General features: G+C 32.2%; 85 protein-coding genes (1 of these 85 running past the window's edge). 43 read left to right on the forward strand and 42 right to left on the reverse strand.

Annotation, left to right across the window (positions count from 1 at the left end):
- The 6 genes from ACXAHM_RS11740 to ACXAHM_RS11765 form a co-directional block, all read right to left on the reverse strand.
- A partial coding sequence (locus ACXAHM_RS11740; protein ID WP_474960630.1) for a transposase occupies positions 1–783 on the reverse strand: 783 nt, incomplete at its 3' end.
- A gap of 59 nt (positions 784–842) precedes the next feature.
- Positions 843–1,445 carry a hypothetical protein gene (locus tag ACXAHM_RS11745; protein ID WP_474960631.1) on the reverse strand — a complete coding sequence of 201 codons (603 nt, stop codon included), beginning with the start codon at positions 1,443–1,445 and terminating at the stop codon, positions 843–845.
- Between the two features lie 86 nt (positions 1,446–1,531).
- Positions 1,532–3,418, reverse strand: coding sequence for an amidophosphoribosyltransferase (locus ACXAHM_RS11750; RefSeq protein ID WP_474960632.1), 1,887 nt, complete (start codon positions 3,416–3,418; stop codon positions 1,532–1,534).
- 139 nt (positions 3,419–3,557) lie between these two features.
- Positions 3,558–4,649: a leucine-rich repeat domain-containing protein gene (locus tag ACXAHM_RS11755; RefSeq protein WP_474960633.1), complete on the reverse strand. Its 1,092-nt coding sequence runs from the start codon at positions 4,647–4,649 to the stop codon at positions 3,558–3,560.
- 107 nt (positions 4,650–4,756) lie between these two features.
- Positions 4,757–5,164, reverse strand: a complete 408-nt coding sequence (locus tag ACXAHM_RS11760; protein WP_474960634.1) for a thiol-disulfide oxidoreductase DCC family protein — start codon at positions 5,162–5,164, stop codon at positions 4,757–4,759.
- Between the two features lie 4 nt (positions 5,165–5,168).
- Positions 5,169–5,669, reverse strand: a complete 501-nt coding sequence (locus ACXAHM_RS11765) for a hypothetical protein (protein WP_474960635.1) — start codon at positions 5,667–5,669, stop codon at positions 5,169–5,171.
- A gap of 95 nt (positions 5,670–5,764) precedes the next feature.
- Between ACXAHM_RS11765 and ACXAHM_RS11770 the strand changes: the two genes are divergently transcribed.
- From ACXAHM_RS11770 to lolB1, 3 genes are all read left to right on the forward strand, one after another.
- The gene (locus tag ACXAHM_RS11770; protein ID WP_474960636.1) at positions 5,765–6,700 is read left to right on the forward strand and encodes a D-2-hydroxyacid dehydrogenase; all 936 of its coding nucleotides are present in this window, start codon (positions 5,765–5,767) and stop codon (positions 6,698–6,700) included.
- A 147-nt stretch (positions 6,701–6,847) separates the two neighbouring features.
- Entirely contained in the window at positions 6,848–9,475 is a 2,628-nt protein-coding gene (locus ACXAHM_RS11775; protein ID WP_474960637.1) for a valine--tRNA ligase, read from the forward strand.
- 96 nt (positions 9,476–9,571) lie between these two features.
- Complete coding sequence (lolB1, locus tag ACXAHM_RS11780; protein ID WP_474960638.1) at positions 9,572–10,357, forward strand: lipoprotein insertase outer membrane protein LolB1; 786 nt, start codon at positions 9,572–9,574, stop codon at positions 10,355–10,357.
- 58 nt (positions 10,358–10,415) lie between these two features.
- Here the strand turns inward: lolB1 and lpxB are convergent, their stop codons facing one another.
- The 5 genes from lpxB to ACXAHM_RS11805 form a co-directional block, all read right to left on the reverse strand.
- Positions 10,416–11,546: a lipid-A-disaccharide synthase gene (lpxB, locus tag ACXAHM_RS11785; protein ID WP_474960639.1), complete on the reverse strand. Its 1,131-nt coding sequence runs from the start codon at positions 11,544–11,546 to the stop codon at positions 10,416–10,418.
- 98 nt (positions 11,547–11,644) lie between these two features.
- Complete coding sequence (locus tag ACXAHM_RS11790) at positions 11,645–12,064, reverse strand: 6-pyruvoyl trahydropterin synthase family protein (RefSeq protein WP_474960640.1); 420 nt, start codon at positions 12,062–12,064, stop codon at positions 11,645–11,647.
- 74 nt (positions 12,065–12,138) lie between these two features.
- Entirely contained in the window at positions 12,139–13,650 is a 1,512-nt protein-coding gene (locus tag ACXAHM_RS11795) for a hypothetical protein (RefSeq protein ID WP_474960641.1), read from the reverse strand.
- Positions 13,651–13,660: 10 nt separating this feature from the next.
- Positions 13,661–14,713 (reverse strand): tetratricopeptide repeat protein, encoded by a 1,053-nt coding sequence (locus ACXAHM_RS11800; protein WP_474960642.1) that lies wholly within the window; start codon positions 14,711–14,713, stop codon positions 13,661–13,663.
- Positions 14,714–14,818: 105 nt separating this feature from the next.
- On the reverse strand, positions 14,819–15,979 hold the full coding sequence (locus ACXAHM_RS11805; RefSeq protein WP_474960643.1) for a putative type IX sorting system protein PorV2: 1,161 nt from the start codon (positions 15,977–15,979) through the stop codon (positions 14,819–14,821).
- Between the two features lie 233 nt (positions 15,980–16,212).
- Between ACXAHM_RS11805 and ACXAHM_RS11810 the strand changes: the two genes are divergently transcribed.
- Positions 16,213–16,683 carry a SixA phosphatase family protein gene (locus tag ACXAHM_RS11810; RefSeq protein WP_474960644.1) on the forward strand — a complete coding sequence of 157 codons (471 nt, stop codon included), beginning with the start codon at positions 16,213–16,215 and terminating at the stop codon, positions 16,681–16,683.
- A 119-nt stretch (positions 16,684–16,802) separates the two neighbouring features.
- Positions 16,803–17,789 (forward strand): YhdH/YhfP family quinone oxidoreductase, encoded by a 987-nt coding sequence (locus tag ACXAHM_RS11815; RefSeq protein WP_474960645.1) that lies wholly within the window; start codon positions 16,803–16,805, stop codon positions 17,787–17,789.
- 53 nt (positions 17,790–17,842) lie between these two features.
- Here ACXAHM_RS11815 and ACXAHM_RS11820 read toward each other — a convergent pair whose 3' ends face one another.
- Positions 17,843–18,361 carry a GNAT family N-acetyltransferase gene (locus tag ACXAHM_RS11820; protein ID WP_474960646.1) on the reverse strand — a complete coding sequence of 173 codons (519 nt, stop codon included), beginning with the start codon at positions 18,359–18,361 and terminating at the stop codon, positions 17,843–17,845.
- Between the two features lie 76 nt (positions 18,362–18,437).
- Here ACXAHM_RS11820 and ACXAHM_RS11825 point away from each other — a divergent pair, with 76 nt between their 5' ends.
- From ACXAHM_RS11825 to ACXAHM_RS11835, 3 genes are all read left to right on the forward strand, one after another.
- Entirely contained in the window at positions 18,438–19,232 is a 795-nt protein-coding gene (locus tag ACXAHM_RS11825) for a tRNA pseudouridine synthase A (protein WP_474960647.1), read from the forward strand.
- 466 nt (positions 19,233–19,698) lie between these two features.
- Positions 19,699–20,598, forward strand: coding sequence for a hypothetical protein (locus ACXAHM_RS11830; protein WP_474960648.1), 900 nt, complete (start codon positions 19,699–19,701; stop codon positions 20,596–20,598).
- Positions 20,599–20,608: 10 nt separating this feature from the next.
- Positions 20,609–20,935: a tRNA-binding protein gene (locus tag ACXAHM_RS11835; protein ID WP_474960649.1), complete on the forward strand. Its 327-nt coding sequence runs from the start codon at positions 20,609–20,611 to the stop codon at positions 20,933–20,935.
- A gap of 38 nt (positions 20,936–20,973) precedes the next feature.
- On the opposite strand, the gene ACXAHM_RS11840 is transcribed toward ACXAHM_RS11835, so the two are convergent.
- Positions 20,974–21,294: a DUF3467 domain-containing protein gene (locus ACXAHM_RS11840; RefSeq protein ID WP_474960650.1), complete on the reverse strand. Its 321-nt coding sequence runs from the start codon at positions 21,292–21,294 to the stop codon at positions 20,974–20,976.
- Positions 21,295–21,531: 237 nt separating this feature from the next.
- Between ACXAHM_RS11840 and ACXAHM_RS11845 the strand changes: the two genes are divergently transcribed.
- The 8 genes from ACXAHM_RS11845 to ACXAHM_RS11880 all read left to right on the forward strand — a co-directional run bounded on the left by ACXAHM_RS11845 (position 21,532) and on the right by ACXAHM_RS11880 (position 32,754).
- Positions 21,532–22,614 carry a nucleoid-associated protein gene (locus ACXAHM_RS11845; RefSeq protein WP_474960651.1) on the forward strand — a complete coding sequence of 361 codons (1,083 nt, stop codon included), beginning with the start codon at positions 21,532–21,534 and terminating at the stop codon, positions 22,612–22,614.
- A 158-nt stretch (positions 22,615–22,772) separates the two neighbouring features.
- Positions 22,773–23,480: a response regulator transcription factor gene (locus ACXAHM_RS11850; protein WP_474960652.1), complete on the forward strand. Its 708-nt coding sequence runs from the start codon at positions 22,773–22,775 to the stop codon at positions 23,478–23,480.
- Positions 23,481–23,566: 86 nt separating this feature from the next.
- Positions 23,567–24,043, forward strand: coding sequence for a hypothetical protein (locus ACXAHM_RS11855; RefSeq protein WP_474960653.1), 477 nt, complete (start codon positions 23,567–23,569; stop codon positions 24,041–24,043).
- 50 nt (positions 24,044–24,093) lie between these two features.
- On the forward strand, positions 24,094–24,402 hold the full coding sequence (nuoK, locus tag ACXAHM_RS11860) for an NADH-quinone oxidoreductase subunit NuoK (RefSeq protein ID WP_474960654.1): 309 nt from the start codon (positions 24,094–24,096) through the stop codon (positions 24,400–24,402).
- Between the two features lie 19 nt (positions 24,403–24,421).
- On the forward strand, positions 24,422–26,479 hold the full coding sequence (locus tag ACXAHM_RS11865) for an NADH-quinone oxidoreductase subunit 5 family protein (protein ID WP_474960655.1): 2,058 nt from the start codon (positions 24,422–24,424) through the stop codon (positions 26,477–26,479).
- Positions 26,480–26,509: 30 nt separating this feature from the next.
- Entirely contained in the window at positions 26,510–28,258 is a 1,749-nt protein-coding gene (locus ACXAHM_RS11870) for a complex I subunit 4 family protein (protein WP_474960656.1), read from the forward strand.
- A 15-nt stretch (positions 28,259–28,273) separates the two neighbouring features.
- A complete protein-coding gene (locus ACXAHM_RS11875) occupies positions 28,274–29,734 on the forward strand; it encodes an NADH-quinone oxidoreductase subunit N (RefSeq protein ID WP_474960657.1) in 1,461 nt (486 codons plus the stop codon).
- Between the two features lie 161 nt (positions 29,735–29,895).
- A complete protein-coding gene (locus tag ACXAHM_RS11880; RefSeq protein WP_474960658.1) occupies positions 29,896–32,754 on the forward strand; it encodes a hybrid sensor histidine kinase/response regulator in 2,859 nt (952 codons plus the stop codon).
- Here ACXAHM_RS11880 and ACXAHM_RS11885 read toward each other — a convergent pair.
- Both ACXAHM_RS11885 and ACXAHM_RS11890 read right to left on the reverse strand, forming a co-directional pair.
- Positions 32,751–34,073 carry an ABC1 kinase family protein gene (locus tag ACXAHM_RS11885; RefSeq protein WP_474960659.1) on the reverse strand — a complete coding sequence of 441 codons (1,323 nt, stop codon included), beginning with the start codon at positions 34,071–34,073 and terminating at the stop codon, positions 32,751–32,753. The two genes, ACXAHM_RS11880 and ACXAHM_RS11885, sit on opposite strands and share 4 nt — an antisense overlap.
- 3 nt (positions 34,074–34,076) lie before the next feature.
- The gene (locus ACXAHM_RS11890) at positions 34,077–34,715 is read right to left on the reverse strand and encodes a hypothetical protein (RefSeq protein WP_474960660.1); all 639 of its coding nucleotides are present in this window, start codon (positions 34,713–34,715) and stop codon (positions 34,077–34,079) included.
- Positions 34,716–34,930: 215 nt separating this feature from the next.
- Here ACXAHM_RS11890 and hemL point away from each other — a divergent pair, with 215 nt between their 5' ends.
- Together hemL and ACXAHM_RS11900 are read left to right on the forward strand one after the other, a co-directional pair.
- Entirely contained in the window at positions 34,931–36,223 is a 1,293-nt protein-coding gene (gene hemL, locus ACXAHM_RS11895) for a glutamate-1-semialdehyde 2,1-aminomutase (RefSeq protein WP_474960661.1), read from the forward strand.
- A 371-nt stretch (positions 36,224–36,594) separates the two neighbouring features.
- Positions 36,595–38,232 carry a S8 family peptidase gene (locus ACXAHM_RS11900; RefSeq protein ID WP_474960662.1) on the forward strand — a complete coding sequence of 546 codons (1,638 nt, stop codon included), beginning with the start codon at positions 36,595–36,597 and terminating at the stop codon, positions 38,230–38,232.
- Between the two features lie 72 nt (positions 38,233–38,304).
- Here ACXAHM_RS11900 and panC read toward each other — a convergent pair whose 3' ends face one another.
- The gene (gene panC, locus ACXAHM_RS11905; protein WP_474960663.1) at positions 38,305–39,162 is read right to left on the reverse strand and encodes a pantoate--beta-alanine ligase; all 858 of its coding nucleotides are present in this window, start codon (positions 39,160–39,162) and stop codon (positions 38,305–38,307) included.
- A gap of 131 nt (positions 39,163–39,293) precedes the next feature.
- On the opposite strand from panC, the gene ACXAHM_RS11910 reads away from it, so the two are divergent.
- The 4 genes from ACXAHM_RS11910 (at position 39,294) to ACXAHM_RS11925 (ending at position 44,321) form a co-directional block, all read left to right on the forward strand.
- The gene (locus tag ACXAHM_RS11910; protein WP_474960664.1) at positions 39,294–40,109 is read left to right on the forward strand and encodes a glycogen/starch synthase; all 816 of its coding nucleotides are present in this window, start codon (positions 39,294–39,296) and stop codon (positions 40,107–40,109) included.
- A 196-nt stretch (positions 40,110–40,305) separates the two neighbouring features.
- On the forward strand, positions 40,306–41,727 hold the full coding sequence (locus ACXAHM_RS11915) for a DUF4270 family protein (RefSeq protein WP_474960665.1): 1,422 nt from the start codon (positions 40,306–40,308) through the stop codon (positions 41,725–41,727).
- Positions 41,728–41,769: 42 nt separating this feature from the next.
- Positions 41,770–43,608, forward strand: a complete 1,839-nt coding sequence (gene glmS / locus ACXAHM_RS11920; RefSeq protein WP_474960666.1) for a glutamine--fructose-6-phosphate transaminase (isomerizing) — start codon at positions 41,770–41,772, stop codon at positions 43,606–43,608.
- A 47-nt stretch (positions 43,609–43,655) separates the two neighbouring features.
- Positions 43,656–44,321, forward strand: coding sequence for a DUF4290 domain-containing protein (locus ACXAHM_RS11925; RefSeq protein ID WP_474960667.1), 666 nt, complete (start codon positions 43,656–43,658; stop codon positions 44,319–44,321).
- Positions 44,322–44,323: 2 nt separating this feature from the next.
- On the opposite strand, the gene ACXAHM_RS11930 is transcribed toward ACXAHM_RS11925, so the two are convergent.
- The 8 genes from ACXAHM_RS11930 to ACXAHM_RS11965 all read right to left on the reverse strand — a co-directional run bounded on the left by ACXAHM_RS11930 (position 44,324) and on the right by ACXAHM_RS11965 (position 49,415).
- Positions 44,324–45,313 carry a sodium:calcium antiporter gene (locus ACXAHM_RS11930; RefSeq protein WP_474960668.1) on the reverse strand — a complete coding sequence of 330 codons (990 nt, stop codon included), beginning with the start codon at positions 45,311–45,313 and terminating at the stop codon, positions 44,324–44,326.
- 13 nt (positions 45,314–45,326) lie between these two features.
- Entirely contained in the window at positions 45,327–46,118 is a 792-nt protein-coding gene (locus ACXAHM_RS11935; protein ID WP_474960669.1) for an amidohydrolase, read from the reverse strand.
- A gap of 2 nt (positions 46,119–46,120) precedes the next feature.
- Positions 46,121–46,603, reverse strand: a complete 483-nt coding sequence (locus tag ACXAHM_RS11940; protein ID WP_474960670.1) for a CAP domain-containing protein — start codon at positions 46,601–46,603, stop codon at positions 46,121–46,123.
- A gap of 54 nt (positions 46,604–46,657) precedes the next feature.
- Positions 46,658–47,218, reverse strand: a complete 561-nt coding sequence (gene def / locus ACXAHM_RS11945) for a peptide deformylase (protein ID WP_474960671.1) — start codon at positions 47,216–47,218, stop codon at positions 46,658–46,660.
- A gap of 16 nt (positions 47,219–47,234) precedes the next feature.
- Complete coding sequence (gene ruvX / locus ACXAHM_RS11950) at positions 47,235–47,651, reverse strand: Holliday junction resolvase RuvX (protein WP_474960672.1); 417 nt, start codon at positions 47,649–47,651, stop codon at positions 47,235–47,237.
- Positions 47,651–48,001 (reverse strand): arsenate reductase family protein, encoded by a 351-nt coding sequence (locus ACXAHM_RS11955; RefSeq protein WP_474960673.1) that lies wholly within the window; start codon positions 47,999–48,001, stop codon positions 47,651–47,653. Before ACXAHM_RS11955 ends, ruvX begins: the two co-directional genes overlap by 1 nt.
- On the reverse strand, positions 48,001–48,894 hold the full coding sequence (locus ACXAHM_RS11960; protein WP_474960674.1) for a bestrophin family protein: 894 nt from the start codon (positions 48,892–48,894) through the stop codon (positions 48,001–48,003). Before ACXAHM_RS11960 ends, ACXAHM_RS11955 begins: the two co-directional genes overlap by 1 nt.
- A 113-nt stretch (positions 48,895–49,007) precedes the next feature.
- Positions 49,008–49,415, reverse strand: a complete 408-nt coding sequence (locus ACXAHM_RS11965) for a MaoC family dehydratase (RefSeq protein ID WP_474960675.1) — start codon at positions 49,413–49,415, stop codon at positions 49,008–49,010.
- A 392-nt stretch (positions 49,416–49,807) separates the two neighbouring features.
- On the opposite strand from ACXAHM_RS11965, the gene sufC reads away from it, so the two are divergent.
- Both sufC and sufD read left to right on the forward strand, forming a co-directional pair.
- The gene (gene sufC / locus ACXAHM_RS11970) at positions 49,808–50,566 is read left to right on the forward strand and encodes a Fe-S cluster assembly ATPase SufC (RefSeq protein WP_474960676.1); all 759 of its coding nucleotides are present in this window, start codon (positions 49,808–49,810) and stop codon (positions 50,564–50,566) included.
- 16 nt (positions 50,567–50,582) lie between these two features.
- Positions 50,583–51,878, forward strand: coding sequence for a Fe-S cluster assembly protein SufD (gene sufD / locus ACXAHM_RS11975; RefSeq protein ID WP_474960677.1), 1,296 nt, complete (start codon positions 50,583–50,585; stop codon positions 51,876–51,878).
- A 75-nt stretch (positions 51,879–51,953) separates the two neighbouring features.
- On the opposite strand, the gene ACXAHM_RS11980 is transcribed toward sufD, so the two are convergent.
- A complete protein-coding gene (locus ACXAHM_RS11980) occupies positions 51,954–54,143 on the reverse strand; it encodes a glutamine synthetase III family protein (protein ID WP_474960678.1) in 2,190 nt (729 codons plus the stop codon).
- A 269-nt stretch (positions 54,144–54,412) separates the two neighbouring features.
- Between ACXAHM_RS11980 and ACXAHM_RS11985 the strand changes: the two genes are divergently transcribed.
- Positions 54,413–57,553, forward strand: coding sequence for a hypothetical protein (locus ACXAHM_RS11985; RefSeq protein WP_474960679.1), 3,141 nt, complete (start codon positions 54,413–54,415; stop codon positions 57,551–57,553).
- A gap of 56 nt (positions 57,554–57,609) precedes the next feature.
- On the opposite strand, the gene ACXAHM_RS11990 is transcribed toward ACXAHM_RS11985, so the two are convergent.
- The 5 genes from ACXAHM_RS11990 to ACXAHM_RS12010 all read right to left on the reverse strand — a co-directional run bounded on the left by ACXAHM_RS11990 (position 57,610) and on the right by ACXAHM_RS12010 (position 67,852).
- Positions 57,610–59,064, reverse strand: coding sequence for a rubredoxin (locus ACXAHM_RS11990; protein WP_474960680.1), 1,455 nt, complete (start codon positions 59,062–59,064; stop codon positions 57,610–57,612).
- A 40-nt stretch (positions 59,065–59,104) separates the two neighbouring features.
- Complete coding sequence (locus ACXAHM_RS11995; protein WP_474960681.1) at positions 59,105–62,614, reverse strand: molybdopterin-dependent oxidoreductase; 3,510 nt, start codon at positions 62,612–62,614, stop codon at positions 59,105–59,107.
- 281 nt (positions 62,615–62,895) lie between these two features.
- Positions 62,896–63,582, reverse strand: a complete 687-nt coding sequence (locus tag ACXAHM_RS12000; protein WP_474960682.1) for a response regulator — start codon at positions 63,580–63,582, stop codon at positions 62,896–62,898.
- 53 nt (positions 63,583–63,635) lie between these two features.
- Positions 63,636–65,429, reverse strand: coding sequence for a sensor histidine kinase (locus ACXAHM_RS12005; RefSeq protein ID WP_474960683.1), 1,794 nt, complete (start codon positions 65,427–65,429; stop codon positions 63,636–63,638).
- Positions 65,430–65,500: 71 nt separating this feature from the next.
- Positions 65,501–67,852, reverse strand: coding sequence for an ATP-binding protein (locus ACXAHM_RS12010; RefSeq protein WP_474960684.1), 2,352 nt, complete (start codon positions 67,850–67,852; stop codon positions 65,501–65,503).
- Positions 67,853–68,082: 230 nt separating this feature from the next.
- Here ACXAHM_RS12010 and ACXAHM_RS12015 point away from each other — a divergent pair, with 230 nt between their 5' ends.
- From ACXAHM_RS12015 to ACXAHM_RS12035, 5 genes are all read left to right on the forward strand, one after another.
- Positions 68,083–68,676 (forward strand): HupE/UreJ family protein, encoded by a 594-nt coding sequence (locus ACXAHM_RS12015; protein WP_474960685.1) that lies wholly within the window; start codon positions 68,083–68,085, stop codon positions 68,674–68,676.
- A 5-nt stretch (positions 68,677–68,681) separates the two neighbouring features.
- A complete protein-coding gene (locus ACXAHM_RS12020; RefSeq protein ID WP_474960686.1) occupies positions 68,682–69,164 on the forward strand; it encodes a hypothetical protein in 483 nt (160 codons plus the stop codon).
- A gap of 135 nt (positions 69,165–69,299) precedes the next feature.
- Entirely contained in the window at positions 69,300–70,916 is a 1,617-nt protein-coding gene (locus ACXAHM_RS12025; RefSeq protein ID WP_474960687.1) for a sensor histidine kinase, read from the forward strand.
- A gap of 3 nt (positions 70,917–70,919) precedes the next feature.
- Positions 70,920–72,290 (forward strand): MATE family efflux transporter, encoded by a 1,371-nt coding sequence (locus tag ACXAHM_RS12030; RefSeq protein ID WP_474960688.1) that lies wholly within the window; start codon positions 70,920–70,922, stop codon positions 72,288–72,290.
- On the forward strand, positions 72,283–73,194 hold the full coding sequence (locus ACXAHM_RS12035; RefSeq protein WP_474960689.1) for a hypothetical protein: 912 nt from the start codon (positions 72,283–72,285) through the stop codon (positions 73,192–73,194). The genes ACXAHM_RS12030 and ACXAHM_RS12035 overlap by 8 nt, the downstream gene beginning before the upstream one ends.
- 48 nt (positions 73,195–73,242) lie before the next feature.
- Here ACXAHM_RS12035 and ACXAHM_RS12040 read toward each other — a convergent pair whose 3' ends face one another.
- On the reverse strand, positions 73,243–74,148 hold the full coding sequence (locus ACXAHM_RS12040) for a cation diffusion facilitator family transporter (protein ID WP_474960690.1): 906 nt from the start codon (positions 74,146–74,148) through the stop codon (positions 73,243–73,245).
- A gap of 374 nt (positions 74,149–74,522) precedes the next feature.
- Between ACXAHM_RS12040 and ACXAHM_RS12045 the strand changes: the two genes are divergently transcribed.
- Both ACXAHM_RS12045 and pflB read left to right on the forward strand, forming a co-directional pair.
- Positions 74,523–75,365: a formate/nitrite transporter family protein gene (locus ACXAHM_RS12045; RefSeq protein WP_474960691.1), complete on the forward strand. Its 843-nt coding sequence runs from the start codon at positions 74,523–74,525 to the stop codon at positions 75,363–75,365.
- 106 nt (positions 75,366–75,471) lie between these two features.
- Positions 75,472–77,739 (forward strand): formate C-acetyltransferase, encoded by a 2,268-nt coding sequence (gene pflB, locus ACXAHM_RS12050; RefSeq protein ID WP_474960692.1) that lies wholly within the window; start codon positions 75,472–75,474, stop codon positions 77,737–77,739.
- A gap of 67 nt (positions 77,740–77,806) precedes the next feature.
- Here pflB and ACXAHM_RS12055 read toward each other — a convergent pair whose 3' ends face one another.
- Positions 77,807–79,342: an Ig-like domain repeat protein gene (locus ACXAHM_RS12055; RefSeq protein ID WP_474960693.1), complete on the reverse strand. Its 1,536-nt coding sequence runs from the start codon at positions 79,340–79,342 to the stop codon at positions 77,807–77,809.
- A 120-nt stretch (positions 79,343–79,462) separates the two neighbouring features.
- Here ACXAHM_RS12055 and ACXAHM_RS12060 point away from each other — a divergent pair, with 120 nt between their 5' ends.
- From ACXAHM_RS12060 to ACXAHM_RS12070, 3 genes are all read left to right on the forward strand, one after another.
- Complete coding sequence (locus ACXAHM_RS12060) at positions 79,463–79,960, forward strand: T9SS type A sorting domain-containing protein (protein ID WP_474960694.1); 498 nt, start codon at positions 79,463–79,465, stop codon at positions 79,958–79,960.
- Positions 79,961–80,010: 50 nt separating this feature from the next.
- Positions 80,011–83,196 carry a tail fiber domain-containing protein gene (locus tag ACXAHM_RS12065; RefSeq protein WP_474960695.1) on the forward strand — a complete coding sequence of 1,062 codons (3,186 nt, stop codon included), beginning with the start codon at positions 80,011–80,013 and terminating at the stop codon, positions 83,194–83,196.
- A gap of 230 nt (positions 83,197–83,426) precedes the next feature.
- On the forward strand, positions 83,427–84,605 hold the full coding sequence (locus ACXAHM_RS12070; RefSeq protein ID WP_474960696.1) for an acetyl-CoA C-acyltransferase: 1,179 nt from the start codon (positions 83,427–83,429) through the stop codon (positions 84,603–84,605).
- Positions 84,606–84,691: 86 nt separating this feature from the next.
- Here ACXAHM_RS12070 and ACXAHM_RS12075 read toward each other — a convergent pair whose 3' ends face one another.
- The 7 genes from ACXAHM_RS12075 to ACXAHM_RS12105 form a co-directional block, all read right to left on the reverse strand.
- Entirely contained in the window at positions 84,692–85,873 is a 1,182-nt protein-coding gene (locus tag ACXAHM_RS12075) for a BamA/TamA family outer membrane protein (RefSeq protein WP_474960697.1), read from the reverse strand.
- A gap of 506 nt (positions 85,874–86,379) precedes the next feature.
- The gene (locus tag ACXAHM_RS12080; protein WP_474960698.1) at positions 86,380–87,081 is read right to left on the reverse strand and encodes a YceI family protein; all 702 of its coding nucleotides are present in this window, start codon (positions 87,079–87,081) and stop codon (positions 86,380–86,382) included.
- Between the two features lie 19 nt (positions 87,082–87,100).
- On the reverse strand, positions 87,101–87,460 hold the full coding sequence (locus ACXAHM_RS12085; protein ID WP_474960699.1) for a DUF1523 family protein: 360 nt from the start codon (positions 87,458–87,460) through the stop codon (positions 87,101–87,103).
- 9 nt (positions 87,461–87,469) lie between these two features.
- Positions 87,470–92,248: a hypothetical protein gene (locus tag ACXAHM_RS12090; protein WP_474960700.1), complete on the reverse strand. Its 4,779-nt coding sequence runs from the start codon at positions 92,246–92,248 to the stop codon at positions 87,470–87,472.
- A gap of 21 nt (positions 92,249–92,269) precedes the next feature.
- Positions 92,270–92,929, reverse strand: coding sequence for an ABC transporter ATP-binding protein (locus ACXAHM_RS12095; RefSeq protein WP_474960744.1), 660 nt, complete (start codon positions 92,927–92,929; stop codon positions 92,270–92,272).
- A complete protein-coding gene (locus ACXAHM_RS12100) occupies positions 92,868–96,104 on the reverse strand; it encodes a ligand-binding sensor domain-containing protein (protein WP_474960701.1) in 3,237 nt (1,078 codons plus the stop codon). The genes ACXAHM_RS12095 and ACXAHM_RS12100 overlap by 62 nt, the downstream gene beginning before the upstream one ends.
- Positions 96,105–96,287: 183 nt before the next feature.
- A complete protein-coding gene (locus ACXAHM_RS12105; RefSeq protein ID WP_474960702.1) occupies positions 96,288–97,316 on the reverse strand; it encodes a LacI family DNA-binding transcriptional regulator in 1,029 nt (342 codons plus the stop codon).
- Between the two features lie 633 nt (positions 97,317–97,949).
- Between ACXAHM_RS12105 and ACXAHM_RS12110 the strand changes: the two genes are divergently transcribed.
- The 4 genes from ACXAHM_RS12110 (at position 97,950) to ACXAHM_RS12125 (ending at position 108,233) form a co-directional block, all read left to right on the forward strand.
- Positions 97,950–100,928: a SusC/RagA family TonB-linked outer membrane protein gene (locus ACXAHM_RS12110; protein ID WP_474960703.1), complete on the forward strand. Its 2,979-nt coding sequence runs from the start codon at positions 97,950–97,952 to the stop codon at positions 100,926–100,928.
- A gap of 16 nt (positions 100,929–100,944) precedes the next feature.
- Positions 100,945–102,594, forward strand: a complete 1,650-nt coding sequence (locus tag ACXAHM_RS12115; RefSeq protein WP_474960704.1) for a RagB/SusD family nutrient uptake outer membrane protein — start codon at positions 100,945–100,947, stop codon at positions 102,592–102,594.
- A 19-nt stretch (positions 102,595–102,613) separates the two neighbouring features.
- Positions 102,614–104,593, forward strand: a complete 1,980-nt coding sequence (locus ACXAHM_RS12120) for a SusE domain-containing protein (protein WP_474960705.1) — start codon at positions 102,614–102,616, stop codon at positions 104,591–104,593.
- Between the two features lie 202 nt (positions 104,594–104,795).
- Positions 104,796–108,233, forward strand: a complete 3,438-nt coding sequence (locus ACXAHM_RS12125; RefSeq protein ID WP_474960706.1) for an alpha-amylase family glycosyl hydrolase — start codon at positions 104,796–104,798, stop codon at positions 108,231–108,233.
- Between the two features lie 78 nt (positions 108,234–108,311).
- Here the strand turns inward: ACXAHM_RS12125 and ACXAHM_RS12130 are convergent, their stop codons facing one another.
- On the reverse strand, positions 108,312–108,599 hold the full coding sequence (locus tag ACXAHM_RS12130; RefSeq protein ID WP_474960707.1) for a hypothetical protein: 288 nt from the start codon (positions 108,597–108,599) through the stop codon (positions 108,312–108,314).
- A 117-nt stretch (positions 108,600–108,716) separates the two neighbouring features.
- On the opposite strand from ACXAHM_RS12130, the gene ACXAHM_RS12135 reads away from it, so the two are divergent.
- The 3 genes from ACXAHM_RS12135 (at position 108,717) to hemW (ending at position 112,201) form a co-directional block, all read left to right on the forward strand.
- Complete coding sequence (locus tag ACXAHM_RS12135) at positions 108,717–110,105, forward strand: efflux RND transporter periplasmic adaptor subunit (protein ID WP_474960708.1); 1,389 nt, start codon at positions 108,717–108,719, stop codon at positions 110,103–110,105.
- 88 nt (positions 110,106–110,193) lie between these two features.
- Positions 110,194–110,907: a lysoplasmalogenase gene (locus ACXAHM_RS12140; RefSeq protein WP_474960709.1), complete on the forward strand. Its 714-nt coding sequence runs from the start codon at positions 110,194–110,196 to the stop codon at positions 110,905–110,907.
- Positions 110,908–111,073: 166 nt separating this feature from the next.
- Positions 111,074–112,201, forward strand: coding sequence for a radical SAM family heme chaperone HemW (gene hemW, locus ACXAHM_RS12145; protein WP_474960710.1), 1,128 nt, complete (start codon positions 111,074–111,076; stop codon positions 112,199–112,201).
- A 61-nt stretch (positions 112,202–112,262) separates the two neighbouring features.
- Here hemW and groL read toward each other — a convergent pair whose 3' ends face one another.
- On the reverse strand, positions 112,263–113,900 hold the full coding sequence (gene groL, locus ACXAHM_RS12150; RefSeq protein ID WP_474960711.1) for a chaperonin GroEL: 1,638 nt from the start codon (positions 113,898–113,900) through the stop codon (positions 112,263–112,265).
- Between the two features lie 99 nt (positions 113,901–113,999).
- Positions 114,000–114,278 carry a co-chaperone GroES gene (locus ACXAHM_RS12155; protein WP_474960712.1) on the reverse strand — a complete coding sequence of 93 codons (279 nt, stop codon included), beginning with the start codon at positions 114,276–114,278 and terminating at the stop codon, positions 114,000–114,002.
- 429 nt (positions 114,279–114,707) lie between these two features.
- Here ACXAHM_RS12155 and ACXAHM_RS12160 point away from each other — a divergent pair, with 429 nt between their 5' ends.
- Positions 114,708–115,343: the 5' portion of a carboxypeptidase-like regulatory domain-containing protein gene (locus tag ACXAHM_RS12160; protein ID WP_474960713.1), read on the forward strand. It continues 408 nt past the right edge of the window; only the first 636 of its 1,044 coding nucleotides appear in the window; its start codon is at positions 114,708–114,710; the stop codon falls past the right edge of the window.

Raw genomic sequence — 115,343 nt, forward strand, 5'->3', positions numbered from 1 at the left:
GGCTTCATGATCTGTCTTGGAATAGCTGTTTCTTCCTGCTAAATTTTCTTCATGTTTGTTGTACTGATCTACTTTTGGTGCTTGTGTTTTCCTGACATAATTCAGCTTTTGCTTCATTTTCTTACTCACCTTTTTGTCCTTGAGTGCATCGGATATTTCAGAAGTAATTTTCGTCACTTGATCAGTAGAGACTGGTTTGAAAGAAGTTGGTTTTCGGTCTTTTAGTTCATCTGTAGCTAACTTTTCAGCATAAGCCCATAACTCTTCAAGGTTCTTTTCAATACGGTTTTTTGAGTTTTGTATGGTCTTAGCCCAAACAAAAGTGTACTTGTTAGCTTTACTTTCAATCTTAGTTCCGTCAGTATAAGCAACGCTTAGATCCAGTTGATCTTGATCCATTAAAAATCGAACTATTTTGAAAAATATAGTTTTTATATGTGGCTTCAATTTACCACTTCGAAAACGACTGATGGTATTATGGTCTGGCTTCTGCATACCTGAAAGCCACATCATATGAATATTTTCTGAAAGGCTATTTTCAATCTTACGCGTTGAATAAATATTATTTAGGTAAGCATAAATCAATACTTTCAGCATCATTCTAGGATCAAAACTACTTGCTCCCATAGATGAATAATCATTAAATAAAATACTAAGATCAATAGAGTCAATCACAGTACTTAAAACGCGCACCGGATGTCCTTCAGGAATCATGCTTCCTAAGTCCATCGGAAATAAAGTTGTTTGATGCTGTGAATACGGTTTGAAAGTTTTCTTGGCCATAATCACAAGATACAAAAAAAGACTGTCTCAATTTTTTAATTATGAGACAGCCTCTTTTTTTATAAAAATAGGTTCTTAATCTTTCCCCAAAGTGAAGAGTCAACTTTATTGATTTCGCCTATTGAAGCACTTATTTTTGATTTCTTTTTTTTCTTATTAGGTTTAAGAGGAATAGGATTTTGCATTAAACGTTTGTACCACTGTCGTTTCTCAATTTGTATTAAGTAATCCTCTAATGTCATTTCTTGACCATCACCCCATAATTGTTGGTATTTATTGATTTTAGCAATCACTTCTTCTGGAGAACATCCTACTCTTGCACTAATTGCCTCATTTGACAATTGATGATTAAAATGTAGTTGAAGTAAAAGGAGGTCTTCATCTCTAAATTTTATTTCTATTTCCTCAATCAGATAATCTTCTTGTAGTTTTGGAAAATGAAGGAGTATTAATTCAATAAATTCTGCTTCAGCGTTTACTTCATTAGCAAATAGAATTAATGTCAATGCCTTTGAAAACCCTCTTTGGAACATATAGATATCTTCCTTTTCATCATATAACTCATAAAAGAAATCTTGAAATGCTCTTTGAATGATCCGTTCTTCTTTATTTTTGAATCCCATAATGTAACGGGAAGAGGGGAGTAATATTCTATCTTTCATACAGTAAAATTAAATAAGAAAAGGCTAAGATTTTTACATCCTAGCCTTTTGTTTAAAAGAAAAGTTTTAGAAAATAGCATACAATATTAGTAGGCTCTTACTTCTTTTCCTTCCATATAATTTACAAATGCTTTATGTACCACTCTCATACCTCCTTTAGTAGGGAAGTTACCCGTGAAGTACCAATCACCTAAGTGATTAGGGCAAGCAATATTTAAGTTCTCAACAGTTTGATAGATAACCTCAATATCTGCATTGATATGGTCTAATTTAATCATGTTGGCAATTTCTTCACTAATTTCATCATCACTAAAATGATTGTATAATGATTGTACATGATTAACATCAAACTCTTCAGCTCTAAGAATTGATTTTGAACGGTAGTAGACTTCGTCTAAAAGTTCCTCCTTATTCTTCTTTTTCATTAGATTAATCATAGCTCTAAAAGCAACGAATTCCTTCATTTTAGACATATTAATGCCATAACAGTCAGGATATCTAATTTGTGGAGCAGAAGATACAACAATGATACGTTTAGGTTCTAAGCGATCTAACATATTAATGATAGATTTTTCTAGCGTTGTACCACGTACGATTGAATCATCTAATACAACGAGCGTATCGACTTTCTTTTTGATGACTTCGTATGTAGTATCATAAACGTGAGCAACCATATCATCTCTCATCGTATCATCAGCAATAAAAGTACGTGCTTTGACGTCTTTGATAACTAATTTTTCTTGGCGAGGTCTGAAGGTCATTAAATGTTCAAGCTCTTTACCTGAAACTCCCTGTTCGATAGCTTCAAGACGTTTTTGAACTAAATACTTGTCTATACCTTCCATCATTCCAAGGAATGCAGTTTCCGCTGTATTTGGAATGTAAGAGAAAACTGTATTTTCAAGATCATAGTTAAGTGTTTCGAGAACTTTTGGAACTAATAATTCACCTAACTTTTTTCTTTCACTGTAAATTGCCGGGTCTGTACCTCTAGAAAAATAGATTCTTTCGAAACTACAAGATAGTTTTTCGGCAGGAGTAAGGTATTCTACTTCTTTATAGTCACCATGCTTGCTCATAATTAATGCATTACCAGGACCTATTTCTTTGATCTTGTCATATTTAGCATTAAAAGCAGTTTTGATAGCCGTCTTTTCCGAAGCTACAACGATAATTTCATCATCTGCATAATAGTAAGCAGGACGAATACCATTGACATCTCTTGCAACAAAACCAGCACCGTGTCCAGTAAGACCCATAATAGCGTATCCACCATCAAAGTCTTTACAAGAACGAGAAAGTACCTTTTGAAGGTCTAATTCTTCTTCAATACGATCAGAAATGTCCACATTGTCCATTCCTTCTTCTTTGTATTTCTGAAATAAATCTTGAACTTCTAGATCAAGGAAATGACCTATTTTCTCCATTACAGTAACGGTATCAACGTTTTCTTTAGGATGTTGTCCTAAACTGACTAACCTGTCGAATAACTCGTCCACATTAGTCATGTTGAAATTTCCAGCCATAATAAGCTGTCTACTTCTCCAGTTGTTGTTACGCATGAAAGGGTGACAGTGACCGATTGTGTTTTTACCATGGGTACCATAGCGAAGGTGTCCCATGTAAACGTCACCCATGTAAGGGATGTTTTCTCTTAGATAATCTGCATCAAGATACTTTGAAGTGTCTTTGCTTATCTTGTTTAGTTTTTTGCCTACCTTTTTGAAGATGTCGTTGATTGGATCAGCTTCAACAGACCGAGCTCTGTCAATAAATGGATTGCCCGGTTTCATGTTTAGTTTGATACTGGCAATACCGGCTCCATCTTGACCACGGTTGCGTTGCTTCTCCATTAACAGGTACATCTTGCTGATAGCATACGTCGGAGTGCCATACTTTTCAATGAAATATGAAAGTGGCTTCCTTAGTCGTAGCATTGCAATGCCACACTCGTGTTTTATGACTTCACTCACTGGACTATAGAGGTTAAATTAAATCCTCCACAAAAAAAGTCTTATTTCTATCTTTTACCAAATAACCGTCAATAAAATATTAAGGTTTTATGATATTAAGATGAAATAAGACTTTAATAATGTTTCTTTTTAAGTCTTTTTAGAAGAAATCAGTCTCTACCTCAGGTTTAGCTTTCTTAAAGGCGTCCACATCTTCTTTGGATACCATTGAATCTCTAAAGTACATGATGGTTAAAGATTGAACTTTTTCCATCGGTTTCACATCTTTGACCTGTGAACCTGTAATGATTAATATACTAAGTTTTGGTAAATCAGAAAGTGGACTTAAATCAGTTACTAGAGTGTTTGAGAAGGTTAATTCTGTAAGACCTAAGTTATTTGATAAAACAGAGATGTCGGTAACCTTGCTATCAGAAAAATAAAATGTGTGTAAACTTTTTAATTTTGACATTGCAGATAAATCGACAATCTCAGTATTACTAATATTTAAATGTTCTAATTTCTTTAATTTTTTGATGGGAGTAAGGTCAACTACTTTGGTTTTTTGTAATTGAAGTAATGTTAGACCTTTCAGTTTTTTAATTGGCGTTAAATCTTCAACATTAGTATAAGATAATTTCAATTCTTTCAGTGCTTTCATACCCGAAAGGAAAGATAGTTCAGTCACTTTTGTTTCATCTAACGATAGGTTCACCATAGTTTTAAAAGCTGCTAATGATTCCCAATCTTCAAATGCTTTGTTTTGGAATAAGTCAAGATTTTCTAAAGGAATATTTGCCAAAGGAGCTAATGTTTTTACTCTTGTTCCTGATAAAAAGATCTCATGAATTGTAGTACTGTGATCTAAAGTAGTTAAATCACTTACTCTTGTATAAGCTAGATTTAATCTCTTTAAATGATGCATATTCATCAAAGGCGTTAAATCTTTCACTCTTGTGTAAGAAATATCTACATCCTCTAACATAATTAATGAAGCAATAGGCTCTAAACTAGTTACTATTCTTTCATCACCATAATCATCATAACCTGAAGCATTAATCGATTTTAATTCTTGGATTTTTGCGAGTCCTTCTTCAGTCATTTCATCTTCTTGCCACATTATTTGTGACATGAAAATTCCTTTCCAATATTTATCTAATCCATTCCACCATTCCATAGTTAGTTTTTCCTGGCCGAATGACAAAGAAGTAGTTACAAAAAATATTAATAAAAAGAGAATGTTCTTTTTCATTGTCATTAATCTCATTATTGAAAAAAGTTCAATTATTTTTTAGGAAGCATAAATAATAAGCTATATATCTAATACGATTTTTTTGTAGTCATATTGTGTTTGGCCTATTAATCTACAGTAGTATATCTTCTTTTTTGGTGAATAAGGTCGCAATGATCTGTTTTTTTACCAAAAAAGGAATATCTATTCTTTGCTATAAGATCGTACCAAAAATTAGTAAAAGCATTAGGAAGTAGCTTCCCAAATCGAAAAACTTTCCAAGGATAAGTTAAATAAGAGGCTATTTGTAAGGCTCCAGCCGCTTTTTTATAAGCGATACCATTATCAATAAGAACAATGCTATCTGTGTAATCTTCTGGTAAATTATATTTTTTTAATAATTGAATTCCTTCATTAGATTGAAGAGAAGCAAATTTGAAATGTTGATTGGGATCTCTTTTGATAATGAATTGTACACTTTTATCACAAAGATTACAAATACCATCGAATAGGACTATTTTTGGTGTTTTATTCATTTTTTTAAACAATAATTTTACAAGAAGGGTTTCTTAATTCAACGGTTTTTAATTGAGATTGTTCTATAATACACCCCTTAATACTTACTATTTTAAGAGGAAGATCGATAATTTCAGAAATGTCATCAACAAAGGTATTATCCAAATAAACTTCCTCAAGACTTGCTGTTAATACCAATGCGTCTAAAGCCATTATTTGAGTGCCTTCAACATGTAATTTTTTAGTAAGAGGAAAATAAATTAATGGGTCAATGTCTTCAATTGGAAGAAATGAAGCATATATATCTTGTAATGGGGATAATCGATTAAAAAAAGTAAAGTTTGGCCAGTCTTCTACTAACATTTTTTCATCAAAAAGGCTTTCATAAACTTTTTTAGCATCCTTATATTTTTCTAATAATGACAGTACCTTTTCATCAACTATTTTATCTTCTTGAACTTTAATACTCAATAGAATAATCTCTTTCCAAATTGAAGGAATCTTTCTCCACGTGGTAACTTTCATTTTTTGACCTTTTTTATGTTTTAATTAATAAAATAAGATTGCTATTTTTAGCATTAGCCGCAAGGTAGAAAACATTAAAAGAAAATAATAAATAGATGATAGTTTTTCTAGATACAGCAACATTAGGTGAGGATTGTAATGAGCAATTAGAACTTTTCAAAGAATTAGGTGAGGTTAAATACTTTGATATTACTACACCTGAACAAACGAAGGAAAGGATAAAAGGAGCAGAAGTGATTGTTACCAATAAAGTTGTCATTAATAAAGAAATGATGCAGGAGAATCCTCAACTTAAATTGATTTCAATTGCAGCCACAGGAATGAATAATGTAGATCTAATTGCTGCTAATGAATTAGGGGTAGAGGTGAAAAATGCTATCAACTACTCTTCGGAAAGTGTCGCACAACAAACTTTCGCTATGTTGTTGTCTTTACTAAATCATATCAATGAATATGATCAATATGTGAAGACTGGAGAATATAGTAAATCCCCAATTTTTACCTGGATTGGACAAAGTTATTCTGAACTTAATGGAAAAGTTTATGGAATCTATGGCATGGGGAATATAGGAAGAAGAGTAGCTGAAATTGCATCTGCTTTTGGAGCTAGAGTAATCTATTTTTCAACTTCTGGTGAAATCAGAGATCAAAGATTCGAAATGGTTGATTTTGATGAATTCTTATCACAATCTGATGTTGTTTCAATTCATGCTCCATTAAATGAAAAAACAGCAAATGCCTTCGGTGAAAGAGAATTAAAGGCAATGAAAAAATCAGCACTATTAATTAATGTTGGTAGAGGTGGAATTGTCGATGAAAAAGCATTAGTAGAAGCTATTAATACAAATGAGATTTCAGGTGCAGCTGTAGATGTTTTTGTATCAGAACCAATGGATAAAGAGAATCCATTATTAAAGGTGGAAAATAAAGACAAATTAATCCTTTCACCTCATATCGCATGGTCTAGTAAAGAAGCGAGGAAGAAGCTTTTACAAATGACCTATGCTAATATTAATGCAACATTGAACTAGACAATGAAAAAAATGTTTAGTTAATCATTATTAATTCTTAATTCTTAATGAAAACATTTCTTTTTGTTTAAATTTGCCGTTCGTAAAGAATTTATTCACTCATGAAAGAGTGTGTTTTTATAAATTATTGTTTCTAAAATTATAAGCATGGAGCTTGCGTCAAAGTACAATCCTCAAAACATTGAGGACAAATGGTACCAATTCTGGTTAGATAATAAATACTTCCATTCGGAGCCAAACCCTGATAAGAAGCCATTTACTGTCGTCATACCACCACCAAACGTCACAGGTGTACTTCATATGGGTCATATGTTGAACAACACTATACAAGATGTATTGGTAAGACGTGCACGTATGAGAGGATACGAGGCATGTTGGGTTCCTGGTACAGACCACGCATCAATTGCTACAGAAGCAAAAGTAGTAAAGATGTTGAAGGAAGAGCATGGTATCAAAAAATCTGATATCACGCGTGACGAATTCATGAAATATGCTTTTGAGTGGAAAGAGAAATATGGTGGAATTATCCTTAACCAATTACAGAAGTTAGGTGCTTCATGTGACTGGGATCGTACTCGTTTCACTATGGAAGACGAGCTTTCTAAAGCAGTAATCAAAGTTTTTGTTGACCTTTACAAAAAAGGATGGGTTTACAGAGGTGCTCGTATGGTAAACTGGGACCCGGCAGGGAAAACAGCTTTATCTGATGAAGAAGTAATCCACAAAGAGGTAAACTCTAAACTTTACTATGTGAAATACCCGATCGTTGGGAAAGAAGGGGAGTTTGTAACAATTGCAACTACTCGTCCTGAAACAATTCCTGCTGATGCTGGAGTTTGTGTTAATCCTAACGATGAGCGTTTCAAACATTTAATTGGTGAAAAAGTAATCGTTCCTACTACAGATAGAGAAATTCCTGTATTTGGTGATGATTATGTAGATATTGAATTTGGTACAGGTTGCCTTAAAGTAACTCCTGCTCACGATATCAATGACTACGAGTTAGGCTTAAAGCATAACTTAGAAGTAATTGATATTATTGAAGAGGATGGTACTTTAAATGCAAAAGCAGGTGCTAAATATGACGGTAAAGACCGTTTTGTAGTTCGTAAGGAAATCGTTAAGGACTTGAAAGAATCAGGTAACTTAGTGAAAGAAGAAGAATTACAAAATAAAGTAGGTACTTCTGAAAGAACAGGTGCGGTAATCGAACCTCGTATTTCTACGCAATGGTTCGTTTCTATGAAGGAAATTGCTAAGCCTGCTTTAGAGAATGTAATGAATGACAACATTCAATTGCATCCTCCAAAATTCAAAAACACTTACCGTCACTGGATGGAAAATGTGAAAGATTGGTGTATCTCTCGTCAGTTATGGTGGGGACAACAAATTCCAGCTTTCTACCTTCCAAATGGTGAGTATGTAGTAGCTGAAACTACTGAAGAGGCATTAGCATTAGCGCAAGAAAAAGATCCATCAATCACTTTAGAGCAATTGACTCAAGATGAAGATGTATTGGATACTTGGTTCTCTTCTTGGTTATGGCCAATCTCAGTATTTGATGGTATTACTCAACCTGAAAATGAGGAGATCAACTACTACTACCCAACTGATGATTTAGTTACGGGTCCAGATATCTTATTCTTCTGGGTAGCACGTATGATTATCGCAGGTTATGAGTGGAAAGGTGAATTACCTTTCAAGAATGTATATTTAACAGGTTTAGTACGTGATGGTCAAGGACGTAAAATGTCTAAGTCATTAGGTAACTCTCCTGATCCACTTGATCTAATGAAAGATTATGGTGCTGATGGTGTACGTGTAGGTCTTTTATTATCTGCTGCAGCTGGTAATGACTTATTGTTCGATGAAAAATTATGTGAGCAAGGTCGTAACTTCGCGAATAAAATCTGGAACGCTTTACGTTTAGTAAAAGGTTTGGAAGTAAGTGAAGAAGCACAGCCTGAAGCAAATAAAATCGCTATCGATTGGTTTGAGTCTCGTTTCAATCAAGTATTGGAAGACGTTGAAGCAAACTATGAGAAATATAGATTGTCAGATTCATTAATGTCAATTTACAAATTGGTATGGGATGATTTCTGTTCTTGGTACTTAGAAATGGTAAAACCTGCTTATGGTTCTCCAATCGATAACGCTACTTTAGAAGCAACAATCAACTTCTTCGAAAAAATCGTAAGATTATTACATCCATTCATGCCATTCTTAACAGAAGAAATCTGGCATGCAATTAAGGATAGAGCAGAAGGTGATGCTTGTGTTGTCGCTGAGTATCCAACAGTACAACCTTTTGATACAGAGTTATTAGCTCAAGCGTCAGATGCTTTTGAAGTAATTTCTCAAGTAAGAAATGTTCGTAACCAAAAGCAAATTGGTCCTAAAGTACCTCTTCCAATGTCAGTATTAGCCAAAGACAATACTGTGTATGATCGTTTCGGTGGCATCATTACTAAGTTAGCCAACTTAGAGTCACTACAAATGGTAGATGCAGAAGTAGAAGGTGCTACTCAATTTGTATACAAATCAGACAAATGTTTCATCGACGTTGCTGATCAAATTGATGTAGAGGCTGAAAAAGAGAAGTTAGCAAAAGAGTTAGAATACACGAAAGGATTCTTAGCTTCAGTTCAGAAGAAATTATCTAATGAGCGTTTTGTAGCCAATGCTCCTGAAGCAGTAGTAGCTACAGAGAAGAAAAAGCAAGAAGATGCTGAAAGTAAAATCAAGGCATTAGAAGAAGCTTTAGCTAAACTCTAAGAAGATAAATTGTAACAAAAAGGCGATCGTACTTGTATGATTGCCTTTTCTTTTATATTGCATTTCATCTTATCAAGATTATAGAAATTTGAATCAATGAAAAATTATATATTACTCCCATTAATCCTATTTGTTTTTAGTTGTCAACCTAAAGTGGCAACAACAACAACTTCTTCCTCAAAAGATACAGAATTAGATATCCACAATCTTGATTATACTTACCTATCTACAAAGGGAAAACTATCGTTTACTAGCAAAGGTAAAGAAACAAAACTTTCTATAGACACGAGAATCGAGAAAGGTAAACAAATGTGGATGTCAATGCGTGTAGCTAAAATTGAAGGGTTACGAGTGTATGCTACACAAGATAGTGTTTTTGCATTATTGAAAACAGAGAAAGAGGCTTATGCTTTGAGTTATGATGATGTAGAATTATTACTAGGTACAAGGATTGATTACGACTTATTACAATCTATTTTTACAGGAGATTTACCAGCAACTTTTCAAGAGTCAAAATTTAAAATGTCTGATGAAGAATTTTTGTTAACTAAGAAAATAAAAGGAATAGAATCTATCGCAGCTGTAGATCGGTCTACTCAAAAATTAGATAAAATAGCTGTTCTACTTAAGAAAGATAAGAAAATAGCTACTATTAAGTATGATGACTTTAAAGCAGTAGAAGGAACTGAAGGTCAAATTGCCCCTTATCATTCGGTTGTAAAAATTGGTACAGGTGACCAAGAGAAAATTAAAGCTCAAACTACAGTAGAATTAGAATTTACTAAAATTGAATTCCAACCAGAAGAGCAAAAGATGCCTTTTAAAATACCTTCAAAATATACATTAAAAGGAAAAGAAGATCTTAAAAAAGAAGGTCAATAAGATATTTTTTTAAAAAGAAAAAGCTCCTATTTGATTCATTCAAGTAGGAGCTTTTTTATTAAAATTTTTGTTCTGGAATACCTTCAGTTAAGTACTTATACATTAAGGTTGCTGCCCTTTTTGATGTTCCTTCTGTTTGAATTAAAGCCTTTAAATCTTTATAATCTTGAAGGATTTTATCTCTTTTATCATTTAAAGTATAATTCAGTTCTTTCTCAAGGTTTTCGGTGGAGAAATCTCCTTGAATCAATTCTTTTACGACTTCTTTATCTGCAATTAGATTAACTAATGAAATGAAGCGAACTTTAATTAAAGCTTTGATGATATTGTAGGTAACAGGACTTGTTCTATAGCAAACAACTTGTGGAACTTCAAATAAAGCTGTTTCCAAAGTTGCTGTACCTGATGTTACAACGGCAGATGTAGCATGTGTCAGTAAATCATATGTTTGATTAAAGATAACTTTTACACCTAATGCTTTAGCATCATCATATAAAGTTGAAGGTAAATGCTCCACACCTGCAACGATAAATTGAAATTCATTTTTATTATATTTAGGTATAATAGTAAGCATTGTATTCATAATTGCAGAAACTTCTTGAAATCTACTTCCAGGAAGAATTGCAATGATTTTTTTATTTTTATCTAATCCATTATCCTCAAAGAAAGTAGGAGAGGGATTGAATTGCTTAATGGCGTCAAATAGAGGATTTCCTACATAATCAACATCATAGTCGTACTTTTTATAAAATGCCTTTTCAAAGTGCATGATCACAAACATACGATCCACTAATTTTCTAATTCTTTTTGCACGGCTTTGATTCCATGCCCAAACTTTAGGTGAAATGTAGTAGAATACTTTTGTTCCTCTTGGCTTCACATATTTTGCAATCTTTAAATTAAAGCCAGAGAAATCAACAAGAATGACAACGTCAGGTTTCCAACATAAAATATCCTTCTTACACTCATTCATGTATCTTCTGATCGTTAACAAATTTTTAGCGACTTCCAGAAAACCCATAAATGAAATTTCGGAATAATGATGAATCATCGTCCCTCCAACTTTTTGCATTTCTTCTCCACCCCAAAACCTGAATTCAGCTTCTGGATCATTAAGAAGAATCTCTTTCATTAAATTAGAAGCATGTAAATCTCCTGATTTTTCTCCTGCTATTAAATAGTATTTCATCTGTTGAAGGTATGTTGAAAATGTTTCTTTGGACAAAAATAAAAAAAGGATACTTATTTAAAGCATCCTTTATGGAAATATCCTTATTGTACTTCTAATTATTCACCGTAATATTGTACAAAGTTCTTTCTTGTTTCATGTAGTTCGATACAATGCAGTTCAGCATTAGGAGCAAACTCTTTGATTTTTGGAGCAAGAATTTTCCAGAATTCCATTGCTAATGTTTCACAGCTAGTCATTTTGTCTTTTAAGAAGTCCACATCCATATTTAAATTTTTGTGATCTACTTTATCGACAATTTCTTCTTTCATGATTCTGCCTAAATCCTTCATATTCATTACATATCCAGTATCTGGATCTGGCTCACCTTTTACTGTAACAAGCATTTCGAAGTTATGTCCGTGCCAGTTTTCATTTGCACAAGGACCAAAGAAATCTTCATTTTGTTCTTTTGTCCACTTTGGATTATACAGCTTATGCGCTGCATTAAAGAACTCTCTTCTGTTGATGTAAATCATAATTTGTTAATTTGAGATGCAAAAATAACAGATTCATAATTACACACCACTTTTTAAATCAAAATAATTCTTTATTATTCAATTTGTTGCGTAGAAACTTTGAAAATTGTCTTCAACATATCTACCGTAGCATTTAGAGTTGTTTCTCTTACTTCTTTTAGGTGGTCAATATGAATTGGATCATCAGTCATATTTAATGAGTCTTTATCGAGTAATAAAAAATCAATTTCTTTTTTTGCCAAAGAAAGTCCTTTCGTTCTATCAATAATCGTAATTCTATAAATATCTTTTTCACCATACCCTCCTTTTCTAGATGAAGAATAATAGGCATGTCGACCATTGGCTCTCATCATGAAATATACATCATCATGAGGAGAATTAATTGGAGCACCTAAGTTGATAGGTTTTCCCCAATTACCTTGAAAGTCCTTCGTCGTTTTAAAGACATCGTATCCTCCCATAGAATTGTGACCTCTAGAGCTAAAATATAGCGTATTGCCATCTTTTGATAAGGCAACGCCTTCTTCATCATACTCTGTATTTACAACATCTCCCAATGATTTTGCTTTGGACCATTTTCCGTCTTTATTTTTTATTGACATAAAAATATCAAGACCTCCAATAGATTGCTCCTCATTACTGCTGACAAAGTAAAGTGTGTCCATCGTGTAATTTAAACATGCTGAAGTTTCTACATATACACTATTAATAGTATTAGGAAGTTTTTTAGGCTTTGACCAAAGTGAATCATTATGATATGAAATATATAAATCACCAGTTCTATAAATAATCATTTCACTTCCATCCATAGAAATTGAAACAGTTGCGGTATGATGATCTTCATTATTTAAAGGTTCTGATAGAGGAGCTGGGTGTTCCCACGTTTTATAATCTCTACGATGTGAAAAGTATATATTTTCAGAAAGATGTGTTCTAATATCAGGGTTGTCAGATCTAAATTCGTGTCTTCTACTCGTGAAAAACAAATCATTTTCTACAGCATCAACAAGCGGACAAAAATCTGAATATTTCGAATTCACTAAAGGTCCTAGATTACGAACAATGATATTTTTTTGAGGATTATCATAAGCTTCTTTACCAAAGTTAACTTCATCTATCTTTTTGTTGATTTCTTTGTGTTGGTCAATTTTTAAAGAAACTAACGCTTTCTGATAATATTTTAATGCATTATCCCAATCTTCATCAAAATGATGGGCTTGACCTAACAAGTAGTATAATTCAGGTTTTTTTTGATATAAACCAAGATTAATTGCCTTTTTAAGAAAAGGAATTGCAGCGGATTTTTCTTCAGTAACAGACGCAAGATAACATTGTCCAATTTTCATGTTCAAATCAGCATCGTTGATGAAGTAATCATAAGCACCTAGATAATATTTAAATGCCTCATCAGGTTGTTCTAATTCAAAAAATAAACTATCACCTAGATTAACTAATTGACGAACAAAAGACATATCCTCTTCAGTAAGTGAGACTAAATTATCTGTTTGTTGTTCAGTTATTTCTTCCTGTCCGTATAATTGATGGATAAAAAATAATAATACTAAGCTTAAAAAGTAATTTTTCATAAATAATAGGTTAATGACAAGCTGTTTGAGTGTATTTAATGCCAATTAAATCTCCAAGATCTGCAGCTTTTTGCCAATCAGTACAAGCACCTCTATCATCGTGCATGTATTCTTTGATATTTCCTCTTGTCAAATATGCTTTTGAATAAAAAGGGTATCGATCAATTAATAAATTAATATCTAGAAGGCTATCTTCATATTTGCCTTGTACACATCTTGCTAGAGCTCTATTATTAAGGGCTTCTTTGGCAGTGTCTCCACTATGTAAAATAGCAGAAGAAAAGTCGTATTCAGCTTTTTCGTAATCCTCATATAACATCATTAATAAACCTCTATTGTTATAGGCATCAATATATGTACTGTCGTATTGAATAGCTCTGGTAAAATCATCAATTGCTAATGAATATTCTTCAAGATTTTCATAAATAATTCCTCTATGATTATAAGAGATTGACAGTTCTGGATCTAAAATTAAAGATTTTGTAAAGCAATTTTTCGCTTTTGTTAATTGATTATTTTTATAATATAAAGTGCCCAAGTCATGCCAAATAATAGGATCATCAGGGTGAATTAATGTAATAGTGTCTAACGTATTAATGGTTTCTTCATGTGCCCCAATAAAGTAATAGGCTTGTGCTTTTTTCCATAAGGCATCTAGATGATTAGGATGATATACTAATACACTATCAAAATCTGAGATAGCATTTAAAAAATCATTTTCCTTGTAGTAGGAGATACCTCTTTCATAGTAAATCTCACTTTGGTCGTCATCTTTACTAAGTTTTATTGCGTTCGTGAAATCAGTTTGTGCGTTTTTGTAAGCCCCCATCTCTGTTTTTATCCTTCCACGAATAAACAATGCATCTACATTTTTGGGGTCAATAGTAAGTAAATTATTTACATCATAAAGTGATCTTAATGGATTATCACTATCAATTTTATAGACAAGACGAGCCCCGCTTACATCCTTGCTTTGAGCAAAGCATAAGGAAGTAGTTGCTAATCCAATTGTAAGTAAAGTAAGTCGGATTATATAGGTATAAAGTAAAAAAGCAGAGTTCATTTAGCTGTAAAAAATAGTGCAATAAAAAACTATTGATACGGCATATTAATAAATAAACGTAAAATATACCAATTTTATAGATTAAACTCTCTGCATATTAACTAATTAGTAATATTTATCACTCTTAGGGGTATTTACGGAGCGTTTTATAGAATGTCCAAAATTCACTTTTAAACTAAAAATATGAGAGTATAACGAAGCTGTAGATACATCTCCTATATTAGTTAGGGCGTAATCGACTGTAAATCCTTTGAATGCTAAACCAGCTCCAAAACTAGGTAAGAATGTGAGTGTTTCACTCCCGTCAAATTCTGTAATATATTGAAATTGAGAAATCCCACCTCTTAAAAAGATCATTTTTTTATAATGAACTTCAGCACCAGCATGAGGATCTAAACTCATTACATTTGATTTGACTAAAGTATTTCTTTGTCCATCAAAAGTTAAGTCAGCCCCGATTGAAATCAGTAAACCAATTAATTCTTCAGCATCTTCTAATTGACTTTCCTTCCATAGAGAGAAACTTTTTGCTCCACCAATTATTAATCTTGGTGTGGCTACTTCTACTGAATTGTCAGGAATAGTATTACCTGTAGCTGCGAAAACATCATAAAAAGTTGTAGGGTTATAAGTCCAGAAATTATATGTACCTGTTAGATCTTTTGCTGTGACTCCTACTTTCCAAGAGTTTTTTGCCCATTGTAAACCTACATCAAGACCAAAACCCCATGCATTAGCAAATTGACCTGCGTTTCTGTAAATAACTTTTGCATTTGCTCCAAATTGTAAGTTTGGAAGATGTGGGAATTGTCTCGCATATGAGAAGATGAATGCATAATCAGAAGCGGAGAAACTTTTGATATTATCCCAATTTAAAGAACCATTTGGATCAAAAAGATAACGCGTGTCTGGAATATCATCAACACCAAATCTTATTGCAGAAATTCCTAAAGCAGATTGATCATCTATTTTAGTCGCAAAACCTATAAAATCATAGTTTGCAATACCTGCAAAATACTCTGCATGCATAAGTGAAACAGAATATTTATCTTCTAAGTTGAGCAAACCCGCTGGATTCCAATAACCTGCAGTAGCATCATCAACCAATTCAGTTTGAGAATTACCCATTGCTAATGCTCTGGCTCCCACTCCAATAGCCAAATATTCATTGACATATTTTGGAGTTTCTATTTGTCCAAAAGAAGCAGTGCTACTTAAAAAAAGTAAGACAAGTAAAGGAGAAAGGTATTTATATAATTTTGCCAATTGAACAGATTGATTTTAAGATTTACAGACAGAAACTAACATGTAGTTAGATCGAGAACTATGATAACAATAATTTATTGATCATAATTGGGATTAAAGAAGATTCTATTGACCAAGATATTAAAACTTGGTAAACAATATCAAATATAACGCCTATCGAGTTTTTTTATAAGAAATTCAGAAGTAATTTAGAACAAAATTAAGATTAAGAAAAGTTGAAGCGGTTAATATTAATGCGACATGGGAAATCAAGTTGGAAAAATCCAATAATTTCTGATTTTGATCGCCCATTAAATACAAGAGGTAAGAAAGATATTGTCACGATATCAAATATCTTATTCGAAAAAGCTATTAAACCAGAGTTGATAATTAGTTCTCCTGCTAAAAGAACAAAGAAAACAGCGGAAAAAGTAGCAGAAACGCTATCGAAGCCTTTACACTTTGAAAAAGACTTTTATGAAGCCTTTTACGATGAAATAATAGATATGATTAAGGATTTTGACAATCATCTGAATACAATTATGCTCGTATTTCATAACCCTGCAATTACTGACTTGACCAATCATTTTCTTCCAGATGATTACCTTGATAATATTCCAACTTCAGGTGTAATAGCTATTGAATTTCCAGAGGCTGTTTCATGGAAAAAATTAGGAAAAGGGAATGAGTTGTTTTATGAATATCCCAAAAAATATAGATCTTAAACAATACCATAATTTGCCTAACTATTATTAATATTTAATCTTAAGAATGGCTATCTAAGTCATCATATACAAATGCTAACTATTCTACCTTAGCAAAAATTAATTTAAACTCATTAGAAATGGATCAATTCAAAGCATTAGTATCTGAGAAAATAGGAGATAAAAAATTCAAAACTTCTATTCAAACAAAAAATATAAAAGATTTACCCGAAGGAGATGTTCTCGTTAAAGTAGCCTATTCATCATTAAATTATAAAGATGCTTTATCAGCACTTGGCAAGCCAGGTGTAACTAAAAATTACCCTCATACACCTGGTATTGATGCTGCAGGTGTAGTTGTTTCTAGTAAAGATTCAAACTTCAAAGAAGGTGATAAAGTGATCGTAACGAGTTATGATTTAGGAATGAATACATGGGGAGGTTTTTCTGAATATATTCAAGTGCCATCTGAATGGGTGATCCCAATGCCAAAAGGATTAGACGCTCGCTCAAGTATGATGATGGGTACAGCTGGTCTTACTGCAGCGATGTCTGTTTATAAATTAGTGGATAACGTTACTCCTCAAGATGGTAATGTTTTGGTGACTGGTGCTACAGGTGGAGTAGGTAGTATTGCCGTAAGTATTTTGAATAAACTGGGTTATTCAGTAGTCACTGTTACAGGTAAAGCAGATAAAGTTGACTACCTTAAAGGAATTGGAGCCTCTAAGGTTTTAACAAGAGATGAATTTTTAGAAGGTAGTGAAAGACCTATCTTAAAACCTCAATATGCAGGTGTAATTGATACAGTCGGCGGTGTTTATTTGGCAACTGCTATTAAAAGTACAAATCCATTGGGTGTAGTAACGTGTTGTGGGAATGCAGCATCTTTTGATTTACCAATTAATGTTTTCCCTTTTATCTTAAGAGGAGTAAGTCTTATTGGTATTGATTCACAAAATTTCCCAAGAGAAGAAAGAATCAAAGTTTGGGAAAATATTGGAAGAGATTGGATGCCAACGACTTTGGACGTAATTTCTGAAGAAGTGACATTAGATGGCTTGGAGGATAAGATTAAAGCAATCTTCAAAGGTCAAATTAGTGGAAGAGTGCTTGTTAAATTGTAATAAGATTTTTTTGAAAATATATCTTGGGGCTATTTATGAATGTAGATAGCCCTTTATTTATATACTTTTTCGAATAAAGTTGATTTTACTTTCTCATATTCAGCTTTTGTCAACATTAGTGGCGAGGACATTATGTTTAAAATAATTTCATGTGAAGTGTTTTCATTTATTTGAGGTTGTACAAAAGAAGCATCATTAAAATGAAATCCATATCTTTCATAAAACCCAACACGTCTTTTTTGAATATCTTCAATAGGGTGTTCAACTTCCAATATTATCTTTTCTCCTTTAAATTTGTCTTTGAAAAACTGTATAAATTTACCTCCAGCACCTGAACCTCTACTGCTTGCATTGATGGCTAGGTATTCCAAATATATAAAATCTTCAAAAACCCAATATCCCACCAATCCGACCTGTTTTTCTTCATAAACAATCCCATTAAAGAAAAAATTATCCTTTTTCATGAGTTCTATTAAATGATTCTTAGATCTCCTTTCAGCAGGAGGGAAGGCTTCTAAATATAATTCCCATAAAGTATCAAAGATTTCGTGGCCATCTATTAATTTTACCATATTATTCCATTATTTAAATAAAGTATACGAACTAATTACAGTTTTCTTTGGTGATCAGTTCCAAAATAAAGAAATAGTGAAAAAGCAAAGACACAATTACCTTATTGAAGTACAATATATAGGTTATCGTTTTCATGGTTGGATGGTTCAGCCAGGGCTCAAGACAGTGCAAGGAATGATAAATAAGACCATTAATTTTGTGCTTGGAGGAGAGATTAAATTTAAAACCTTAGGGACAAGTAGAACGGATACCTATGTTTCTGCAAACCATTCTGCTTTTGAACTTTTTGTATGGCAAGAACTTGATGAACAGGAATTTTTTGAATTATTCAATAAAAACTTGCCAAATGATATTAGAGCATTATCGATAAAAAAAGTGGATGATAAATTTAATATTATTCAAAGCTCAAAATCGAAAGAATATCAATATTTATTTTCATACGGAGAAAAAAATCATCCTTTCTGTGCACCTTTTATGACAAACTTAAATTTTGACTTGAATCTAGATTTAATGAAGGAAGGAGCCAAGTTATATGAAGGTGAACATTATTTTGGGAGGTTCTGTAAACAACCTAAAGAGGGTGTCTCTTTAGTTCGTAAGATTGATTATTGTGAAATTAAAGAAAATGATCAAATGACGGCGTCTTTCTTTCCTGAGAAAAGCTATATTTTACATGTACATGGGAAAGGTTTTATGAGACATCAAGTGAGAATGATGATGGGTACATTAATTATGCTAGGAAAAGGAGAATTGACTTTAGATGATATTAAAGAAGCATTAAAACCGAGTGATAATAAAACACAATTGGGGTATGTAGCTCCAGCATCAGGACTTAATTTGAACGCAATTAGTTATGATGAATTTGATTAAAAATAAAAAAAGTCAACAGTATAACCGCTGACTTTTCAATTCCTTTAATAACCCAAAAACTATTTCTTATTGCTGCTTTATGATATAAAGATAAGGTGTTTTTTTATCACTATCCAAGGTGAAAAGTGCTAATAGAGAGGGTTTTAGTCTACTACACTGTGTTATGTGTAATTATTTACATTTATATAATATTTGTTTAATAATATTAACTAACTAATAAATAATTGTATTTTATGTAGATTACATGACTAACGTTAGAATAAAATTATGTGATTAACATTTCCAATAAAATTTAATTTTAGAAGAAAAATTTAGAATTTCGACACTGTTAAAAAAAGTTAAAGTGAATATTTATTCAAAAATAAAGAAGATTTACTGAAAAAAAGGGAAATTTATTGGAGTCCTTTTTGAGATATATTATTTTAGAATTTGATTAATAAACATAGCAAACTAAATATCATTCTCAATGAAAAAGATTATTGTTTATACACTAGGACTAGCTCTCTTATTTTTTGTAGGTAGTTTTATCTATTTTTTCTTTGCAGGGGAGATAAAAAATACACTTCAATTTGATGAATCTAGATTTGTACAGATTCAAAAGTTTATAAAACAAGGTAAAGTTGAAAGTTTATCTCAAGCAAAATTACAATTGAATCTTATTGCAGAGGATTATAAGCCAGACAGTACTTTACTTTTAAAAGAAGAGCTAAATGCTACAGCTTTGTCAAATGCTAAAAATGCACTTTCTAAAAAGTGGTATGGAGCTTGTCAAAATTACCTTGAACTTGTTGACCAAGATTATCACCCAGAAGAAGTTCAAACAATCAATGATAAACTGATAGCCTCTCTTAATAATGATAGCTATGATAAAGCTAAAAAATATATCAAAGAGAGAAATTTGGATAAGGCAAAGACTTACTATTCCAAAATAGATACAACTTATAATTCTCGAAAATTAGAATCATTATCTAAAAAGTTATATGAATTAGAAAATGAAATAATCATCGAAGAAACAATTGCACTCATGAATGAGAAAGAATTTGATGATGCCTTAGATAAATTAGAAGAACTTGATGAAGGTTTTGACCCCAAAACAGAAGAGGAACTTAAGGAAGAAATCAAACTTAAGACAGAATTAGAAGATCTCTTGGATGATGAAGGAGCAATCATTGTTTTTGTTGACTATGTAAAAAATGAAATGAATGATCCGAATAGTTTTGAACATGTGAAAACAGAAATTTCAGAAAAAGGGAAGTTTCTTCAAGTCAATATGAAATACCGTGAGAATAATACTTATGGAGCTAAAGTAATGAAGACCATAGAAGCAAAACTTCATAGAGATGGTTCTGTAAAAAAGGTGTTTTAACTTTATACAAATGATTAATTGGAGTGACTTTGCAAAAATAGATTTAAGAGTAGGGACAATAATTGAAGCTGAATACTTTAAAGAAGCAATTAAACCTGCTATTAAATTAAGAATTGATTTTGGGAAGGAGGGTATCAAAAAATCCTCTGCACAAATTACCGAGAAATATAAACCAGTAGATTTGATTGGTAAACAAGTTGTTGCAGTAATTAATTTTCCACCAAAACAAATTGCCAATATAAAATCAGAGTGTTTAGTCTTAGGTAGTTTAGGTGATGACGGAGTAACATTACTTACAACTGATCATCAGGTTGAAAATGGACTGAAGATTAGCTAAAAAAAGGGATGAGGTTAAACAACTTCATCCCTTTTTCTTTATTGTGGATCTGTATTTGTCATTCCAAAATTCATTGGAAATTTAGGAGCTTCTTCAGTTTTACCAATTGGACCAAACTGTGCCTCATATTTCTTTAGGTTGTCCTGTAATGCCATATATAATCTTTTAGCATGTTCAGGAGTAAGGATAATTCTTGATTTTACTTTTGCTTTTGGAACGCCAGGCATCATGCGGATAAAATCAATCACAAATTCACTATTTGAATGAGCAATCATTGCTAAATTTGCATAAACACCTTCTGCTACATCATCAGTTAATTCAATATTAATCTGATTTTCGGGTTTCTTTTCTTGATCCATTTTATAAATATTTTAAATGCGTTAATTAATCTCTTTTGAACTAATTTTATTAGCTAAAGTTCAAAAAAATGGGATGTAAAACAAAATTCCAATTCTATGATCATGTTTTGTTAATACTTGATAGGATTTTTTTTGTTTTCTCCATGAAAGATTGTAAGTTCGATTTGTTAATATTGAGAGTTTTTTGGGTTTCCAAATAAGGTGGACCTACTCTTAAAATATCCTAGTAGTTAGAAAATGAGTAAAATAAAATCGTTCGATCTATCGAATGTTAAGTTATCCCAGCTTGTAATTCATAAAGTTGGCAATAAAACACAGGAGGAACCTATCGAGCTAGCTGAGTTTGAAATTGAGATTGAAAACCATAGCCCTTTATATAAATCAGTAATGGATTATTTCTTGAAATCCTTCAAGCCAGGACCTATGTATCATTTTGATGCACCTGAAGGAAAAGAAACTTTTACTGAAAATGAAATGTTCATAGCTGCAGAGGCTATTTTCTCAAATCCCTTCGAACAATTTATGACAAGGTCTAGAGAAATGGCTGAACTTTTATATGAAGCTTCAACACATCCAAGAATTAAAGGAGGTGAATTTTTTGTAGCAATGCTTAGAGATTGCGTTGTGGATGGCGATGTGGTAGATGCTATTGGTCTATTCAAAGCTGAGCACAAAGAAATGTTCCTTAAGGTTGGAGAAAAAACGGATATTGGAAACTTTGAATTAGAACAAAGTGAAGGTGTAAGTGTAAAAAAGTTAGATAAAGGCTGTTTAATTTTTAAGTGTGAAGAAGAAAAAGGTTTTAAAGTGATGCTAAAAGATAGCCCTACAAGGTCAGTCGAAGCATTATATTGGAAAGAAGCTTATCTTCAACTAAAAGCAAGAGAGGATAATTTCTTCCATACCAAAAACTACCTTGATATGTGTGTTGGTTTTGTAGAAGAAGTATTTAACGAAGATCATGCTGTTGAAAAACCAGCTCAAATTGATTTATTAAATCGCTCTTTAAAGTATTTTAACGATAAAGAGGAGTTTAATGTAGTCGATTTCGAAAATAATGTGATTGAAGAACCTGAAGCAATAGAGGCTTTTCAAGAGTATAAAGTCGATTTTCAGGAGAAAAAAGAAGTTCCAATGTTTGACGAATTCAAAGTTTCCAAAGAAGCTGTTCGTAAGTCAAAGAAAGAATTTAAAAGTATTATCAAATTAGATAAGAAGATTAATATCACTATTTCCGGAAATGAGCAAAATGTGGAAAAAGGCTTTGATTCTGAGCGAAATATGAATTATTACATGATATTCTTCAATGAAGAAGAGTGATGAATATCACTAAGAATAAATTGTATTATAACATTTTTTACGCAATTAACATTTGTTTAAACTTGTTATTTAAAACTTCTCAAGTGTTATTGCGTATATCTGTTTTGTACAAAGTGAAACAAAATACATCATTACATAAACTTATATAAAAAAATACTATGGATGCAGTAAAGATTCTTCTTGTAGAGGATGATAGAATTATAGCCTCTCTTGTTAAAAAATACTTAGACATCAGAGGTTACGCTGTAAACCATGCCGAAGACGGAGTGGAAGGCATGAAAGAATATGAGAAAGCAGACTATGATTTAATTATCATGGATGTGATGATGCCTCATAAAGACGGTTATACTTTAGCAGAAGAAATTAGAGCTAAAGATCCATATATTCCGATCTTATTTATGTCTTCAAACAACTTACCTAAGGACAAGATCAAAGCATTCAGAATTGGTGCTGATGATTATGTAACTAAGCCTGTTAACGTTGAAGAATTATTACTTCGTATAGAAGTGATTTTAAAACGTCAAAAGTCTGAGCCTAAAGTAGAAGTTGGTAATGAAGATGATCCACACCAAATCAACATTGGTAACTATATCTTAGATTTCCCTTATCAGAAATTGAGTATTGGAGACGATACTAGAAAATTAACTACACGTGAAGCTGAATTATTAAGATTCTTACATCGTCACCGTAATTCATTAATTAAGCGTGAGTATATTTTACAAGAAGTTTGGGGAGATGATGATTACTATAAAGGTCGTTCTTTAGATGTATTCATGTCTCGTCTGAGAAAATACTTAAAAGATGATCCTACTATTGAAATCTTAAATGTTCACGGTATTGGATTCAAATTCTTAGTTCAAGACTAAAGAATAAAAAATATATTTGAAGCCTGATGACTTTATGTTGTCAGGCTTTTTTTATTTTTACTTTTTTAGAACAAAATGATCTAGGAATGCTGATAGCGGAATTTATTATAGATGGTGAGGCATTTGACTTTTTTTTATTTTCAAAGGAAGATGTACCTATTGCAGCAAAGAAGTTTAAAAGACTTGTAGAGGAAAATGTCTTTGATGACTGGGAAATTCAATATAAGATAGATGATCGACATTTTAAGATAGCTCCGACGAATGAAATGATAAATTATAGTGATAGACCTTTAACTAGAGTAGATCATAATGTAAAACCTCATCATGATGGCTTTCTTTCTTTTGTTGGAGCAGATGAAAATCATGTTTCTGACCGTTTAATGGTCGTATTGGATAATAGTACTGCAAAACACTTTGATGGTGTTTGTTCACCTATTGGAATGATTGCTGTTGACCATCACCCAAAATTAAATTTCTTAAAAAAAGGGATGAAAATTGATAAAATAACAATTAGTGATCAACCGAAAGAAGAAATATTCGCACGAATACCTTCTTTTATTTGAATTCTCTTAATAATAGAGTCATATTTGTTCTTAGAAACAAACAAAAAGATATGATTCCATTTTCATATTATATGTTAGGTTCTGCATTTTTATTCAGCATTGGTTTAGCAATCGCACTTACCAAAAGAAGTGCAATTGTAGCTTTGATGGGTGTAGAACTTATGCTAAACGCAGCAAATATTAATCTTGTAGCTTTCACTCATAGAGATCCCTCTCTAGGTGAAGGAACTGTCTTTGCGATATTTATTATTGTAATAGCCGCTGCAGAAGTGTGTGTTGCATTGGCTTTGATTATTCGCTTATTTCAATATTTCCGTTCTGTCGATTTGCATAATGTAAATGAGCTCATCGAAGAATAGAATTTAATAAACAAGCTTTTTGGACTTTATAGAAACTATAACTTCGATTGCACTACTTGCTCCATTATTAGGAGCACTTATACTTTTTATTAAAAAAGGAAATCTATATGCCGATAAGATAGCTACTTCAATAATTGGTGTTAGTTTACTTGGTAATCTATGTCTTTTTTATCAAGCATGGTTTGTCACACCAATAACTTTTACTGGCGTATGGTTTATTATTGGAGAAGTTTCTTTTCAGACAATAATTAAGATCGATACCTATAGTGCTCTATTATTGGTCATGGTATCTATTATTTCTCTAGCTGTACATATTTTCTCATCTGCTTACATGCAGGGAGACCCTCAATATAAAAAGTATTTTACGCTACTAAATATCTTTACTTTCTCCATGTTTGGGGTGTTAGTCAGTGATAACCTGATCATGCTTTACTTATTCTGGGAATTGGTAGGGTTTTGTTCGTATATGCTAATAGGCTTTTGGAAAGAAAAACAGGAAGCTATTAAGGCTGCAAAAAAGGCTTTTGTTGTCAACAGAATAGGTGATGCGGGTTTAATGATAGCGCTTGCTGCTTTATATTCTCAATTCGGGACATTAAGTATTAAGGAAATGTCAGAGTTGCTAAGACCTGAATATTTAACGACATTTCCTATGCTATTAGCCGGTATTGGGTTAATGATGGCTGCAATGGGTAAATCTGCGCAACTACCTTTATCTGTATGGTTACCTGATGCAATGCAGGGACCAACACCTGTATCAGCATTGATACACGCAGCAACAATGGTCGCTGCAGGTATCTATTTATTAGCAAGGTGCTTCTTCTTATTACCAGAAGAAGTTCTACAAATTATTGGTTTAGTAGGAGCGATTACAGCATTTTTAGGTGCTTTTGCTGCTGTTTCTCAATACGATATTAAAAGAATCTTAGCTTATTCAACAATATCACAATTAGGATATATGATGTTGGGAATTGGTGTTGGAGATCCTGAAGCAGCAATTTTCCATCTAACGACTCATGCATTTTTTAAGGCAGGGTTGTTTTTAGGAGCAGGCGCCATTATTCATAGTATACATCAAGTATCTTGTGATATTTGTAAAGGTTTTGATCCTCAAGATATCCGATGGATGGGGAGCCTTAAAAAATATATGCCAATTACTTTTATTGGTTTTTCTATCTGCTTATCAGGTTTAATGGGCCTTCCATTTACTTCAGGATTTTTATCAAAAGATGCAATTTTAGCATCTAATTTACTTAAAGCAACAACAGAAGGATTTTATTGGAAAGCGACTGCAATTCTTAGTTTTTCTGGGGCGGCTATCACTGCATTTTATTCTATTCGATTATTATATCAAGTGTTTTTTGGTGATTTGGGTATTTCTAAACATAAAGTGTGTAAGGACTGTCTTGTGTTACCCAAAGAAGTAAATTATAGAATGAATGTCCCTATAGTTGTATTAAGTGGTTTTTCTTTGTGGTTTATCTACACTGTTTCACCTTTTGATACTTCACACTCATGGTTACAAGAGGGTTTGAAACTGATAAATGTAGATTCAGAGTCAGTTCACACTTTAGGGGTTGTGTTATCTATTTCAATGGTGTTTTTAGGTGTTCTATTAGGTTACCTTGTTTATTTCAAAGGGTATTTTAATAAGATGAAGAAAAGTCTAAAAAGATCATTTCTTTATAACTTATCTTACCATTTTGGATATGTTGATAAAGGTTATGATCTTTCAGTTACAGCAACATTATTCACCGCCTCAAAATTAGAAAAAATACCTCATGCAGATGAATATTTTGTTTATTCAACGATACATACATCAGAATTTGCAAGAGGTTTTGATGATAAAGTAGTTGATTTTTTTGTAAAAGCTTTTGCTGTAACCAATGTCGTATTTGGTCATGTTTTAGCTTGGTTTGATAGAGCGATTGTAGATGGTGCTGTCACTTTATTTACAAAGTTCTTATCACTTTTGGGAGATGTTTTCAGAAAACCACAAGGAGAAAGAGTACAGAGTATGATCGCTTGGTCAATAGTACTTTTATTTATGGTCATTGGAATTATCAAACTTTTATAACTAGTAACTAACAAAGTTTATAGATTGATTATGTCGCAGTTATTGCTCACATTATTAGTATTTACTCCAATTTTTGGAACATTTGTAATTTTATTATTGCCAAATAGTTTAAAACCTCAATTTGGTAAAATTACAATCGCTATCAATGCATTTCAGTTGTTGGTGGCCTCTTATTTAATGTTGGGTTATGTAGGTTTATCCGATGAAATGAATGGTATTCTTTCATTAGATAAGTTTCAATACCTTGAAAATTTAGAATGGATTACTTTAAACTTAGGAACTTTTGGTAAACTATCAGCCGATTATTCTTTGGGTATTGATGGACTTAGTAATTCAATGATTTTACTAACAGCAATAGTAATGCTGATAGGAGCAATATCATCACTAGAAATCAACCAAAAAAGAAGAGGGTTTTATTCTCTCTATTTATTGTTAAGTGGAACAATTATGGGTTGTTTCCTAGCTCTTGATTTCTTCTTATTCTATTTATTCTTTGAATTTATGCTTCTTCCTATGTACTTCTTAATTGGTATTTGGGGAGGAAAGAATAGTGAATATGCCTCTATAAAATTCTTTATTTATACTTTAGTTGGATCAATATTTATTTTGGTAATTATGATTGCTTTAGCAGCGTCAGTTATTGATCCATATGCTACAGCAGTTCAGGTAGGTCTTGTTGATTCAGTTCAAAATGTAACTCCGGCTATCTTAGACCAGGTACATGTACTTCTTGTTTCTGGTAAAATAGAACAGTCCAACTTAGTAAGAACTTTTTCATTAATCCATATGATGGATGCTTCGAATTATATCCCAAACGCTATTCTCTCCCTTGATTCAGGAGCGATGTTATTTGGTACTCATGTTCGATTTGTGGCATTCTTAATGGTATTTACTGGGTTTGCAATTAAGTTGCCAGTTGTACCTCTACATACATGGCTTCCAGATGCACACGTTGAAGCACCAACTTCCATTTCAGTGGTTTTAGCTGGGATTTTATTGAAAATTGGTGGTTATGGAATGTTAAGAATCGCTTACTCTATCTTCCCTGACGGGGCACATCATTTTGCATGGTATATCGCTCTAGGAGGAGTAATCTCAATATTGTATGGAGCTTTTGTTGCCTTGGGGACACATAATCTAAAGAGGATGATTGCCTATTCTTCTGTGTCTCATATGGGATTTGTAATGTTAGGTATTGCATCATTGACTGCTGAAGGTATTTCAGGTGCTATCTTTCAGATGTTCTCTCATGGAATTATTTCGGCAGCACTTTTCTTAATTGCAGGTGTCTTGTATTATAGAACTGGTAATTTAGAAATAGAAAATTATAGTGGTTTATCTTCGAAAATGCCGAGATATACTATGTTAGCTACAATTGCTTTTTTCGCCTCTTTAGGTTTACCAGGTTTTTCAGGTTTTATGGCTGAATTATTCGTCTTTTTAGGGGCATTTAATTCTTCTGCTGTTAATAACTTAATTCCAAGATGGATGACAATTGTGGCTACTTTAGGTTTAGTATTAAGTGCAGCATATTACTTATGGGCAATGCAAAGAATTTTCCTTGGTAAGTTCTATTTAAAAGATGAGTCTGTAAAAGAAAAATTAAAGGATTTAACTTCAAGAGAATTAATCATGTTGTCTCCTTTAGCGATCATTACATTAATTTTAGGTGTTTACCCTAAATTACTAATTAATCTAATCGAAGGAAGTGTAACCGTTTTTGTAGAGTTTACAAACTATGTCGGTTTAGAGTATATAAAAGTTATTGTTGGGGCTTAAGAAGGGGTATTTGATATGGAACAAGGTTTATTATCGAAATTAAATGATATCATAGAAAGCATCCCTTTTATCTTCTCAGAAGTTTGGATTGCAGTCCTATTAATTTTTATTCTTATTGCAGATTTATTTGTAGGGAAAATAGAAAAAAAAGTTCTCTATATTATAGCTGTAATAGGTGTAATTTTCGATATTGTTTATCTTTCCCTTTTTACTGAAGCGGCACAAATTAAATTGATGTTATTTGCATTAGTACAAGATTCTTGGAGTATCAAATTACGTATTCTAGAAGATGTTGGTGTACTTTTATTGTATATTCAGTTATACATCAATACAGGTTTTCAACCTAAAACACGAACTAAACTTTCAGGAGAAAGTGAGTGGATAATTCTATCATTAGGAATTCTTCTAGGTGCTCACGTAATGACAATGGCGAATGATTTTATCGTTGCTATTCTTGCTTTAGAATTAATGTCTTTACCTTCTTATCTTCTAACTGCATTTAAGGGTGATAAGAAAAGTATTGAGGCTGCTGTTAGGTACTTTTTATTTGGAGCAGTAGCAACATCAATTACTATATATGGTGTTTCTATTTTATATGGCTTATCAACAGCAGTAGATTTGCAAGGAATAGCAGAAGGAACAACACATTCATCTTTACTTTTTACTGTCGGAATTATTCTTACTATGATGGGCTTGTTGTTTAAATTAGGAGGTTTTCCAATGCATATTTGGGTTCCTGATGTTTATCAATCTGCCCCTATAGAAGCTGTTGCTTTTTTCTCTACGGTTCCTAAGGTTGGTGCGACAGTATTCTTGTATAGGTTCTTTTATGAGTTAGATTTAATTCAACAAGATTTTCTGCCTTATTTTATTTTGGTTATAGCAACTGTTTCTATGTTTGTAGGTAACCTTGCAGCTTTGTATCAAAAAAGCTTGAGAAGGTTAATGGGATATAGTTCAATTGCCAATGCAGGATTTTTCATTGTAGCCATTCTTAACAAGGGTGAAATCGCAATGAATGCTTTGTTTTACTTTTTGTGGGTATATGTTATTGCAAATTTTGCCATATTCTATTTTATTGGTGAGTTAGAAAGAGTTAAGTCTTCAGATAATTTAGAGGACTTAGAAGGTATTGGCTGGTCAAGCAATGCAAAAATATGGGGCCCTGCAATTGTTTTAGTAGTCGTATCCTTAATTGGTTTACCTCCTTTAGCAGGTTTTATGGGTAAATTATTGATTTTCACTTCTCTTTGGGAATTGTATAATCAAAATAAGGATTTTATCTATCTAGTAGCATTATTTTTAGGTTTATTAAATACGGCAATATCCCTCGTCTATTACATGAAAATACCTTATTTCATGTATAAAAGGAATCATAAAGTTGAAATGGATATTAATCCTACTTTATCAAGAATTATTATTATTTTAGGGCTATTCTTATTAATTACATTCTTAATTCCATCGATATTATTATGATGGGGTGATTTTTTTAGCGACCATCTATGTATATTAATTCATTCTTATTTGCCATTTTATTATCCTTCTCAGTAGGCCTTGTAGCATTACTGATCATTTTTTATTTTAGGTCACTTAAGCATCAGAAAAAGACCGTTCAGAAGGAAATAAGAAATTTAAGAATGTTGAATTTACTGATGGAACACTCACCTGATGTAATTTTTTCTGTTGACAAGTCATTCAATTATCTAGCATTTAATAATGCACACGTTGAAACAATGAAATCTGTTTATGGTCAGAAAATTGAATTAGGAAAGAATATTCTAGATTACATGAGGGTCAATGATGATGCTGATGTGGCTGAACAAGATATAAGAAGGGCTTTAAAAGGAGAAAATTATTCTGTTATTCGCTCTTACGGCGATGAGGATAACTTTACGAGAGCTTATTTTGAAGCGACATACAATCCTATTAATAATTTAGGAGAAACAATAGGAGTTTCTGTAGTAGTTAGAAATGTTACTGAACATATTGTCTCTCAAGAGAACCTAAAAAGAAGTGAAAGAAAATACAAGCAACTATTTCATTATAACTACTTAGGGGCTTTAGTCATTACTAATAATACAATTATTGATGCAAACGATACAGCAACTGTATTGTTAGGTTTGGAGATGCATGATCTTCTCGGGATGTCTATTGAAGAATTGTTTGAAATTAAAGGAAAGATTTCGATAAAAGGTGAAAAGGTTAAATATTATAACTCAGATGAGAAAATATTTACTTTGAGAAGCGAGAAAATTGGAGATGATAAAGATGTTCAAGAAATCGTTTTTATTGAAAATAGTACCGAGCAATATGAAGCAGAAAAAGCATTATTAGAAGCTCATAAACAAACAAAAGTATTAATTGAAAGCTCTAAAAATTATATCTTTTCAATAGGGCTAGATTTTAATCTGATCTCTTTTAATTCAAAATTTAAGAAACTACTAGAAGAGACCTTTAATATTAATATTAATGAAAATATCTGTATACAAGAGTCAATATATAAAGATTTCTTCGAAAGATTTTTCGATCCATTACAACAAGGTTTTACAAATGGTGAAACCTTAGAATCAGAATTTCAATTTGAAAATGGATTAGTACTACAATCCGTTTTTTCTCCTCTGATTAATTCTAATAAAGAAGTATATGCTATCGCAGTTTATAACTTAGATATAACAGAAAAGAGGAAAAATGAAATTGAAATTAAAAATCTAAATAGTTCATTAGAACAAAAAGTAAGAGAAAGAACATACGAATTAGATCAACAACAAGTAAAGTTAGACCTGGCATTAAATGCAGCTAATATTGGAACTTGGTCTTTTACATCTTCTGAGAAATTTTCATGGGATAGAAAGATCAGTAAGCTCTTTGGTATTCACGAATTCAATAAGGATAATCTTATTAAACAAGTTTTGAATACTGTCGATAAAGAAGATAGAGCTTATGTAATTAGTCTATTTAAGAAGATTTTAATTGGAGAGTTACATAATATAAATCTATCAGTTAAGATTCATCATAGTTTAAGAGGAGAACAATATATCCAAATTTATGGACGCTCAAGGTTTGAAAATGGTACTTATGAAATGCATGGAGTGTGTTGGAATTTAACACATCAAAAAAGTGTTGAGATAGAATTAGAAAAAGCTAGGAACTCAGCAGAAGAATCTAATAAGGCAAAAAGTATGTTCTTAGCCAATATTTCCCATGAAATAAGGTCTCCATTAAATGCGATTATTGGATTAAGTAATATTCTTTATAGAAAATCTTCCTCAGAAAACTTATCAGATGAATTTATTGAACAGCTAAAATATATTTATTTCAATGGTGAATATTTATCTGAATTGATTAATAATATTCTGGATTATTCTAGAATTGATGCTGGAAAGATGCAAATCTTTTTAGAGACAATGGATCTAAGAAGTTTTATTAATCTAACTACAAAAATTCATACGCCTTCAGCTCAAGAAAAGAATGTATCTTTATCTTATGAAATTGATAATAATGTACCTGATAAGATTGTAACAGATAGTACTAAGTTTAGACAAATTCTAACAAATTTATTGAGTAATGCAATAAAGTTCACTAAAAAAGATACTGAAATAAACATTGTTATTTCATCCAATGAAGAATGTTTACAACTTTCAGTAAAGGATAAAGGAATAGGTATCTCTGAGGATAGAATAGATGTAATCTTTGATTCATTTGAACAGGCTGATAATTCTGTGACAAGACAATATGGAGGAACAGGGTTAGGATTAGCCATAACAAAGAAGTTAGTAGAAATGCTAAAGGGACAAATTAAAGTCTATAGTATAGAAGGGGAAGGGGCCACTTTTATTGTTCAATTACCTTTATTAGTGCTAGAGGAAGCACATTCTTTGGAAAATAATGGTAGAGTAGGTGATGTTAGTTTTGAAACGGATTCAAAAGTTCTCGTTGTTGAAGATAATAAGATGAATCAGTTTATGATGAAAGCATTATTTAAACAACTTTCTTTAGCCATTGAAATTGCAGAAAACGGTCAAGAGGCTGTTGATTTAATTTTAGAAAAGAAATACGATCTTATATTAATGGATCTTCATATGCCAGTTTTAGGAGGTATAGAAGCTTCAGAAATAGTTAGGGAAAAAGGTATAGAAACGCCTATTGTTGCATTAACTGCAGATGCTTTTTGGGATAAGAGATTCAAGGCTTTTTCAGTAGGAATTAATAATTATCTTACAAAACCACTTGATCGTAATGATCTTATTAATGTTTTAAAAAAATATTTATTAAAGGAAAATAGTACCTCATATAAGTATTTTGATACAATTCATCATCAAGAATTAATTCAAGAGATTAGGGAATTAACAACTTCAAAAGCATTAAGCATTGATCATAAGTTGTCAAGACTTACATCAATTAGAATGATTTTGCAAGAATATGACACTGGTTTCAACAAATATATTGATAACTTATCTGAAGCAATTGCAAGTGATAAGAATGTTGACTTGTTTTAATCAAAGAAATATGATTTAGTTGAAATTTCAGCATTCAACTCGTGAAGCATAGAGTATAGCCCAAAATATGTTCTGTTGACATATAGACCATCTCTCAATCCACGTGGTTTTTTTGAACTCCTTAATAACTTTTGATTTTCTTGATCATCCGCTAAGGCTGCTATCTCGTCAAAATATTCTTTTTGACCAAAATCAAAACGATCATTCTGAAAGGGTTTTGAAAGGATATTTATCATTGATGTAAAAAGCTTATCAAGTTTATCTTTTTCATCTTGAGAGTCATCATCATAAATGAAGTTCATATTACTGAACACAACTTTACGTTTCTCTGGATCAGATAAATTTTCACCTCTCATTAACTCAAAATAATTGGTGTAAAAAACTTCAGGAATCTCTTTTACACATCCAAAATCGATAATACCCATACTGCCATCTTCTTTCATAAGGAAATTACCGGGATGAGGGTCAGCATGAACTTCTTTCATTTTGTGTATTTGGAAATCATAAAAATCCCATAAAGCTTGACCAATTTGATTTCTAACTTCTTGACTTGGATTTGTTTCGATAAACTCATTTAAATGCATCCCTTCAAGCCAATCCATAGTTAATATCTTTTTGGAAGAATATTCAGGGTAGTAGTTGGGGAAATGAATGTTGGAGATATGTTCACAAGCTTTTGAAATTTTTACAGAACGTTCTAATTCCAATTCATAATCTGTTTCTGAAAGAAGCATTATTTCAACCTCTTCCATATAATGCTCAACATCCTTTTCTTTCAAACCAATCATCCTAACAGCAATAGGTTTTACTAGCTTCAGATCAGAGCTTACACTTTCAGCGACACCAGGATATTGTACTTTAACTGCATACTTTTTATCGCCTATTGTAGCCAAATGAACTTGACCTATGGAAGCTGCATTTACAGCTTCTTTTGAGAAAGTATCAAATATATCGTATGGAGCCTTACCAAAAGCCTTCATGAATGTTTTATTCACTAAAGGCAATGAAAGGGGAGGAGCTGAATACTGTGACATTTGAAATTGATCCACATAAGCTTGAGGAAGTAAGTTCTTATCCATACTCATCATTTGAGCTACTTTTAAAGCACTACCTTTTAATTCACTCAAAGCTTCATATACATCATTTGCATTTTCTTGATCTAATTCTGCTTTTCTATCATAATTTGAATCCAGAACACTTTTTGCGTAGTGCTTTAAGTAATTTGAACTTACTTTGGCACCTACTTTCACAAATTTACTTACCCTTTGTGTTCTTGTAGATGGTATACTTTTTTGGATTTTATTTTTAACGTCACTCATAACTTACTTCTGAAATAAAAACTTTGCAAAAAGGAAGGCTGAATCTGTAAAATTAGGTTCAAGCAAATCCATAATTGCATTTACACTCTTTTCAATTGCTTCGTCTGTCTTTTCTTTTTCATTAGAATCATCAGACAAACTAAATTTAACGATGAATATAGATTGATAGAATACAATATCACTGTAGTAGTTTGATATGAAATATCTATCGGCAATTTCACCAGTATCAATTCCTTCTTGAATAACTTTCTGAATACTTTTTAAAAACACATTTTTGAGAAAAGTTGTTCGATCATTCATTATAGATAACTCGAAAGGGGAATGAATGTTTGAAGTGTATTTATAAAAAGCTTCATCCTTTTTGATTACTTCAATGTAATTATAGAAAAAAGATAACAACTTTTCTCTAACAGTATACTCATCATAATTTGGATCATTTTCAGAATGAGAGATAGCGGTTTGTATTCCACTTTCCCAAATTCTAGTTTCTATTAAATCTAGATCTTTAAACGTTTCAGTTATCTCACTTTTATTCTCTTCTAACTCATTTGGAATTAGCTCATTAATCGATTTTGGACGTCGATTATTAGACAAAATAAAGTTGATATAAGATAATTCTATTTTTTTTAAAATTTCACTCATATTGTTTAGGTATTTTAATAAATGTATGTTAATTTCATAACCGAAGTTTGTTTGTTAGTTTAGTTTATTAAAGTGGAAGGAACCTCTGATTTTCGGGGGTTTCTTTTTTATTTTTCGAATAAATATCAACAATTAGATACTATTAATACTATATTTTACTATTGTCATCGGTTTAATTAACTTTGTACTATTACAAAATAACAAACCTTTTTATCGTGAACAACAGTGAAAGCGTAGCTTTGTTTTCAAAAGCTCAAAATAGTATCCCCGGAGGTGTAAATTCACCTGTGAGAGCATTTAAATCAGTAGGAGGAACTCCATTATTTATAAAAGGAGCTGAGGGAGCCTACATGATCGATGAAAATGATAATAAATACATTGAATTAATTAATTCATGGGGTCCAATGATTTTGGGTCATGCCAATCCTGAAATTACTTCAGCTGTAAAAAATGCTGTAAGTGATTCACTTTCATTCGGAGCACCAACAGCTAAAGAAATTGAAATTGCAGAGCTAATCTGCGAAATGGTTCCTTCAATTGAAAAAGTTAGAATGGTTAACTCTGGTACTGAAGCAACAATGTCTGCTATCAGAGTAGCTAGAGGTTATACAGGAAGAGATAAGTTTATCAAAATTGAAGGTTGTTATCATGGTCATGGTGATTCTTTCTTGATTGCAGCAGGTAGTGGAGCGGTCACAATGGGTGTACCAAATAGCCCTGGTGTTACAGAAGGAACAGCAAAAGATACATTGCTAGCACCATATAATGATGTAGATGCAATTGAAAAACTAGTTTCTGAAAATAAAGATGAAATTGCAGCACTTATCATTGAGCCAGTTCCTGGTAACATGGGCTTAGTAATACCAAAAGATAATTATTTACAAAAACTGAGAGATATCTGTGATAGAGAAGGTATTGTATTGATCTTCGATGAAGTGATGACAGGCTTCAGGTTAGCAAAAGGTGGTGCTCAGGAAGTATTTAATGTTAAACCAGATATGACTACCTTAGGTAAAATCATCGGTGGTGGTATGCCAGTAGGTGCTTATGGTGGTAAAAAAGAAATTATGGAGTATGTAGCTCCTGCAGGACCTGTTTATCAAGCAGGAACATTATCAGGTAATCCAGTTGCCATGGCTGCAGGCTTAACAATGCTACGTCATTTAAATGAGCATCCAGAAGTCTATACAGAATTAGAAGAAAAGGGTAAATTTTTAGCAGAAGGTATTCAAAAAATCTTAGAAGAAAAAAGCTTGCCTTATAATGTAACATTATTAGGATCAATGATCTGTATTTTCTTTACAGATAAAGGAGTGAATAATTTTGCTGATGCCCAAACAACAGACACTGAAAAGTTTGGTAAATTCTTCCATGCAATGTTAGATAATGGGGTTTATTTACCACCATCACAATATGAAAGTTGGTTTATGTCAACTGCTTTAACAGAAGAAAATCTAAAACACATTCTTTCAGCAATAGAAAAATCTTTAGACGTAGCTCTTGCTTAATTATGAGTCAACGAAAAAAAGGATTTTATAAACCAAAAGAAGTTGTCACTTGTAAAAAATATAAGTGGCAACATCTTTTGCTCTATGGTTTTCGATTGGATAAGTCAAAATGTCCAATATGTAAAAAAAAGAACCTTACTGAGTTTTCTGACAAAGAAAAGATGTTCATTGATCTTGGTTTAGGTTTTATTTTCGCTACACTTTTTGTTACATTGCCAAAACTTTTTGAATTCGTTGGAATTCAAATGAGCAATATACTCTCTGCTTTGATAGTAATTGGCCTCGTGTTACTCATTAGGAATATTCTTTCCTCTGTGTGGCCGAAACGAAATTAACATCAAAACAATTTTTAAATTTCGATTATTTTTAAAATGACAAATAAGTTAAAATCGATCCTAATTGCAGGTGCAATGACTGCACAATTTGGATTAGCAACTACTGCTACTGCCCAAGACCCATTAAAAGGAGCTCCTGAAAATTGGTTTAACCTTGATTATGCTACTGATAGTGTATATGGAGTTGGAACAGAAAGAGCTTACAAAGAAATCTTAAAAGGAAAAAAAGCTAAAAAAGTCGTTGTAGCTGTTATTGATAGCGGGATTGATATAGACCATGAAGATCTTAAACCAGTTATTTGGGTAAACTCTAAAGAGATTGCTGGAAATGGAAAAGACGATGATAATAACGGTTACATTGATGATGTAAACGGTTGGGATTTCATCGGTGGTAAAGATGGTTCTTTCGTAAATGAAGAAAACCTTGAAGTTGCACGTCTATATGGTACTTTGAGTAAACAATTTGATGGTAAATCAGAAGACGATATTACTAAAGCAGAAAAGAAAGATTATGCTCTTTGGTTAGAGGTAAAAGAAGATTTCGAGTCTGGGTTAACTACTGCTCAAGAGAATCTTCAAAACTACCAAATGTTGCTTCACCAATTCAAAAGAGGAAAAGCATTATTTGTAGCTTACTTTGATTTAGAATCAGAAGATGAACTTTTAGGTGCATTAGAATCTTTAGAATCACAAGATGAAGTTCTTGTGGGTATGAAAGAGGTTGTTGTTAGCATGATGAGCCGAGGAGTTACTGAGGAAAGAATTCAAGAAGGTGTTGATTACTTCAATGATCAAGTAGAGTATAATTACAACCCTGATTTTAATTCTCGTGAGATTGTTGGTGATGATATCAATAACAAAAAAGAAAAATATTATGGTAATAACAGTGTAGTTGGTCCTGATGCAATGCATGGTACTCATGTTGCTGGTATTATTGGAGCTGTAAGAGGTAATGACATCGGTATGGATGGTGTTGCTGATAATGTTGAAATCATGGTTGTTAGAACTGTTCCTAATGGTGATGAAAGAGACAAAGACGTTGCGAATTCTATCCGTTACGCAGTTGATAATGGAGCTCAAATTATTAATATGAGTTTTGGTAAACCTTACTCTCCATATAAAGCGGACGTAGATGCAGCAGTTAAATATGCAGATTCTAAAGGTGTTTTATTGGTTCATGCAGCAGGTAATGACAATAAAGATACTGATACAGAAAGAAACTTCCCTAAGGATAAATACCTAAAAGGCGGTACAGCTAGAAATTGGATCGAAGTAGGTGCTTCAACTTGGCATACTGATGAAACATTGCCAGCGGCATTTTCAAACTATGCAAAGAAGAATGTTGATCTATTTGCTCCAGGATATAATATCTACTCAACAGTGCCAGGTTCTGAATACCAAGCATTAAACGGTACAAGTATGGCTTCTCCAGTTGTGGCTGGTTGTGCTGCAGTATTAATGTCTTACTATCCAAACTTGTCAGCTGCACAAGTCAAGAAGATTTTGATGAAAACGGTGACACCTTTAAAAGCTAAAGAAGTTTTAAAACCTGGATACAATGATTTAGGTGAAGATGAAGAGCCAGAAAATGTAAAATTTGGTGAATTATCAGTTACAGGAGGTGTAATTAACCTTTATGAAGCTGTGAAATATGCGGAAAAAATTTCTAAGTAATTAGACTTTCCTACAACAAAAAAGACTTCTCAAGTAAAATTGAGAAGTCTTTTTTGTTTTATATCAATTTCTTTATTCTACTAATAAATTATCTATGAGTCTTACCTTTCCTAAATGAGCTGCAATTACTATTGCATAAGAAGGAGGTATGATATAATCATCTACAGGTTTCAAATCTGTGGTATTGACGATTTCAAGATATTCTAAGTGGAAAGAAGTATTGTTTTGAAATTTATGAATTCCCCAATCTAAAACTTCCTTTGGAGATTGATGCTGTGAAATCTTTTCTTTCATTTTAGAAATTATCTCATAAATGAATGGTGCCTTCATTCTTTCTTCAGAAGTTAACCTCAAATTTCTAGAAGACATTGCAAGACCATCACTTTCTCTTACGGTGGGAACTCCAACTATTTCAATTCCAAAAGATAAATCTTTGGTCATTTTCCTAATAATTAGAAATTGCTGAAGATCTTTAAGACCAAAAAAAGCTGAATCAGGATTTACCATATGAAATAGTTTACTAACAACAATACCAACACCATTGAAGTGTCCAGGTCTAAATGCACCTTCTAATTGTTTTTCAATTTCTCCAAATTGAAACCCTACAATACTTTTATTATCAACTCCTGTAGGATACATTTCATCAACAGAAGGAAGAAATAAAATATCACAACCTTCAGCTTCCAATAAAGCCATGTCTTCTTCGTGTTTTATCGGATAATGTTTTAAGTCAATAGCGTTATTAAATTGAGTAGGATTGACAAAAATACTACAAATGGTTATATCATTTTTTTGCTTTGATTGACGAATTAAGGTTAAGTGCCCTTCATGTAATGCACCCATTGTTGGAACAAAACCGATCGTTTTTTTAGAAAATTTGCAATTATTGACAAATTCCTTTAAGGTACCAACTGTATTAAAAACGTTCATTTTAGGGGTTGATTTTTTAAAAATAAATTACTAAGTAACTGTATCTATTTATCTTAGTTTAATATAATTAAGTTGAATTTAAGTAAGTTCTTCCGTACTTTTGCGTAGAAAAGGTGTAAATACGGTAGAATATGTCGAAATTAAAAATTCTTTATGTCTCAAGTGAGATAAATCCATTTTTGAAAACTTCTGAAGTAGCAGACTACGTTAGGAAGCTTCCTCAGTCGATGCAAGAAAGAGGAATGGAAATCAGAATTATGGTTCCAAGATTTGGATTGATCAATGAGCGTAAGAACAGATTGCATGAGGTAGTAAGACTTTCGGGAATGAACATTGCCGTAGGTGAGGACGAAAAGCCACTAACAATAAAAGTAGCTTCAATTCAAAGTGCTAAATTACAAGTATATTTTATAGACAACGAAGACTATTTCCATAGAAAATCAGTATTCAGAGACAAAAAGAGTGATGAATTCTTCTCTGATAATGATGATAGAGCAGTTTTCTTCTGTAAAGGTGTGATTGAAACTGTAAAGAAATTAGGTTGGGCTCCAGATGTTGTTCATTGTAACGACTGGTTTACAAGCTTTATTCCTCTTTACTTAAAGACTTCATATAAAAATGATCCTATGTTCAAAAATGCGAAGACTGTCTTTACAGTATACAACACGCAATTTGATCATAAATTCAATCATGAACAATTGACAAATAAAGTAAAAATGTTAGACATTGATGACTCAATGTTGACTGATTTATCTTCTGCGGATTATAATAGCTTTATTAAGATTGGATCAGAATATGCAGATAAGGTAACTAAAGGTTCACCATCTATTGATGATTCTGTTGAAGAAGTTTTATCTTCTTATGGGGAAAAACTAACAGAAACAGAGCCTGAGGGTGAAGAGTACGCTGAATCATATTATGATATATATACTGGATTAGCTAAATAAATAGCTTTTTAAGTATTTTTAATCAAAAAAGGCAGTCGAATTAAAAACGACTGCCTTTTTTGTTTGTGTACTTCTAGATTATTTGCAATTTTTGTCATCACGTATTTATACTAGGTTTTCAACCATTTTAAACAATCCATTGTCATGGAAAAAGAGGGGTTGTAAAATCCCACTTTTTAACTGATAATTATTCCAGATGAATAAAAGAAATTTATACATTAAAGCGATTTCATTTTTAGTAGTAATTTTTTGCTTTTCTTGTGAACGTTCAGAGCTACAAAGTATCGTCATTGGTGGTGACTTAATCGATGATCAAGCAATAATGGTATATGTCGATACTTTTGATATTGAAATCGAAACACACTACAAAGATTCTTTATATACAAAAAATGGATCTAACTTTTTAGTTGGTTATGTAGATGAAGGTACAGAAATTGGCAATACGAGAACATCTACTTATACTCAATTAAGTATTGGATCAGAAGAAGCCTTAACTTTTGATGATAAAGTGTTGGATTCAATATCACTATCACTAGCTTTAGATAAAACAACTCTATATGGTGATACTACAAAAGAAATTACATTAGAAGTATATGAGTTATTAGATGATATTGAAGGTGACTCTGCTGAATACTTTTCAAATGACGTAATTGCTTATGGAGCAACTCCAATTGGTACTAGGACTTTTAAAGTATCTGATATTACTACAGACACTGTGGAAATAGAATTAGATAGTTTGTTTGGTGTGAAAATTATTGAGGGTGCAGAATATGCCGATCAAGATGAATTTGCCGAACATATTAAAGGTTTACATATCAAAGTCAAGGATGATCAAGAGTCGGCTTGGGCAGGGCGTTACAGTTTAGAAAATTTCGGAACTGTAGTGACCATGAATATGCATTATTTTGGAGAATCTCAAGAAGATACAGTAAGAGATGTATATTACTTTGGATTTAGCAATCGTTTTAACAATATTGACTATACTCAAGGTACTTTAACTCAAGATATTCAAATTGGAGATGTTGTAAGTACGGATGATACTGATCATTATGGATTTGTGTTTGAAGGAACAGGAATGGTAGCTAAGATTAAATTTCCTACTTTGGTGAATCTTATGCTAAAAGAGGATGGCTCATTAAGAGAAGTACAGATTAATAAAGCTGATTTAGCAATTACTGCTATAGGTTCTGATGATGATGATAATAAAATCTATCCTGCTTCTAACATTTTACCTCCATCAGGGTTGTATTTTGGTTTTATGGATGCTGATGGAACTATTCAAACAGTAAGTTCTGAATCAAAGCAATATAAATTATTACAAGCGCAATACCCTTCTGCAGGTGATTATCAAATAGGGTATAATGCTGCAACACAAACTTATTCATGGGCTAAATTAGCTCAATATCTACAAGATAGAACATTTAAAGAGGCTCAAGGAGTACCTTTAGATGATGATGGATTAGTTTTATTACCAAATCAGCAATCTAGTTCAATAAGAAAGTTAGTTTTTGCTGATAATGAAAATACATTGTCTCACCCGTTGAATGCTCAGCCAATGAAAATGCGTTTAATCATTTATTATGCTGTTTTTAACGAGGACCCAACTGCTCAGAACTAAGAGCGGTATTACTATATATTATTCACTAAATTACTAATTACCATGTGCGGAATTGTCGGTTATGTAGGACATAGAAATGCACTAGACATTCTTATTAAAGGACTAGAAAGACTCGAGTATAGAGGTTATGATAGTGCAGGTGTTTCTCTTATTGATAAATCTGAAGTAAAGGTTTTCAAATGTAAAGGGAAAGTAGCTGACCTGAAAAAAGAACTTAAAGGTCAAGATACAAAAGGTTCTACAGGAATTGGACACACTAGATGGGCAACTCATGGTGTTCCTAACGATGTAAATGCACATCCTCATTATTCATCTGACGAAAAATTAGCAATGGTACATAATGGTATCATTGAAAATTATGAAGCATTAAAAGCTCAATTAATTGAAAAAGGGCACGTATTTAAATCTGAAACTGATACTGAAGTATTTATTCATTTTATTGAACAAGTTCAAAAAGACAATAAATGTGATTTAGATGTAGCAGTTAGAATTGCTTTAAATGAGGTTGTTGGAGCTTATGCTATTGTTATTACTAGTAAAGATAAACCTGGACAGTTAGTAGCTGCTAGAAAAGGTAGTCCACTTGTAATTGGAGTAGGTGAGAATGAATTTTTCTTAGCCTCTGATGCTACACCAATTGTAGAATATACAAAAGAGGTAGTTTATATTAAAGACGAAGAAGTTGTTCTTCTTAAAGATGGTGAAATGACAATCACTGATATTAAGAATGAAGTACAAACTCCATATTTACAAACTCTTGAATTAGAGTTAGAAGCAATTGAAAAGGGCGGTTATGATCACTTTATGATGAAAGAAATCATGGAGCAGCCAAAATCAGTTGCAGATTGCTTGAGAGGTCGTGTAATTGCCAATCAAAACCATGTTAAACTTGGTGGTATTTATGAACATTTTGATGATTTATTAAATGCAAATAGAATCATCATTGTTGCTTGTGGTACTTCTTGGCATGCAGGCTTAGTTGCTGAATATATCTTTGAAGAGTTAGTTCGTATTCCTGTTGAAGTGGAGTACGCTTCAGAATTTAGATATAGAAACCCAATCATAGGGAAAGGTGATGTTATGATTGCTATTTCACAATCAGGGGAAACAGCAGATACACTAGCTGCAATGGCTTTAGCTGACGAAAAAGGAGCTACAGTGATTGGAGTATGTAATGTTGTAGGCTCATCTATAGCAAGAAATTCTCATGAGGGAGCTTATACTCATGCTGGACCTGAAATTGGTGTAGCAAGTACTAAAGCATTTACAGCCCAGTTGACAGTATTAACGACAATGGCTTTGATGCTTGCAAAAGAGAAGAAGTCGTTAACTGATGAGCAGTTACATGATTTATTGGTTCAATTGGAAAATATTCCTTCAAAAATTGAAGAAGTATTAAAAACAAATGAAGCCATTGAAAAAATGTCTGCTTTGTATAAAGATGCTCGTAATTTCTTATATTTAGGAAGGGGATACAATTTCCCTGTAGCTTTGGAAGGAGCATTAAAATTAAAGGAAATTTCTTATATTCATGCTGAAGGGTATCCTGCAGCAGAGATGAAACATGGTCCAATTGCTTTAATTGATGAGGAAATGCCTGTAGTTGTGATTGCAACTAGAGATAGTTCTTATGATAAAGTAGTTTCTAATTTACAAGAAGTAAAAGCTAGAAGCGGTAAAGTAATTGCTATTGTTACAGAAGGAGATGCTTTAATTCCTAATATGGTAGATCATGTTATTGAAGTACCAGATACTCATGAAGTATTAATGCCAATGATCTCTTGTATACCATTACAATTACTTTCATATCATATTGCTGTAATGAGAGGGTGTAATGTAGATCAACCTCGTAATTTGGCAAAATCAGTTACTGTAGAATAAAGATAGCACCTTAGTGGTTATCTTTTAATCACTAAGCTTTTACTAATATGCACGAAGAACAACATAGTTATAATACGAGTAAGTCAGATATCATTCTGAAAGAATATGGGAGAAATATTGAAGGATTAGTGAAATTCATTTCTTCTTTAGAAGATAAATCTCTTAGGACTCAATATGCTTATACTTTAATTGCTTTGATGAAGCAGCTTCATCCTATTCAAAAGCAATTGAACGATAGTCAGCAAAGAATTTGGGATCATCTGCAAGTAATGTCTGATTTTCAACTTGATATTGATGCACCTTATCCTTCTCCTACGGAGAATATGATGTTTAAAAAACCAAGAAAAGTTGAATATACGCAAAGCCATATTCGATTTAGACACTTTGGTAAAAACTTGGAATTGATGGTGCAAAGTGCATTGCAACAAGAAACAAAGGAAGAAGTAGAAAAAGCTTTTGCTAAAATAGTAAAGCTTATGAAATCTTTTTATTCTTCTCAAGTTAATAATCAAATTGAAGATGAGGTGATTATTAATACACTTAATTCTTTAGCTAAAGGAAAAGTGAATATGAGGGATATAAAAGATAAATATCCTGACAGTTTCAAAAATGTTAAGTTGCAGTCTTCTGTGAATGTTAGTAATAACAATAATAATAACAACTCTTCTTCATCTAAGAATAAGAACAAAAGAAGAAAGAAGAGAAGAAAGTAATTTTAACCTCTTAAATATGTTGTGACATAATAGAGAATTCCTAAAAATATAAATAAGAATGAAGTTGTTTTATTTAGATTAAAGGTTTTACTCGAAAGTGCTAATGTAGCGCATAACACACACATAAAGATGGAAAAGATTAAATCATAATTAAGGGTGTAGTCGTAATAGGCTTCACCCTTTAATGTTAATATACAGGGAGCTAAAAGGAAATTAATAATAAAAGAGCCCAAAACATTACCAAAAGCAATATCTTGTCTTCTCCTCTTCATAGCTGTTAAGGTTGTAGTGATTTCAGGTAGAGAGGTACATACTGCAATAATACTCACTCCAATGAATCTTGAGCTTAAAGTTGTCGTAGAATTTAATAACAAGGCTTCTATAACCAAAATATAAGCTCCAATACTAATGATCAACATCCCTAATACAATCTTCCTTAAAATCGTGTGCTTTTTATAATAGGTGGGCGTGATAGATGTTTTGCTGTTGTTAATTAATATGATTTCTGTTTTAGATTTTTTATTGCTGAATACTAAAAAGTAATATAAACAGAAGAATAAAAGTAAAATGAGAGAATCTGAAGGGGTAAGATAATTAGCACCTACATTAAAAATAAGTTGTTTATTCAATAAGACAAAAAGTAATAAACCACCAAATATTGCAAAAAATAAGTCCCTCCAAATACTTTTCGTGAAAACTCTAACTTTTAAATAAAAGGCTGCTAACCCAATACTGAATACAATATTGAAAGTGTTGCTTCCTATTAAAGTGCCAAAAGCAAGTGTTTCTTCATTTTTTAAAGTAGAAATGAAGGAGACTGCTATTTCTGGTATTGAAGTTCCTAATGAAACGATAGTCAAACCTATTCGAAGGCCTGAGAACTTTGTTTTATTTGAGAATGCTGTTGCACCTTTGGTAAGCATAAGTGCTCCATTACGAATGAAAATTACTCCTAATGAACTAATTAAAAGGTGTAGTAAAATATAATCCATTCTGGATAATTACTTATAAATGTAAATTGAAATGATCAGCATCCAAGTGCGTTGGGAACTTCTCCCTTAATGTCTGAAGTTCTTTGTAGTTAATAGAGAAAATTTTAATGTTATCTTCTTCATCAGTTGTATTCATCAAATCGCCTTTTGGTGAATATATTGCTGAATTTCCATTGTAAACAGTACCTTCAGGGTCAATACCTGTTCTATTCACTCCAACAGTATAACTAATGTTTTCTATTGCCCTTGCAGCTAATAATGTGTGCCAAGCATTTATTCTACTTTTAGGCCAATTGGCAACACAAATAAGTAAATCATAATCATTATTAGTATTACGACACCATAAAGGAAAACGAAGATCATAACAGATGATAGGGTTGATTCTCCAACCTTTCCATTCTTCAACAACTTGAAAATTACCAGCTGTAAAAGTCATATGTTCAGAAGCCATTCTAAACAAATGCCTCTTATCATAGTGTGATAAAGTACCATCAGGTTTTACAAAAATCAATCGATTGTAAACTTTTCGATCCTGTCTTACAGGATAGCTTGCAATTATAGCTGCATTCATTCGCTTAGATTGTTGAAGTAGCCATTTTGATGTAGTAAGTCCGATTGGTTCTGCTAATTCAGCAGCTTTCATATGAAACCCAGTGGTAAATAACTCAGGGAAGACAACTAGGTCAATATCTTTTTCCTCGATTTGCCATAATTTTTCTTCTAGTGAAGCAAAATTGGCAGTGGGATTCATCCACTCAATGGTTGTTTGAACCATTGCAATCTTTAAGTTTTCTTGGTGTTTCATTCTTATATTCGACCTATAAACGTTACATAATAATAATCACCAGTATTGGCGTTTTGAAAAACTGCAGCTCCAATTGTATTAGCGTTTCTACTTTCAATTACATTTCTACAAGAAGTTCTTAACATTGTTTCAACAACTCCTGTAGTAGGATCCAAATTAATTGCAGCACTATAACCTGTGCAGCCATTTACATTTGTTGCTCCAGCTTGAGCAATTATTACTTTGCTGTATGTTCCTTTTTCGTCTTCTTCTTGAGTTAATTGTTCTCTCATACCAGGATTGTCCGCAAGGAGAGAGGCAAACCTTTTGGCTTGTTCAAAAAAGACAGGATTAAATTCCAATTCGGTTAAACTTAGGTCAGATCTTCTTTTATTTATTTGATTCATGAAGTCTTGATCTAAGCTAGTAGGAGTTGTCCAATTGATAGAATCATTGGAGCAGCTAAATAATAATAAAATTAGGATGAATTTAGTAATTAGTTTCATTTTAAAAAAATCTTTGGTATTAAAAAAACCACTCGATTGAGTGGCTAAAATTAATTATTTTTTTGGAAATCTCATTCTATAACTATGAGATGCTTTACCTTTTGTGATATTATTTAGTTTATTTTTGATCAAACGCTTTTTAATTGGCGTTAAATGATCTGTAAATAAAATACCTTCGATATGGTCATACTCATGTTGGATTACTCTAGCAGTCATACCTGAAAACTCTTCTTCTCTTTCTTTTAAGTTTTCATCAAGGTATTTGATTTTTAAGCTTTCAGGTCTAGTGACATCACCATTGATACCTGGAATACTTAAACATCCTTCTTCCATACTAAATTCTTCTCCCCATTCTTCAATTATCTCAGCATTGATGAATGCTCCACGGTAACCTTCTTCGTTTGACTCTTCATCTAACATTAAGTTAGAGTCAATAACAAAGATTCTTTTTCCTTTACCAATTTGAGGACCTGCGATTCCAACGCCTCTAGCACCTTCCATTGTTTCAAACATATCTGAAACCAAAGTACTTACTTCTTTTAATTCTTCTTCTGTAAAATCTTTAGCGACCTTTCTTAAGACTGGGTCACCATAGGCAACAACAGGATAAATCATATTATATGTATTTTTTCTAAAAGCTGTTTTGTTCTAAATAAGATTGCAAAATGATAGCTGCACTTATTTTATCAACATTACCTTTTACTCTTCTATCTTTCTTTTTCATTCCACTTTGAATCATAGATGCTTCTGCCATCTTTGAAGTGAACCTTTCATCAATGAAGTGTAAAGGTTTTGTAGGGAATTCTTTTTGAAGCTTTTTGGCAAAAGATTTCGTTGGCTTTGTGTTGTCTGTTTCCTTGCCATCCAAACCAACAGGTAACCCTATTACAAATTCGTCTACATCTTCTTTATTGACGTAATCCTTTACAAATTGCATCGCTACATTTGTTTGAACAGTCTCTAAAGAAGAAGCGATCATTTTAAGAGGATCTGTAACTGCAAAACCAGTTCTTTTTGTACCAAAATCAATTGCTAATATTCTTCCCATTAATTAAGTGCTTCTTTTGCTTTTTCGATCTCTTTTTTACTATTTCCTACAAAGATCTTATTTTCTGCAATAATAACAGGTCTTTTTAAAAAAGAATACTCTTGAAGTATTAACGATTTATAATCATTCTCAGATAAATCCTTTTCATGTAGTCCCATAGGTCTAAACTGTCTAGATCTTCTACTAAAAAGAGCTTCATATGAACCTACAAGGTTTTTCATTTCATCAATTTGCTCTTCAGTGATCTTTTCAGTTTTTATATCTTGGAAAACATCAAATTTATCTTTCCCAATTTCTTCTATTATTCTCTTGCATGTACTACAAGTAGATAGATGATATATTTTTACCATTATGAATTGTACTTTGAATATTCAGTTGATTTAAACTGAATTTCTTGAATATTATTGTAAATGTTTTGTGCAATTTGATCAGTCGGTAAATCATTAGGATCAGTACCAAATGGCTCTTCAATTTCTTCTGAGATCGTTACGATACTCATGGCTACATAATATACAATTATTACAGCTAAGATTGTCCACCAACCTAAAGTGTCAATCAGTCCAAAAGGAATAATGATTGCATAAATCCAGATATATACTCTTAATAAAAATGTATGTGATTCAGGCATTGGAGTGTTTTTAATACGCTCACATTTACCCATAATGTCAATTAGTTCGTCACTGTTTTCAATTAATTTTAGAAATTGAAAATCAGTAATGTCACCTCTGTTCAATGCAATTTTTAATCTTTCCTGTATATATGAATTAATGGCATTTGGAATATGATCCCATTTTTTTACTTCCGTTAAAATCTTATCACCAAGGAATTCTATTTCACTGTATATAACACCACTTCTTAAATGTTCTTTTAATACAAAAGGGAATGAGGCAATCAATTTCATTAATTCATTTTTTTCCTCACTTTCTTTTACAATGGACTGTACTTGTAATGCATAGTTTCTTGAAGTGTTGACTAACCCTCCTAAAACTTTTCTTGCTTCCCACCATCTATCATATGCAGTATTATTTCTGAATACTAATAAGATACCTAAGATGGCACCCAAAAGACCAGGTAATGAAAAATTCATTCCAATATCAATATGCTTGAATTCATGAATCGCACAAAGAATTGTGGTTGGAATGGTAATCCATATTAAGTCTGTTGTTAATTTTCTTAGTAAATACCCTTTGTAAGAAAAAATCATGAAAAGAGTAGAGTTAGTTAACTTTTTATCTTTAGGCATAGTTAAAAAAAATAGAATGTGAATTTTAAGATTAAACGAAATTATAGTGATTTATCACAACTAATAAACCAAAACAGAAATTAATTTACTAAATGTAACTTTCTAAAGTCAAATTAATCTATTAATTCTTGATGCATGATTTTTGCTTCTCCATTTACAGTGACTTTATTATTGGCCAATGATTTGATTGTAGTTTTGATAATTGCTGTTTTTCTTCTAGAATCAATTTCAGTAATAGAAAACTCAGCTTCATACTCTTCTTCCACAAACATAGGTCTTAAAAAGTCCATTTTTTGAGATAAATATACAGAGCCATTTCCTGGGAATTCAGTTCCTAATACTCTTGAAAAAATACTTGCTGATAAAAAACCATGCATGATTGGTTTTTTAAAAGGGGTGTTGGCTGCGTAATCTGCATCTATGTGTATTGGATTAGAATCTCCAGTTAATTCAGCAAATGCATTTACTTGATCTTGTGTAAAGCTGAACTTTGTTAAATAATTATCTCCAATTGAAAGCATAATTTTAAAGTTTTTGACGATTTTGAATTGTAAATAAACTTAAAATGGTGATAATAGTCTTCATTTTTAAAGAAAACTATTAACTTTGTGTTATTGATTGAACTTTTGAAATGATTTATATCACTTCATGAATTTGTTCCAATCAAATTTGGTTTGAATTAAATTTTTTTCATTTTCATATTTACAGGACTAAAGGTAATGTCAATGGCATTGCCTTTTTTCATGAAAATTTTTGTAAAAGTAGCAGGATATTTTATAAATATGTTCCTATTTAAAAAAATTCTAAATAAATTTGCAAGCCGAATTGAATGGACTGTTTTTATTAATGAAAATAGAAAGGGCAATCGGTATACTTAGAAAACGAATTTTTGATTAATAAATCATATAAAAATATGTTGAAGATCAACGATCTGAAAGCTTCGATTGAAGACAAAGAGATTCTTAAAGGGATTAATTTAGAAATTAAACCGGGAGAAGTACATGCGATCATGGGACCAAACGGTTCTGGTAAAAGTACTTTGGCTTCTGTTTTAGCAGGTAGAGAGGATTACGAAGTAGAAGGCGGTGAAGTTGATTTTGATGGAGAAGATTTATTGGAAATGGCTCCAGAAGTAAGAGCTCAAAAAGGTCTTTTCTTGGCTTTCCAATATCCAGTAGAAATCCCAGGTGTTAGTAACACAAATTTCTTAAGAACAGCCGTAAATGAAGTTAGAAAAGCAAGAGGTGAAGAGCCTTACAATGCTGCAAACTTCATGAAAGAAATGAAAGAAAAGATGAAGATCGTTTCTATCGACAAATCATTAATGGGTAGATCTTTAAATGAAGGTTTCTCTGGTGGTGAAAAGAAAAGAAATGAGATCTTCCATATGGCGATGCTTGATCCAAAATTAGCTATTCTTGATGAAACTGATTCAGGGTTAGATATCGATGCATTAAGAATTGTTGCCAATGGTGTGAATACTTTACGTGATGGTAAACGTTCTTTCGTAGTTGTTACTCACTACCAAAGATTGTTAGATTATATCGTGCCTGATTTCGTACACGTATTATATAAAGGGAAAATCGTAAAATCTGGAACTAAAGAATTAGCACTTGAGCTAGAAGAAAAAGGTTACGATTGGATCATTCAAGAAGTTGAAGGTCAAAACTAATTCCCTCTAAAATACTATGAGTTTAGTTATTGAAAATGCTGCATTAAAAAATAATGCACTATCATATATAGAAGATACAATCGAAAAAGTACCTGCATTAGTTCAATTAAGAACTGAAGCAGCAGAAACTTTTGCGTCTTCAGATTTTCCATCTATTCAACACGAAGAGTGGAAATATACTAACATCAAAAAGTTAGTAAACAATGCTTATACATTTACAAATGAAGTAAACGTAACTGCTGAAGATATCAAAGATTATTTAATCGAAGGTACTGAGGTAATGGTCTTTGTGAACGGGGTTTACAATGCTGAGTTATCAAACTTTACTTCAACAGATAAAGTTATTGTTGCTCCATTAAGTGAAGCTATCGAAAATCATAAAGATTTAGTTTTAGCTCATTTAGGGAAATATGCAGATAATTCTTTACCATTTGTTGGTGTAAATACAGCTTCGGTTGTAGAAGGTGCTTTTGTTTATGCTAAAAGAAATGCTTTATCTGAAACTTCGGTTATGTTCTTGAACGTTGTATCAGGAAGTAACATAGTAGTTCAGCCAAGAGTATTAGCGATCATGGAAGAAGGTGCTCAAGCGAATATCATCGAAAGAAATGCTGTTTTAGGTGGAGAGAATATTCTTATCAATAGCGTTGCTGAGGTAAATGTCGCTGAAAGAGCAAACTTAAGCCATTTGAAATTACAAGATGAAGTAGAAAATACATCATTAATAACCCTTTCTGAGTCGAAACAAGCAGACAATAGTGTTTATCATAATATTACAATCACAACTGGTGGTCATATTGTGAGAAACAACTTAAATATTGCATTAGGAGAGCATTGTGAAGGTTTAATGACTGGTTTATACCTTGTTAAAGGAAAAACTTTAGTTGATAATCATACAATGGTTGATCATAAAATGCCTAATTCATACAGTAATGAGCTTTATAAAGGTATTTTATCCGATAAATCTAAAGGTGTTTTCAATGGTAAAATCTTCGTTCGTGAAGATGCTCAGAAAACAAATGCATTCCAATCAAATAAGAATATCTTACTTTCACCAGATGCTGTTGTGGATACAAAACCACAATTAGAAATTTGGGCAGATGATGTAAGTTGTTCACATGGTTGTACTGTTGGTGCTTTAGATGAAGAGCCAATGTTCTATCTAAGAGCTCGTGGTATCCCAGAAGACAAAGCAAGAGGTTTATTAATCTATGCTTTTGCTGGTGACGTTATCGAGAAAATTTCTAATGATAATGTTAGAGCATTAGTAGAGAAAATTGTTGCTACGGAAATGGGTTATGATTTAATCTAGTTTATTAAATCAAATCTATAATATATAGAAAGAGCGTTAATCAAAAATTGATTAACGCTCTTTTTTTTTGAGGAACTATCTTAGAAAAAGAAGTTCACGATATTTTGGTAACGGCCACATTTCATCATCGATCATAGTTTCCAATTTATCGACATGCCATCTTAATTCTTCGAAATATTTTTCTTTGATTTCATCACAATAAGCAATCGCTTTTTGTTCCGAATCTTCAATTGCATTGATTCTCTTTCTTTCCTGTGTCATCTCATTACTTAGTTTTTTAACCATATTGAGGTGTTTTGACACTTTTTGAATCAAATGCATAATTTCACTCGTTTCGCTTTCTAATCCGATATCCTTCATGCCTTTTACATTTTCGATAAGCATATTTAAGTAACGAATAGCAGTAGGTGCGATATGATTTAAAGCTAAATCAGCCATGACCCTAGATTCAATTTGTAGCTTTCTAGTATAATTTTCTAATCGAATTTCATGTCTAGCAATTAATTCTGCTTGAGACATAATTTTCATTCGCTTAAAAAGTCTAGAAGTGGATGCTTTTTTAAGAATTTGAAGAGCTCTAGGTGTATCTCTGTGATTTGATAATCCTCTTTTCTTCGCTTCTTTTACCCAATCATCTCCATATCCATTTCCTTCGAATACAACTTTTTTAACTGAAGGAATATATGAACGTAAGATATCAATAATTGCTACTTCTTTCTTTTCATCTTGTTCTATAAGTTTATCAACTTCTCTTTTGAATAATTCAAGTTGATTGGCAACAGCAGTGTTAAGAATCGTCATGGCTCTTGCACTATTTGTATTTGAACCAACGGCTCTAAATTCAAATTTGTTGCCAGTAAATGCAAAAGGAGAAGTTCTATTTCTGTCAGTATTATCTAATAAGATAGGAGGGATCTTATTGATGCCCAATTTCATGTAAATATTGTCACCTTTTTTTACTTTAATATCCCCATTATTCTCTAACTCTGTTAAAACATTGTAGAGTTGAGTACCAATAAATGCAGAGATGATAGCTGGAGGAGCTTCATTGGCACCTAATCTATAATCATTACTTGCTGAAGCAATTGATGCTCTCAAGAGATCAGCATTATCATAAACTGCTTTAAGGATATTGATAAAGAAAGTAATGAAAATAAGGTTTTCTTTTGCCTTTGTACTTGGTTGTAAAAGATTTTTACCTTTATCAGTTATTAAAGACCAATTATTATGTTTTCCAGAGCCATTTAAACCTTCAAAAGGTTTTTCGTGGAATAAAACACGGAAGTTATGTCTTGAAGCTACTTTTCTCATCAAATCCATTAAGAGTTGATTGTGATCATTCGCTACATTTACTTCCTCAAAAATTGGAGCTACTTCAAATTGACTAGGAGCCACTTCATTATGTCGTGTTTTTATTGGTATTCCTAATTTAAAAGATTCAATTTCAAGTTCTTGTAAAAATCTCGAAACTCTTGAAGGAATAGCTCCAAAATAATGGTCATCTAATTGTTGACCTTTTGGTGGAGTACGACCAAAAAGTGTTTTACCTGTTAATAGAATATCTGGACGAGCATCAGCTAAAGCTTTATCAATTAAGAAGAACTCTTGTTCTGTTCCTAAAGTAGCTTGAACTTTTTCAATACTTCTATCAAAAATTTGACAAACAGCAGTTGCATTTTTATCGATTTGATCTAAGGCTCTTAATAAAGGTGCTTTATTGTCTAAAGATTCTCCAGTAAATGAAACGAAAACTGTTGGAATACATAGAGTTTTTCCTTTTCCACTTTCAATAATAAATGCTGGGGATGTTGGATCCCAAGCTGTATATCCTCTAGCTTCAAAAGTTTGTCTTAAACCTCCACTAGGAAATGACGAAGCGTCTGGTTCTTGTCTAACTAAAGCACTACCTTTGAATCTTTCAATGGCGTGACCATCTTTTGTTAGCTCAAAAAAGGCATCATGCTTTTCTGCTGTAGATCCAGTAAGTGGCTGAAACCAGTGAGTATAATGGGTTACACCTTTAGTAATTGCCCATGCTTTTAATGCTGTAGCAACTGCATCTGCTACATTTTCATCAATTTGTTCTCCTCGATGAATAGCATTTTGTAATCTGTTATAAATGTCAGATGACAACTGTTCTTTCATGACATTTAACCCAAAGGTATTTATGCCAAAATAATCAGAGACCTTTTCACATGGAGGTGTAACATTTATTGGTTGTCTTAATTCAACAACTTTTAAAGCATCAAACCGCTGTTTCGCCATACTTTATAATTTAAATAAGAATAATTTCATTTCGGATAACAAAAATACGTATTTTTTCGTAAATTCTTTTTTTTATATGACATAATTAAATTGATCTCTTTAACCATTTAAAAAAGAGTAGTAATTTAATTATTTAACACACTTGGTATGTAATTTGATTATTCATTACCTATTAACGAAATATTATAGAATAATAGTCGTTATAACATAAATTTGAGAGATTAAGATTTGTGATATTATATCACATATATGCGCATAACAGAACTTCTATGAAGAGTTTTTTACTAGTTTTTTTATTTTTATTTGTTGCTCAAATAAGTTGGTCACAATCTGTTACAGGTTCAATTTCTGTTGATGGCGGTTTAGAGGTTACAAATAACCCTGAAGGAAGAGTTCAATTACGAATTAAATCCCAAAACGCGACTCATATGAAAATAAGTCGTGATGAAAGTTTTAGAGGTGTAGTTTGGGAACCTGTAAATTGGGAGAAAGCTGGTTTTCCTATTATCCGTCGTGGAGAAGGGGATGGCGTGAAAACTATCTATGCTATTTTCAAGGATGAAAACTCTGGAAATGTTTCAGAAGTAGCTTCATTAATTATTGAACTTGATAGAACTCCTCCTCAAAATCCAGAAATTGCTATCAATGGTGGTTTACTTTTTACAAATGATAAGAAGAGACAAGTTTCTTTGTTTTTGTCTGCTGACGAAGCGTATCAGATGAGAATCGCTAATCGTCCTGACTTTTTAGGTGTTAAATGGGTAGCATACACGCAAAGAGTTGATGGTTATAAGTTACCTGGTTTAGATGGAGAAAAAGAAGTTTTTGTTCAATATAGAGATGCTGCTGGTAATGAAACAGATATAATCAGTGCAAAAATTACTATTGATACATCTCCTCCAACTGATGGGAAATTAAAAATCAATGAAGGAGAAAAATTCTTAAAAGATTCTGTAGTAACGCTACATTTTTATGCTGTTGGGGCTTCTCATATTCAAATACGTGGTGGAAGTGGCTGGATTGATTATGCAGAAGAAGTACAATGGACTTTATCACCTGGAGATGGAGAAAAAGTAGTTTACGCAAGATTCAGAGATGAAGTAGGTAATTATTCTAAAATTGTATCTGCCAGAGCAATTGTAGATAGAGTTCCTCCAAGATTTGGTCGAGTTATTATTGATGATGGCCGTAAATTCATTGATAATCATGCGAGACATAAATTGCAATTGATTATTCAAGGTGCAACTCAAATGATTGTATCTAATAAATCGGATTTTAGCGATGCTGAATGGATGCCATATACTCCTGTTGTTCCTGTTTGGAACTTCCCAATTGGTGATGGAGAAAAAACAGTTTATGTAAAATTCAGAGATCAAGCAAAAAATGAATCTGAAGTTTATACATCATCTGTGATGTTGGATGCTACACCTCCTCAAAATCCTAAATTAGATATTTTTGCAGAAGGAATTGTTCAAGATACTGCCAATAATGTAAAGTTGTTGAAAGATGAAAAGCAGATTGTTGATTTACATGTGAAAGCTGATGATGCTAGATTCATGATGATATCAAATCAACAAACTTTCTTTGGTGCCAGATGGATGGTTTATAAAGAAGAAGTTAAAAACTGGAAACTACAACCTGGACAAGATGGTATAAGAACAGTTTATGTGAAGTTTATGGACCGAGCAAAAAATGTATCCGAACCAGCCTTTGATAGAATATTAATCGATACTGAACCTCCTGTAGGTGGAAAGATTACAATCAATAATAATGATGAATACAGTATTGATAAAGAACATAATGTGACATTAAAAATATTTGCAAGGAAAGCGGATTTCATGCAAGTTAGTAATGATCCTACTTTTATGGATGCAGAGTGGGAAACCTATAATGTCATTAAAAAATGGAAGCTTGATGGAAATGATGGTGTTAAAACAGTTTTCGTACGTTTTAGAGATTTAGCTGGTAACGTTTCAGACCCTGCTTCAGATAATATTGTTTTGGATACAAAACCTCCATTTAATTGCTCAATTGTAGTTAAAAATCATAAAGAAGGAGTTGTAAATCATCCAGATGCAATTGCATTAGTTCGTGTTAATGCTGAAGATGCCATTAAAATGCAAATCAGTAACCATCCAAACTTTGAAAAGATTAGATGGATTGGTTATTCAGAATATAATATACCTTGGAGACTTCCAGGTGCAGATGGTGTAAAAGAAATATATACACGTTTTATGGACGAAGCAGGTAATATTTCTGATACATATTCTGTAAATGTTACTTTGGATAGAACTCCTCCAGTTGAGGGTGATGTTGAAATTGCTGAAGCAAAAGATAAGTTGATTAACCTTGAAGAGGTTACTTTAAATATCACAGCAAAAGGAGCTAAGACGATGCGTTTGTCTTCAAGATCTGATTTTAAAGGAGCTGAATGGGAAAATTATGCTACAACAAAGAAATGGAAATTCCCTCCAGGTGACGGAATTAAGTTTGTATATGTAATGTTTAAGGATGCTGTAGGTAACACTTCTAGACCAACATATGTATCTATTGGTGTAGATACTGATGCACCAAGAGAAGGATCAATATTAATAGGTCAAGGTGAGAAATACTGTACAGATTATGATGCAAGAGTTCGTCTTAAGTTAAACGCAAGAGGGGCTACTAAAATGATGATTTCAAATAGTAAAGATTTTGATGGTGCTGTTTGGGAGAAGTTCAAATATTACATTTATGATCATTACTTGGAAGCTAAAGAAGATGGAGAAAAGACGGTTTATGCAAAATTTAAAGATGATGCAGAAAACGTTACCACAGCAGTTTCAGCCAGTATTTTATTAGATAGACAAGAACCTGTTAATGAAAAACTAATTATCAATAATGGGGAGGGATATACTAATGAAAAATCAGGAAGAGTACAGTTAGAAATTTTTGCCGAAGGTGCTACAGAAATGAAAGTTACTAACGATAGATATTTCAAAACACGAATTGATTGGGAGCCTTATGGAACAAGTAAAGATTGGGTGATTAGACATAGCACAGATGGTGAGAAATTTGTTTATGTTAAATTTAGAGATGAGGCTGGTAATGAATCTATGATTACTGAAGCGAAGATTATCCTAGATACAACACCTCCAATCCCAATGTATATAAAAATTGAGGATGGTAAAACTGCCGTTGATTCACCAACTGTAACAATTACCACCAAAGCTCGTGAAGCAGTTTATATGATGGTTTCAAATAAACAAAACTTCCAAGGGGCAATTTGGAGACCTTACTCAGAAAAATTCAATTGGAATTTAGAGCCAGGACCAGGTTTAAAAAGAGTGTTTGTCAAATTTAAAGATAACTCACAAAATGTATCAGACTTTAAATTTGCAGAGACAACGCTTTATGAAGGAAACAAATAATTAGAAATAGAAAAAGCCTACATTATGTAGGCTTTTTTATTGCTTTTAGTTTAGAACTAAGACTGTGGCATATTAATTTCAGTAAATTCTTCCTTTCCACTTTCACAAGTAGGACAAGTAAATGAGCTTGGTAGAAATTCAAATTTTGTATTTTCAGGAATACCATCTTCTGGTATGCCCATACTTTCATCATATATACTTAAACAATTTTGACATTGATAAACGCTAACAGTATTTGCTTTTAATACCTTTTTTGGTTCATCTAAATCGTAATTGCTGTTGTCTAAATTTTCATAATATAAATGACTAAGTTCAATTAAAATAGGAGGGATGGCCTCTCTTGGAATTCTTTGAACAAAGGGAATATACTTCGGTTCATTACAATTAAAATCTTTAGCATATAGTACATTATATAACATATCACCACCTGCAGAAGGAATACTTTCTATGACTACAGAAGTAAAAAGTATTACAGGTTTAGTTTTAATTGTAAAAGTTAGACCATAAGTACTTATATCTTGTTTGTCTAATGCTCTTACTAAATAATTTTTGAGATCTAATGCTTCTTGATCTAGTACAGGTAAATGCCAATTAAGCTCCAATGCAGAATGTCTAACATTGATACCAAACTTTCCTAATAATTTCTCCCAAATAATAATATGTTTACTATCGATTCCCTTTACAATAAATGATTTCCAAGGTGTAATTGTAATCTTACCAATATTAGTTTTCATACAAACTTCACAAAGTTCTTTTAAGAAAGGGATGTCAAAACTGTTATTTCTCCAATATAAACCTAGCCAATATTTTCCACTTAGCATTCTATGCATACCTTCATAATAAGGGAAGGGGCCAGTAGGAAGTAATAATTCTTCAGTTTTAGCAATTGTATTAATATCTAAAGTACTAACAATAGTTTTCCAGATTTGAACACTATCAATAATTTTATCAGCAACATATAAACCTTCAAATGCTTTAACTACTTTAGCTATATCATAACTATAGATTAAGTTAGGACACTCCCAAAGGACTTCAGCATGTTCCTCTTCACGAATGAAAAGATACCAATAACCTTCTTTTTCAGACGCAATAAAATTTAACTGACCTGTAAATAATGGAACCATAGTTTGAGCAGGGTCAGTAATATTAATTTTTAATTTTGGTTGAAAATCAAAAGTATCAAGAATGTAATGATAAGTATGAGCAGCTAACCAACTTGTACTAGGAATAACATCTAATGCTACATATGAAGTAACAATATTTTGATAAGATTCTCCATCACAATCAAAAGCTGTTTTAATGGACTCAAATGTCTCTTTTAATTTATTTCGACTAATAGTAGGAGGTGCAAAAAGCATATCTTGTCTAGAACCAAAATGGATATGATCTACATCTAATTCTTCAGCAACTTGGATTATTTTCATAAAATCACCTGGTGATGAAATACCTCCCTTGATAAATATTCTAACTAAATCTTCTTTTTCTAATGTATTATCTAATTGATCTAACATGTTCTCTATTATTTTAAGAAGTAAAAGTAAGTCTATGTTCTTATAATGTAATTAAATTAGCTTCATTATTTTGAAGCATAGCTTGTAGTTCAGTCTTACAACTACCACAACCTAAACCAGCACCTGTTTTTTCACAAAGTGAATTTAAGGTAGTACATCCATTATTCATGGCATTTTGTAAGTTGCCACTACCAACGTTTGCACATGAACAGACCACCTCTCCAATTAATGGTTCACTATCATTTTTGCTTCTTAGTAATTCACTTCTTCTGGTACCTAATTCGGTTTTCAGCTCAATTAATTTTTTATAATCAGCAAATTCAGCTTTATCTCCAAGAAGGATAGTTCCTACTAATTTATCATCTTTAATAATACATTTTTTATAGAAAGCTTGTGCCTTATCAAGTAATATGACTTCTTCATAACTTCTGTCTTTTGAAGGAGTATCAATAATACCTAGAGAACAAAGACTTAAATCTGAGAACTTTAATATATTCATCGGTAGTGTACCTGAATATCTACTTAAAAGATCACCTGAAATATACCTTGCACAGACATCAGCCTGTTCCTCTGCTCCTGCAGTTGTTCCATTTAATTTCCCATCAAATTCAGCAATTTCTCCCATTGCAAAAATATCTGGATCTGATGTTTGAAGGTACTCATTAATAACAATACCTCTAGTGGTTTTTAATCCAGATTCTTTTCCAATTTCAGTATTTGGTCGTGTTCCGATAGCGTATACAATTGCATTACTTTCAATTGTACGACCACCCTTCAGTTTAGCTTTATATAGTTTTTCTCCTTGCTTCTCAATAGTTTGAACCTGATCATTAAGTAATACTTCAATGCCTTTATCTTCACAATGATGTAGTAACAATTCAGAAGCTGTTGGGTCAAGTTGACGATCCATTAATCTATTGGCTAATTGTATTATTGTTACTTGTATATCTATCTCTCTTAAAGATGCAGCTAGCTCTAAACCTAATAAACCTCCACCTACAATGATTACTTTACCATTTTTCTGATCTAAATATTGTTTGAGGTTATCAGCATTCTTTTTATTTCTCATTGTAAATACACCTTCGAAATGTATAGGTACATCCGCTGGGACGAAAGGTCTACTACCTGTTGCAATGATCAATTTGTCATATAGGAAACGATCTCCAAACTGATCGACTATTTCTTTATTTCGTCGATCAATACTTTGAATACTTTTATTTAGATGAAGTTTTATTCCTAAACGATCAAATTCTTCTAATTCATCATATTTTTGTAAATCCTTCCATAATAATGTCTCATTTACATATTCTGGAAGTAGGACACGATTATAAAATGGAGTACTTTCTTTTGAGAATACTTCAATTTCATCTTCTGTATTTATATTTCTATAGGTATAAATAAATCGATAAGCTGCAGCACCTGCTCCAATCACTAATATCTTTTCTTTCTGCTTCTTGTATTTTTTTACTTGAGCAGCTGAAAATTTAAAATCTGGTTCTTTAGAAATAGGGTCAATGTGATTCGCTGTAAGATTATTTGTTCGTGCAAAAATTTGTTTACTGATTTTACCCCAATGCATAGGCATAAAGATTACTCCTTCTTTAATATCAGTAGTTACTGTAACGTTTACTCTACATTCTCCACGTTCAGTCGTAATCAACGCTGTGTCCCCATCTTTTAATCCTCTGAATGAAGCATCATTTGGATGCATTTCTAAAAAAGGATCACTAATGTGTTGATTTAATTTGTTGACTTTTCCCGTTCTAGTACGTGTATGCCATTGATCACGTATTCTACCTGTAGTTAGAACTAATGGAAGGTCTTTTGTTATCTTATCTGATTCATTTTCAATACCAGTTGTTGATATTTGAGCTTTCTTATTAGGAGTATAAAATTGATTATCTGTAAATAATCGATCAGTACTTTGTCCATTTAAATAAGGCCATTGTACAGAACGTTTCTTTTTTAAAATATCATAAGTAAGTTCAGAGATATCAATGTTGGTACCTTTTGTAAGAGCAGCATGTTCTTTGAAAATATCTTCAGTAGATTGATATTCAAATCCATGATATCCCATTTTTTGAGCAAAACGACAGAAAATTTCTGTATCTGGAAGAGCTTCACCAGGAGCAGGAATCACTCTTTCAAGGTGGCTAATTCTTCTTTCTGAATTAGTCATAGTACCTTCTTTTTCCAACCATCCTGCTGCAGGTAAAATCAAATCAGCATATTCGATTGAGTCTGCTGAGTTTGAAATATCTTGAACGATAACAAACTTAGCTTTCTTTAGCGCTTCTTCAACAAATTTAGAATCTGGTAAGCTAACCATTGGATTGGTACAGACTATCCAAACAGCTTTCATCTCTCCAGAATGAAGAGCTTCAAACATTTCAGTTGCTGTTTTACCAGGCTTTTCTTGAATGTGATCAACACCCCAGAAATTTGCGACTTTTTCTCTATGTTCCGGATTTTTAAGATCATGATGTGCTGCTAGTAAAGAAGCCATACCACCAACTTCTCTACCACCCATCGCATTAGGTTGTCCAGTTAAAGAGAATGGTCCTGCACCTTTTTTACCAATTTGACCAGTGATTAAGTTTAAGTTTAATAATGCTAAGTTTTTATTAGTTCCTTGTGCACTTTGGTTTAATCCCATAGCCCACATATTAATAAACCCTTTTGCATTACCAATATATCTTGCAGCTAGTTTAATATCATCTATTGTTACACCTGTTATAGCAGAAGCTTCTTTCAAAGTTCTTGTCACTACTTCTTTTCGATAAGCATCAAAACCATCCGTATGATTTTTAATAAAATCCCAATCGAGATCACCTTCCTCAATTATTGCTCTACCAATTGCCTGATATAATATTATGTCAGTTCCAGGATTCAATTGTAAATGAAGGTCTGCAAGGGCACAAGTTTGTGTTTTTCTTGGATCTACAACAATGATTTTAGTATCCGGATTTTCTTCTTTATGTGCTTCAATACGTCTGAATAAAATAGGGTGACACCAAGCTGGGTTGGCTCCTGCAATCATAAAAGTATCAGCATATTCTATATCTTCATATGAAATTGGCACAGTATCTTCTCCTATTGTTTTTACATATCCCACTACTGCACTACTCATGCATAGCCTTGAGTTAGTATCGATATTATTTGTCTGGAAAAAACCTTTAGTGAGTTTATTGGCTAAGTAGTATTCTTCTGTTAAGCATTGTCCTGATACATACATTCCTACGCTATCAGGACCATATTTTTTAATTATCGATTTGAAAACAGCTGCAGCTCTTGTAAAAGCAGTATCCCAATCTACTCTTTGAAGATCATGTTGTTTACTCCATCTCATTTGTGGGTGTAATAATCTATCGGAAGTATCTTGCACCACATAATGTAAGTTCATTCCTTTAGAACATAATTTCCCTTTATTGACAGGGTAGTTAATATCTCCTTCAACGGTAAGTTTTCCTTTTGCATCTTTATTCACTTCAATGCCACATCCGACACCACAATAAGAACATGTAGACTTGTATGTTGAGATATTTTTCATAATCGATATTGCTAAGTTTTTTGAAATAGGGTAGCACACGAATGCTACCCTAAAATTCAAGCATGTGTTTTTCTTAGTGCTAAGTATTATTTTTAAGTTTAAGTATTCACTCTTAATAAATACGTATAACACGTGAGTAAAATTAAGTAAAAAATACGTAATTATACGTATGTAAATTTATATTTTTTAGTGTTTTATTAAAAATTGGATAAAAAAACACCCTTTGTAAGTATAATTTTTATACTTACAAAGGGTGGTCAAAGAAAAAACTACGTAATACCTTATGAAAGTTCAGCCTTTAAAGTTTCAATTTCATTGACTTTTGCAATTAATTCAACCGCACTTTTTACGTTCATTTTTTTCATAATGTTAAAACGATGTGTTTCTACAGTTCTAACACTTTTATTTAATATCTCAGCTATGTCTTTACTACTTTTACCGTGAATGACATGTTTTAATATTTCCTTTTCTCTTTTCGTTAAATCTACTTGAATACTTTCTGAAGAAGCTTTTTCTGGTTTTGGAGAAGAAGAACCTTGTTTCATGTTAAGATAACCTTCAACAAGTACTTTAGAAATATCACCACTAAAGTATTTTTTCCCTTCACTAACAGTTTTAATAGCTTTTAGAAATTCTTCACTATTTGAATCTTTTAATAAATATCCGCTAGCACCTTTTTCAGCAGCATCTAAAATGTATTCTGCATCATCATGCATTGATAGTATTAGTACTTTAGTAGATGGACTATAATTTTTGATTAATGAAGTGGCTTCGATACCATTCATAATTGGCATTCTAATATCAATGACCAATACATCTGGTTTTAGTTCCTTACAAAGGTCTAAAGCTTCTTGTCCATTAGCACCTTCGCCAATGACATTAATCTCATGACTATTTTCTAATAATAATTTAATTCCATTTCTGACCACAACATGATCATCTGTTAGTACTACTGAAATTTGGTTCATTAAAAATATTTTTTGATGTGAGTTATACTTCGCAATATATAAAAATTACTTAGTTATTCTCTAATAATAGGTACTTCTACTGAAATTGTTGTTCCTGAATCAACTTTTGAAGCTACTTGAATTTTTCCTCCTACGAAACCAGCTCTTTCTTCCATGTTTAAGAGACCATTTCCTCCACCATGTATTTGGAAGTTGTTGGTGTCAAAACCTCTACCATTATCTTTCACATCTATATATAATGTTTCAAAATCATGCTCAAGGTCTACGGTAATTTCTCCAGCCTCAGAATATTTGATTGCATTATTTACAGCTTCTTGAACAATTCTATAAATATTAGTTTCTATATGCTTTTCAAACCTTTCATTAAATTCTGACTTATTGTTAAATGTGACAGTCACATCAGATAATCTACTTGTTTCATTGGCAAACCTTGTCAAAACAGCATTAATTCCATAATCACCTAATGTGTTAGGAGAGAGGTTAAACGAAACTCTTCTTACTTCACGAATTATATTTTTAAGTAAATTTTTAGATTCTTTTAATTTTGTTGTTGATGACTTTTGAGCAGAGGTATCAATAGATTCTAAACTAAATTTAAGGGCAGTTAGTAATTGTCCAATACCATCATGTATATCTTTAGAAATTCTTCCTCTTTCTTCTTCTTGTCCTTTTAATATTAGGAGAGACCTTTCTTTCTGTGTTTCAATATGTTTATCAATTTCTTCCTGATTAATCTCTTTCGATCTTTCTTCTGCCTCTTTTTCTTCTGTAACATCTCTTCCTATTAATAATATACTTGGCTTTTGTGTATACATTAATGTAATCGTTACTTCAATCCATTTATAATCACCATCCGTATCTGTCAAATGTAAAGTGCCTATCCAAGTTTCATGATTGAGAGCGGTTTCGAATACCTCTTGTATCATTTCTTTTTTATACCCTTCATTGACTAACCAATCATAGATATTATCAGGGATTTCTTCTTTTTCTATTTTTAAAATGTCAAGTAAAGCTTCAGATATGAATGTGATTTTCCCCTCTGTGTTCGCTTTAGCAAGTAAAACATTTAGGTTTTCTTCATTATCTTTTGATTCTGATAAATACTGATAAGATTGGCCTAACGATCTATAAAGTTGATCTATCTCATGAATTTTCTCTTGATTGACCCTTTTTGCTTTTTCAAGTTCATCAAACGTTTTACGAATTCTTCTTGCGGTAGGACGAAATACATAACCTAATTCAAATAACAATAAGAATAATGTAATAATGAAAAGTACTAAAGATGTATTTTGAATGTCGTTTAATTTACTATTTGCATCCTCAGAGTAGACGCTTACTAATTGATCCATATTTGTTAAATAATAAGCCTCATTGGCTAAAATTTCATGGATTACATTTGGAGAGATTTCTTGATTATTCGATAAAAGTAGTTCAGTATTCTCAATGATTTTAGTATGAAAAATATCTGCTTTTTGATAAAGTTCTTGAGCTTTATTTTTATAAACTGAATTACTAATCGAATTATTATACTGCCCTAATTCTAAATGTGCTGTTTTCCATTCTGAAAGAGTAAGTTCAAGTTCATTGAAATAAGGACTGGTTTTATCTTTTTCTATTAATAATACACATTTCGTTAGTTTCTGACTGAGCATTCTTTGTTTACCCGCTTTATTTATTAAGTCAGCATCATCATTTTGTTTTTGAGAAAAAGTATGAAAAACGATTTGAGATAAACTTAAAAGTAAAATGATAGCTGTAATGGCTGAAAAATATAAAGTCCAAAGCTTTTTAAGACTCAGTTGTTCAATTTTAGCAGCTAGTGTAAAAGTATTTTTTGTTTGTTTCATAGTTCAAAAATGACATTTTCATCAATATCAATTTTGAATATACTGCAAAGGATAGAGGAAAAAAAATAATCTTATAAATGGGGTAGAGTAACTATAAATGTAGTTCCTTTATTTTCCTGACTTGTACATTCGACCGTTCCTTCCATTTCTTCCACATATTTTTTAACAATAGAAAGACCTATACCTGTAGATTTTTCACCTCCAGTTGGTCTTGGGCTTAAAGTTTGGAATTTCTGAAATAATTTCTTTTGATCTTCTTCTGAAAGCCCTGGTCCTTGATCTTCAATTTTAACTTGAACACCTTCTATTGTTTTTTCAATAGAAACAGTTATCTGAGTATTTTTAGGAGAGAACTTAATGGCATTAGAAATTAAGTTTTCATAGATCTGTATACAATGTTGTTTGTTGGCTTCAATGAGACCATCCGAAATTAATTGATAATCTAATTGTATATCTTTCATTTCTGCAGGGCCTGTAAAATCATTAATAATTGTACCCATAATATCAGAAACAGAGAAAATATCTTTTTCAGCTTCCTCAATTTCTTTGCTCTCTTTATTTTCAGAAACTCTAGCATCAAGGATATCTTCAATCATTTTATTCATCCTATGCATTGCATTAAGAGAACCTTGTATGCAAAGTTTTTCATCTTCATCAAGTGAAGTTTCATCAGTATTGAGCATACTCAATAAAGTAATAGAAGATGCTAAAGGGTTACGAAGATCGTGTGCTACAATCGAAAGAAGATGATTCTTTTCATTGTTAGCATTTTCTAATTCATGGTTTTTTTCTTCAATTAATTCCTTTTGTTCAATAATATGGTTATTCGCCTCTTGAAGTTGTTTTTTCTTCTCTTTAGTGTTGTGATATGTTTTTGCATTTTGAAGAGCGATACGAATATAGATCGCTAAGTTTCTCAGTAAATTGAGTTGGTAACTATCAAAAGCATTCGCTTCAAAAGATTGTATTGTAAATACACCTATTGGTTTTTTGTGTTTTGCCACCAATGGAATATAGATAATTGATTCTGTATTTTTACCTGCAATTGGCTGTAATACTTCTTTCACATAATTGCGGTGATCTGTGCTAAATTTTTGAATGAAAAACTCCTTTTTCTGATCAAAACTCATGACTGCCAATCGCATCTTATCTTTTAATGCAAATGATTGATCTTTGATCTTTTCATCATATTCATAAATATATGGAAAGTCTAAAGTATCCGTTTTTTCATTATATAAACCAATCCCAAAAACAGGTGTAGCAATAAGTATATTAATACTTTTATAGGCAGTTTCTATAATATCTTCTAACGCTAATTTGGAGGTAATATCTCTTCCTATGCCACTCAGCATTTCTAAATCTTTATATGCCTTTTTAAGAGTTCTTGTTTGTTCGTCAATTTCTTGATTTTGAGTCTCTAACTTTTGATTAGATCGTTTGACTAAGTTATTAAAATGAAATAAAGTCACGACAAGTAATAACGTAAGTGAGAGTGTTACGACAAGAATGTTTCGAATAGTATTTTGTTGAGAAATTTCTAATTCTTTTTGAGTCAGACGTAGTAATCTAATTTCTGATTCAATTGTTAAAAGGCCAATTTCTCTTTGTTGGTTTTTTAAAGTATCAATTAATCCATCTTCTTGAATTGATAAATCCCATATCAAATCCGTAACTTTATCTCCTAAATATTTTCGAATTAATGTATTCGTTTCCATTCTAAATTGTGCATCTTCTGATACTTTACTTAGAGGTTGTATCCAAGATGATTTTTGAGGAACTGTAATCGCCAATCCTTGATTTTCTACCTGATAAAAAACCTGACGATGTAGTTTTAAACCTTTGGAAAGTGCATAGGCATAATTTGAAAGCTGTGTATAACCCCATACATCATTACCCGAAGCAATTTTATTAATCAATTCTTCAGAAGTTGAAATATATGAATATTCTAATGCAGGTAAATTACTAGTCTTCAACTTGACAAGGTTTCTTTCAAAAGTTGAATTTTTAATGGTGTATGCATGTAGAGATTGAAAGGCAGAGTTGAAATTTTCTATTTTCTGGAAAAGGGGGACATTTTCAGAGGAAACTATTATTTCAATATCCGGCATATAGCTAGGTAAGTAGCTAATATTTTGTTGTCTTTCATCAGTAATAGTAATACCAGACATCCCAAAATAACCATCGGGACTCGTTTTCATTTTAGAATAGAGTTCTTCCCAAGAATCTAAAGGGACCCATTTTATATTAATGACCGCTTGTAATTCTTTTCTTTGTCTTTTGATCATGTTAGAAAACATTTCATATTCGATTCCAGCCATTCCTCCAGTAGGTAAGGAATAGACAAATGGTTTGTTTTGAATATAAAAGACAGTAATATCTCCTTTTTTAGTAGTCTTAATTTGCTCCCAAGATGATTGTGCCATCAGTAAATTAGAAGACAAGAATAAAAGGAATATGAAAATGTATTTTGAAATGCTCATTATTAAATTGAATTGACAGCTTAAAATTATTCAATTCCCATTAATAAACCATGATTTTAAACAAGCATTCTTTAAACTCTGTTTGTATTTATTGAAAACTAATACTCCATTTATGTATTTTTTGAATGTATATTTACATTTTAAATAAACTTACAACGAACATACTTATTTTTATGGATTCCTTCGGTTTGTATCTACAGCTTGGTTTAGAACATATCACAGATGTAAAAGGATATGATCATATACTTTTTATTATAGCATTGATGGCTTCTTTTAGTTCACGTCATCTAAAACAAGTTTTGATATTAGTTACAGCCTTTACCTTAGGACATTCAATTACTTTAGCATTATCAACATTAGATATTGTAAGTATCAATCCTGAATTAATTGAAACATTAATACCTGTGACAATTATTATCGTTTGTATATCTAATTTATTTAATTTAAGTAATGAAAAGAGTAGACCTTCATATGTTTCCAAAAAGAGGCCTATTAAAAGATACTTTATAGAAGCAAGTTTATTTGGATTAATTCATGGTTTAGGGTTTTCGAACTACTTAAAATCTTTATTGGGAAGTGAAGAGCAAATCTGGGAACCATTATTAGCTTTTAACCTTGGTTTAGAATTTGGACAAGTGATTATTGTATTGATTTGTTTATTATTGAATGCTATTATGTTAAGATTAACGATGTGGCATCAAAGAGATTGGAATTTATTCTTATCAGGAGGGGCATTCTTATCAGCTATTATCATCATTGTAAGTTAGTTATTATGAGTAAGAAAGGAAGTAATTATAATAAAATCGTATCCTATCCCAAGACACCGGCATTCTTTGCTTTAGGCGTATTTGTATTTATTCTTCTTCTAATACTTATGGGAAGTGTTCGTTGGATAAGCATCGGAGGTATGGAATGGTATAAACTTCTATTGTTAGTTTCTACTTCTTTTCTAATGATTTTTATGTTTGTACGCATCATGTTTGCTTACAAGACTGTTACATTCCAAGGAAATTTGGTCATTGAAAAATATCCATTAAGACTTGGTGCTGAGGTTGAGTTAGATTTGCTAAAATACCTTTTATTCTGGGAGGAGAAGAAGAAAATAGTAAATAAGAAAGAGTTTGATATTTTAGTTATCCAAACAAAATTAGGTCAGCCAATTATCATTTCGAATCGAGAAATGACCAATTATAAAACAGTTCTGAATCTTATGAAGACAAGGTTTAAGAATTTCCATAAATCAAAAGTAAAATAGGGTAATTAATGCTTATTATATCACCTTATTTATAAAAAGAAGTCTTTTAAAAAGATCGTAATTTCATGAAGCTTATCAACGTAGGTCTTCATTGAATTATTAAGTAAATTATGGTTAGACAGAAGTCTATACCATATGATGAAAACTAAAACCCATTATTTACATCTCTTACTTTTCTTAATTAGCTTTTTATTTTTTGCTAATGAGCAGTTGTGGTATGTAGGTTACTTCCTCATTTCTGCTGATTTTTTTTACCTTTTGTTTTTGACAAAATCACCCTCTAAAAGATTAGATTTCTCATTACTAGAAAGATTGTACGATGAAGTTCTCTTATTTGATGCTGATTGGAAATTAAAATATTCAACAAGTCAAGAGTATTCTACAGGTGAGGGATTTTCTGAAAAATTTAAAGTTTCAAAAAAGATAATAGAAGTACTGAAATCAAAAATTTTTAATTCTACACAAAGTATTCAAAAATATGATTATCGATTTGAAGATTATATTTTCGAAATAAAAGCAACACCCTATTTCAATAATTCAGTCTTATTACTTCAAAAAAATATTTCTCGTTTAAAACAATCAGAAGAGAAGTTATCCCATATTAATCTTGAATTAGAGGAGATGCTTACGCTTAAGAAAAATGAATTAAACCTAAAGAAAGAAAAGTTTAAAACCATTTTTGATAAATCTTCAGATGCTTATTTTTTGTTAGATGAACATTTTAATATTTCATTATTTAACGAAAAAGTCAAAGCAATTTTTGGAGAACCCGATCAAGTTAACTTTTATGAATGGTTAAAAGTATTTTCTCCAGTCGAACAACCCAAAGGAGGAAAGTCTGACTTATTGTTTAAGTCCATGAAGAAAAGTTGTGACCTTCAAAAGGAACTAAGATTTGAATGGGTTTTTATTACAGAGAAAGGAGATGAATTTTCTACTGAGGTAAGTTTGACTTTGTTACCTTTAAATCAACAAACCGTCTATTTTATGATCATAAGAAATATGATGGGGCAGAAGAAGATTGAGGTAGAACTAAGAAAAAACCTAGAGAGGGAAAAGGAATTGAATGAAATGAGGTCTAAATTTATTTCCATGGCTTCTCATGAATTCAAAACTCCCTTGGCAACGATTATTACTAATATGGATATTATGGAGATGGCTTTGAAGAAAGCATCACTTAATTTCGAAGATATCAAAATTGGAAAATATATAGACCGGATGAGAGCTGAATCTTCTCGACTAAATATCTTAATGGATGAGGTATTACAGTTAGGTAAGATAGAAGCTGGAAAAACACCATTTACACCTCAAAGAGTAGATATTAGTCAATTTATAGATGAATATTTAAAGAAATATATTATTAGAATTACACCACAACAAACAATTAATCTGAATAAAAAAATAATGAGAGATGAGGTTTGGATTGATGTTAATTTAATTACTCATGTATTAGATAATCTTCTTTCTAATGCTGAAAAATACTCAGACGATGAGGTTTTTTTAAATGTGGAGACCACACAAGAAGGTTTAACTATTGAAGTCATTGATAAGGGAATTGGAATTCCACTTTCTGATTTTTCACATTTATTTGAATCATTTTTTAGAGCTAGTAATACCGGACATATTCAAGGAACGGGTTTAGGTTTAGTGATTGCAAAAGAGTTTGTTGAAATGCATGGAGGTGTAATTGTATGTGAATCCGAAGAGGGAGTAGGCACAAATTTTAGAATAGGAATTCCTATCAAAAGATAATTTATGAAGAAAGAAAACCCAGATTTAGGAAATGAATCTATCAAATCATTATTGATTAAGTTATCAGTTCCGGCAGGGACGGGGATGATGGTAATTGTCCTTTATCAAATGGTAGATACTTTTTTTATTGGTCGATGGGTTGGAGCACTTGGGATCGCAGGCATTTCAGTTGTCGCTCCATTGGTTATGCTAATTCAAAGTATTGGTATGGCAATTGGAATGGGTGGAGCATCGCTTATTGCAAGAGCATTAGGAGGTAATGATCCTAAAAGAGCTGTCAAAATTTTAGGTAATCAGACTGTATTGACAATTGTGTTAACTTTAATAGCTGTTTTCTTAGGGTTACTCTTTGAAGAAAAACTTTTAATTTTCTTTGGTGCCAATGGTAACATTTATTCCTATGCTCAAGAATATTATTCAATCGTCATTTGGGGAATGCCTTTTTTGACTTGGTCAATCATGAGTAATAATGGAATTCGTTCAGAAGGAAAAGCCAAAACAGCAATGATGGCGATGATTGTTCCTGGTGTTGTTAATATTATTCTAGACCCTGTTTTTATTGTCGTTTTTAATATGGGAATGAAAGGAGCAGCGATTGCTACTTTACTGTCTTATATTTTCGGTTTTCTATACATTATCCATTATTACATGTATAGAGATACTATTTTAAAATTTACAAGGGAAGCATTTGTATTGGATAAGCAAATTATAAGAGCGACTATGGCATTGGGAACTGCTTCTTTTGCTAGGCAAGGATCATCAAGCATTATTGCGATTATATTAAATCACCTTTTGTTTAATTATGGTGGAGAAATTAGTGTCGCTGTATATGGTATAATTAGTCGACTTTTCTTGATGGCAACCTTTCCAATTATTGGTTTGGCACAAGGTTTTCTTACCATTTGTAGTTTTAATTACGGAGCAAAAAACCTACAAAGAGTTAAAGATGTTATTTTCAAGACCATTAAATATGGTATAATAATGAATACAGCTATAGTAATTGTTGTTTTTGTATTAGATCATCAATTAGTTGGTTTTTTTACTGAAAATGAACAATTAATAGATCAAAGTATTCCAGCAATTTATGGAGTGATGTTATCAATGCCTATCATTAGTATTGGTATTATCTCAAGTATGTTTGCCCAATCGCTGGGTAAAGCAAAAGATGCTTTATTATTGACTTTAAATCGACAAGTTATCTTTCGAATCCCATTTGTTTTTGTGTTTTCTTACTTTTGGGGACTGACAGGTACATGGATTTCCTTTTTTGTCTCTGATTTATGTTCAATCTTAGTTTCAGGATTTTACATGAAAAATAAAATGAGTAGATTGACAAATTATATTCAAAAACATCAACCAAACAAGCATGAGTAAGATTAAAGATACCATCGTTCATGAAGTAAAAAAGACTTTTTTAGTAACACTATATTTTGCCATAGGATTTAATTTATTGGTTTTGTTAGTTGGTTTGATGGTTCAAGAAGTACATCTAAAAATAGGTTACTTTGGTGCTGCTACTTTCTCAGCCGCTTTAACTGGTAAAGTAGTTGTTATTCTAGAAACTGTTGGTATTGACCTCAAGTTAGGGCGAACTAAATTGATAAATATAGTGATTATGAAATCTCTACTTTATACAATTGTAATTTTCCTATCTATTGTTTTAGAAGATGTCATTAAAGGAATGGTTTCAGACGATTTATCCTTTAGAGAAGCTTTACATCATATAATCGAAAACTTTAATTCTCATCACTTCTGGGCTAGATGTATCTTTATGTTCGTTCTGTTTGGACTCTATCATTTCATTTTTGAAGTAGATAAATTTATGGGGACAACAGAATTGTTTGATATGGTTTTTTCAAGGTTTTATCATCCAAAGGAAAAAGAATTTGTAGCCTTATATATTCGTTGGAACTTTGGTGTAGAAGGGGTAGAGAATCAATTATTAGCCTTACAAGATTACACCCATAAAATCAATCAAGTTTTGCCTAAGTACAAAGGGACTATCTCTAGTTACGATTTAAATGGTGTTTTATGTCTTTGGGAAAATACAAAAGACCATGATCACTATGAGCAAGGAGTTTCCTTTTTCAGAGATTTATTACAAATGCCTGAGAATTTTAAAATTCAAAACTTGCGAGGAGGTATAAAAAAAGGGATTTTACTAGAAGCAGAAGTGGGAGGTTTTCTTAAGAAAGAAATATTAAGAACGGGAGAAATTTTAGATGAAGTTAGAGAAGCATCTATTCAAGAAATGGGTGTACCTTTGAAGGAGATATAATTAAAGATCCCTCCTGGAATATCATCAATTCTAGGAGGGACTTATTTTTTAATAAGAATTTTCATTACAATCTTCCTCTAATTTTTCAATTTCAATAGTAATGTGCTTAATCTTATCTTTTCTGATAAGAGATCGAACTTCTTTTTTAATTGTTGCACAGCTTCCCATATCTGTATCATTGCTTACAACAAGGTGTAGACTCATAATATTAAACTCACCATCCAACGACCACAAATGTAGATCATGGGCATCTACTACATTATCAATTTTAATTAATTCTTTAATAATTTCTTCTTGGTTTATATTTGCTGGTGCAGCTTGAAGGAAGATGGGTAACAATCCAAACAAGTTTTTGACAGCATTGAATAAAATAAAAGAAGCTATTCCTAAGGATAGAATTGGATCAATGATAGGGAAGTCAAAGAAGTTCATAACAATTGCCCCAATTAAAACTGCAACCCACCCTAATGTATCTTCTAACATATGAAGCATCATGACTCTTTGATTAGCAGAGTCTTTATTCCCAAATAATTTAAAAACAGCTGCTCCATTCACAATAACACCAATTACTGCCATAAACAACATTCCTTCAGCATTGACTTCTTCAGGATGCATCAAACGTGGAATGGTCTTAATTATGATTAATATAGAGCCAGATGTAAGGACAATGATATTGATGATAGCTGCTAATGTTGAATACCTTCTGTACCCATAAGTATACTTCGTATTCTCTTTTTTATTGGAAAATTTCTCAAAATAATAACCAACGCCTATGGCAAGTGTGTCACCTAAATCGTGAATTGCATCAGAAATAATAGCTACAGAGTTCGTATAGAAACCTCCTATGAATTCAAAAATTGTAAAAGAGAGATTTAGAAAAAAAGCCCAACCAATATTCTTTGTAGAGTTAGTGTGCTGACCATGAGAATGATGATGATGGTGATGATGTCCCATAATTCTTTAGGTTTAAGTTTTTTGAAAATGAATTTACCTTCATTTCATTTAAATATACAAAAAATTGTTACGCTATTAAATTGTATATATCTCACCGTTTGCTGATGAGCGAATTTTCGCATTTTGATTCTTTACGCTAAGCGAGAAAATTCATTTCTAAAAATTGCTATATGTGTCAAAAATACATTAATAAACCACCTCAAATTTGTGACTTTTTATTGTATAAATGTTAACTAAATGCTTGTTTTATAGCTATTTACATGTGTTTGAAATAGATCACCCCTTTTTAGTGATAACCATCACTAAAATAGATTTGAGCACCTAAGATATTTGTATCACTCACTAAGAGATAATCTTATAAACTTTCAAATTAAATGGGATATTCATCACCAAAAGAGATATTAAGTAATATCAGAGGAGGGGCACTTCAGAAAGGTAGTATGTCCATCCAGCAATTATTAGTCTTTGGATTTCTAGGCGGAGCATATGTAGCATTTGGCTTTTTACTTGCCATTATTGTTGGAGGAGGATCGCCAGGTTTAGGAGCAGAAAACCCTGGTATTCCGAAGTTCTTAATGGGGGCTGTATTCCCTGTAGGTCTCATCTTAGTGATTATAGCAGGAGCTGAATTATTTACTTCTAGTACTGCAATTATGACCGTATCTGTTTTTTCAAAAGACCAATCATGGCGAAAATTAGGTAAGGTTTGGACTTTTGGTTATTTAGGAAATTTCATTGGTTCATTATTCGTAGCCTATTTCTTAACAACGCTTACAGGTGTTGTAGATGGTGAAGTCTTCCATAAAGCACTTTTAGGAGTAGCTGAACATAAAGTAGGTAATCCTTTCTACAAGACTTTCTTTAAAGCAGTAGGGGCTAACTGGCTAGTATGTTTAGCAGTTTGGCAAGCATATGCTGCAAAAGATGTAATGGGTAAAGTAATTGGAATCTGGTTTCCTGTTATGACTTTTGTAACATTTGGCTTTGAACACTGTATTGCCAATATGTATGTGATTCCTGCAGCTATTTTCAATGGTGCAGAGATTACTTGGTCAGAATTTATTTTTACAAACCTTATTCCTGCCACAATTGGTAATATCGTAGGAGGTGTAGTGTTTGTAGGATCAATTTACTGGTGGATGTTTGTGAAGCCAGATATGGAAAAAGAAAATGCTCAACTTGAGAAAGAGCTTAACAGTAAAAAGATCGCTGGTTAAGATATTTTAAGTTGATTTAATTAATAAAACTAAATACTAACATCCACATGTGTATTATATACGTTTGTTGTTAGTGAAGATTGTGAAAAACGAAAATTTTAGAAAAATGGAAAACGCTGTATTAAACTCTCAGTTAAAAGGAACAAAATGGCAAAACGAAATAAACGTTTATGATTTTGTAGTAAATAATGTTACACCTTATTACGGAGACGCATCTTTCTTAGCGGAAGCAACTGAAGCGACGAAAAAGCTTTGGGATATCTGTTTAGCAGGTATGAAAGAAGAAAGAGCGAATGACGGTTGCCGTGATATTGATACAGATACAATCTCAACTGTAACTTCGCATAAAGCAGGTTATATCAATAAAGATTTAGAAACAATAGTTGGTTTACAAACAGATGAGCTTCTAAAAAGAGCGATGAAACCTTTCGGTGGATACAGAGTAGTTAAAAACGCTGTTGAAGAAAAAGGTAAATCTGTAAACCCTAAAGTAGAATATGTATTTAATTATGCTAAAGATCACAACAACCAAGTGTTCGCAGCATATGATAAAGAAATTAGAACATACCGTTCATTAGGTGTTTTAACGGGTCTTCCTGATAACTATGCACGTGGTCGTGTGATTGGTGATTACCGTCGTTTAGCACTTTATGGTACAGATCAGTTAATCGCTGCAAAGCAAGCTGATTTCAATAAAATTGAAAATGGTTTATTAGTAGGTTCTGGTGCTGATATCGCAATGAACATTCAATTACGTGAGGAGATTTCATCTCAGATCCAAGCATTAAAAGACATCGCTGAGATGGCTGCAATGTATGGTTTGGATGTAACTCGTCCAGCTGAATCTGCAAAAGAAGCTGTTCAAGCTGTTTACTTTGCTTATTTAGCAGCTGTAAAAGAACAAGATGGTGCAGCAATGTCACTAGGTAATGTATCTTCATTCTTAGATATTTATATCCAAAGAGACTTAGAAGCAGGTACAATCGATGAGGTTGAAGCGCAAGAATATATTGACCACTTCGTAATGAAATTACGTATGGTTCGTCACTTACGTCCAGGGGCTTATGATGAAATCTTTGGTGGAGACCCTACTTGGGTAACAGAAGCTATCGGTGGTCAATTCTCAGATGGTCGTACTAAAGTAACGAAGACTTCATTTAGATTCTTACAGACTCTTTATAATTTAGGAGCATCTCCAGAACCAAACTTAACAGTGCTTTGGTCAAAAGATCTTCCTCAAGGTTTCAAAGAATTCTGTTCTCAAGTATCTATTGATACATCATCTATCCAATACGAAAATGACGATTTAATGCGTCCTAATCGTGGTTCAGATGACTATGGTATTGCTTGTTGTGTATCTTACCAACATATTGGTAAAAGAATTCAATTCTTTGGTGCACGTACAAACTTACCAAAAGCATTATTGATGGCAATCAACTCTGGTCATGACGAAGTGAAAAACGTATTGACTGTTGATGGTATCGATTCAATGGCTAATGATGAGTACTTGGATTATGACAAAGTGATGACACAATTCAAGAGAACAATGAAAGAGGTTGCTCGTGTTTATGTGAAAACAATGAACATTATTCACTACATGCATGATAAGCACTATTATGAAAAAGCACAATTCGCATTCTTGGACACTAACCCAGGTATCGATATGGCTTATGGTGCAGCGGGTATCTCTATCATCGCTGACTCATTATCAGCAATTAAGCATGCAAAAGTAAAACCTATCCGTGATGAGAATGGATTAGCAGTTGATTTCCAAATCGAAGGTGACTTCCCTAAATACGGTAATGATATCGATGATGTGGATAACATTGCAAAAGAAATCACTCATATCTTCTTCACTGAGTTAGCAAAACATAAAACGTACCGTAACGCAGTACCTACTATGTCATTATTGACAATTACTTCAAACGTAATGTATGGTAAGAAAACTGGTGCTACACCTGACGGTCGTAAAGCAGGTGAGCCATTTGCTCCAGGTGCTAACCCAATGCACGGTCGTGATACTAATGGTGCTGTAGCTTCATTGAACTCTGTTGCAAAATTAGATTACAATGATGCTCAAGATGGTATCTCAAATACATTCTCAATCGTTCCTAAATCTTTAGGTTCTGATCGTGAAACTCAAGTGAAAAACCTTGTAACTATGATGGATGGTTACTTCGCTGAAGAAGGCGGTATGGCTCACCACTTGAACGTGAACGTATTGAACAGAGATACTTTAATGGATGCTTATGAAAATCCTGAGAAATATCCACAGTTAACAATCCGTGTTTCTGGTTACGCTGTGAACTTCATCAGATTATCAAGAGCTCACCAATTAGAAGTGATTCAAAGAACTTTCCACGAATCAATGTAATATTGATCTGGAAATAATGACCAATAAAAAAGGCTACTTCGTAAGAGGTAGCCTTTTCTTTTTGTACTTAATAAGTAACACTAAAAATATAATTTATTTCATCTGTCTGATTTCTTATATCTGTAGTTTTTATATCTAAATAATAAGTTACTTTACCCGTTAGATTTTCATTTGAATTAATGAGAAAATCTGTATTAAGAGTGGAAATAATATCTAATGGATACATTAAATTTTCACCATCTAAATTAATTGTACGACCAAATGACTGAATCAAACCGTTATCACTTCTAAAAGAATAAGTGACTGAACTTAGCCCTACATATTCTTCAAAAATACCATCGAATTGTATATTAACATTATCCTTTGTTCCTAATATATCAGTTAAATCAAACGCTACACCTTCTGTAACATCTTGAGAACTACCATCTATTAATACTTCATTTATTACTATTTCTGGAGCAATATCTTCTAATGCAACTAATGTGAAAGAAAATTCAGTAGCTTTTTCCCAATCTTGACCTTGATCTTTAACTTTGATTTTGACTTTAATAGAATCATCTACTTGAGCATTATGAGCATCAAACATATAATCAAGTGAGTTATCAAAAACGGGAATAAGATCTTTTTCTATTGCATTGTCCAAATCAAAGTATTTAGGATCATCAATAGTTGTCTCTACAAAATCATCTTCCACATGATCATATCTAACCACTTCTAATGAAGCAGAGTCCAATCCTCCTAAATCATAAAAAATCAAATTTTTCATGGAGAATAATTGTCCAGGATATAATTGGACCATTCTATCTTCTGGTATCGTAATATTAGAAGCTTCTTTATAGGATAAAAGAGTACTTGATTGATTGTCACAATTGATATCAATTATATATGTTGTAGTAGATGTATTACCATATGCATCTTGAATAATGAATTCCACTTCTAAATTATTATCTTCAAGATTCCTTGGTGCAAAAAACTCTTGCTTAAATAAATATTCAGAAGACAAACTTCCTATCCCAGATAAATCGTAATTATATTCATTTTCTCCCTTAAAATTTAATGTAATGTTATCTAGCGTTAAATTTTCTTGGATGACAGTTTTTAAAACAAACTTTTCACCAGCACATAAATTTTCAATTTCAATATTTTCATCGATAGGAGTCACCAAAGAAAAGCTTTTGATGACAGGTGCAGTTGAATCTGCTTCTATCCTAAAAAAACTGGTATCAACGGTTGTATTATTATTTTTATCAACATTTTTTACTATTAAAGCATATTCACCTGTAGCCACATATGCAGGAACTATAAGAGTAGTATCAAAATGGAAAAGCCTAGAATTAACATTTTGAAATGATTGTTCAAAATTAAAATCACCTAAAACTGAAGAAGAGGAAATATATTCCTTTGGGAAAAATGCAACTTGTGTTTCATGTATCAATGCATTATCTCTAAAAGTAACATCAAGATTTATTGAATCTTTATAAAAATATATTTTTCCGGTATCCGTATTATTTACCAAAGTGGGAAAAAACTCATCATCTAGGGTAATACATGAATTAAAAAAAGTAATCAAGATTAAGAAATAAGCTGATGCATGAAATTTCATAATAATGTTAGTTAGAAGAATATTTTGTGTAAGGATATGCCGTTTTGAATTTTTTTTGCAAAATATAAATAAAAAATTAAAATTTGTAAATATTTAAAGCTCTATTTATTGTCTCATCTTATGTTACAAATACTATTAAAATATAGGTATATTACAATAATAACGTTACCCTTATTATTCTTAACTACTTCTGTATTAGGTCAAAATTCATATGCTTCAGCTGGAGGTTCTATAGAAAATGAAAGTTTTCAAATAAGTTATTCTATTGGACAAATTTTTAATCAGCAGGCTGTTGGAGAGGATTTTATTCTTAATGAAGGTGTAAATGTACCTTATCAAATATTTGAGGTTAATGAAGAACCAACTTCAAATAAAGAATTTGATGATATAAAATTTGACATTTTTCCAAACCCTTTTGTAGATGAAATTTCATTGAAAACAACTTCTCCTAATAAGTTGAAGGCACGCTTATTTAATCTTAAAGGCGAAGAACTAATAGATGTTTTTGAATTTAGTTTTAACGCTCAATTTTCATTAAGTAATAAACCTTCAGGTGTCTATTTTATTCAGGTTTTTAATAATGACATCTCAAGGACATTTAAAATTATAAAGAATTAATTTACCTGTTTAGGTCTAACATATCATATACACTTCCCAATATTTTTTTAATGAAAAAGCTATTATTTATTCTACTTATTCTCTTAACTGCTGAGATAAGTTTTGCCCAAATACCTCATTATATGAGTTACCAAGCAGTTGTTAGAAATACAAACAATGAACTGATAGCAAACCAAACTGTAGGTATTAAAATAAGTATCTTAAGAGGTAGCTCTTCTGGTTTGTCAGTGTATGAAGAACTTCATTTTCCTAGTACAAATAGCCATGGTCTAGTTACAATCGCAATTGGTAATGGGGAGAGTACTATGGGCTCATTTTCACAAATTAGTTGGGGAGAAGATGTCTATTTTATTAAAACAGATATAGATCCTTATGGTGGTGAAGGTTATACTATTTCAACTACAAATCAACTGATGAGTGTACCTTATGCATTGTATGCGGAAACTTCGGGTACAGCTTCAAATGGAAATGATGGGAAAGATGGTCGTGATGGTGTTGGAATTGCATCCACTACATATGAAGGAGAGGGGGTGTTTAGATTTAACTTTACTGATGGTTCATGGTATACGACCCCTAATCTTCAAGGGCAAAATGGAATGTCTGCTTATGAATTAGCGACAAGTTTAGGATTTGTTGGTACTGAAAATGATTGGATAGCTTCCTTACAAGGTATTCAAGGAGTGCAAGGAGAACAGGGTATTCAAGGTATCCAAGGAGAACAAGGAGAGCAAGGTATTCAGGGAGAACAAGGTATTCAAGGAGAGGTTGGTCCTCAAGGTCCTCAAGGAATTCAAGGTGAAATTGGTCCACAAGGAGATACAGGCCCTGCTGGAGCACAAGGTATCCAAGGAGTAGCAGGCCCTCAAGGTCCTAAAGGTGACACAGGTGCTCAAGGTGTAATAGGTCCTCAAGGTCCACAAGGTGATCCAGGAACTTCCGTAGCAATAAAAGGAAGTGTTGCTGACCCTTCAGGTTTAAGTGCTATAATTTCACCTTTAAATGGAGATGGTTACATTGACAATTCAACAGGAGATTTATATGTATATGATGGTGCTAGTTTTGTTAATGTTGGAACAGTTAGAGGACCAGAAGGTCCAGTTGGTCCTGCAGGTACTCAGGGAGTTGATGGTGCCTCTGCTTATGATGTTTGGGTTGCACAAGGGAATTCAGGTACAGAAAGTGATTTTCTTCAAAGTCTTGAAGCAACAAATACTAACCTTTCAGAAAGTGAAGTAGATACATATGTCTCTAACAATGGTTATATTGTAAACCCAGGTAGCGAAAGTGCTAATCATGTTTTAAGTACTGATGGAAGTGGTAACCTTTCTTGGATCACTCCAACATTATCAAACTTATCTCTTGACGCAGGAAATCAAGTGATAAACAATGTTCTAACTCCTGCTTCAGATCTACAAGCTGCCAATAAATTTTATGTTGATTATACTGCTACAAATAGCATTGATTATAATAACTTGTTAAATAAACCTACTCTTATAACAGGTGTTCAAGGTGGGAAGGGTATGACTGGTACTATTACTTCAGGTGCTGGGACATTAGATGTTGACGCAGGTAGTGGGTTAAAGTTTAATGGGAATCAATTACAATTAGGAGGAGAATTAAGTGGAAATACTGAAATATCTACACCATCCGCTAATTTCACTGTTAATTTAAAAGATACAGGTAGCTTTGGTGTAACGAGTACTACCGAATCTTATCCTTTTTATGTTCATCCTCGAGGTGATATAGGTATTGGAACAAATGCCCCCACAAATCATGGTACTAGACATCTACACCTTCATGAAACTAGTTCTAATGGTGTTTGGCAAACTTTCTCAAACACAACTACAGCTTCCTCAAATAAAGGCCTATTGATAGGAATAGATAATTCTGAACAAGCTGTTTTCAATAACAAGAGTACTTCATCAATGATCTTTGAAACCAGTGATTTGGAGAGAGTTAGAATCACATCAATTGGAAATGTTGGAATAGGTACTAATGACCCTAAAAAGCCATTAGATATAGTTGGACAAGTAAGATTGAGGTATGGTAACCCTGGTACAGGTAGATTCTTTATTTCTGATGATGATAATGGCGATGCTAGATGGACAAGTTCAATTATAGAAAAAGGAGGTGATATAGGAATTGGTACAAATGACCCTCAATCTAAGTTAGATGTCAATGGTCAAATTCGTATGCGTGGAGACGATCCAAAAACAGGAAAAGTATTGTTTTCTTCTGATGATAATGGAACTTCGGAATGGTCTGATGACCTCTATTTAAAAGGAGCTGATATCGGCTTTGGTACTAATAACCCAGATGGATCAGGCAATAGAAACTTTCATATTCATAGTAGTAGTGGTGATGTTTGGACTACTTACTCAACGAATAATAAAAAGTTACTAGTCGGTATGACAAATGGAGGTGCAGCTCAATTTAGAGCTCATGACGGTGGTTCAATAGTTCTTGAAACTTCTGACAATAACGGTAAATTAAAAGTTTCAGGTGGTCGAGTTAGAGTAGAACAGGGTTCTTCAGGTGTTAATGATGATGGACTTCTTATTAATCGTGACGACTCTGGAGGAGATCGTAATTGGGTTTTTTATATTGATGGTGATGGAAATTTACAGATGAGGACACAAAAAGATGGTTCTTCACTAAGTAAAATACTAGAATTTAGAACTGGAGATGTAGATGGAGAAGATCCAGGAATAAGAATAGATGGTCATCTTATTGCAGATGGAGCTGTAATTGATGGTACTAATTATTCAGATAGACGTCTAAAAGAAAACATAGATACATTAAAAACTACTTTAGATGATATTATGCAATTAGGGGTGTACTCTTACAACTACATCAAAGATGCTGATAGCGTAAGACATTATGGTTTTATGGCACAAGAAGTAATGCAGTATTTTCCAGAAAATGTATGGGTCGCTGATAAAGAAGGGCATTATGCTCTAAATTATAAGCACATGGTACCTGTTGTCACAAAAGCTATTCAAGAACAACAACAAATGATTGAAGAGCTTCAAAAAGAAAATGAACTATTAAAATCGGAAAATACATCACAAGAGGAAAGAATTAAGAATTTAGAAGCGAAGATTGAAAGTAACAATGTAAAAGATGAAAAAGTAAACCTTCTTCTTTTACAGTTGGAAGCAAGACTTCAACAACTAGAAAATGAAAGGTCATCTGAAAAGGAAAATATTAAACTATCAGAGAATGGTATAGAATAACCTAATTCTATTTTGATATAGAATTATTTAAAGGGAAACACCTACTTATAGGCTACTTCTAAAAATGAGGTAGCCTTTATTTTTTCATTTATAAGGTATTTATTCGTGTACATGAAAATAAAATTACTCATTTAGCCAAAAAGAAATTTAGATTATTATTAAATAAAAATTAAATTGCTATACGATTTTTAAAACAACCTTAAATAAACAAATAACACAATAAACACACTATGGAAGAAGTTTATATAATCTCTGCTGTACGTACTCCAATCGGTAGTTTTGGAGGTGTTCTGTCTTCATTTTCAGCAACAGAACTTGGTTCTTTTGCTATAAAAGGAGCATTGGAGAGAGCAGGAGTGGATACTTCAGAGGTCAACGAAGTGTACATGGGTAATGTAATTTCATCTAACTTAGGTCAAGCACCAGCAAAGCAAGCGGCATTAGGTGCTGGTATTGGAAATGATGTGCCATGTACTACTATCAATAAAGTTTGTTCATCTGGAATGAAAACAATCATGCTCGGTGCACAATCTATCATGTTAGGTGATAACGATGTTGTAGTAACAGGAGGGATGGAGTCAATGTCTAATATCCCATATTATATTCCTAAAGGAAGATATGGCTACGGTTATGGTCATGGTCAAATGTTAGATGGATTAGTTCGTGATGGCCTTGCTGATGCATATAACAATCAACCTATGGGACTTTGTGCTGATGCCACTGCCGAGCGCTGTGAAATCTCACGAGAAGAACAAGATGAGTTTGCAATTAATTCCTATAAAAGAACAGCTATGGCTACAGGAGATGGTCTTTTTAAAGATGAGATTATACCTGTAAGTGTTCCTCAACGTAAAGGTGATCCAATCGTTGTTAGTGAAGACGAAGAATTTAAAAAGGTGAAATTTGAAAAAATTCCATCATTAAGAGCAGTATTTTCAAAAGAAGGTACAGTCACTGCAGCTAATGCTTCAACAATTAATGATGGAGCCGCTTCAGTAGTTTTAGCGAGTAAAAGTGCAGTAGAACGATTAGGATTAAAACCTTTAGCTAAAATTGTATCTTTTGCGGATGCATCAAAAGAGCCAGAGTGGTTTACTATTGCACCTCCTGTTGCTGCTGAGAAAGCACTTAAAAAAGCAGGTCTATCAAAAGATCATATTGATTTCTTTGAAGTGAATGAAGCATTTTCTGTCGTTACTCTTGCTTTTGCTAAGGAGCTTGGGCTTCCTTTAGATAAAGTAAATGTCCATGGTGGAGCAGTTTCGATGGGACATCCATTAGGAGCTTCTGGAGCTAGAATTATGGTTACATTAAATGGAGTTCTCCAAAAACAAAGTGGATCAATTGGTCTTGCAGCTATTTGTAATGGAGGAGGAGGAGCCTCAGCAATGATTATTGAGAAATTATAATTATAATTTGAATTAAAAATTAAGAGTTAAAAATGAAGAACTGTCATATTATCATGTTTTTCATTTTTAACTCTTAATTCTTAACTCTAGAATGCTTCAGTCATATTAAAATATACTAGACTTTGTCCAGCGATTGGATCTTGACCGAAATCGATTCTAAAATTCATTCTTGGTTGTACTTCAATTCTTAAACCAGCACCGTAGTTTGGCAAGACACCTCCAGGGTTGTAAATTTCAGGTCCTATCATACCGACACCTCCCCAAACAGCAAAACCTAAGCGATTCAATAATTTACTCTTTGAGTTAAACATATGTCGGTATTCTGCCATTGCATAGCCCATTGAATTATCTCTATATTGTCCTTGGTAATATCCTCTCAAATCAAATGGAGAACCAATCATAGACATTTCGGTAAAAGGAACATCTCCATAAGTTGTTCTGATTTTTGCTGTCCAAGCTAATACTCTTCTTTTACCTAAAAAAGGTAATAATTTGTATTGTCGATATTCAGCAGCAAAGAATCCCCATTGTGATGCAGATCCTAGCCATTTATCATAATATCTTGCATTGACATCAAAAAAGATCCCAGACCATGCATTGGCAGGTATATCTCTAGTGTCATATGATAACTCAAAACCAATACCTACATTAAAGAATTTAGTTCCATCATCACCTCCACCTAGAAAATCAGCAGTCTGTTCTTGATAAACAGGATCATTCGCCATTCCGGCAGCAACATCTTCAATTTGTCGATAAGTAAAATCATAAGACGGCCCTAAGAAGAAATCTGAATCACCCAATCGGAATAAAAATGAACCATATGTTAGAGCGGAGTTCATAAAATATTCAGTGGTACTATCACTTCTTACTTGATTTTTATTATTATCGAAACCAACTCCATAATAGTTATTAAGGTTGTTCAAGTATTGTACTTGACCAAAATATCTAAATTTATCATGATTAAAGAATAGTTGGGGCTTAATTAATAAGTTGAAACCACCTGAACTTAACCAAGCACCTGCAATAGGTACTACAGATCGATTCATCTCCTTATCAGTAGTATCAGTTGAAAATGTAAATAACATACTAACACCGATAAGAAAGCCATAATCGGGCGTATAACCTGGCCCACCAAGTATACTAAAACGTATATTCTTTTTTTCTTTTTCCTCTTTTCGATGAAGCTTTTTCAGGATCCTAAGAGAATCCTTTGATATTTCTGCACTATCAGACATTGTAATATTTTGTCCGATATTTTGTTGACCCATTGCCGAAAATTGAAAACAAAGGATGAGTGAGAATATGGAAAGTATTTTTATGAAATTAGATTTCATTTGATTAATCGAGTATAATAAACAGCAAACAGTATCTATCTTTTAGTAATAGATTAATATTCATTAGATAGTCCTATTAGATTATCATCATCAAACATAATGAAAAAGTATTACTAAAATAAAATACAGCTATAATAATTATAGGTTATAGACCTAAAGTGACACAAAAGGTTTAAATCATGCAGTAAAATATATATTTATTAACTAAAAAAGGTCCCCACAAAGTGAAGACCTTTTTAATTCCTTTAATAACCCAAAAACTATTTCTTATTGCTGTTTTCAGTTACTAAATAATTAATTTTTTATTAAATAATCAAGAAAAAATGTAATTATTACAATTATATTACTCTATAAATATATAACTACCTGATTGTCAATTGAAAATAAAGTCACTTTTCTCTAAAAAAAAGTGACTTTAATATTTTATTTAAAAAATCTTCTTACATTGAAGCATATAAGTTCAATTCTAATTCAACTTCATCGTGAATAACTTTATCACCAAGATCTTTGAATACAGAACCAGATTTATACTTGATGTCATATTGAGTACGATCAAATACAATATCAGCCATAGCATGTAATTTACCATCATGGTTCATGATATGTGCAGGGAAAGAAACTGTCTGTGTAATACCTTTGATAGTAAGGTCGCCTTCAACATTTACAACACCTTCGTCAGTTCCTTCTGTGATTTTGTTTACTTTGAAAGTAACAGTAGGGAACTCAGCAGTATGGAAGAAGTCTTGGCTTTCTAAGTGTCCTTTCAATTTGCCATTACCTTCTTTTTCTACTGGAATATCATCTACAGTAATAGTTGTCATATCTACTGTAAAATTACTAGCAGGATCAATTTGACCTTCTTTAATTGTAACAGTTCCTTCTGATAATTTTAATTTACCATAGTGCTCACCAGTGACTTTTTTACCAGTCCATTTGATAAAACTTTTTTCAACATCGACTTTATAGTCACCATCTGCAAATGCCATATCACCATCTTTGTGACTATGACCGTGATCGTGTGAATGACCTTCATCGTGAGAATGTGAATGTGTTTCTTCTTTTGACTCAGATTTTTGGCCACAAGAAATAAAACCAATCATAAGAATGGCTGATAGAATAAAACTTAAAGTTGGAAATTTCATAATAAAAAAATTGTTGTGTTTAATTTGCTACTTTTTCAACAGTGATTACATTAGGGTACATAGAAAGAAATGGAATTCTAAATCCTACTACACTAAAATCATATGTTTGACCATCTTGAATTTTGGCATAAACATCAGAAGAGTTGAATTTAAACCAAATCCAAGTATCTGTGTTTTCAAAAGTATGCGGTTTATCATTAGCGTCTAGAGTATAAATAAGATACTTATCAACGTTTTGTTCTTTACTTTTCGTTGAGGTTCTTGCTCTTTCAGTTTTGTTGACTGTTGCTCGTATAGTTCTTCTATTGACTTTCGGAAACAGCCATATTAGAAATATAAATAATATGCCAACTATACCGATATAAAGAAATTTTTTCATTTTTATAATTTAATTGATCTTACTTAAAGGACCTTTTAATCTGTTTTTACGTTTTGTATTTTTTTCAATATACCTAATTTCCATCTTAGTTTCTTTATCCTTTTTAGGAATATTTGGTTCCATTAATGGAGATAGTGTGCTAGCAATACCTGTTAGGACAGACTTAACCCAAAAGTTAAAGATAAACTTCGTTGTATCTCTTTCAAAATAAATGTGACCTTGTTTCATAGATGGGAATCGAGGATTTTCCTCTCTAATTAATACATTTGCTACAGAACTAAGGAAAGCTCTTCTTTTTAACTCTCCTGTTTTCTTAGCTTTATCCTTTAGTACATCTACCTCTAGGTTTTTATATCTAAACTGCATATTTCCTACTGCAATTTTATCATCGGCTAGAATTTTAAAATACATTCTTTTTAGGTGGCCATCCTTTATTTTTACCAATTCCAATCTTTCAACAAGAGGATTTAGTTTCACAAGATCCATTTCTCCTACTTCTCCTTCATAATAATAAGTGCCTAGACTATCGAGAGGAGGCCAGCGGAAATACATTTTTAAATGACCACCTTTATCCATTAGTGTACCTTGAACATACATTTCCATATATGGATGTTTTGCTAATTTGGAAGTGTCATTAGTGATATTAAATATTTGGCCTGTAAAATCGTTCAATTGAAATTGTCCTGATTTACCTTCAAGTTCCTTATTATCTTTATTAGGACGGATGTTCCCTTTATATTCTTCATAATCAATATGACTATCTGTAATTGTAACCGTATCTAAATGTAAGGCCAAAGGGATACTTTCTAATATAGTATGAATCATTTTTGGATCCTTTTTATTAGGATCAATAGGGACAGTTTTATCTCTATATGCTGACAGGTCAAGACGATCAACTTCTAAACCATTGATGTGAATCTTATCATTGAAAAAGAAATTTTTAAAATGAAAACCTCTAAGTAATACATCATTTACATCAATTTCAATTCTATCTGTTTGGAATTCATTTGCTATACCAAACAACTTTTTTGAATATCTTGGAATTAATTGAAACGACTTTAAATGTAGATCAGCATACCTAGAATTGAAATCTAATGAATCAAAACCAATTGCATACATACCATTATTTAAATTGTAAATATTCTTTCCTAGATTAAGATTTATATCACCAAGAACGACATAATTAGTATCTGATTTGACAGTTTCTTGATTGATATAAATTCCGTCGACAGTTAGGTTTATTTCTTTAATTGTATTTTCATTATATACACTTAAAAAAGAGCGTTTATGTTCAATACTTTCAGAGGAATCTTCTGTCGCAAATAGGGTATAAGTATCAATCGGATTACCTTTAGATTCAGCTAAAATTTCATTAATAAGTTCCTCTTTTCTTTCTTTAGAGAAACGTTTACTTTTTTGTATTTTGTAGGTCTTTTTACTGAATTTATTGAGTTCCTTTGTAGAAAGTTGTGAACTACTTAATGGAGTATCTGTTCGCTTTCTTCGCATTAAACGAGAGATGTTTTGTCTTTTCTTTTTAGTGTATTTACTTCTAAATGATACGGCACTATTATCGACTTGGATATAATGTACTGCAATACTTTCAAACTTTTCTAATAGTTTTTCAACTTGTTCTTTTGGGAATGATTTTTCAGCGAAGTTTCCTTCCTTCTTGACCTTTTCTTTCTTTTTTGCTTTAGCTGGATTTATATAATTAATGTTTTTCGCATAAATAGTATCAATATCAATTTTCTTATCATAAATAAGTGGCTTGATACCCGCTCCTTTTACTTTTAGTTGGTCTACTTGTAATAGGAATAATGAGTCAATTATACCAACAGATTGAAAACCTAATTTAGGAACTATATTCGCATCTGTTAGTACGATAGAGTCTCCTTTGGTGTCAACAACCAAGTCATTTGTTGATATTACATAAGGAGAAATATCTCTTTCAAATTGTAAACCCTTCATTCTAATATTTACATTTTCGGGTTTAATACTACCAATTTGTTTTTCATCTGAAGGTTCAGAAGCTAAATCTTCAACTGTAAAGTCGCCACCAAAAAAAGTGAGGTAGCTTTCTTTCCCTTCTTTATCCATATGTAATAAAGCAAAGTCATCTACTCCTAAATGAATTTTACCAATATCAAGATGTTTTAAAAATTCTTTTCCGTCTGATTTAACTTTTTGTTTTACTTTTTTATCTCCTTTATTTAATTGTTCATCGATTGCTAGAACACCTCTTAATCCTTTAAAATTTATGCTATCAATATTTAATTGATGAATGTCCTTAAGCATTCGAATATCTAGACCATAAAAGTCAATATTATTTGCTCCAGTTAAGGATTTGACAGGTAATTCTACTTTTTCATCGTCAGGTGTTACAGATATACTTTGAATACCTAATCGCTGTTTTTCAACATTTAGACTAATTTTATCTACTAGAGCTTTATGACTGATAGAATGAATAGGAACATAGATATCTTCCATGACGAAATAAATATCTTTCCAATCGAAATCATTATTTTGTAATGTGAAATCTTCTATATCAATTCCAATAGATTCACTTCTACCTAATAAGCCTATATCTTCTTTTGTGATGGATAATGGTCCTTTTCTTAGATGAAAATCTTGTACGAGTAAATATTTAAAAGGAGGTTTCTTTTTAGGTTTATCTATTTTTATGCTATCAGAATGAATTTTTTGAACTTGAGAAATAGCTTCTTTTACAGGTATTTCTACATCAGAACTAGGGATGTCTACAAATATCCTTCTTACAATTAAAGAATCGGTTAACAGATAATTTCTCCAACCTAAATCACTGATCACAATATTTTTTACATAACTATTCACCTCAACAGATTTGCTGTTCTGAGCTGTATTTATATTTATACCATCCAATACTAATGTACTGTCATGGGTGTCAAATTTCATGTTCTCAAGTAAGATATCATAATCTTTGATTCTTGGAACGTGAATATCATTTAGGTTAACTAAGCCATGACCTAATTCAAAATATTTAGGATTTCCTAGGGGAAGAGTGAGAGAATCTAACTTTATATCAATGTCCTGTACAGTAAGCTTTTCATCGGATCGAGGTAAATGTAATTTGAAATTACCATTATTGATTTCAGTATTTCTTAAAGCAATAGTTATGTTAGATTTTTTCTTCTCCTTTTTTTCTTTTTTTATTGGATGAGTAGGGAGCCATATTTCAGTTTTCGGTTCTTCAATAATGAAATCATTATAAACCCATAATGAATCCAGTGGTTTTTTTAGGAAAAAATTATAGTCTACTTTTTTGATAGAAACCTTCTTTGCTTTTGCCTTGACGTACATTTGTGAAGTAGAATCAGGAATTTCTATTGTAGGCTGATAAGAAGGGTGGTAGATACTAAGATTTTTCCATTTCGAATTATAATATAATCCCCCAACTCGGATATAATGTTGGTTATTTAACTTCCACCTTTGTTGCTTTAATTTTACATCAAAGTAATCAAAATCGATCGGTATCTTTTTTTCTAATGTTTCATTTGTAACATAAATATCTATCAAATTGAAGGTTAAATCATTGACTCTTCTTTTTCCTAACTTTTCACTCTCAAAAGGTATTTTAGCACTTTCAAGATTAAATTCTTTAATATTTATTTCCTTTAGAAAAGGAGGGAGTTGTGGCTTTTTCTTAGGTTTTTTAGCCACTTTATTCTTTTTATTTAAATCTAGTTCAACTTCTGGTTTTACAATTGATACTCGTTTGATGATAATACTACTATCGTATAATAAGCGATTAAAATCTATACCCTCCAATGATAAAAGAGGTATAGTCGCATTATTAACAGGAGTAACATTTTCAATATTTTCATTAATTCTGTAGGCAGAAGTATTAAATATTAAAATAGAGCTATCATGTGTAGAAAAGCTCAACTTTCTAAAACTTAATCCAATAGGAGAGTTTTTTAATTCGAGACGAATATTATTTGAGCTAAATGAACATTCACCTAAATGTATTGGTAATAAGGGTTGTTCAAGGGTTGTAGAATCTAAATATATATCTTGAAATGAAGTGGTTAATTCATCTAGAGCAATTTGCTGAGTTATCTTTTGAGTATGATCAAAATAATTAAATGAAGTATTAACGGTATTGATATTCCCAATTCTATACCTTTTTAGAAATTCTTTATTATTGACAAAAAGGGTAGATAAAGTTTCATTTAAAGATTTTTTATTGATTTGATCCTCATTGACTTGACCTTTTATTTTGTATTTATGAATTCCAACATTCGCAGAGTCAATAAAAATATTACCGATGTATATCTCTTCTTGAAATAAAGCTCGTAATATAGAGAAGTTTTGTAAGCTTACGGTTTTAGCTTTAACTTCAGCAAGGTTTTTCTTTTCTCCTACAGGAACACTATCATTATAGGCGATGAACGCACTATCTGCAATAAATGTTGCATTATGCAGGGTAATACTTCCGCTTGATAAAAAGTCATGTATTGACCAACCAGAAATAAGTTTTACATCAATATTTTCGTAGTCAAAAGCATATTTATTTTTTGTGCCACGGGCAATACTTTCCTTTAAACCAACCCCAATAATTTGATCAGGGTAATATTTTAAGAGAGTATGTAGACCAATAACCACTACAAGAAACAGCGTTACAAATGTAATGAATAAGTAAAGGAAAAGATTAGAAATTTTTCGCATTAAGCTTTTCTTCTTTGGAGCTTTATTTTCTTCTCCATCTTTTTCCTCTTGACTATTATTTGGGTTATCGTCAGTACTCATTCAATCAAATGACGGAATTCTTTAATTTTCAATATCCATCGTACCATCACTTATCCATAATTGTCGATCAGCCATTTTTGCTAATTCGTGATTATGAGTAACAATTACGAAGGTTTGATTCATTTTATCTCTAAGTTCAATAAATAGTTTATGCAGTTCTTCAGCATTATTAGAATCTAGATTACCACTAGGTTCATCAGCAAAAACAATTAAAGGATCATTAATTAATGCACGAGCAATAGCACAACGTTGCTGTTCACCACCAGACATTTCTGTAGGTTTATGCGAATAGCGGTCACCAATATTGAGTTGTTGCATCAATTTTTTTCCTTTTTCTTCTACTTCACTTATTTTTTTACCAGAAATTAATGCAGGCATACAGACATTTTCTAAAGCTGTAAATTCTGGCAGTAGATTATGAAATTGAAAAACAAAGCCAATTTTTTGGTTTCTAAATTTAGCTAAATCGTCTCCATTTAAAGCAGTTACCTCTGTTTCATCAATCCACACACTTCCATTATTAGGTGTATCTAAGGTTCCAAGAATTTGTAACAAAGTACTTTTTCCAGCACCAGATGCACCCATTATAGATACTATTTCGTTTCTTTTTATTTCTAGATCAATTCCCTTCAATACGTTCAGTTTCCCGTATGATTTTGTGATCCCTTTTGCTTTCAGCATAATTTGTTTCATATTTGAATCCAACAACCATCATGTCATCCCCTTGTTCTACTCCTTCTTTCCATTTATTAAAAGTGGCATAAAGAGCATCACATTGTTCTGCAAACGGCAACGAAGATAATTCAAAAAGTAGTTTTTTAAACTTTACTTTTTTAAATTTTTCTCCTTCTGCATTGAATTGACTTGAAAAGCCATCAGAAAATAAATAAATACTTGCTTCTTCACTTAATTCAAAGTCGAAATTATCGAATTTTGGCTTTACATCATTAAATACAATTCCTATACTACAGAAATTACTTTTTATCGTTTTTAATTCATTATTATCGATGATGATTAATGGTCTTCTCGCACCAGCGAAATTAAGATTTCTGGTTCCTTTCTCAAATCTACAAACTGCAACGTCCATTCCATCACTAATCTCACTATTTTCATCAATATTTAATGCATCTTTCAGGTTGTGGTCAAGTTTTTCTAGTAATTCTGCACTTCTTATTTTAGGGAAGTCGACTACAAGTTGATCGAGTAATTGATTTCCAACAATAGAAATGAAGGCAGCCGGTACTCCATGATTAGTACAATCTATCAATAATAAGTAAATAAATTTGTCATTTTCGCGAATCCAAATAAAGTCACCTGTTACCTCACTTTTTGTTACACTTAAGTTAAATGATTTGGGGAAAAGATCTAAGAAAGTACCATCACAGCTAATAATCGCATCTTGTATATTTGCCGCATATTTGATACTATCCTGCATGCGATCATTAATTTCTTTTAAGAGCTCACTTTTCTGTTCGATTTCATCTTTTGCCTTCTGAACTTTTTCTCGTTCTAAACGAAACTCTTCAGTTCTTTCGTCGACTCTTTGTTGGAGTGTTTCTTTTTTAATTCTTTCCTTTCTTAAAGAAGAATAAAAGAAGTATAAAAATAGACCTAGAACTAGTAAAGTAAGGATTGCTCTAACACTTCTTTTTTGTAAAAACTTCTTTTCAATGGTAAATGAAAAACTGTCATTTATTGGAGATGCTATACCTCTTGCATTAACAGCTTGAAGATTAAAAGTATAATCACCAGGAGGGAGGTTTGCATAAATAGCTTGACTATTATCGGTAAGTGGATGATAGCTTTCATCATACCCTTCTAACTTCCATTTGTATCTAATCTTTGAAGGGACATTCATCGAAATTCCAACAAAATTGATTGTCAAGTGATTTTTATTACTAGGTAATGCAAGGTTAATTGGTAAGTGAGTTGTTTTATTTTCTCCCTCACTGTAATCTTCCCATGGAAAGTCTTCTGAAAACATCTGTAATCCTTCAAAAACGATAATTGGGGGAGTCATAGAGTACACACTATTTTTGGGATTTATCTTTACCGCACCATCATCAGTACCAAACCATAAGCTTCCACCTTTCTGATAAGAAGCACTGCTTTTTGTGTATGATAAAGAAGTGAAACCTTCAGCTTCGCCATATTTTTCTACTCTAACAATATCATTTTCTAAACCTACTAAATGATTGATACCGTTATTTGAACCAGCCCAAATATTACCTTTTTTATCAACTTCAACGGAGTATATGTTTGTGGCAGTCAATTTTTCATCTTGAAATGAAATAGCTTTGTCAGTTCCATAATGTAATTTACAAAGGCCACTTCCAGTAGTACCGATCCATAGATTATTTTGTTTGTCAAATACTAAGTCATTTACATAATTAGAAGGCAATGATCTATTGTTTGGTTGGAAAGTTTTAATAATTGAGAAAGTAGTATCTAATTTTATTAATCCTCTACCTCTTGTACCTAACCAAATAGAAGAGTCTTTTGCAGATGAGATGACTTTAGAGACTCTAAAACCTCTTAAATCATCAGAAAAATCTTTGATGTATTCTAAACCATTTTCATTGACTTTGAAAATATGGTTAATCATGACAGCATATAAATCATCATCCTTATGGAAGAAACAAGTAGGGCTGTTTAGGAATTCTTCATGAGAGGGGTCTGTTAATTTTTTCCATTGATTATTGATCAAATGATACACTCCCATGTCAGTTCCTATTAATAATAAACTGTCTTTATCTTCAACGATGTTAAGATGTCTAACGGGTTTAGGTAAATCTATTTTTTGGTCAAATTCATTCTCCTTCAATATTACAATTGAAGATTCTGTACCAATTACAACACTATTATTTTTAGCCTGATAGGTAGCTAATACTTTACCATCAATTTTAGATTCATTTCCAAAAAAAGTATAGATAAAGTTATTCAAACGAAATAGACCGTTAGGTGAAGCGAACCAAATGCCATTTTCATCATCTTCACAGATTGCATTAATGTGTTTATCTAGACCATTTTTTGCATTTATCTGATGGACTAGCTTATTGTAGTAATTGTAAGCAAATGCACCACTATTTCTTGTCCCTATCCAAAGTTCTTCGTCTTTTGATTCAAAGATGGATAGAATCTTCTTACTGCTTAATAGTTTTTGTGGCTTCTTTCTTTGATTTTTATCCAATATCCAAACACCTTGGTCAGTACCAATTGCCGCTCGGTTTCCAGAGATGTGCTTTATGATTTTTATATTACCAGGAATTCGAATATGACTTTGAACAGAGTCGTCTTTTAAAATAATGATACCTTTTTTTATGGTGCCAACCCAAGTATTACCCAATGTGTCAGAAGCTACACAAGAATATTTAACACTACCTTTCAACGGCTTTATGATTTTCTTCTTATTGAATTTTTTGTTCAATTGGAATAATTTAAAAGTCGTAGAAACACCCCAAAGAGTTTTATTTTTTTGTTCAAAATCAATATATCTGACGCCAAAAGGAATGCTGTCGTTCACCAAATAATTATACACCTTGCGGTCAGAAAGTAAGTTAATGCCATTAGCAGTAGCTACCCAGGTATTTGATTTATCTTCTTTTGCAAAGTCAAAAATAAAGTTATTTGAAAGTCCATTTTTAGTATCAATAGTATAAAAGGATTGGCTATTATTAATATTGATTCCTCCTTCTATCGTACCAATAATGATGGAACCATAGTTGCCTTTTTCTAATGTGACACAATTATTTTGTACCAAACCATTAGAATTGGTGAATTTTGTAATATTATATTGTTGAGCAGAAAGCTCTAGACAGAAAAAAAATAATATAGAGAGTAGAAATGCTTTAAACATTTATGTAAGACTAAATCCGAAATCCTTCAAATAATAAAAAATAACTCATCTTGAGGTTAGGTTTTTCAAAAAATATTTAACCTCTGAAGTTAATATTAAAAGTAGGTCTTAATTTTTAATATAGAAAGGGTTTAAAACAAAAAAACGAGCTGTTTATCACAACTCGTTTAATTATTTTGAAAATTAATGAATACTAGAACCTCTTTTTATTAAATGACTTTCAACAATTTCAGTTCTTGGCTTAAATTCAATATCTTTTTCCTCTGCTTTAATTTGCTCTAATAAAAGTTTGGCAGCCGTCTTTCCGATATCCACACCTGATTGTTCAATCGAAGATAAGGGAGGATCTAGAAGCTGGGATAATCTCCAATCACCAAAACCAATGACAGAAACATCACTAGGGATTTTTAATCCAGCTTTCTTAACAGCATTCATTGCACCAATTGCAGTCACATCATTATTTGCAAAAACGGCATCAAAACGGATTTTACTATTGATAATATTGCCCATCGTTTCTTGCCCTTCCTGTAAATCTCCATTAGGACAAGATATAATAAGCTCATCATTAACTTTGATGTTATTATCTTCTAGAGCTTTGATATATCCATTTTTTCTATTTTTACCAATAGCTAAATTATCAGGGCCACTCAAATGCACAATTTGTTTACAACCTTGTTTGATAAGATGTTCAGTTGCCATATAAGCTCCTTGGAAATCATCCGTAATGACCTTACTTACGTCCAATTCATCAGAAACTCTATCAAACATAACTAAAGGAACTCCTTTGTTTACAATGCTCTTTAAGTGTGATAAATCATTTGATTCTTTCGTTCTAGAAATTAACAATCCATCCACCCTGCTAGAAAACATCGCTTTTGTATCTACAATTTCCTGTTCAGTAGATTCATTTGAAATACAAATCATAACATTGTATCCTTCATTATAGGCCACTTGTTGAACCCCTGAAATAACATTAGCAAAAAAATCATGCACAATTTCAGGAACAATAATACCGAGTACAAATGATTTATTATGGCGTAAACTTAAAGCCAAAGAGTTTGGTTGATAATCTTTTTCTTTTGCGAGTTTGTTTACAGCATCTTTAGTGTCTTGGCTTATGTCTGGATGATTTTTAAGAGCTCTTGAAACAGTAGATTTAGAAATACCAAGTTCATTAGCGATGTCTTGCATCGTGTATTGCCCTTTTCTCATGTTAAATTATTATAGTTGAATTCGTTCAAAATTGTACTGTTTTTTGAAAATATATAGAATAACTATGAAACGACCTATTATAAAGTGTAAAAAAGAGAAAAATTGCGCAACCGATTGAATAAAAAACAAAAAATATAATTTGTGTTTTTTTGCTAAAAAAGTGATTTTTTTTTCTGCTTGTAAAAGTTGTGTTTATTTGACCTTATTTAAACTTATATTTTAATATATATTAAATGCAAAATCAACACTTATTAGTCTTTAAATTTCTTAAAAATCAAAATGTATAAAATAATAGACTGAAATTTTTAATTATTCGAAATAAAATTTTAACAAAGGAATTCTATGTTTATTTAAATAAAAGTATGTTTTTTTCTAAGAAATGTACGCGAAATTAATAAAAGTGAAAAAATATGATTTTGTCTTAATTAATTAAGTGATTAATTTGTAGTAGCAATGAAACAAAAAGTGGATTTGCCGATTGTACTTTTCTAAGATTAAATTGTTGAGTTTAATTTTTAAAAACTCTCTTCGACGTAAATTGAAAATGAAAAAAATAAGTTTGTTTTTATCAATTAAAACAAACTCACACTTAAATGTAAGAAAGTACTTGTCTATTTGTCTAACTGTATAAGTATGAAAATGAGCATTAATTCTACATGGCGTTATGCTACAATTGTGCTGCTTTTATTATTCTCTATTGTCACTTTTGCACAGGAGAGAAGTGTAAGCGGTAAAGTAGTAGATGAAAATGGTGACCCACTACCTGGTGTAGCTGTATTAGTAAAAGGTACAACAAAAGGAGGGACTACAAACTTTGATGGTGAATATAAAATTACTCTAGCTGAAGGAGAGACTACTCTAGTTGTCAGCTATATTGGCTATCAAACACAAGAAATTTTAGTTGGAAATCAATCGGTTATCGATATTTCATTAGAAGTTGACGCTGAGCAACTAGATGAAGTAGTCGTTATTGGTTATGGTAGTGTTAAAAAAGAAGATGCTACTGGTTCAATTGAAACTGTGAATGCAAATGATTTTAACCAAGGAGCAATTACATCTCCTCAGGATTTATTGAATGGTAAAGTTGCAGGTGTAAATATCACTACTTCTGGTGGTGCTCCTGGAGCAGGTTCAACTATTCGTATTCGTGGTGGTTCATCTTTATCAGCATCAAATGATCCCCTGATTGTTATTGATGGTGTGCCAATTGACTCAGAAGGTGTTGCAGGTATGCAAAACCCATTAAACTCGGTTAATCCAAGTGATATCGAAACATTTACGGTATTAAAAGATGCTTCCGCAACTGCTATTTATGGTTCAAGAGCTTCAAATGGTGTAATTATTATTACAACAAAGAAAGGAGCTTCTGGAAAAGTGAAAATTGATTATACAGGTAATGTATCGGTTTCTATTCCAAGAGGAAATATTGATGTGTTAGGAGCTGGTGAATATAGAGAATTGGCATCAGATTTATATCCTACATTAACTGATCAAATTGGTACTGCAGATACTGATTGGCAAAATGAGGTGCTAAGTACATCAGTTTCAACCGATCATAATATTAGTGTTTCTGGTACAGCAGCTGAAACTTTACCATATAGAGTATCAGTTGGTTATACTAACCAAAATGGTATTTTGAATACTTCTCAATTAGAAAGATATACAGGTAATGTTTCATTGAACCCAAAATTCTTTGAAGACCATTTATCAGTAAATTTGAATGTGAAAGGTATGCTAATCAAAAACAAGTTTGCAGATACTGGTGCTGTAGGCGAGTCGGTTAGTTTTGATCCAACAAGACCAGTAAAAGATGGTTCACCATGGGATTATGGTCATTTCACTTGGCTAGATGCTTCAGGTAACCCAATAGTACTTGCAACTCAAAACCCAGTTGCTAAACTTGACTTTACTGATAATACTTCTGATGTCAAAAGGTCAATTGGTAACTTACAATTAGATTATAAATTACATTTCTTACCTGATTTAAAAGCAAATTTAAATATTGGTTATGATTATTCTTGGTCTGATGGAAGTAATATCCAAAGTGATAGTTTGAAACAAACATATCCTGATATTGGATACCGTTCTACTTTTGATCAAGAGAAAAGAAATGAATTATTAGATTTCACTTTACAATATGTAAAAGATCTTCCATCTATAAACTCTAAGTTAGATGTAATGTTAGGTTATTCTTGGCAACATTTCTATAGAGAAGGAAGTGATTATGCGACAAACGGAGATGGTTCAATTGAAAAAACTCCTTTTACACCATACAGTACTGAAAGTTACTTAGTTTCATTCTTTGGACGTTTAAATTATACTTTTGCGGATAGATATTTATTCACTGTAACTGTTAGAAATGATGGTACGTCTCGTTTCTCTCCTGATACAAGATGGGGATTATTCCCAGCAGCAGCTTTTGCTTGGAATATGAAAAAAGAAGGCTTCTTAGATAGTTCTGATGATATAAGTACTTTAAAACTAAGATTAGGTTACGGTCAAACTGGTCAACAAAATATTGGTCAAGGTGATTATCCTTATTTACCTTTATATACTTCAAGTACTTCAACGGCATATGTACAAATTGGTACAAATCCTGATGGTTCTCCAATCTATTCTCAAACATATAGACCTAATGGTTATGATGCTAATATAAAGTGGGAGACAACAACTACTTATAATGCTGGTATTGACTTTGGTTTTATGGATGATAAAATTACGGGTAGTATTGATGGTTACTTGCGTAAAACATCAGACTTGTTGAACGTAACTCCTGTACCTGCTGGATCTAACTTAAATAATCAAGTTTTAGCAAATATTGGAGATCTTGAAAACAAAGGTGTTGAATTTAACATCAATGCTAAATTGATTAGTAATTCTAAGTTGAACTGGAATTTTGGTTTTAACCTTACTTATAACCAAAATGAAATTACAAAACTACAGGCATCAGATGATCCTGATTATGACGGTGTTTATACAGGTGGTATTGCAGGTGGTACTGGTTTAACTATTCAAGTTCATAGTGTTGGTTATCCTTCTAACTCATATTTTGTTTTAGAACAAGTTTATGATGATAATGATAAGCCAATCGAAGGAGTATTTGTAGATAGAAATGGTGATGGTCAAATAACAGAGGGTGATAGATACAGATACAAAGATTCAGCTGCTGATATCTATATGGGCTTCAATACAAATCTATCATACGGTCAATGGGACTTTAGTTTAAATGGCCGTATCCGTTTAGATAACTATGTATACAACAATGTTGATTCAAATAATGGTGTTTTAGATAGAGTGTATCAAAATGGTACTTGGAACAATGTAACTAGAGATGCAATTAATACTGGTTTCCAAACAGGAACAACTCTTCAAAAATATTCTAACTACTATGTACAAAACGCTTCATTCTTAAGATTAGACAACTTGATGTTAGGTTACAACTTCAAAGATGTTGCTGATGGTAATGTAAACTTAAGAGTTTATGGTACTGTAAATAACCTTGTAGTTGCGACTAAATATAAGGGCTTAGACCCAGAAGTTGATGGAGGTATTGATAACAATGTTTATCCTCGTCCAACGACATTCTTATTAGGTGTAAACTTAGGATTCTAAAAAATTGAGATTAATCATGAATTTAAAATATAAATTAAATAAAGTAGTTTTTGGATCTGTCTTGGCAGCTTCACTTTCTATGACATCATGTGTTGGTGATTTAGATACTACACCTATTGATGACCGTGTAGAAGTGAGTGATAATGTATATAGAGATCAAGAAAACTATATTAAAGTATTAGGTAAAGTATATGCAAACCTTTCTTTGTCAGGACAAAAAGGTCCATCTGGAGATGGTGATATCTCAGGTATTGATGAGGGGCACGGTCAATTTTTAAGAGGTTTGTTTTACGCTATGGAATATCCAACTGATGAAGCAAATAACTGTTGGCAAAATGAATATGATTTGTCATTTGGTTACACTACTTTAAGTTATGCAGCTTCAAATGGATATGTTTCAGCTTTGTATAGTAGAATATTTATTGGTGTCTCTTATGCAAATGAATTCTTAAGGGAATCTACTCCATCAAAGTTATCTTCAAGAGGTATTACTGATGATGCCTTCTTAAACGAAATCAAAGAATATAGAGCTGAAGCAAGATTCTTAAGAGCTTTACATTATTGGTATGCTATCGATTTATTTGGTAACGTTCCTTTTGTAACAGAGGCAGATGCAGTTGGTAGTTTTAATCCAGCTCAAAAGAAAAAAGCTGAGGTTTTCCAATACATCGTTGATGAATTAGTTGAAATTACTGATGGTTCTGGAGATGAAAAACTTTCAGAAACAGGTGAGTACGGACGTGCTAATAAGTATGCAGGGTACATGTTATTATCAAAGTTATTCTTAAACAAGAATGTTTACACGTATGATTATGATAATTCTAGCTCTTTACCTGATCGTTATCCTTCAGGACAAACTGCCGATTATACAGAGGCAGCTCGTTATGCTAAATTAGTAGTAGATAATGGAGGATATACTTTAAGCTCAGAATACATGGACAATTTCAGAGCAGATAACAATTTATCTCCTGAAATTATCTTCTCAGTTCCATGTGATGGTACTAATACTCAATCTTGGGGAGCTATGACTTTTGTTCTTTCAGCTTCATTATGGACAGACTGGGCTGACCTTGAAGGCAACTATGGTACTACAGGTGCTTGGGGTGGTCATAGAACTACTGAAGAATTTGCAAGTAAATTTGCTGGGACAGATTCAAGATCATTATTTAATAGAGAATTAATGCGTCCTGAAAATGATGATATTTTTGATTTTAAGAGTGGTGTAGGTGTAGTTAAATACTCTAATTTAATGGAGGATAACACTTCTGGCTCAAATAAAACACACCCTGATACAGATTTTCCATTATTTAGACTAGCTGATGCAATGCTAATATATGCAGAAGCAGTGGCTAGAGGTGGTAGTGGTGATAGAACTATTGCAACTGATTACTTAAATCAATTAAGAACACGTTCAACTCAAGGCACTATTGGAGCAAATTGGGCATTGGAAGATTTAATTGACGAAAGAGCAAGGGAATTATACTGGGAGTGTCATAGAAGAACTGACTTGATTCGTTTCGGTCTATTAACTTCTTCGGAATATGTATGGCCTTATAAAGGTAATTCAGAAACAGGTACAAGTGTTTCTTCAAACAAAAACTTATTCCCAATTCCTGCTGACGAACTAGGAGCTAACCCTACTTTAGAACAAAATCCTGGTTACTAATAAATCAAATTGAAAGACAATGAAAAATATATATATATATTTATCTCTCTTAATTTTTGCTTTTAGTTGTAAAGATTTAAGAGAACCAGTTTTAGGAAGTTCAGATGATTTTACATCACCTGTGATCACTTCCGGTCCATCAGAAGGTGGACAATACCTTCTAGTTGAAGATAGTGCATCAACTGTGTTTGCAACTTATAATTGGTCTGAAGCTGATTTCGGTATTGCAACAGAAGTGAAGTATCAAATACTAGTGAAAGCAGTTGATGGTGAAGATGTACAAACTATTGCAACTGTGACACAGAGTGATACTACAGCTTCACCAACAGTTGAAGAATTAAATGGAGCCCTAGCTGCTTTAGGTTTAACGCCAGAAGTAGAACATCCAGTGGAGACTTGGGTATCAGCATTCTTATCTGATACAAATTCAGATGATGTTGATTTTATTACTCCTTCTGAAAAAATCACTTTTAATGTTACTCCTTATTACCAACCAGTTATTACAGGTAACTCTTTAGGAGTACCGGGTGATCATCAAGATTGGAATCCAGATAATGGGAAAACTGTAGTCGTAGAAGTAGAAGCAACATCGAATAATTTTGTTGGTTATCTTAACCTTAATAACAACTTTAAATTTGCTACGGGTCCAGGTTGGGATGGAACAAATTATGGTTTAGGTACTGCTGCTGCTGATAATTTATCAGGTAGTCTTGATACTGATCCAAATGCAGGTAACATCGCAACTCCAACTTCTGGAGACTACTATATCTCAATGAGTACAACAGGCCTGACTTATACATTAACGCCAATGAATTGGATGGTTGTGGATAATGATGGAAATGAAGTTGCTACTTTAGGTTATGTAAGATCAAAAGTACGTTGGGAAGCATCTGTAGATATGGACCCTGCTAAATCTTACTTCTTTAAAGGAGATGACGATCATTTCTTTGGTGCTGGTGAAGGTAACCTTCTTGAGTTCCAAGGTACAACAGGTATGACTGGAGACGGTACTGTAAAAATGATCATGACATTGATCAATCCTGCAGAACCAGTTTACTCAATTTTAGGAAAAGAGCCTATTACTGTTCCAGATATTACTTCACCTTCGGCCGGAGATGCATTTACACTTTCTGAGGCTGATTTCTATGCACCAGCAACAACAGTTAATTGGACAGCATCGATTAGAGGTACTGAGACACCAATTAATTACAGAGTGCAAGTAGGAGACAATGTGTTAGCACAAGTTGATGGAGGTACTTTAGAAGCAGTTCTCAAAACTTCAGACCTAAACAAAGGTGCTTTATTCTCAGGTGTAACTCCAGGTGCAGCAGGAGATGTTAATATTAAGGTAGTTGCTATCTTTGGTGATGGTGATACAGGTGAGTCTTCTGAAATAGCATTATCAGTTACTCCATTCCAAATTTGGTCAATCATTGGTTCAGCTACTCCTGGAGGATGGGATGCTGATACTGAAATGACAGTAGTTTCAGGCAATTCATATAAAATTCAAGTAAAACTTGTTCAAGGTGAAGTTAAATTCAGATCTAATTATGCGTGGGATACAAACTATGGTGGAACAGGTGGAACGCTTGTTTCAGGAGGTGATAATATCCCTGTTTCTGAAGATGGTTGGTATGAAATCCTTGCTGATTTTGATGCATTGACTTACTCAATCGTGAAAATGACTTTACCAAGTGATGATTATTGGGGTATTATTGGATCAGCAACACCAAATGGTTGGGATCCTGATACTGATATGGTATATGATTCAGGTGCAGGAACATGGACTTATTCAGGCTATTTAGCAGCTGGAGAGTATAAGTTTAGAGCAAATGATTCATGGGATTATCAAATGGGTAAAACTGCTGATTCTGATGATGTGTTGGAAGGTGGTGGAAACCAAGCATCAATATCTATTGATACTCCTGGAAATTATACAATCACATGTACATTTGATAGAGATTCTAATAGTGGTACTCATTCGAGAACAAGTAACTAATGAAAATCTTTAATTAACATATAAAACAGCCTTTTTCTATATTATGAGAAAGGCTGTTTTTTATACCCATAACATTCAACCGGTTGCGCTACGGGTTTCCTTAAATAACTGATAATAAACTTGTTGTATTGTTATTAATTCATCTTGAATTTGACTAAATTTAAATGTTTAACTTACAATTTTGACTAGTAGACCCTTTAGTATGAAACAAACTTTATCAACTTTATTACTATTTATATTATTTATAAATCATTTATTTGCACAAGATATAGTACCTTCTGTAAATCCAATTGTTGCGTCTGAAGAAGTCACTTTTTCAATTGATGTATCAGGCAATAATCAATTAGAAGGTTTGACCGAAGCTTGGGCTTGGGTGTGGGTTCCTGATGGTCCTGGTGCAGCGACTAATGTAAGTCCAGCTACTGACAATGAAGATGCTGCAAAGTGGACTAACTTGGGAGATAATAAATGGGAAATAACTTTTGTACCGACACAATTTATAGGAGCTTCAGCTGATGAAATTCCTCAAATTGGAATTATCTTTAAAGGAAAAGATTGGAGTGATGGTCAGACATCAGACTTTGTCTTTGAAGTGATAAAAGAAGGAGGTCTTAGTGTATCAATTGATTCACCTTCAGCAGGTGATATTTTGGAACAATATGAAGAACACACTATTAATGTTTCTTCAACTATTTCTTCTAATCTAGAGTTATATGTAAATGGATCAAAAGTAAAATCTGAAGATAATGCGAGATCACTTACCTATGGTTATTTTGCGAATTCTGCAGGACAATTAGATTTAGAAGCAGTAGCTAGCGTTGATGATTTATCTGATACAACAAAAATTTCTTTTTTTATCAAGCCAAATTCAATTCCTGAATCAGATAGGCCTGCTTATGCTACTCATTTAGGCCCTAATTATAATGGATCTGAAGTAACATTAGTATTACAAGACCCTGCAAAACTTAAGGAATTTGTTTACCTAATTGGTGATTTCAATGATTGGACTCCAACTGAAGGAAGTTTAATGCAATTGGATGAAGAAGAAGATGCAAATTATTGGTGGTTAACAATTGATACATTAGACGTAGATCAAGAATATGTTTATCAATATTTAATCGATGGATCTCTAAAAATTGCAGATCCTTACACTGAAAAAGTTTCTGATCCATATGATGATAAATATATCAATCAAGATTATGAGAGATACCCCGGTTTAATTGAGTATCCATCTAACAAAACGGATAAAAGAGCTTCAGTTCTCCAAATAAACCAACCAACATATACTTGGCAAAATACTTCGTTTGAACCTGTTCCTTTAGCAGAAGCAGTAGTATATGAATTACACATTCGTGATTTTGTAGAACAAGATACCTATGAAGAAGCTATTCAAAAGTTAGATTACATTAAAGCTTTAGGGGTCAATACAATTCACCTAATGCCAATAAATGAATTTGAAGGAAATGACTCATGGGGTTATAATCCTAATTTCTACTTTGCTCCAGATAAATACTATGGACCAAAAACGAAGTTGATGGAATTCATTGATGAAGCACATGGTAAAGGGATTGCTGTTGTAATAGATCTAGTATTGAATCACTCTTTCCATTCTTCTCCAATGGTTAGAATGTATAATGATGATGGTGAATTCGGAGATCCATCATCAGATAATCCATGGTTCAATGAAAAATCAAATTTCACAAATCCAGGCTTACAATGGGGTGCTGATTTCAACCATGAAAGTGTTTATACACAAGCTTTGGTGGATAGTGTAAATGCCCATTGGATGCAATATTATCATGTAGATGGATTCAGATTTGATTTTACAAAAGGTTTTGGTAATAACCTGAAAACTGGAAGTGATGAGTGGGGAAGTAGATATGATGCAGACCGAGTTCGTTTATTGACGAGAATGAATGATGAGATCATAAAAAGAAATCCTAATGCTTATGTAATTTTTGAGCACCTTGCAGATAATGATGAAGAGCAAGAATTAGCCGAAAATGGAATTTCATTATGGGGTAATATGAATCATAATTTTAGAGATATTGTAAAAGGTGGCAATTCTGATATTTCTTGGCAATCTCCAAAATCAAGATCAATGCCGACGCATGGTGTAATGTCCTATATGGAATCACATGATGAAGAAAGGTTAATTTATGATTCAGAGAATTTTGGTACTGAAAACCAGACATATGATTTAAAAGAATTACAAAATGGTATTGACAGAGAAAAATTAGCTTCTGCGTTTTTCTTTATGATTCCTGGTCCAAAATTAATCTGGCAATATGGAGAAGTGGGATATAATGTCTCTATCAATCAAATTGAATATCAAGGCCAAGTTGATGATGGATACAGAACAGCTCGTAAGCCTCTTATTTCTGAATTTGATACTGAAAATGATGAAATTCGCCAACAGTTATATGATACTTATGCTGCCTTGCTGAAATTGAGAAATGATGAAAACTTAGGAGCCCTTTCTAGTGATGATTATTCTTTCTCATTGGGAGGACTTGTAAAAACGGTTTCATTAAATGGAGATAATGTTAAAGTTAAAATAATTGGTAATTTTAATTTGACACCACTAGAAGAATACACATATGACTATTCAAATGATGGTTCTAATTGGTATTCTTACTTTGAACAAGGGAAACAATACGATGCAAAGGCTAGTTTGACACTAAATCCTTCTGAATTCATTGTATTGGTCAATAAACCAATGGATTATCCTCAAAACGGTTTAGTCACTGGATTTATGCCAATGGTTGAAGTAACACCATATGGTTTTACTGAAGATGATGAAATTAAAGTATATTTCAATCCAGCTCAAAGTGATCAAGAATTTGGTTCAACAATTACACTTACTGCAGGTGTTGTTTTAGATGAAAAAGGTTCTGGTAACATTACAAATGAAAATTCTATGACTATGTCTCTTGAGGGAGATAAATATGTCACATCATTTACACCTCGAGATTTTTTAAGTATTGGAGAGGAGGAATTACCTTATGAACTTGCCTTATCATTTTCTGATGGTAATCAAGCTTCTGAAGGACCAGTATTTATTGATTTCGAACAAAACAACACAAGCCTTTACTTAGTAGGAGATGTTTTAGATATTAATTGGACACCTGCAAATGCATTAGAAATGTATCCTGATGGTAATGGAGGGTTTTATACTGATGAGATAAGTCTTACAAAAGGTGAAATCTTTAAGTTTATTGATGAGCCATCTTGGGATGGAGGTCAATGGGGGTATGCAAGCCCTGGAAAACTAAAAGAAGCAAAAGGAGAAGGTGGAGATATTCCTGTAGAAGTAACAGGTACATATATTGTTAGAGCAAATATTAATAATCTAACGTATACCTTAGATGCTATTACTGCTATTGAGGAAAATGAACTTTCTCAATCAGTAGTTGTTTTTCCAAATCCAACTACTTCATTTGTGAATATTCAAGGAGAAACTTTAGTAGGAGAGATTACATATCAGCTAAGAGATAATACGGGTAGAGTATTGATGCACGGGAATGCAAACGTAAATGGAGCATTATCTCTGAATTTAGATGCCTATTCAGATGGATTATACTTTTTAGAGGTGAATACTTCAAAAGGAAAAGTAGTGAAGAAGATTATGAAGCAATAGCTTTTTATTTTAAAACGTATAAAAAACCGAATCATATCTAAGTATATGATTCGGTTTTTTTCTTATTAAAATTAGGATTTAAACAGTTTCAGAAAATTCTAATAATTCTTCTTTAGAATCAAAGATTGTTCCTAAACTGCCTCTCAATAATTTAATATAATAATCTTCAGAATCGTTTTCAAGAGGAATTCTTAAGGTAATTACTTCACCAGTTATCACTTCCAGAACAATTGATAATTGATATGTATTCAAATAATCAATCCAAGCTGTATTAATTTTTAAAACTTTTCCTGGTGGATAATCGTTGTTATTGAAAATAATCCACTTATTTAGCATTAAGTCGAAAATTGAATAATAAATTGACATAAAAAATAAAGTTATATATAGATAACGTGGTACTTTTAAAAGTATTCTATTATTTTACTTTTTTAATTTAATTTTAAGGATAAAAAATTACTTTCTGTCGAAAATCTAGAGCATATTATGGCTAAAAAGCGCAAACAATCGAACAAAAAACTTTACTCTATTATATCAGTAGTTGTTATAGTAATAATAATTGCAGGAGTTTATTTTAATTCAAATAAAGAAAAATCTACAAAAGTAGAGTTTGCAGTTGCAACAAAAGGAACTATTACTGAAAAAGTATCTGCCTCAGGACGTGTTCAACCGATTAATGAAGTAAACTTATCTTCAGAGGTTTCAGGTGAAATTAGAGAATTATATGTTGAAGAAGGTGATTCTGTATTTGAAAAGCAGCTTTTAGCTCAAATTAGACCAGATAACTTCCAATCTGCTTTAGATCAAACAAGAGCAGCATTAAATGCTCAAAAAGCTCAATTAGCTCGTTCAAAAGCAGATGAAGCACAAAATCAAGCTAGATTACGTCAAGCTGAATTGACATTCAAAAGAAATGAAAAACTTTGGAAAGATAAGGTAATTTCTGACCAAGATTATGAAAATAGTAAAGCTGAATTTGAAATTGCTCAAGCGAATTTAAAAGCAGCAAAAGAAAATGTGAGAGCAGCTGAATACAATGTAAAAAGTAGTTTAGCTCAAGTTGATGATGCGAAAGAAAGCTTAATGCTAACGAAAATATTTTCTCCAATGTCAGGAGTTGTTTCAAAACTATCTGTTGAGAAAGGAGAAATGGTTGTAGGTGCTCGTCAGATGTCCGCTACTGAATTAATGCGTATTGCCAATCTTGCTGAAATGGAAACACGTGTTGATGTAAATGAAAATGATATTATTCGTATTCATGAAGGAGATACGGCTATTATTGATGTAGATGCATATTCTTACAGAGATTTAAAATTCAAAGGTGTTGTAACAGCTATTGCAAATTCAGCAAATGAAACTGCAAGTACGGATGTAGTGACTGAATTTGAGGTGAAAATTAAAATCTTGCCTTCTTCTTACACGAATTTACTTGCTGAAAATAAATCTAAAGAATCACCTTTTAGACCAGGTATGACTGCCTCTGTAGATGTAATTACGCAAACGAAAAGTAATATCTGGATTGTTCCATTAACTTCTGTTACAACAAGAAAACGTTTCGAATTAATGGAAAAAAAAGAGGATGAAGAAGGAGATGTAGTAGCAAGTGTTGATGGAATGAGTAGTTCTGGTAAATCTGCTAAAGATAATGAATTGGAAGAAGTGGTTTTTGTTTACAATAAAACAACTCAGAAAGTTGAAGCTAGAATAGTCAAAACTGGAGTAAGTGATTTTGAGAATATAGAAATCATTGATGGCATTTTTGAAGATGATGTAGTTGTTAAAGGGCCATTTAGAGTTGTTTCAGAGACTTTATCAAATGGTGATAAAGTTGAGGCGATGAGTAATGAAGAAGCCAATAGCAAGCCTTGGGAATAATCACTTAATATTTTTATAAACAAAAAAGACTTTGTATAATTAATATTTATGCAAAGTCTTTTTATTTTTTAATTTAATCTACATTAGTATGACTGGAACTACCAAAGCTGTAAAAGCGCCATTAAATAGAGGACAAAAAAATATATTCTGGGCCATTTTTTTAGCTGTTATCACGTTAAATATTTATGGAACTTCTCAAGATAATATCTACCTAATACATTTTAGTAAGCCATTTATTGTTCCATTTTTAGCAATATATTTTTCTACAACATGGAAAGAGAGCTCTGAAAATTCTATTATATACAAAAGTATGATGATTGGTTTTTTCTTTGCTTGGTTAGGAGATTTATATATGATGTTTAGTCAAGATCCATTTGTCTTATTACTTGGGCTTGGTAGTTTTTTGGTTTGTCATCAATTGTATATTGTCGCTTTATTTTTTGCTAGTGTAAAAGACAATTATAAATTAGTAATATTTATTTCCTTTCCTTTATCTATTTTAGGTGGATATTTAGGAATTTATATTGCAGAAGGTAATGAATTACTTTTTGCACCAGTATTAGTATATAGCATAATAATATCAGTAATGTTTTCTTTTACTTTGATTAGATGGATTATAGTTAAAAATATATGGGGATTAATCACTTGTTTAGGTGGAGCCTTATTTATTATTTCAGATATAATGATTGGATTAAAAAACTTTAAAGGAATAGCTATCTCAGAAGTTTATATCATGATATTTTATATACTTGCACAAGTATTAATTACTAGAGGAATGCTTTTCGAAGGAGATAGGTCATAAAAAAAAAGAAACACCTTTAAAAAAAGGTGTTTCTAAACAATATTATCGTCAAATGAATAGAGTGTGTATATATAATATTTTATTATCGTTTTTTCTATGTTCTGATATATAGACAACTCATTTCGAGAGGTGGACAAAAAAATATTAATTTTTTTTTAAAAAAATTATGAGTGGAATTTATTTACATGTTCCTTTTTGCAAAAAAGCTTGCCATTATTGTGATTTTCACTTTAGTACATCGCTGAAAACTAAAGAGTTAGTACTAGAGGCAATGCTTCAGGAAATTAGAATGCAAAAGGAGTATTTTTATTCACCAATTGAAACAATTTATTTTGGAGGAGGTACTCCATCTATTCTTTTGACAGAAGAAATTGATTTATTATTAAACGAAATTCATAAAAATTTCACTGTCAATAATGAAATAGAATTGACATTAGAGGCTAATCCAGATGATTTAAATGTTAAGAAATTAAAGGAGTTAAAAGCTATAGGTATAAATCGATTAAGTATTGGATTACAATCTTTTCATGAGCCGCATTTGAAATTAATGAATAGAGCTCACAATGCCCACGAAAGTGAAATGTGTGTGAAATTAGCTCAAGACGCTGGTTTCGATAATCTGACAATTGACTTGATCTATGGTATTCCAGCAGATAATCACTCCATATGGCATAATGATTTGCAAAAAGCCATTGATTTAAATGTACCTCATATATCGTCTTACTGCTTAACAGTAGAACCGAAGACAGCATTGGGGAAATGGACTAAATCAGGGAAGTTTACACCTGCCGACGATGAATTTGCTGCTCTTCAATTCGAATATCTAGTTGAAACTTTAAAATCGAATAATTATGATCATTATGAGATTTCAAATTTTGGTAAACAAGGCTTTTACTCAAAACATAATAGTGCGTATTGGCAAGGAAAACCATATGTAGGGATCGGTCCAGGTGCTCATTCTTTTGACGGTTCAAAATCAAGACAATACAATATCTCTAATAATCCAAAATATTATAAATCAATATTAGAGAAAGGGGTCTTAGATTGTGAAATAGAAAATCTAAGTCGGGAAGACGGGATTAATGAATACCTCTTGACTACACTAAGAACAAGTTGGGGTTGTGATTTGAATCATTTAAAAAATATCTATGATTTCGATTTACGAAAAGAAAGAATCGAAGAACTAGAAAAAATGGATAAATCAGGGTGGTTGACTTGGAGAGGAGAGAAGTTGGTTTTATCTGAAAAAGGGAAATTATTCGCAGATCAGATTGCTTCTGATTTATTTGAATAAAAAAGGGTTTGCTTAATCGATAAGCAAACCCTTTTTGTATATATATAAAACTGATGATCTCTTACATCATGCCTGGCATACCACCACCCATTGGAGGCATAGCAGGAGCTGCAGCACCACCTTCTTCTTTTTCATTAGAAACTACACAATCAGTAGTTAATAATAAAGAAGCAACAGAAGCAGCATGCTCTAAAGCAAGACGAGTTACTTTTGTAGGGTCAATAACACCTGCAGCTACTAAGTCTTGGTACTCTTCAGAACGAGCGTTGAAACCAAAGTTTCCTTCACCTTCTAAAATTTTGTTTACAATCACTGAAGCTTCTAAACCAGCATTTCCTAAGATAGTTCTTAAAGGAGCTTGGATAGCAGTTTTGATGATTTGAACACCAATAGCTTCGTCCGCGTGAGCAGTCTCAACTGAATCAAGAGTAGCAGCAGCACGTAATAATGCAGTACCACCACCAACGACAATACCTTCTTCTACTGCAGCACGAGTTGCAGCTAAAGCATCATCTACTCGGTCTTTCTTCTCTTTCATTTCAGTTTCAGTTGCAGCACCGATATAGATAATTGCAACACCGCCAGCTAACTTCGCTAAACGCTCTTGTAATTTCTCTTTATCGTAGTCTGAAGTAGTGTTTTCGATTTGAACACGGATTTCAGCAACACGAGCAGCAACAGCATCAGCAGTACCAGCACCATTTACAACAACAGTGTTATCTTTGTCGATGATTACTTTCTCTGCTGTACCTAACATATCGATAGTCGCATCTTCTAGTTTCATACCAGTCTCATCAGAGATTACAGTACCACCAGTTAAGATTGCGATGTCTTGTAACATTGCCTTACGACGGTCACCAAAACCTGGAGCTTTAACAGCTGCAACTTTTAATGCACCACGGATTTTGTTTACTACTAAAGTAGCTAAAGCTTCAGAGTCAACATCCTCAGCGATGATAACTAATGGCTTACCAGTTTGAGCAACAGCTTCTAAAACAGGAAGTAATTCTTTCATTGTAGAAACCTTCTTGTCGTAGATTAAGATAAATGGAGTTTCCATATCAGCTTCCATTTTCTCTGTGTTAGTTACAAAGTATGGAGATAAGTATCCACGATCGAATTGCATACCTTCAACAGTTTTTACTTCTGTTTCAGTACCTTTTGCTTCTTCAACAGTGATCACACCATCTTTACCTACTTTTTCCATTGCTTCAGCGATCATTTTACCGATCTCAGCATCATTGTTAGCAGAGATTGTTGCTACTTGCTCTACTTCTTTGTTTGTTTCAACAGTTTTTGAAGTGTTTTTTATTTCAGCAACGATAGCTTTAACAGCCTTATCGATACCACGCTTCAAATCCATTGGGTTAGCTCCAGCTACTACGTTTTTGATACCTGTAGTGAAGATAGCTTGTGTCAATACAGTAGCAGTAGTAGTACCGTCACCTGCTTCGTCTGCAGTTTTAGAAGCTACTTCTTTTACTAATTGAGCACCCATGTTTTCGATTGGCTCAGCTAATTCGATTTCTTTTGCTACTGAAACACCATCTTTAGTTACGTGAGGTGAACCAAATGATTTTTCTAAAATTACGTTACGTCCTTTTGGTCCTAAAGTAACTTTTACTGCGTTCGCTAATGCGTCAACACCTTTTTTTAATCCTTCGATTGCTTCAGTATCGAAATGAAGATTTTTTGCCATAATAATAAAATATTTTTAGCGCGAATTATATTCGCATCGTTATTGTAATAATATTGTTTAAAGTGTGATTTTAGAGTTCACTTCTCAGATTAAAGTCAATTATACGATAGCCAAGATGTCAGCTTCTCTCATAATTAAATAATCATTTCCATCTAGGTTTAATTCAGTACCTGAATATTTACCATAGATTACAGTATCACCAACTTTTACTGTTAGTGGTTCATCCTTTGTACCATTACCCACAGCAACAACAGTTCCTCTTTGTGGCTTTTCTTTAGCATTGTCTGGAATAAATAATCCTGATGCAGTTTGTGTTTCAGCTGCCGCAGGCTCGATAAGTACTCTATCTGCTAAGGGTTTAATGTTTACTTGTGACATTTTAATCTATCTATTTTTAAAGTTTTATATTCAAAAAGTTTATTGAGATTTTTATATTCTCCATACCGCTTTTTGCATGAAGTATGCCAATCTAAATAGAGTGCTTATTTTGTCATATTTTCTGCCAAAGAGACAGTTTTTTATTCGGATATATTAGTTTCGATAAACGGTATATATCGAAATAAATTACGTAATCTATTGATTATTAATAGAATGTGTGTAGTGGGATAATCTGTAATATTGTCGTGTAATAAATGTTAGAAGAGATTTGTGTGTTGTTAAGCCTTAAAATCATGCTGTTAAGTATAGAAAAAATGCTGTTTGTCGAAATAATTAATATCTAAATAAGTGTTAATTGTACATTCATGTAGATAATTATCACTTTTACAATTTTTTATACACACTAAATATCTACTATAAAAACTGAGATTGCTAACTATTATTGGCCATTCTCTTTTTTCACTTACATCTCTAGCACAATCTTTCAAAGTTACAGGTGTAGTTAGTGAAAATGGATCGCCTTTACCTGGTGTCAATGTCGTACTTAAAGGAACATCTACTGGTACAATGACTGATATCAATGGAAATTTCACATTACAAGCAAAAGAGGATCGTACGTTAATTTTTAGTTTTGTTGGCTACAAAACACAAGAAATTGCTATTAACAATCAGTCTTCAATTAATCTATCTATGGAGGTAGATGCTGAACAATTAGATGAGATTGTAGTAACTGCCTTAGGAGTCGAAAGAAGTTCTAAAGGATTGACCTATTCCACGCAAAGTGTAAACTCAGAAGAGTTGAGAAAAGTAAAAGATCCCAACCTAATGAATAGTTTATCTGGTAAGGTTACCGGTGTAAATATTTCTAGATCTTCTTCAGGTGCAGGTGGTTCTGTCAAAGTGCTTCTAAGAGCTAATACTTCTGCAAATGGTTCTAACCAGCTATTGTATGTGATTGATGGTATGCCATTGACTAATTTCTCATCTCAATTAGCAAATGATACATGGGGTGGTCGTGATTCTGGAGATGGTATTTCTAACTTAAACCCAGAAGATATTGAAAGT

The sequence above is a fragment of the Flammeovirga sp. AWQ4_249 genome, assembly GCF_056161045.1.

Excerpts from the sequence above, each read along its gene's own strand:
- def (WP_474960671.1), bottom strand. The coding sequence starts at position 47,218 with ATGATTTATCCTGTTGTTGCCTATGGTGACCCAGTCTTAAGAAAGGTC.
- ACXAHM_RS11810 (WP_474960644.1), top strand. The coding sequence starts at position 16,213 with ATGCGACATGGGAAATCAAGTTGGAAAAATCCAATAATTTCTGATTTT.
- ACXAHM_RS11880 (WP_474960658.1), top strand. The coding sequence starts at position 29,896 with ATGTTGAATTTACTGATGGAACACTCACCTGATGTAATTTTTTCTGTT.
- ACXAHM_RS12125 (WP_474960706.1), top strand. The coding sequence starts at position 104,796 with ATGAAACAAACTTTATCAACTTTATTACTATTTATATTATTTATAAAT.
- ACXAHM_RS11855 (WP_474960653.1), top strand. The coding sequence starts at position 23,567 with ATGCTGATAGCGGAATTTATTATAGATGGTGAGGCATTTGACTTTTTT.
- ACXAHM_RS11765 (WP_474960635.1), bottom strand. The coding sequence starts at position 5,669 with ATGAAAGTTACCACGTGGAGAAAGATTCCTTCAATTTGGAAAGAGATT.
- ACXAHM_RS11885 (WP_474960659.1), bottom strand. The coding sequence starts at position 34,073 with ATGAGTGACGTTAAAAATAAAATCCAAAAAAGTATACCATCTACAAGA.
- ACXAHM_RS12095 (WP_474960744.1), bottom strand. The coding sequence starts at position 92,929 with ATGCTGAAAGCAAAAGGGATCACAAAATCATACGGGAAACTGAACGTA.
- sufC (WP_474960676.1), top strand. The coding sequence starts at position 49,808 with ATGTTGAAGATCAACGATCTGAAAGCTTCGATTGAAGACAAAGAGATT.
- nuoK (WP_474960654.1), top strand. The coding sequence starts at position 24,094 with ATGATTCCATTTTCATATTATATGTTAGGTTCTGCATTTTTATTCAGC.
- ACXAHM_RS12100 (WP_474960701.1), bottom strand. The coding sequence starts at position 96,104 with ATGTTTAAAGCATTTCTACTCTCTATATTATTTTTTTTCTGTCTAGAG.
- ACXAHM_RS11930 (WP_474960668.1), bottom strand. The coding sequence starts at position 45,313 with ATGGATTATATTTTACTACACCTTTTAATTAGTTCATTAGGAGTAATT.
- ACXAHM_RS11955 (WP_474960673.1), bottom strand. The coding sequence starts at position 48,001 with ATGGTAAAAATATATCATCTATCTACTTGTAGTACATGCAAGAGAATA.
- ACXAHM_RS11910 (WP_474960664.1), top strand. The coding sequence starts at position 39,294 with ATGTCGAAATTAAAAATTCTTTATGTCTCAAGTGAGATAAATCCATTT.
- hemW (WP_474960710.1), top strand. The coding sequence starts at position 111,074 with ATGAGTGGAATTTATTTACATGTTCCTTTTTGCAAAAAAGCTTGCCAT.
- ACXAHM_RS11985 (WP_474960679.1), top strand. The coding sequence starts at position 54,413 with ATGAAGAGTTTTTTACTAGTTTTTTTATTTTTATTTGTTGCTCAAATA.
- ACXAHM_RS12120 (WP_474960705.1), top strand. The coding sequence starts at position 102,614 with ATGAAAAATATATATATATATTTATCTCTCTTAATTTTTGCTTTTAGT.
- ACXAHM_RS12130 (WP_474960707.1), bottom strand. The coding sequence starts at position 108,599 with ATGTCAATTTATTATTCAATTTTCGACTTAATGCTAAATAAGTGGATT.
- ACXAHM_RS12060 (WP_474960694.1), top strand. The coding sequence starts at position 79,463 with ATGTTACAAATACTATTAAAATATAGGTATATTACAATAATAACGTTA.
- ACXAHM_RS12070 (WP_474960696.1), top strand. The coding sequence starts at position 83,427 with ATGGAAGAAGTTTATATAATCTCTGCTGTACGTACTCCAATCGGTAGT.
- ACXAHM_RS12020 (WP_474960686.1), top strand. The coding sequence starts at position 68,682 with ATGAGTAAGAAAGGAAGTAATTATAATAAAATCGTATCCTATCCCAAG.
- pflB (WP_474960692.1), top strand. The coding sequence starts at position 75,472 with ATGGAAAACGCTGTATTAAACTCTCAGTTAAAAGGAACAAAATGGCAA.
- ACXAHM_RS11940 (WP_474960670.1), bottom strand. The coding sequence starts at position 46,603 with ATGAAACTAATTACTAAATTCATCCTAATTTTATTATTATTTAGCTGC.
- ACXAHM_RS11795 (WP_474960641.1), bottom strand. The coding sequence starts at position 13,650 with ATGAAAAATTACTTTTTAAGCTTAGTATTATTATTTTTTATCCATCAA.
- ACXAHM_RS11790 (WP_474960640.1), bottom strand. The coding sequence starts at position 12,064 with ATGATTTACATCAACAGAAGAGAGTTCTTTAATGCAGCGCATAAGCTG.
- ACXAHM_RS11925 (WP_474960667.1), top strand. The coding sequence starts at position 43,656 with ATGCACGAAGAACAACATAGTTATAATACGAGTAAGTCAGATATCATT.
- ACXAHM_RS12075 (WP_474960697.1), bottom strand. The coding sequence starts at position 85,873 with ATGGGTCAACAAAATATCGGACAAAATATTACAATGTCTGATAGTGCA.
- ACXAHM_RS11760 (WP_474960634.1), bottom strand. The coding sequence starts at position 5,164 with ATGAATAAAACACCAAAAATAGTCCTATTCGATGGTATTTGTAATCTT.
- glmS (WP_474960666.1), top strand. The coding sequence starts at position 41,770 with ATGTGCGGAATTGTCGGTTATGTAGGACATAGAAATGCACTAGACATT.
- ACXAHM_RS12030 (WP_474960688.1), top strand. The coding sequence starts at position 70,920 with ATGAAGAAAGAAAACCCAGATTTAGGAAATGAATCTATCAAATCATTA.
- ACXAHM_RS12045 (WP_474960691.1), top strand. The coding sequence starts at position 74,523 with ATGGGATATTCATCACCAAAAGAGATATTAAGTAATATCAGAGGAGGG.
- ACXAHM_RS12110 (WP_474960703.1), top strand. The coding sequence starts at position 97,950 with ATGAAAATGAGCATTAATTCTACATGGCGTTATGCTACAATTGTGCTG.
- ACXAHM_RS12085 (WP_474960699.1), bottom strand. The coding sequence starts at position 87,460 with ATGAAAAAATTTCTTTATATCGGTATAGTTGGCATATTATTTATATTT.
- ACXAHM_RS11935 (WP_474960669.1), bottom strand. The coding sequence starts at position 46,118 with ATGAAACACCAAGAAAACTTAAAGATTGCAATGGTTCAAACAACCATT.
- groL (WP_474960711.1), bottom strand. The coding sequence starts at position 113,900 with ATGGCAAAAAATCTTCATTTCGATACTGAAGCAATCGAAGGATTAAAA.
- ACXAHM_RS11830 (WP_474960648.1), top strand. The coding sequence starts at position 19,699 with ATGAAAAAGATTATTGTTTATACACTAGGACTAGCTCTCTTATTTTTT.
- ACXAHM_RS12055 (WP_474960693.1), bottom strand. The coding sequence starts at position 79,342 with ATGAAATTTCATGCATCAGCTTATTTCTTAATCTTGATTACTTTTTTT.
- sufD (WP_474960677.1), top strand. The coding sequence starts at position 50,583 with ATGAGTTTAGTTATTGAAAATGCTGCATTAAAAAATAATGCACTATCA.
- ACXAHM_RS12080 (WP_474960698.1), bottom strand. The coding sequence starts at position 87,081 with ATGAAATTTCCAACTTTAAGTTTTATTCTATCAGCCATTCTTATGATT.
- ACXAHM_RS12105 (WP_474960702.1), bottom strand. The coding sequence starts at position 97,316 with ATGAGAAAAGGGCAATACACGATGCAAGACATCGCTAATGAACTTGGT.
- ACXAHM_RS11835 (WP_474960649.1), top strand. The coding sequence starts at position 20,609 with ATGATTAATTGGAGTGACTTTGCAAAAATAGATTTAAGAGTAGGGACA.
- ACXAHM_RS11875 (WP_474960657.1), top strand. The coding sequence starts at position 28,274 with ATGGAACAAGGTTTATTATCGAAATTAAATGATATCATAGAAAGCATC.
- ACXAHM_RS11845 (WP_474960651.1), top strand. The coding sequence starts at position 21,532 with ATGAGTAAAATAAAATCGTTCGATCTATCGAATGTTAAGTTATCCCAG.
- ACXAHM_RS11775 (WP_474960637.1), top strand. The coding sequence starts at position 6,848 with ATGGAGCTTGCGTCAAAGTACAATCCTCAAAACATTGAGGACAAATGG.
- panC (WP_474960663.1), bottom strand. The coding sequence starts at position 39,162 with ATGAACGTTTTTAATACAGTTGGTACCTTAAAGGAATTTGTCAATAAT.
- ACXAHM_RS12025 (WP_474960687.1), top strand. The coding sequence starts at position 69,300 with ATGATGAAAACTAAAACCCATTATTTACATCTCTTACTTTTCTTAATT.
- ACXAHM_RS12015 (WP_474960685.1), top strand. The coding sequence starts at position 68,083 with ATGGATTCCTTCGGTTTGTATCTACAGCTTGGTTTAGAACATATCACA.
- lpxB (WP_474960639.1), bottom strand. The coding sequence starts at position 11,546 with ATGAAATACTATTTAATAGCAGGAGAAAAATCAGGAGATTTACATGCT.
- ACXAHM_RS11965 (WP_474960675.1), bottom strand. The coding sequence starts at position 49,415 with ATGCTTTCAATTGGAGATAATTATTTAACAAAGTTCAGCTTTACACAA.
- ACXAHM_RS11800 (WP_474960642.1), bottom strand. The coding sequence starts at position 14,713 with ATGAACTCTGCTTTTTTACTTTATACCTATATAATCCGACTTACTTTA.
- ruvX (WP_474960672.1), bottom strand. The coding sequence starts at position 47,651 with ATGGGAAGAATATTAGCAATTGATTTTGGTACAAAAAGAACTGGTTTT.
- ACXAHM_RS11995 (WP_474960681.1), bottom strand. The coding sequence starts at position 62,614 with ATGAAAAATATCTCAACATACAAGTCTACATGTTCTTATTGTGGTGTC.
- ACXAHM_RS11745 (WP_474960631.1), bottom strand. The coding sequence starts at position 1,445 with ATGAAAGATAGAATATTACTCCCCTCTTCCCGTTACATTATGGGATTC.
- ACXAHM_RS12155 (WP_474960712.1), bottom strand. The coding sequence starts at position 114,278 with ATGTCACAAGTAAACATTAAACCCTTAGCAGATAGAGTACTTATCGAG.
- ACXAHM_RS11890 (WP_474960660.1), bottom strand. The coding sequence starts at position 34,715 with ATGAGTGAAATTTTAAAAAAAATAGAATTATCTTATATCAACTTTATT.
- ACXAHM_RS11840 (WP_474960650.1), bottom strand. The coding sequence starts at position 21,294 with ATGGATCAAGAAAAGAAACCCGAAAATCAGATTAATATTGAATTAACT.
- ACXAHM_RS11770 (WP_474960636.1), top strand. The coding sequence starts at position 5,765 with ATGATAGTTTTTCTAGATACAGCAACATTAGGTGAGGATTGTAATGAG.
- ACXAHM_RS11820 (WP_474960646.1), bottom strand. The coding sequence starts at position 18,361 with ATGGTAAAATTAATAGATGGCCACGAAATCTTTGATACTTTATGGGAA.
- ACXAHM_RS12005 (WP_474960683.1), bottom strand. The coding sequence starts at position 65,429 with ATGAAACAAACAAAAAATACTTTTACACTAGCTGCTAAAATTGAACAA.
- ACXAHM_RS11990 (WP_474960680.1), bottom strand. The coding sequence starts at position 59,064 with ATGTTAGATCAATTAGATAATACATTAGAAAAAGAAGATTTAGTTAGA.
- ACXAHM_RS11815 (WP_474960645.1), top strand. The coding sequence starts at position 16,803 with ATGGATCAATTCAAAGCATTAGTATCTGAGAAAATAGGAGATAAAAAA.
- ACXAHM_RS11960 (WP_474960674.1), bottom strand. The coding sequence starts at position 48,894 with ATGCCTAAAGATAAAAAGTTAACTAACTCTACTCTTTTCATGATTTTT.
- ACXAHM_RS12040 (WP_474960690.1), bottom strand. The coding sequence starts at position 74,148 with ATGGGACATCATCACCATCATCATCATTCTCATGGTCAGCACACTAAC.
- ACXAHM_RS11870 (WP_474960656.1), top strand. The coding sequence starts at position 26,510 with ATGTCGCAGTTATTGCTCACATTATTAGTATTTACTCCAATTTTTGGA.
- ACXAHM_RS11980 (WP_474960678.1), bottom strand. The coding sequence starts at position 54,143 with ATGGCGAAACAGCGGTTTGATGCTTTAAAAGTTGTTGAATTAAGACAA.
- ACXAHM_RS12000 (WP_474960682.1), bottom strand. The coding sequence starts at position 63,582 with ATGAACCAAATTTCAGTAGTACTAACAGATGATCATGTTGTGGTCAGA.
- ACXAHM_RS12010 (WP_474960684.1), bottom strand. The coding sequence starts at position 67,852 with ATGGCACAATCATCTTGGGAGCAAATTAAGACTACTAAAAAAGGAGAT.
- ACXAHM_RS12140 (WP_474960709.1), top strand. The coding sequence starts at position 110,194 with ATGACTGGAACTACCAAAGCTGTAAAAGCGCCATTAAATAGAGGACAA.
- ACXAHM_RS12135 (WP_474960708.1), top strand. The coding sequence starts at position 108,717 with ATGGCTAAAAAGCGCAAACAATCGAACAAAAAACTTTACTCTATTATA.
- ACXAHM_RS12115 (WP_474960704.1), top strand. The coding sequence starts at position 100,945 with ATGAATTTAAAATATAAATTAAATAAAGTAGTTTTTGGATCTGTCTTG.
- ACXAHM_RS12090 (WP_474960700.1), bottom strand. The coding sequence starts at position 92,248 with ATGAGTACTGACGATAACCCAAATAATAGTCAAGAGGAAAAAGATGGA.
- ACXAHM_RS12035 (WP_474960689.1), top strand. The coding sequence starts at position 72,283 with ATGAGTAAGATTAAAGATACCATCGTTCATGAAGTAAAAAAGACTTTT.
- ACXAHM_RS11755 (WP_474960633.1), bottom strand. The coding sequence starts at position 4,649 with ATGAAAAAGAACATTCTCTTTTTATTAATATTTTTTGTAACTACTTCT.
- ACXAHM_RS11850 (WP_474960652.1), top strand. The coding sequence starts at position 22,773 with ATGGATGCAGTAAAGATTCTTCTTGTAGAGGATGATAGAATTATAGCC.
- ACXAHM_RS12065 (WP_474960695.1), top strand. The coding sequence starts at position 80,011 with ATGAAAAAGCTATTATTTATTCTACTTATTCTCTTAACTGCTGAGATA.
- ACXAHM_RS11915 (WP_474960665.1), top strand. The coding sequence starts at position 40,306 with ATGAATAAAAGAAATTTATACATTAAAGCGATTTCATTTTTAGTAGTA.
- lolB1 (WP_474960638.1), top strand. The coding sequence starts at position 9,572 with ATGAAAAATTATATATTACTCCCATTAATCCTATTTGTTTTTAGTTGT.
- ACXAHM_RS11900 (WP_474960662.1), top strand. The coding sequence starts at position 36,595 with ATGACAAATAAGTTAAAATCGATCCTAATTGCAGGTGCAATGACTGCA.